This window comes from Fodinicurvata fenggangensis DSM 21160, assembly GCF_000686045.1.
In the GTDB taxonomy this organism is placed as follows: domain Bacteria; phylum Pseudomonadota; class Alphaproteobacteria; order Kiloniellales; family DSM-21159; genus Fodinicurvata; species Fodinicurvata fenggangensis.
Genome location: NZ_JMLV01000006.1, coordinates 1 through 114,467 on the forward strand (window position 1 = coordinate 1; position 114,467 = coordinate 114,467).

The 114,467-nt window shown below is 61.9% G+C and carries 105 protein-coding genes, 1 tRNA gene, 2 other RNA genes and 1 pseudogene (1 of these 109 running past the window's edge); 47 read left to right on the forward strand and 62 right to left on the reverse strand.

The window, feature by feature from the left end:
* On the forward strand, positions 1–348 hold a 348-nt coding region (locus BP38_RS0109710; RefSeq protein ID WP_026987567.1), incomplete at its 5' end, for an integrase core domain-containing protein.
* 18 nt (positions 349–366) lie between these two features.
* Here the strand turns inward: BP38_RS0109710 and BP38_RS0109715 are convergent.
* Positions 367–1,818 carry an N-acyl-D-amino-acid deacylase family protein gene (locus tag BP38_RS0109715; protein WP_026987568.1) on the reverse strand — a complete coding sequence of 484 codons (1,452 nt, stop codon included), beginning with the start codon at positions 1,816–1,818 and terminating at the stop codon, positions 367–369.
* A 231-nt stretch (positions 1,819–2,049) separates the two neighbouring features.
* Between BP38_RS0109715 and BP38_RS20000 the strand changes: the two are divergent.
* Positions 2,050–2,385: pseudogene (locus BP38_RS20000) on the forward strand (IS5/IS1182 family transposase); the annotation flags it as partial.
* A 97-nt stretch (positions 2,386–2,482) separates the two neighbouring features.
* On the opposite strand, the gene BP38_RS0109725 reads toward BP38_RS20000, so the two are convergent.
* Positions 2,483–2,559: transfer RNA gene (locus tag BP38_RS0109725), tRNA-Arg, on the reverse strand.
* Positions 2,560–2,628: 69 nt separating this feature from the next.
* Entirely contained in the window at positions 2,629–3,579 is a 951-nt protein-coding gene (gene pip, locus BP38_RS0109730; RefSeq protein ID WP_026987569.1) for a prolyl aminopeptidase, read from the reverse strand.
* A gap of 168 nt (positions 3,580–3,747) precedes the next feature.
* Between pip and BP38_RS0109735 the strand changes: the two genes are divergently transcribed.
* The 3 genes from BP38_RS0109735 (at position 3,748) to BP38_RS0109745 (ending at position 7,368) form a co-directional block, all read left to right on the forward strand.
* Positions 3,748–4,524 (forward strand): thermonuclease family protein, encoded by a 777-nt coding sequence (locus BP38_RS0109735; RefSeq protein ID WP_026987570.1) that lies wholly within the window; start codon positions 3,748–3,750, stop codon positions 4,522–4,524.
* Positions 4,521–6,005: a M48 family metalloprotease gene (locus BP38_RS20005; protein ID WP_051609199.1), complete on the forward strand. Its 1,485-nt coding sequence runs from the start codon at positions 4,521–4,523 to the stop codon at positions 6,003–6,005. The genes BP38_RS0109735 and BP38_RS20005 overlap by 4 nt, the downstream gene beginning before the upstream one ends.
* 154 nt (positions 6,006–6,159) lie before the next feature.
* A complete protein-coding gene (locus BP38_RS0109745; RefSeq protein WP_035724600.1) occupies positions 6,160–7,368 on the forward strand; it encodes a YbfB/YjiJ family MFS transporter in 1,209 nt (402 codons plus the stop codon).
* 1 nt (position 7,369) lies between these two features.
* Here BP38_RS0109745 and BP38_RS0109750 read toward each other — a convergent pair whose 3' ends face one another.
* From BP38_RS0109750 to fdxA, 4 genes are all read right to left on the reverse strand, one after another.
* Positions 7,370–8,260, reverse strand: a complete 891-nt coding sequence (locus BP38_RS0109750) for an RNA polymerase factor sigma-32 (protein WP_026987572.1) — start codon at positions 8,258–8,260, stop codon at positions 7,370–7,372.
* 120 nt (positions 8,261–8,380) lie between these two features.
* A complete protein-coding gene (locus tag BP38_RS0109755) occupies positions 8,381–9,181 on the reverse strand; it encodes a hypothetical protein (RefSeq protein ID WP_026987573.1) in 801 nt (266 codons plus the stop codon).
* 182 nt (positions 9,182–9,363) lie between these two features.
* Positions 9,364–9,861, reverse strand: coding sequence for a CarD family transcriptional regulator (locus tag BP38_RS0109760; RefSeq protein WP_026987574.1), 498 nt, complete (start codon positions 9,859–9,861; stop codon positions 9,364–9,366).
* A 328-nt stretch (positions 9,862–10,189) separates the two neighbouring features.
* Positions 10,190–10,528: a ferredoxin FdxA gene (gene fdxA, locus BP38_RS0109765; protein WP_026987575.1), complete on the reverse strand. Its 339-nt coding sequence runs from the start codon at positions 10,526–10,528 to the stop codon at positions 10,190–10,192.
* A 214-nt stretch (positions 10,529–10,742) separates the two neighbouring features.
* Between fdxA and BP38_RS0109770 the strand changes: the two genes are divergently transcribed.
* Positions 10,743–11,369: a DUF938 domain-containing protein gene (locus BP38_RS0109770; protein WP_026987576.1), complete on the forward strand. Its 627-nt coding sequence runs from the start codon at positions 10,743–10,745 to the stop codon at positions 11,367–11,369.
* A 33-nt stretch (positions 11,370–11,402) separates the two neighbouring features.
* Here BP38_RS0109770 and BP38_RS0109775 read toward each other — a convergent pair whose 3' ends face one another.
* Complete coding sequence (locus BP38_RS0109775) at positions 11,403–12,650, reverse strand: gamma-glutamyltransferase (RefSeq protein WP_026987577.1); 1,248 nt, start codon at positions 12,648–12,650, stop codon at positions 11,403–11,405.
* A 103-nt stretch (positions 12,651–12,753) separates the two neighbouring features.
* Here BP38_RS0109775 and BP38_RS0109780 point away from each other — a divergent pair, with 103 nt between their 5' ends.
* From BP38_RS0109780 to aat, 6 genes are all read left to right on the forward strand, one after another.
* Entirely contained in the window at positions 12,754–14,118 is a 1,365-nt protein-coding gene (locus BP38_RS0109780) for a M48 family metalloprotease (protein WP_162175147.1), read from the forward strand.
* A gap of 138 nt (positions 14,119–14,256) precedes the next feature.
* Positions 14,257–14,892, forward strand: coding sequence for a DsbA family protein (locus BP38_RS0109785; protein WP_081816583.1), 636 nt, complete (start codon positions 14,257–14,259; stop codon positions 14,890–14,892).
* Positions 14,893–14,986: 94 nt separating this feature from the next.
* Positions 14,987–15,433 (forward strand): type II 3-dehydroquinate dehydratase, encoded by a 447-nt coding sequence (aroQ, locus tag BP38_RS0109790; RefSeq protein ID WP_081816599.1) that lies wholly within the window; start codon positions 14,987–14,989, stop codon positions 15,431–15,433.
* Positions 15,434–15,440: 7 nt separating this feature from the next.
* Entirely contained in the window at positions 15,441–15,896 is a 456-nt protein-coding gene (gene accB / locus BP38_RS0109795) for an acetyl-CoA carboxylase biotin carboxyl carrier protein (RefSeq protein ID WP_026987581.1), read from the forward strand.
* A 19-nt stretch (positions 15,897–15,915) separates the two neighbouring features.
* A complete protein-coding gene (gene accC, locus BP38_RS0109800) occupies positions 15,916–17,259 on the forward strand; it encodes an acetyl-CoA carboxylase biotin carboxylase subunit (protein WP_026987582.1) in 1,344 nt (447 codons plus the stop codon).
* A 70-nt stretch (positions 17,260–17,329) separates the two neighbouring features.
* Entirely contained in the window at positions 17,330–17,995 is a 666-nt protein-coding gene (gene aat / locus BP38_RS20010) for a leucyl/phenylalanyl-tRNA--protein transferase (RefSeq protein ID WP_035724604.1), read from the forward strand.
* A gap of 43 nt (positions 17,996–18,038) precedes the next feature.
* Here aat and BP38_RS0109810 read toward each other — a convergent pair whose 3' ends face one another.
* From BP38_RS0109810 to BP38_RS0109820, 3 genes are all read right to left on the reverse strand, one after another.
* Complete coding sequence (locus tag BP38_RS0109810; RefSeq protein WP_026987583.1) at positions 18,039–21,785, reverse strand: vitamin B12-dependent ribonucleotide reductase; 3,747 nt, start codon at positions 21,783–21,785, stop codon at positions 18,039–18,041.
* A gap of 165 nt (positions 21,786–21,950) precedes the next feature.
* Entirely contained in the window at positions 21,951–22,862 is a 912-nt protein-coding gene (locus BP38_RS0109815) for an EamA family transporter (RefSeq protein ID WP_026987584.1), read from the reverse strand.
* Complete coding sequence (locus BP38_RS0109820; RefSeq protein ID WP_026987585.1) at positions 22,859–23,911, reverse strand: DUF6352 family protein; 1,053 nt, start codon at positions 23,909–23,911, stop codon at positions 22,859–22,861. Before BP38_RS0109820 ends, BP38_RS0109815 begins: the two co-directional genes overlap by 4 nt.
* 190 nt (positions 23,912–24,101) lie before the next feature.
* Between BP38_RS0109820 and BP38_RS0109825 the strand changes: the two genes are divergently transcribed.
* The 7 genes from BP38_RS0109825 to BP38_RS0109860 all read left to right on the forward strand — a co-directional run bounded on the left by BP38_RS0109825 (position 24,102) and on the right by BP38_RS0109860 (position 29,004).
* Positions 24,102–24,461 carry an NADH:ubiquinone oxidoreductase subunit NDUFA12 gene (locus tag BP38_RS0109825; protein WP_245602379.1) on the forward strand — a complete coding sequence of 120 codons (360 nt, stop codon included), beginning with the start codon at positions 24,102–24,104 and terminating at the stop codon, positions 24,459–24,461.
* A 41-nt stretch (positions 24,462–24,502) separates the two neighbouring features.
* Positions 24,503–25,027: an outer membrane lipid asymmetry maintenance protein MlaD gene (mlaD, locus tag BP38_RS0109830; RefSeq protein ID WP_026987587.1), complete on the forward strand. Its 525-nt coding sequence runs from the start codon at positions 24,503–24,505 to the stop codon at positions 25,025–25,027.
* Between the two features lie 8 nt (positions 25,028–25,035).
* Positions 25,036–25,500 (forward strand): DUF2155 domain-containing protein, encoded by a 465-nt coding sequence (locus BP38_RS20015; protein ID WP_245602380.1) that lies wholly within the window; start codon positions 25,036–25,038, stop codon positions 25,498–25,500.
* Between the two features lie 104 nt (positions 25,501–25,604).
* Positions 25,605–26,072, forward strand: a complete 468-nt coding sequence (locus BP38_RS0109840) for a RidA family protein (protein WP_026987588.1) — start codon at positions 25,605–25,607, stop codon at positions 26,070–26,072.
* An 83-nt stretch (positions 26,073–26,155) separates the two neighbouring features.
* On the forward strand, positions 26,156–27,529 hold the full coding sequence (locus tag BP38_RS0109845; protein ID WP_051609201.1) for a glutamine synthetase family protein: 1,374 nt from the start codon (positions 26,156–26,158) through the stop codon (positions 27,527–27,529).
* A gap of 255 nt (positions 27,530–27,784) precedes the next feature.
* On the forward strand, positions 27,785–28,108 hold the full coding sequence (locus BP38_RS0109855) for a helix-turn-helix domain-containing protein (RefSeq protein ID WP_026987590.1): 324 nt from the start codon (positions 27,785–27,787) through the stop codon (positions 28,106–28,108).
* A gap of 119 nt (positions 28,109–28,227) precedes the next feature.
* Entirely contained in the window at positions 28,228–29,004 is a 777-nt protein-coding gene (locus BP38_RS0109860) for a carbon-nitrogen hydrolase family protein (RefSeq protein WP_026987591.1), read from the forward strand.
* A 16-nt stretch (positions 29,005–29,020) separates the two neighbouring features.
* Here the strand turns inward: BP38_RS0109860 and BP38_RS0109865 are convergent, their stop codons facing one another.
* The 3 genes from BP38_RS0109865 to BP38_RS0109875 all read right to left on the reverse strand — a co-directional run bounded on the left by BP38_RS0109865 (position 29,021) and on the right by BP38_RS0109875 (position 31,187).
* Positions 29,021–29,539 (reverse strand): YgjV family protein, encoded by a 519-nt coding sequence (locus BP38_RS0109865; RefSeq protein ID WP_211250289.1) that lies wholly within the window; start codon positions 29,537–29,539, stop codon positions 29,021–29,023.
* Between the two features lie 95 nt (positions 29,540–29,634).
* Positions 29,635–30,498 (reverse strand): ChaN family lipoprotein, encoded by an 864-nt coding sequence (locus BP38_RS20020; RefSeq protein WP_035724609.1) that lies wholly within the window; start codon positions 30,496–30,498, stop codon positions 29,635–29,637.
* Between the two features lie 50 nt (positions 30,499–30,548).
* The gene (locus tag BP38_RS0109875; RefSeq protein WP_026987593.1) at positions 30,549–31,187 is read right to left on the reverse strand and encodes a LysE family translocator; all 639 of its coding nucleotides are present in this window, start codon (positions 31,185–31,187) and stop codon (positions 30,549–30,551) included.
* A 126-nt stretch (positions 31,188–31,313) separates the two neighbouring features.
* Between BP38_RS0109875 and BP38_RS0109880 the strand changes: the two genes are divergently transcribed.
* The 4 genes from BP38_RS0109880 (at position 31,314) to BP38_RS0109895 (ending at position 33,688) form a co-directional block, all read left to right on the forward strand.
* The gene (locus tag BP38_RS0109880; RefSeq protein ID WP_026987594.1) at positions 31,314–32,180 is read left to right on the forward strand and encodes a glycosyltransferase family 2 protein; all 867 of its coding nucleotides are present in this window, start codon (positions 31,314–31,316) and stop codon (positions 32,178–32,180) included.
* The gene (locus BP38_RS20025; RefSeq protein WP_051609202.1) at positions 32,177–32,935 is read left to right on the forward strand and encodes an SDR family oxidoreductase; all 759 of its coding nucleotides are present in this window, start codon (positions 32,177–32,179) and stop codon (positions 32,933–32,935) included. Before BP38_RS0109880 ends, BP38_RS20025 begins: the two co-directional genes overlap by 4 nt.
* Entirely contained in the window at positions 32,932–33,384 is a 453-nt protein-coding gene (locus tag BP38_RS0109890; RefSeq protein ID WP_035724611.1) for a dihydroneopterin aldolase, read from the forward strand. The genes BP38_RS20025 and BP38_RS0109890 overlap by 4 nt, the downstream gene beginning before the upstream one ends.
* Positions 33,385–33,466: 82 nt before the next feature.
* Complete coding sequence (locus BP38_RS0109895) at positions 33,467–33,688, forward strand: hypothetical protein (RefSeq protein WP_026987596.1); 222 nt, start codon at positions 33,467–33,469, stop codon at positions 33,686–33,688.
* Positions 33,689–33,752: 64 nt separating this feature from the next.
* Here the strand turns inward: BP38_RS0109895 and BP38_RS0109900 are convergent, their stop codons facing one another.
* Positions 33,753–34,268, reverse strand: a complete 516-nt coding sequence (locus BP38_RS0109900; RefSeq protein ID WP_026987597.1) for an SspB family protein — start codon at positions 34,266–34,268, stop codon at positions 33,753–33,755.
* Between the two features lie 71 nt (positions 34,269–34,339).
* Positions 34,340–34,711, reverse strand: a transfer-messenger RNA (tmRNA) gene (gene ssrA / locus BP38_RS22230).
* A gap of 134 nt (positions 34,712–34,845) precedes the next feature.
* Between ssrA and thyX the strand changes: the two genes are divergently transcribed.
* Positions 34,846–35,814 (forward strand): FAD-dependent thymidylate synthase, encoded by a 969-nt coding sequence (thyX, locus tag BP38_RS0109905; protein ID WP_051609203.1) that lies wholly within the window; start codon positions 34,846–34,848, stop codon positions 35,812–35,814.
* A gap of 6 nt (positions 35,815–35,820) precedes the next feature.
* Here the strand turns inward: thyX and BP38_RS0109910 are convergent, their stop codons facing one another.
* Complete coding sequence (locus tag BP38_RS0109910; protein ID WP_026987599.1) at positions 35,821–37,611, reverse strand: aminopeptidase P family protein; 1,791 nt, start codon at positions 37,609–37,611, stop codon at positions 35,821–35,823.
* Between the two features lie 293 nt (positions 37,612–37,904).
* Here BP38_RS0109910 and BP38_RS23260 point away from each other — a divergent pair, with 293 nt between their 5' ends.
* The 3 genes from BP38_RS23260 (at position 37,905) to rarD (ending at position 40,852) form a co-directional block, all read left to right on the forward strand.
* Positions 37,905–38,546 carry an RSP_7527 family protein gene (locus BP38_RS23260; RefSeq protein WP_035724614.1) on the forward strand — a complete coding sequence of 214 codons (642 nt, stop codon included), beginning with the start codon at positions 37,905–37,907 and terminating at the stop codon, positions 38,544–38,546.
* A gap of 179 nt (positions 38,547–38,725) precedes the next feature.
* Entirely contained in the window at positions 38,726–39,940 is a 1,215-nt protein-coding gene (locus BP38_RS0109920; RefSeq protein ID WP_026987600.1) for an MFS transporter, read from the forward strand.
* 3 nt (positions 39,941–39,943) lie between these two features.
* Positions 39,944–40,852, forward strand: coding sequence for an EamA family transporter RarD (rarD, locus tag BP38_RS0109925; protein WP_026987601.1), 909 nt, complete (start codon positions 39,944–39,946; stop codon positions 40,850–40,852).
* Between the two features lie 7 nt (positions 40,853–40,859).
* On the opposite strand, the gene pyk is transcribed toward rarD, so the two are convergent.
* From pyk to BP38_RS0109940, 3 genes are read right to left on the reverse strand one after another with little or no spacing between them, the layout of a single operon-like run.
* On the reverse strand, positions 40,860–42,275 hold the full coding sequence (pyk, locus tag BP38_RS0109930; protein WP_026987602.1) for a pyruvate kinase: 1,416 nt from the start codon (positions 42,273–42,275) through the stop codon (positions 40,860–40,862).
* Positions 42,272–43,561, reverse strand: coding sequence for a glycerate kinase type-2 family protein (locus BP38_RS0109935; RefSeq protein WP_026987603.1), 1,290 nt, complete (start codon positions 43,559–43,561; stop codon positions 42,272–42,274). The genes pyk and BP38_RS0109935 overlap by 4 nt, the downstream gene beginning before the upstream one ends.
* A gap of 59 nt (positions 43,562–43,620) precedes the next feature.
* Positions 43,621–44,400, reverse strand: coding sequence for a FadR/GntR family transcriptional regulator (locus tag BP38_RS0109940; RefSeq protein WP_081816585.1), 780 nt, complete (start codon positions 44,398–44,400; stop codon positions 43,621–43,623).
* A gap of 252 nt (positions 44,401–44,652) precedes the next feature.
* On the opposite strand from BP38_RS0109940, the gene BP38_RS21775 reads away from it, so the two are divergent.
* Positions 44,653–45,912, forward strand: coding sequence for a pentapeptide repeat-containing protein (locus BP38_RS21775; protein ID WP_081816586.1), 1,260 nt, complete (start codon positions 44,653–44,655; stop codon positions 45,910–45,912).
* 38 nt (positions 45,913–45,950) lie between these two features.
* Here BP38_RS21775 and BP38_RS20045 read toward each other — a convergent pair whose 3' ends face one another.
* On the reverse strand, positions 45,951–46,832 hold the full coding sequence (locus BP38_RS20045) for an endonuclease/exonuclease/phosphatase family protein (RefSeq protein WP_245602381.1): 882 nt from the start codon (positions 46,830–46,832) through the stop codon (positions 45,951–45,953).
* Positions 46,833–46,997: 165 nt separating this feature from the next.
* On the opposite strand from BP38_RS20045, the gene BP38_RS0109955 reads away from it, so the two are divergent.
* Both BP38_RS0109955 and BP38_RS0109960 read left to right on the forward strand, forming a co-directional pair.
* On the forward strand, positions 46,998–48,572 hold the full coding sequence (locus tag BP38_RS0109955; protein WP_035724616.1) for a phospholipase D family protein: 1,575 nt from the start codon (positions 46,998–47,000) through the stop codon (positions 48,570–48,572).
* Positions 48,573–48,672: 100 nt separating this feature from the next.
* Positions 48,673–49,242 carry an HdeD family acid-resistance protein gene (locus BP38_RS0109960; RefSeq protein WP_026987606.1) on the forward strand — a complete coding sequence of 190 codons (570 nt, stop codon included), beginning with the start codon at positions 48,673–48,675 and terminating at the stop codon, positions 49,240–49,242.
* Between the two features lie 24 nt (positions 49,243–49,266).
* On the opposite strand, the gene ligA is transcribed toward BP38_RS0109960, so the two are convergent.
* The 25 genes from ligA to BP38_RS0110080 form a co-directional block, all read right to left on the reverse strand.
* Entirely contained in the window at positions 49,267–51,363 is a 2,097-nt protein-coding gene (gene ligA, locus BP38_RS0109965) for an NAD-dependent DNA ligase LigA (protein WP_035724689.1), read from the reverse strand.
* Positions 51,363–53,030: a DNA repair protein RecN gene (gene recN / locus BP38_RS0109970; protein WP_026987608.1), complete on the reverse strand. Its 1,668-nt coding sequence runs from the start codon at positions 53,028–53,030 to the stop codon at positions 51,363–51,365. The genes ligA and recN overlap by 1 nt, the downstream gene beginning before the upstream one ends.
* Before the next feature lie 6 nt (positions 53,031–53,036).
* Positions 53,037–53,873 carry an outer membrane protein assembly factor BamD gene (locus BP38_RS20050; RefSeq protein WP_051609205.1) on the reverse strand — a complete coding sequence of 279 codons (837 nt, stop codon included), beginning with the start codon at positions 53,871–53,873 and terminating at the stop codon, positions 53,037–53,039.
* 165 nt (positions 53,874–54,038) lie between these two features.
* Positions 54,039–55,865, reverse strand: a complete 1,827-nt coding sequence (ftsZ, locus tag BP38_RS0109980; RefSeq protein ID WP_026987609.1) for a cell division protein FtsZ — start codon at positions 55,863–55,865, stop codon at positions 54,039–54,041.
* Between the two features lie 102 nt (positions 55,866–55,967).
* The gene (ftsA, locus tag BP38_RS0109985) at positions 55,968–57,254 is read right to left on the reverse strand and encodes a cell division protein FtsA (protein WP_026987610.1); all 1,287 of its coding nucleotides are present in this window, start codon (positions 57,252–57,254) and stop codon (positions 55,968–55,970) included.
* Positions 57,251–58,123, reverse strand: a complete 873-nt coding sequence (locus BP38_RS20055; RefSeq protein WP_051609206.1) for a cell division protein FtsQ/DivIB — start codon at positions 58,121–58,123, stop codon at positions 57,251–57,253. Before BP38_RS20055 ends, ftsA begins: the two co-directional genes overlap by 4 nt.
* Positions 58,114–59,040, reverse strand: a complete 927-nt coding sequence (locus tag BP38_RS0109995) for a D-alanine--D-alanine ligase (RefSeq protein ID WP_026987611.1) — start codon at positions 59,038–59,040, stop codon at positions 58,114–58,116. Before BP38_RS0109995 ends, BP38_RS20055 begins: the two co-directional genes overlap by 10 nt.
* Positions 59,037–59,966 (reverse strand): UDP-N-acetylmuramate dehydrogenase, encoded by a 930-nt coding sequence (gene murB / locus BP38_RS0110000; RefSeq protein ID WP_026987612.1) that lies wholly within the window; start codon positions 59,964–59,966, stop codon positions 59,037–59,039. The genes BP38_RS0109995 and murB overlap by 4 nt, the downstream gene beginning before the upstream one ends.
* Positions 59,963–61,381: a UDP-N-acetylmuramate--L-alanine ligase gene (gene murC / locus BP38_RS0110005; protein ID WP_026987613.1), complete on the reverse strand. Its 1,419-nt coding sequence runs from the start codon at positions 61,379–61,381 to the stop codon at positions 59,963–59,965. The genes murB and murC overlap by 4 nt, the downstream gene beginning before the upstream one ends.
* The gene (murG, locus tag BP38_RS20060) at positions 61,378–62,508 is read right to left on the reverse strand and encodes an undecaprenyldiphospho-muramoylpentapeptide beta-N-acetylglucosaminyltransferase (RefSeq protein ID WP_051609207.1); all 1,131 of its coding nucleotides are present in this window, start codon (positions 62,506–62,508) and stop codon (positions 61,378–61,380) included. Before murG ends, murC begins: the two co-directional genes overlap by 4 nt.
* Positions 62,505–63,632 carry a putative lipid II flippase FtsW gene (gene ftsW, locus BP38_RS0110015; protein WP_026987614.1) on the reverse strand — a complete coding sequence of 376 codons (1,128 nt, stop codon included), beginning with the start codon at positions 63,630–63,632 and terminating at the stop codon, positions 62,505–62,507. The genes murG and ftsW overlap by 4 nt, the downstream gene beginning before the upstream one ends.
* On the reverse strand, positions 63,629–65,029 hold the full coding sequence (murD, locus tag BP38_RS0110020; protein WP_026987615.1) for a UDP-N-acetylmuramoyl-L-alanine--D-glutamate ligase: 1,401 nt from the start codon (positions 65,027–65,029) through the stop codon (positions 63,629–63,631). Before murD ends, ftsW begins: the two co-directional genes overlap by 4 nt.
* Positions 65,030–65,039: 10 nt before the next feature.
* Entirely contained in the window at positions 65,040–66,128 is a 1,089-nt protein-coding gene (gene mraY / locus BP38_RS0110025; protein ID WP_026987616.1) for a phospho-N-acetylmuramoyl-pentapeptide-transferase, read from the reverse strand.
* Positions 66,129–66,132: 4 nt separating this feature from the next.
* Positions 66,133–67,548: a UDP-N-acetylmuramoylalanyl-D-glutamyl-2,6-diaminopimelate--D-alanyl-D-alanine ligase gene (locus tag BP38_RS20065; RefSeq protein ID WP_035724620.1), complete on the reverse strand. Its 1,416-nt coding sequence runs from the start codon at positions 67,546–67,548 to the stop codon at positions 66,133–66,135.
* Positions 67,548–69,023 (reverse strand): UDP-N-acetylmuramoyl-L-alanyl-D-glutamate--2,6-diaminopimelate ligase, encoded by a 1,476-nt coding sequence (locus tag BP38_RS0110035; RefSeq protein ID WP_081816588.1) that lies wholly within the window; start codon positions 69,021–69,023, stop codon positions 67,548–67,550. The genes BP38_RS20065 and BP38_RS0110035 overlap by 1 nt, the downstream gene beginning before the upstream one ends.
* Positions 69,010–70,776 (reverse strand): peptidoglycan D,D-transpeptidase FtsI family protein, encoded by a 1,767-nt coding sequence (locus BP38_RS20070; protein ID WP_051609208.1) that lies wholly within the window; start codon positions 70,774–70,776, stop codon positions 69,010–69,012. The genes BP38_RS0110035 and BP38_RS20070 overlap by 14 nt, the downstream gene beginning before the upstream one ends.
* Positions 70,773–71,420: a cell division protein FtsL gene (ftsL, locus tag BP38_RS21780; RefSeq protein ID WP_051609209.1), complete on the reverse strand. Its 648-nt coding sequence runs from the start codon at positions 71,418–71,420 to the stop codon at positions 70,773–70,775. The genes BP38_RS20070 and ftsL overlap by 4 nt, the downstream gene beginning before the upstream one ends.
* Positions 71,417–72,376, reverse strand: a complete 960-nt coding sequence (rsmH, locus tag BP38_RS0110050) for a 16S rRNA (cytosine(1402)-N(4))-methyltransferase RsmH (RefSeq protein WP_026987618.1) — start codon at positions 72,374–72,376, stop codon at positions 71,417–71,419. Before rsmH ends, ftsL begins: the two co-directional genes overlap by 4 nt.
* 3 nt (positions 72,377–72,379) lie before the next feature.
* On the reverse strand, positions 72,380–72,850 hold the full coding sequence (locus BP38_RS0110055) for a division/cell wall cluster transcriptional repressor MraZ (protein WP_026987619.1): 471 nt from the start codon (positions 72,848–72,850) through the stop codon (positions 72,380–72,382).
* Between the two features lie 407 nt (positions 72,851–73,257).
* An RNA gene (gene rnpB, locus BP38_RS21800) (RNase P RNA component class A) lies at positions 73,258–73,644 on the reverse strand.
* Between the two features lie 32 nt (positions 73,645–73,676).
* Positions 73,677–74,393, reverse strand: coding sequence for an N-acetylmuramoyl-L-alanine amidase (locus BP38_RS0110060; RefSeq protein ID WP_035724623.1), 717 nt, complete (start codon positions 74,391–74,393; stop codon positions 73,677–73,679).
* Positions 74,393–75,280: a DMT family transporter gene (locus BP38_RS0110065; protein ID WP_051609210.1), complete on the reverse strand. Its 888-nt coding sequence runs from the start codon at positions 75,278–75,280 to the stop codon at positions 74,393–74,395. Before BP38_RS0110065 ends, BP38_RS0110060 begins: the two co-directional genes overlap by 1 nt.
* Positions 75,281–77,143 (reverse strand): ABC-F family ATP-binding cassette domain-containing protein, encoded by a 1,863-nt coding sequence (locus BP38_RS0110070; protein ID WP_026987622.1) that lies wholly within the window; start codon positions 77,141–77,143, stop codon positions 75,281–75,283.
* Positions 77,144–77,146: 3 nt separating this feature from the next.
* Entirely contained in the window at positions 77,147–77,908 is a 762-nt protein-coding gene (locus BP38_RS0110075) for a TerB family tellurite resistance protein (protein ID WP_026987623.1), read from the reverse strand.
* A gap of 153 nt (positions 77,909–78,061) precedes the next feature.
* Positions 78,062–78,280, reverse strand: a complete 219-nt coding sequence (locus tag BP38_RS0110080) for a DUF3126 family protein (RefSeq protein ID WP_026987624.1) — start codon at positions 78,278–78,280, stop codon at positions 78,062–78,064.
* Between the two features lie 282 nt (positions 78,281–78,562).
* On the opposite strand from BP38_RS0110080, the gene BP38_RS0110085 reads away from it, so the two are divergent.
* Both BP38_RS0110085 and ggt read left to right on the forward strand, forming a co-directional pair.
* Positions 78,563–79,459: an NAD(P)-dependent oxidoreductase gene (locus BP38_RS0110085; RefSeq protein ID WP_035724625.1), complete on the forward strand. Its 897-nt coding sequence runs from the start codon at positions 78,563–78,565 to the stop codon at positions 79,457–79,459.
* 20 nt (positions 79,460–79,479) lie between these two features.
* Positions 79,480–81,237 carry a gamma-glutamyltransferase gene (ggt, locus tag BP38_RS0110090; protein WP_051609211.1) on the forward strand — a complete coding sequence of 586 codons (1,758 nt, stop codon included), beginning with the start codon at positions 79,480–79,482 and terminating at the stop codon, positions 81,235–81,237.
* Positions 81,238–81,251: 14 nt separating this feature from the next.
* Here the strand turns inward: ggt and BP38_RS0110095 are convergent, their stop codons facing one another.
* The 3 genes from BP38_RS0110095 to BP38_RS0110105 form a co-directional block, all read right to left on the reverse strand.
* Positions 81,252–84,719 (reverse strand): autotransporter outer membrane beta-barrel domain-containing protein, encoded by a 3,468-nt coding sequence (locus BP38_RS0110095; RefSeq protein WP_155992352.1) that lies wholly within the window; start codon positions 84,717–84,719, stop codon positions 81,252–81,254.
* 151 nt (positions 84,720–84,870) lie between these two features.
* The gene (gene thmT / locus BP38_RS0110100) at positions 84,871–85,062 is read right to left on the reverse strand and encodes a 2-hydroxymuconate tautomerase (protein WP_026987628.1); all 192 of its coding nucleotides are present in this window, start codon (positions 85,060–85,062) and stop codon (positions 84,871–84,873) included.
* A 37-nt stretch (positions 85,063–85,099) separates the two neighbouring features.
* A complete protein-coding gene (locus tag BP38_RS0110105; protein ID WP_026987629.1) occupies positions 85,100–85,345 on the reverse strand; it encodes a sulfurtransferase TusA family protein in 246 nt (81 codons plus the stop codon).
* A gap of 93 nt (positions 85,346–85,438) precedes the next feature.
* On the opposite strand from BP38_RS0110105, the gene BP38_RS0110110 reads away from it, so the two are divergent.
* The 5 genes from BP38_RS0110110 to BP38_RS0110130 all read left to right on the forward strand — a co-directional run bounded on the left by BP38_RS0110110 (position 85,439) and on the right by BP38_RS0110130 (position 89,416).
* Positions 85,439–85,909: an OmpA family protein gene (locus BP38_RS0110110; RefSeq protein ID WP_026987630.1), complete on the forward strand. Its 471-nt coding sequence runs from the start codon at positions 85,439–85,441 to the stop codon at positions 85,907–85,909.
* 189 nt (positions 85,910–86,098) lie between these two features.
* Positions 86,099–87,100 (forward strand): ATP-grasp domain-containing protein, encoded by a 1,002-nt coding sequence (locus BP38_RS0110115; protein WP_026987631.1) that lies wholly within the window; start codon positions 86,099–86,101, stop codon positions 87,098–87,100.
* 213 nt (positions 87,101–87,313) lie between these two features.
* A complete protein-coding gene (locus BP38_RS20080) occupies positions 87,314–87,613 on the forward strand; it encodes a hypothetical protein (RefSeq protein WP_155992354.1) in 300 nt (99 codons plus the stop codon).
* 49 nt (positions 87,614–87,662) lie between these two features.
* Positions 87,663–88,928: a PqqD family protein gene (locus BP38_RS20085; RefSeq protein ID WP_035724629.1), complete on the forward strand. Its 1,266-nt coding sequence runs from the start codon at positions 87,663–87,665 to the stop codon at positions 88,926–88,928.
* Between the two features lie 122 nt (positions 88,929–89,050).
* Positions 89,051–89,416 (forward strand): c-type cytochrome, encoded by a 366-nt coding sequence (locus tag BP38_RS0110130; protein WP_026987632.1) that lies wholly within the window; start codon positions 89,051–89,053, stop codon positions 89,414–89,416.
* Between the two features lie 30 nt (positions 89,417–89,446).
* Here the strand turns inward: BP38_RS0110130 and BP38_RS20090 are convergent, their stop codons facing one another.
* The 3 genes from BP38_RS20090 to BP38_RS20100 all read right to left on the reverse strand — a co-directional run bounded on the left by BP38_RS20090 (position 89,447) and on the right by BP38_RS20100 (position 91,396).
* Positions 89,447–89,950 (reverse strand): host attachment protein, encoded by a 504-nt coding sequence (locus BP38_RS20090; RefSeq protein WP_035724632.1) that lies wholly within the window; start codon positions 89,948–89,950, stop codon positions 89,447–89,449.
* Between the two features lie 15 nt (positions 89,951–89,965).
* The gene (locus BP38_RS20095; protein ID WP_162175148.1) at positions 89,966–90,481 is read right to left on the reverse strand and encodes an Hsp20/alpha crystallin family protein; all 516 of its coding nucleotides are present in this window, start codon (positions 90,479–90,481) and stop codon (positions 89,966–89,968) included.
* Between the two features lie 102 nt (positions 90,482–90,583).
* The gene (locus BP38_RS20100) at positions 90,584–91,396 is read right to left on the reverse strand and encodes a Crp/Fnr family transcriptional regulator (RefSeq protein ID WP_162175149.1); all 813 of its coding nucleotides are present in this window, start codon (positions 91,394–91,396) and stop codon (positions 90,584–90,586) included.
* Positions 91,397–91,586: 190 nt separating this feature from the next.
* On the opposite strand from BP38_RS20100, the gene BP38_RS0110150 reads away from it, so the two are divergent.
* Positions 91,587–94,310, forward strand: a complete 2,724-nt coding sequence (locus tag BP38_RS0110150; protein WP_026987633.1) for a cation-transporting P-type ATPase — start codon at positions 91,587–91,589, stop codon at positions 94,308–94,310.
* A 61-nt stretch (positions 94,311–94,371) separates the two neighbouring features.
* On the opposite strand, the gene BP38_RS20105 is transcribed toward BP38_RS0110150, so the two are convergent.
* From BP38_RS20105 to BP38_RS21785, 5 genes are all read right to left on the reverse strand, one after another.
* Positions 94,372–94,872, reverse strand: coding sequence for a DUF2267 domain-containing protein (locus BP38_RS20105; protein WP_081816590.1), 501 nt, complete (start codon positions 94,870–94,872; stop codon positions 94,372–94,374).
* A gap of 7 nt (positions 94,873–94,879) precedes the next feature.
* Entirely contained in the window at positions 94,880–95,086 is a 207-nt protein-coding gene (locus tag BP38_RS0110160) for a dodecin family protein (RefSeq protein ID WP_026987634.1), read from the reverse strand.
* A gap of 233 nt (positions 95,087–95,319) precedes the next feature.
* A complete protein-coding gene (locus tag BP38_RS0110165; protein ID WP_162175150.1) occupies positions 95,320–95,733 on the reverse strand; it encodes a phasin family protein in 414 nt (137 codons plus the stop codon).
* Between the two features lie 434 nt (positions 95,734–96,167).
* On the reverse strand, positions 96,168–96,875 hold the full coding sequence (locus BP38_RS0110175; RefSeq protein WP_026987636.1) for a phosphoribosyltransferase: 708 nt from the start codon (positions 96,873–96,875) through the stop codon (positions 96,168–96,170).
* Positions 96,876–96,944: 69 nt separating this feature from the next.
* Positions 96,945–97,460 (reverse strand): PAS domain-containing protein, encoded by a 516-nt coding sequence (locus tag BP38_RS21785; RefSeq protein ID WP_026987637.1) that lies wholly within the window; start codon positions 97,458–97,460, stop codon positions 96,945–96,947.
* Positions 97,461–97,847: 387 nt separating this feature from the next.
* Here BP38_RS21785 and BP38_RS0110185 point away from each other — a divergent pair, with 387 nt between their 5' ends.
* Together BP38_RS0110185 and BP38_RS20115 are read left to right on the forward strand one after the other, a co-directional pair.
* Positions 97,848–99,476, forward strand: coding sequence for a GMC family oxidoreductase (locus BP38_RS0110185; RefSeq protein WP_026987638.1), 1,629 nt, complete (start codon positions 97,848–97,850; stop codon positions 99,474–99,476).
* Positions 99,477–99,643: 167 nt separating this feature from the next.
* Positions 99,644–101,056: a Fic family protein gene (locus BP38_RS20115; protein ID WP_035724634.1), complete on the forward strand. Its 1,413-nt coding sequence runs from the start codon at positions 99,644–99,646 to the stop codon at positions 101,054–101,056.
* 88 nt (positions 101,057–101,144) lie between these two features.
* On the opposite strand, the gene BP38_RS0110195 is transcribed toward BP38_RS20115, so the two are convergent.
* Both BP38_RS0110195 and BP38_RS0110200 read right to left on the reverse strand, forming a co-directional pair.
* The gene (locus tag BP38_RS0110195; RefSeq protein WP_026987639.1) at positions 101,145–101,921 is read right to left on the reverse strand and encodes a glutaredoxin family protein; all 777 of its coding nucleotides are present in this window, start codon (positions 101,919–101,921) and stop codon (positions 101,145–101,147) included.
* Between the two features lie 208 nt (positions 101,922–102,129).
* Complete coding sequence (locus BP38_RS0110200) at positions 102,130–102,993, reverse strand: LysR family transcriptional regulator (protein WP_026987640.1); 864 nt, start codon at positions 102,991–102,993, stop codon at positions 102,130–102,132.
* 124 nt (positions 102,994–103,117) lie between these two features.
* Here BP38_RS0110200 and BP38_RS20120 point away from each other — a divergent pair, with 124 nt between their 5' ends.
* The 6 genes from BP38_RS20120 (at position 103,118) to BP38_RS20125 (ending at position 109,458) form a co-directional block, all read left to right on the forward strand.
* Positions 103,118–104,341, forward strand: coding sequence for an ABC transporter ATP-binding protein (locus BP38_RS20120; RefSeq protein ID WP_081816591.1), 1,224 nt, complete (start codon positions 103,118–103,120; stop codon positions 104,339–104,341).
* Complete coding sequence (locus BP38_RS0110210; protein WP_081816592.1) at positions 104,334–105,374, forward strand: carbohydrate ABC transporter permease; 1,041 nt, start codon at positions 104,334–104,336, stop codon at positions 105,372–105,374. The genes BP38_RS20120 and BP38_RS0110210 overlap by 8 nt, the downstream gene beginning before the upstream one ends.
* Complete coding sequence (locus tag BP38_RS0110215) at positions 105,371–106,267, forward strand: carbohydrate ABC transporter permease (protein ID WP_026987642.1); 897 nt, start codon at positions 105,371–105,373, stop codon at positions 106,265–106,267. The genes BP38_RS0110210 and BP38_RS0110215 overlap by 4 nt, the downstream gene beginning before the upstream one ends.
* Before the next feature lie 154 nt (positions 106,268–106,421).
* Positions 106,422–107,675, forward strand: a complete 1,254-nt coding sequence (locus BP38_RS0110220; protein ID WP_026987643.1) for an ABC transporter substrate-binding protein — start codon at positions 106,422–106,424, stop codon at positions 107,673–107,675.
* Positions 107,676–107,770: 95 nt separating this feature from the next.
* Positions 107,771–108,628, forward strand: a complete 858-nt coding sequence (locus tag BP38_RS0110225) for a phosphodiesterase (protein ID WP_026987644.1) — start codon at positions 107,771–107,773, stop codon at positions 108,626–108,628.
* Positions 108,625–109,458 (forward strand): HAD-IIA family hydrolase, encoded by an 834-nt coding sequence (locus BP38_RS20125; RefSeq protein ID WP_211250290.1) that lies wholly within the window; start codon positions 108,625–108,627, stop codon positions 109,456–109,458. Before BP38_RS0110225 ends, BP38_RS20125 begins: the two co-directional genes overlap by 4 nt.
* Here the strand turns inward: BP38_RS20125 and BP38_RS0110235 are convergent.
* The 3 genes from BP38_RS0110235 to BP38_RS20130 form a co-directional block, all read right to left on the reverse strand.
* On the reverse strand, positions 109,455–109,982 hold the full coding sequence (locus tag BP38_RS0110235) for a GNAT family N-acetyltransferase (protein ID WP_026987645.1): 528 nt from the start codon (positions 109,980–109,982) through the stop codon (positions 109,455–109,457). The genes BP38_RS20125 and BP38_RS0110235 overlap by 4 nt on opposite strands.
* Positions 109,979–110,269, reverse strand: a complete 291-nt coding sequence (locus BP38_RS0110240; protein ID WP_026987646.1) for a type II toxin-antitoxin system TacA family antitoxin — start codon at positions 110,267–110,269, stop codon at positions 109,979–109,981. The genes BP38_RS0110235 and BP38_RS0110240 overlap by 4 nt, the downstream gene beginning before the upstream one ends.
* 138 nt (positions 110,270–110,407) lie before the next feature.
* Positions 110,408–110,650: a HigA family addiction module antitoxin gene (locus BP38_RS20130; protein ID WP_051609216.1), complete on the reverse strand. Its 243-nt coding sequence runs from the start codon at positions 110,648–110,650 to the stop codon at positions 110,408–110,410.
* A 455-nt stretch (positions 110,651–111,105) separates the two neighbouring features.
* Between BP38_RS20130 and BP38_RS0110250 the strand changes: the two genes are divergently transcribed.
* Positions 111,106–114,467, forward strand: partial view of an AAA domain-containing protein gene (locus tag BP38_RS0110250; RefSeq protein WP_081816593.1) — the 5' portion only. Its footprint extends 1,246 nt past the window's final position; the window shows 3,362 of its 4,608 coding nt (coding positions 1–3,362); it begins with the start codon at positions 111,106–111,108; its stop codon lies off the right edge, out of view.

Sequence of the window (114,467 nt, forward strand, 5' to 3'; positions counted from 1 at the left end):
AGCCTGCGTGCCCAGGACATCCATGACAGCGGCCATATCTTCGGACGGGTTTGCACCGAGAACGGCATCGAGCACCGCCTGACCAAAATCGGTCATCCCTGGACGAACGGACAGGTGGAACGCATGAACCGCACCATCAAGGACGCCACCGTCAAGCGCTTCCACTATGACAGTCATAGTCAGCTGGACGACCATCTCGACGACTTCGTGAAAGCCTACAACTTTGCACGAAGGCTGAAGACACTGGGTGGTCTCACGCCCTATGAATTCATCTGCAAAGCCTGGACGTCACAGCCTCAACGATTCAAACTAAACCCGATCCACCACATGCCGGGACTGAACAACTAGTCGATTGCTGTTTAGCAATCATTTCTCTCGGAGAACAACATGCCCCGAGCGCATCTCCGACATTGATCCGTGATCGAGTGCGATCGAACCGTTGACAAGAACCAGCTCTATCCCAGTAGCGGGTCTAACAGGCTCCTCGTACGTCGCGGTGTCAGCGACGCGTTCCGCGTCGAATAGCACCATATCAGCAAATGCGCCTTCGACTATGCGACCTCGATCCTTCAAACCGAAAGTGCTGGCTGCTAATCCAGTCATCTTGTGGACCGCTGTTTCCAAGGGCATCAATTCCAAATCACGCGCGTAGGATCCCAGTACGCGGGGAAAGGTGCCCCAGAGGCGAGGATGAGGGTGCTCACCGTACGGAATGCCGTCGGAGCCGATCATCGTATATGGATACGTGATGATGCGTCGTACATCGTCCTCCGACATACAAAAATAGATCGCACCGGCGGGGGTCAAACGCTCAATTGCCTCATCAATCGGGCAATTCAAAACTTCAGCGATACGTTCCAGGTCCCATCCATTGAATTCTGGATATGGTTGGGACCAGGTCACCAGAACGCGAGTAGATTGCTCGACCATTTCCGGCAACAGTGAACTCGAACCCGCAATGTAGGGATATGCATCCAGGCCAACCGTTTGATGCCGCCGAACTTCGTCGAACATTTTGAGCGTTTGGGTACTTAAACCATGATTTTTATGGCCCATGCATTTGTGATGGGACACAACGAGTGGGACACCAGCAGAGGCAGCCGTCTCAAAGGATTCACGCAGCGATTCCTCGACATGATCATCCTCATTTCGCATGTGGGTCGTATAGATGCCCCCGGTACCTGCCATCAACTTTAGAAGCTGGAGGACCTCAGTCGCCGGGGCGTGGCGGGCAGGTGGATAATAAAGTCCGGTGCTAAGACCGATAGCACCCGCGTCCAGCGCTTCCTGCAGGCAAGCGCCCATTTCCTCGAGCTCTTTGTCTGTGGCAGGTCGATCAAGAGAATCCATCGCCCCCACACGTAATGTCGAATGCCCTACCAGAGGGGCTACATTTACCGCCGGGGGTGCACTTTGCAGCAACGCGATATAGTCAGAAAACTTCGGATACTGATAGATGCTTTCGTCGCCGATAACATTTAGGGGTGCAGGCACAGCCCCATCGGGTTGGAGTGGCGCAAGGCTGATGCCGCAATTACCAACAATAACGGTTGTCACGCCCTGAGTAATTTTTGACGCCATCGGGTTTTGAGACAGAACTTGCGCATCATCGTGCGTGTGAACGTCTATGAATCCAGGGGCGAGTGCCAACCCTCCACCTTCGATCACGGCAGTCGCGGAGCTTCGTTCGAGCGATCCTATTGCCGAGATCCGATCCCCTTTAACGGCCACATCCCCGCGGCGTTCCTCTCCCCCAGTGCCGTCGAAGATACGGACGTCTTTAATGATAAGATCGTGGTGCGTGCTATGGGTATTCATCGAGATATCGCCGCCTATTCGGAATGTAAATAAACTGACCTGAATTCACTGAAGAAAGAATGTAAGTTTAAGAACTCCGCAATGAGCAGTTGGCAGGAATCAGATTATCCTCTGCTACTGAATGTTCCACGAAAGACCACCTTGAACAATCGGATATGTGAAGCTTTGCGAGAAGGCCAATGCGTGTTGAGGGAGACGGGATTGCAACACTAACTAGCTGTTCAGTCCTGGCATGCGCTGGTGGATGCCGAAGGGGGGGCTATCACCCTGAAGCTGACAGCAGGACAGGCGCATGACGACAAAGTCTATGATAGCATGGAGATTCGTCAGCTTGTCGAGGAAGGGGACGCTTGGGCTAACATTCCGACCCGCAAGAATTGGAAGGAGGCCTTTGCCTTCTCTGACTTCCTCTACCGCTATCGTAACCTGGTCGAGCGCTTCTTTGGAAAGATGAAGCCATTCCGCGTCATCGCAACACGTTATGACCGAAATCCGGGGAACTACATGGCTGCGCTCAAGCTCGCTTCATTGCGCATCTGGTTGAAGTCTTATGAGTCTGCGGTCTAGCTTGATTGTCTGGATAAGCAAAGCAGATGGGTGTCATATGTATATACAATGCGAACTTTGATATAACCTTTGGGTGCCATGACAGCTATAAAGAGAATGGTGACCCCGGCAGGATTCGAACCTGCGACCCCAGGATTAGGAATCCTGTGCTCTATCCGGCTGAGCTACGGGGCCACGTGAAGGTTTATAGCAGCGCCAGCGGGCTTGCCCAAGTCCGCTGTGGCGCTTTTTCCACCTGCCCTCTCAGGCCAGTTCCTTGTACTTCTCCGTTGCCGCCACCAGGGCCTTGCGGATGCCCGGCTCCATGGCCGAGTGGCCGGCATCGGGTACCAGGATGAACTCCGCCCTGGGCCAGGCATCGCGCAACTCGAAGGCCGTGATCGGCGGGCAGATGCAGTCATAGCGCCCCTGGACGATGGTGCCAGGGATGTCCTGGATACGCCCCACATTGTCCAGCAATGAATTGGGCGGCAGGAAGACGCCGTTCAGGAAATAGTGGGCCTCCATACGCGCCAGGCCCAGCGCCATGGTGTCCTGGCCAAAGGCCGACACGGTCTCCGGACTGGGCAGCAGGGTGGAGCAGCTGCCCTCGTAGGTGCTCCAGGCCCGGGCCGCCGGCATGTGCACCGCCGGATCCGGATGCATCAGGCGCTTGTGATAGGCGCGCAGGATGTCCTGGCGCTCCGCGTCATCCAGGGGCGAGACCAGCTTGTCCCAGACCTCCGGGAAGAAGGAACGCAGGCCATAGAGGAACCAGTTCACCTCGCTCTCCCGGCACATGAAGATGCCGCGCAGAACCAGGGCACGCACGCGCTCGGGATGGGCCTCGGCATAGGCCAGCGCCAGGGTCGAGCCCCAGGAGCCGCCGAAGACCTGCCAGGACTCGATCTTCAGCATCTCCCGCAGGCGCTCCATGTCCGCGATCAGGTGCCCAGTGGTGTTCTCCTCCACCTCGCCCAGCGGGCGTGAGCGGCCGGCGCCGCGCTGGTCGAAGATGACGATGCGATAGTGCGCCGGATCGAAGAAGCGGCGATGCGTGGCAGAGGCCCCGGCCCCCGGTCCGCCATGCAGGAAGATTACGGGCTGGCCGTCGGGATTGCCCGACTGTTCCCAGTAGATCTCGTGCAGGTCGCTGACCTTCAGGTATCCGCTGTCATAGGGCTCGATTGGGGGAAAGAAATCCAGTTCCGACATGCTCACCGCTACGTTGACTGTTCAAGGGACCGGGCGCAAAGGGCACACCGGCACGCGGGCTCTTTATAACGCAGCCGAGAGGCTTGAACAGTGTCAGCAGACACGGCCCCTCTTACCATTGCGGCCAAAGCGCAGTAATCTTGCGGCAGTTTGTCCTGCGAAGGTCCCATGCGAAGCTTGCCCACCCTCCTGCTTGTATTTCTGCTCGGTCTGCCGGGACTCACCCTGGCTGAAGGTCCGTTGCGCGGGACAGCTGTCAAAACGGCAGTCACGAATTCCGGATTTACACTCACCCTTGCCACGGGCGAAACGATTCTGCTGGCGGGCATCCTGCCGCCTGCAGCGGTATTGGAGCAGCCGGAGCAGAGCGAAGCCTGGCACAACAAGGCGGCCGACCTTCTGGACCGCCTGACCCGTGACAAGGAACTTAGGCTTATCCCCTCGGCGCTCGTACGGGACCGGCATGGCCGCCAGCCGAGCCAGGTGTACCTGCAGGATGCCTCGGACAGCTGGCTTCAGGGGCAACTGATTCGCGCAGGCTTGGCTGTCACCCAGGCGGCGCCCTCCAGGCGGGGCGGACAAAGGGAACTGCTTACCCTCGAGGACGAAGCCAGACGTGCGGGTGCAGGACTCTGGCAAAGTCCGCGCCTTCATCCCTTGTCCCACGGCCAGGCACACAAGGCCATTGGACGCTGGCGCCTGATCGAGGGGCGCGTGCAGGACACCGCAGCAATCCGCGGGCGCGGCTATATCAATTTCGGTGCGGATTGGCGCGAGGACTTCACGATCTACCTCAATCCTGAGAGACTTGCGGAGTTCGAAGAGGCAAGCGGTCCGCTGGACAGGCTTCAAGGGCGCAGGCTCCGTGTACGGGGCTGGCTTGTTTCCTACAATGGGCCCATGATCGAGCTGAGTTATCCCGAACAGATCGAGGTGCTGGAATGAGCGATACGACTTTCCTGAGGCAAACGCGGAAATGGCTCACAGGCCTGACCGTGGCCCTTGCTCTGCCCCTCATGGCCGGTTGCGAAACGGCACCGGCGACCGGGGAGCAGATCTTTACAGGCGGAATGACCCAGGAGCGCGAGCGGGAAGTTGGCCGCGAGATGCACCAGGAAGCCAAGGACCAGTTCGGGGGCGTCTATGATGACCCGGAACTGAACCAGTACGTCAGCTCAATTGGCGACCTGCTGGCCCGCACCTCTGAAATGCCCGATCTGGACTTCACCTTCACCGTGATCGACAGCCCCCAGGTCAACGCCTTCGCCCTGCCCGGCGGCTATGTCTATGTCACACGCGGCCTGGTCGCGCTTGCCAACAACGAAGCCGAACTGGCCAGCGTCATCGGCCACGAGATCGGCCACGTCACCGCCCGCCATGCCGCCGCGCGCCAGGGCTCCTCGGTGCTTGCCGGCGCGGCCCAGCTCGGCTTGGCCGTCCTGCTGGGGGGCGAGGCGGCCCAGGCCGCAGCACCGGTTTCCGCGGCCATGGTCCAGAGCTATAGCCGCGACCAGGAGTTCGAGGCCGACACCCTGGGCATCCGCTACCTGGCCCGGGCCGGTTATGACACCCGCGCGTCCAGCGCCTTTCTGAACTCGCTGCTGCAGAACAGCCGCCTTCAGGCGGAAATGGCCGGGCGCGGGGGATCCTCCGACGAGTTCGATATCATGCAGAGCCACCCGCGCACTGCTGATCGTGTCCAGCAGGCCGCCAACCGGGCCGGCGTCAGTCCGCCCGAAGACCCCATGCGCGAGCGAGATCTCTACCTCTCGAAGATCGACGGCATGCTCTATGGTGACAGCCCCAGTGAGGGCTTCATCCGTGGGCAGCGCTTCTCGCACCCTCAGATGCGCATCACCTTTACCGTCCCCGAGGGCTTCCACCTTCGGAACAGCAGCGACAAGGTCGTGGCCAGCGGTCCGAACGGCGCGGGCATCATCTTCGATGGCGACCGGCGACAGGTTGGCGGCTCCATGCAGGACTACCTGACCCGGCAATGGGCCCAGGGCATTCGCCTGGAACAGGTGGAATCCCTGGACATCAACGGCATGGAAGCTGCCACGGCGGTAACCCGCGCGAACACCAACCAGGGGCCACGCGACCTGCGCCTGGTGGCCATTCGGGAAAGCGGCAACCAGATCTATCGCTTCATGTTCGTGACACCGCCACAAGCGACCAGCCAGCTCTCGCAAGGCTTGCGTGAAACCACCTACAGCTTCCGCCGCCTCAGTCAGAACGAGGCCAATTCGCTGCGCCCGTACCGTCTGCGCATCCACCAGGTTCAACAGGGTGAAAGCGTTGCCGCCATCGCCCGCAGAATGCCGTTCGACCAGTACCGCGAGGCGCGGTTCCGGGTGCTGAACGGTCTGGGGCCCAATGATCGGCTGCGTGCTGGCGACAGGGTCAAGACCGTGGTCGAGGAATAGCCAGGCCTTCGCTTCGCGACGCATGAGAACAGCGGCATGGCTGCCATGTCCCTTGCGGACAGCCACAGTGATTGCGCCAAGCGGGGTCCAGAGGTGAAATCACCTTCTTGAAGCGAGCTCACCGGGGGCGGTGAAGCCAGGGGATGGAGATTTCATGTCCAGCCTGCGCCGGGGACAGACACTGGACACCGCGGCCTTGAAGGTCATCGCTGCGGCTTTCCTGGCCGTTCTGGTGGGAATTGGCCTGTCCCGCTTCGCCTATACGCCCCTGCTCCCGGCGATTATCGAGGCGGGCTGGTTCGAACCGGGCCAGGCCGCCTATCTGGGGGCTGCCAATCTGGCGGGCTACCTGCTGGGCGCCTTGTGCGGACAACGCCTGACACGCCACTGCAGGCCAGCCACCGCACTGCGCATTCTCATGCTCCTGGCCACCGCCGCCTTCGCCGCCAGTGCGCTGCCCATTTCCTTTGCCTGGTATTTCCTCTGGCGCCTCCTGTCCGGCCTGACCGGCGGGGCCTTGATGGTCATTGCCGCCCCTGCAGCCCTGTCGCACAGCCCGCAGGGCCTGCGCGGACTTGCCTCAGGAGCAATCTTCACCGGCGTTGGGCTTGGCATTGTCCTGTCGGGGACGCTGGTTCCCCTGTTGCTGACCCGTGGACTGCTTGTAACCTGGCTTGGCTTGGCCTTGTTGTCACTCTGCGCCAGCCTGGCCGCCTGGTGGTGGTGGCCGAACGATGCCGCTCCCCAGAGGGGCGCAGCGCCCGCATATCGCAGCCATAGCGCCGCCTGGCGTGGCGACATGCTGGCCATCTACGCCAGCTATGGCCTGGCCGCGATCGGCCTGGTGCCGCACATGGTTTTCCTGGCGGATTTCGTGGCCCGGGGTCTCGGACAGGGCATTTTCATCGGTGGTGTCTATTGGGCCATACTTGGTCTCGGCGCCCTGCTGGGACCGCTGGCATCGGGCCGTCTGGCCGACTTTACCGACTTCGGAACGGCATTACGCGTACTGCTGCTGATCAATATCGCAACGGTTGGCCTGCTTTCCGTTGATCACTCAATTCCGCTCCTGGGCCTGTCCAGCCTGCTGGGCGGTGCTGCCATAACCGGCAGCGTCACCCTGGTGCTGGGGCAGACACGGGCGCACATCACGGACCCACTGGCACATGGTCGGGCCTGGAGCCTGGCCACGGTCACCTTTGCGCTGGGGCAGGCCGCCAGCGGTTACGGATTTTCCTGGCTGTTTGCGCGCAGCGACGGAGATTTCGGATTGCTGTTCCTGATCGCATCGCTGGCGTTGATGCTCGCGTTCCTGGCCAGCCTGCTTTCGCGCATCCTGAACCCCGGCAGGGCACGCCTCTGAGTCAGGCTTCAAGCATCAGGTCATTGGGGCGTGCGCCATGCTGCATGACCGCAGCGCGCAGCTTGCCGAGGGCACGGTTTTCAAGCTGACGCACCCGTTCCTTGCTGACCCCGAGCTGGTGACCCAGGGTTTCCAGGGTCATCACATCCTCATCCTCGGCCAGGCGTCGCGCCTCGATGATCTGGCGCTCGCGCGTATCCAGGCACTCAAGCGCCTCTTTCAGCCAGCGCGAGCGCTGCTGAATATCCAGGGACTGCATGGTGCTGTCTTCCGGCCCGACGCGTTCATCGGCCAGGAAGTCCTGCCACTCGGCCTCTTCCTCCTCGTTCAGGGTCGCATTGAGGGACTGGTCTGAACCGGACAGGCGGTTTTCCATGGATTCCACATCGCTCAGGGCCACCTTCAGGTCGCGGGCGATCTTGCTGCGTCCTTCGTCGTCCAGGCCGGCCCCGCTGTTCTCTTCGATCTGGGCCCGCAGGCGCCGCAGGTTGAAGAACAGCGATTTCTGGGACGCCGTGGTTCCGGTGCGCACGATCGACCAGTTGCGCAGGATATAGTCCTGGATGGCGGAGCGGATCCACCAGGTGGCATAGGTCGAGAAACGCACTTCCCGATCGGGCTCGAACCGCGCCGCTGCCTGCATCAGGCCGACGGACCCTTCCTGCACCAGGTCACTGACGGGCAGGCCATAGTGGCGAAAGCGCATGGCACTGGAAATCACAAGGCGCATGTAACTGCGGATCAGTTCGTGCAGGGCCGCCTCGTCCTGCCGATCACGCCAGGCGCTGGCCAGTTCGAACTCGTGTTCGCGGCTCAAAAGCGGTTCGGACATGCTGCGTCGGATGAAACGGGCGCCGGCACGTTGGGTCTGGCTGTCTTCGTAGTGCGCCATCTGTGTTTCCTTCACCTGTCAAAGCGTAAGCCTTTGTTGAAATGCTTTACGCTCATAGGCGGTGAATGGATCACTGGCGCATGGAAAAGCTGCCGTCGCGCCCTGAAAACGGCAGGCGCTTCAGGCTTCCAGCGCGTCGACCACCTGCCCGTCTGGCAGGAAACAGGCGGCCACCAGCGAGCCACCGAAACCACAACCAGCATCCAGCGTTGCGGTATAGTCCTCGACCAGAACGCCGGGATGGCTTTTCTCGAAACCCCGCACCACGCGCTTGTAGCTGCTGTACGGGCTCTCAAGAGTGGTAAAGCCATTGCTGCTCCACCAGAAACTGTCCCTCTGCGTTTCCAGCGGACGCGAGGGATCAAAACCGCTGTGTACGAACAGCAGGCCATGATCCCCGGTATAGGCGGCGCGCCGAATGGAACCCATGAATTCGTAATGACCGGGACGGGCTTGGATGCGCGCGCGCAAGGCCTGTGTCCAACGGGTCAGGCCGACGGTCCCGCTGCCCGCGGCGCGACGGGCCTCGTCGGGGTCCATGCCATAGGCCTCAAGGGTGGCGCCGACCCCCTGCTGAAGCATCCATTCCATAACCATGCGCGGGTCTGTTGCGAACTGCAGCTGCAGCAGCTTCTGCCACATCTCTTCCTGGCTGCCGCGCAGGAAGACCACCTGCTCATCGGTGGCGGGCTCAAGTGTCATGAAAGCGGTGCGGAACCCCAGCAGTTCGTCCAGGGTTTCACCCGATGCCGCGCCGCGGCCGATGATGTTTCCCAGATAGACCAGGCGGTCGCCCGCTTCCGCACGCGGCCAGAGCCTTTCATGCAGGCCGACCAGACGGTCCGCCTCACCATGGATGGACGCGATGGCCCAGACGCGGCGCGCCTCGACCAGTTCCCCGAAAATCTGCCCACTGCTCATCTTGCCGCCGTTACCTGCCCCTGGCTGCGTTCCTGCGACTCCATCTCCGCCGCAAGGGTACCAGCATCGGGGGCAACTGCACAGAGAGCCGGCGTCAAGTCATCGCCCCGGGGCAGCCGCGTCCGGTACAGGGGCATGGGGTGCGGGGGCATGGACCGACAGGAAAAAGTGGAAGCGCAGCTTCACGCCGCCTTCAGCATGTTCTCGAGCTTCTCCGCAGCAGCGGATTCGTCGATCTGTTCCAGCGCAGCAAACTCACGCGCCAAGCGGTCCAGGGCCGCCTGGTACATCTGGCGCTCACTGTAGGACTGTTCGGGCTGGTCATCGGCCCGGTGCAGGTCGCGCACCACTTCGGCAATGGACACAGGATCGCCGGAATTGATCTTGGCCTCGTATTCCTGGGCGCGTCGAGACCACATGGTACGCTTGGCACGGCTGCGGCCCTTCAGTGTCGTCAGAGCCGATTCCATGATCTTCTTGGAAGACAACTTGCGCAAACCGGAATTATGAGCTTTCTCCACAGGAACGCGCAGGATCATGCGGTCATGCTCAAACTTGATCACGATCAGTTCGACCTTGAAGCCCGAAATGTCCTGCTGATCTATCTCAAGGACACGGCCGACGCCGTGTGTCGGGTAAACCACAAAATCGCCCGCCGAAAACTCCAGTTTCTTCGCCATCTCTCGATTCAGTCTCCGTATAACCGCCACTGCGGAAGGTCGCGCAATAACAGCCGAGGCCCAGCAATACTCCGGCCTGACGCAAAACAGGAAACGAGAGGCAAAGGCGTGGAAACACGCACTTGCCGCCGTCACGATTATCTGTTAGCGAGATGCAGGGTCAAAGGCTCTGCTGTCTGCAAAAAAGCGTGGCCGATTCACCGGCCACCATCTTTTACAAATATACGACAATCCGCGGAAAAATACAACGCACCTGCAACATGTCTGCGGTCATGAGGCAGATGGTCTGTTGCAGATGGCTTTTTGCCAGACGGAGAGAAACCGGGAGTCAGTCGCCCTGCCCGGGATTCGAACTGAAGTACTTCTCGTACTTCTTTTCCTCGCCCAAGTGCTCATCGGCATCGGCCGGCGCCTCACCCTTGGCAATGATGTTCGGCCACTGCTCACTGAAGTCCTTGTTCAATTCCAGCCACTTGTCAGCCTGCGGATCACTGTCGGGCAAAATGGCCTCAGGCGGGCATTCCGGTTCGCAAACCCCACAGTCAATGCACTCGTCGGGATGGATGACCAGCATGTTCTCGCCCTCGTAGAAGCAATCAACGGGACAAACCTCCACACAATCCATGTACTTGCACTTGATGCAGGCTTCGGTCACCACGTAGGTCATGCTTCTTCTCTCCTGTCCCGGCCTGGGGCCGGACTGCTAAACTGGTATCCGTCTATATGGTCTCTCTTCCACTACGACTAAACAGCCGAGCGGGCTTTCCGGCCTCTTTCTAAACAAACAGACGGCTCACTCAAGCCCTATCCTTACAAAAACAACAATTGTCATACGTTTAAAGGCCTAATTTACCATACAATAATGAGGAAATTGAGCTTCCATGAACAAGCAACATAGTCCGGCCGCGCTGCGAAATCGCACTCCCATCGCCCAGATCCTGGAAGACATCCTGCCGGAAAGTGGCAGCGTTCTGGAGGTTGCCAGCGGCAGCGGTGAACACGTGACCCATTTTGCACGCCACTTTCCGCAATTGACGTGGCTCCCCAGCGACCCTTCCGCGGAGGCCCGATCCAGTATCACGGATCACCTGCAGGAGTCTGACCTGTCCAACTGCCTGCCGCCGGTCAAGCTCGATGCCAGCGATCCGAAGTGGCCGGCCAGCCTTCCCCGGGGGACCGAGCTTCATGCCATCGTTTGCATCAACATGATCCACATCGCACCCTGGCAAGCCTGCCTGGGACTGCTGGACGGCGCCGCAGAGCTGCTGCCGGCCGAGGCGCCGCTGTACCTTTATGGCCCCTATCGGCGCGCGGGCGACCACACCAGCGAAAGCAACGCAGCCTTCGATGCCCAGCTTCGGCAGCGCAATTCCGAATGGGGCGTGCGTAACCTGGAGACCGTCTGTGAAGAGGCGCAGGATCGCGGCTTCCGGCTGGATAAAACCGTGGAAATGCCGGCCAACAATCTCTCGGTCATCTTCCGCCGCACGGCCGCCGCGCAGAGGTAATCCTATACCCCCGCGCGTTCGGCCGTATCCGGCTCAGCGAACCAGGAAGGACAAGCCGTCGCTGTGTGCATCACGCGCGACACTGCAACTGCCGGAACCAGACCCGGTGGCGCCGGTCGGGCAGTAAATGGCATTGACCAGGCTGCGCCGTGCTTCGCCGGGAAGTCCCGACAGGGCGGCATCCAGTCCCTCGCCGCGATCCAGCACGGCACTGATGACATGCCCGGCCGCCCCGGCCGAATCGCCACCGCCCGCAGCGACCGCAATGCGTGAACGCGGGATGTTCTCGTTGCCCAGCACGGCCGTGGTCAGGGAATCCAGCGCCGGCCCCTGAACGGACTTGGAGGCGATGATGCCGCTGTCCTCCAACAGCACCTGTTCACCAAAAAGCCCACCCATGGAGAATTCACAGGCAACGGCGCTGCCGAAGCGATCCGCCACCACCAGTCCGGCGCTGGGAACGGAGCGGCCACGATACGCCGTGGCGTCTGCCCCGCCGTCGGCCAGGGCCCGAACCAGGCGCTGACGCAACGGACGTTCGGTAAAGGGACCGGCGGGAAGGAACAGCTTGTCGTTGTCGATCCCGATTTCCTGCGGCGCCTGCCTTTGCGGCCGTACAGAGCGGACAGCTTCCGCAGTCAGATCTAGCTCAGCCCGGTTTGCCGCATCCTCGATCAGGGTCGCCAGGGTGCTTCCCGCGCTGTATCCAACGCCTTGCCGACGCAGGTTACCCAGCAATCCGGCTAGGCCGGGCTGAACCAGGCGGTCCCCCTCGCGCAGCAGAGCGCCATCCTCGCGCCGCAGCAGCTGTCCAAGACGCGACTCCGCTGGAATTTCCTCGGCCGCCTCGTTGATATCACGGGCGAAAGCACGACTTACGGGCACACCGCGCCGGGCCAGGTTCTCGACCGGCACCAGCAATTCTTCCCAGTTGTTGGCCCCGTGCAAAGCATGCAGAAGCGCAAGGCCGCGGTCCATGGCGGGTGGCGGCGTACTACCCCCGGAGGATTGGGGCAGGAAGGTGATCGAAACGCCTTCCCGCTGGCTCGCAAGGTAGGAGACGCAGACACCGCCCCCACCGGGATTGGCCCGCGAAGGCATGGTCACGCCCATGGTAAAGCCCATGGCCACGGCGGCATCCGCCGCGCTGCCATTCTCGGCCAGGACGTTGCGGCCCACAACGGCGGCCTGAGGCTCGTCGGCAGCGACCAGCCCGGCAAAGCCTTCCATGGCTTCGCTTTCGCCCGGCTGCTGCACGGAGCCGCAAGCCGAAAGCGTCATGAGGCCAATCGCCACAATTCCGCCACGCAACTTGCGTTGAGTTGAGGGAACAGCCTCACTAGACTTGCCCGAGGGATTATTAGATTTGTCCGAGGAATTAAGGGTGGTCCGGTTCAAGCGGATGCGTTTCATCAAGATCTTTGCCTTGCTCCTGGGATTGCTGGTCTGGGCGTCATCGTCTGCGTGGGCGCAGGGCGTCACGCTCATTCGCGATGCCGAAATCGAGCATAGCGTGCGCACCTTCGCAACGCCACTCTTTCAAGCCGCCGGCCTGAATCCCAGCAGGCTGGAGATCTTCCTGATCGAGGATGACACGCTCAACGCCTTCGTGGTTCCCGGCGGCCGGATGTTCCTGAACACCGGGCTGATCCTCCGCACGGAAGACCCGACCCAGTTGATGGGCGTGATCGCTCATGAAACCGGTCACATCGCAGCGGGGCACACCTTCTCGCGCGGTGATCAGATGGAAAATGCCATGCTGAAGGCCATTGCCGGCGCCCTGCTCGGCCTTGGGGCCGGCCTGGCCACGGGCGACAGTGGGGCCGCAGCCGCCGGCAGCATCATTGGCCAGGACATGGCCATGCGCGGGCTGCTGTCCTTCACGCGCGGGCAGGAAAACTCCGCCGACCAGTCCGCGATTCGTTACATGCGCAGTGCCGGCTACAGCCCGAAAGGCCTGTTGGACTTCATGGAAATCATGCAGGACCAGGAGGCCTTGCTGAGCAGCAGCCAGGAACCCTACATGCGCACACACCCCCTGACCCGGAACCGGGTGCGCGCCCTGGAACATGCCGTGGAGGCTCATCCCGGGGAGGATGAACAGTTGGATCCCGAACTGGCCAGGCTGCACGCCCGGATGCGTGCGAAGCTCTCGGGCTTCCTGGAGTCCGAGCGCGAGGTCATGCGCCGCTACCCCGAGAGCGACACTTCGGTTCCTGCGCGCTATGCCCGGGCCATCTCGCATTATCGAAACGGCCGCCTGGACAGTGCGCTCGACGGCATGGACCGCCTGCTTGAAGAACATCCGAACGACGCCTTCTTCCATGAAATGCGTGGCCAGATGCTGCTAGAGAACGGGCGCCTGCAGGAGGCACTGGAGGATTATCAGACCGCCACGAACCTGCAGCCCGAGGAGCCTTTGATCCGCCTGACACTGGCCCAGGTACAGACCCAGCTCAACCGCCCCGAGCTCGACCAGGCGGCGTTGGACAATCTTGCCAAGGTGCGCGCGCGGGAGAGTGACAATCCCACAGCCTGGCGCCTGACTGCCATTGCCCACGGCCGGCTGGGCGACAAGGGGCGGGCGGCCCTGGCCCTCGCCGAAATGAACTATGCGCGCGCTTCATGGAACGAAGCCGTCGGGCAGGCCGAGCGCGCCAAGAAACTCCTGGACAAGAACACCCCCGCATGGCTGCGTGCCAGCGATCTTTCCGAAGCGGCCGCCCGCGAGGCCGATCAACAGAACTGAAAAGAATCATAGCACCAAGGGAGAAGTACCATTTCCAGAGCCGCTTTCGCGCTGTCCGGCGCCCTGCTCCTTGCCCTGTCGCTTCCGGCCTCGGCCCAGGAAGAGTCCAAACCGCTTTCCGACGCTGAACGCGCCGCCATGGAGCGTGTTGTCGAGAACTACATCATGGAAAACCCGGAGATCATCCTGCGGGCCCTGGAAGTCCTCGAGACACGTCAACAGGAAGAGGCCAGCCAGGCGCGCCGGCAGGCCGTGGAGGAGTACGGTGATGCTCTCTTTGAGTCGGACACCGCGCCTGTCCTGGGCAATCCCGACGGCAAGCTGAGCCTGGTGGAGTTCTTCGACTACCAGTGCGGTTACTGCAAGCAGGCCTCTCCGGGCCTTCAGCAGCTCCTGGAACGCAACGACGAAGTCCGTCTGGTCATGATGGAATTCCCGATCCTGGGTGAAGCCTCGATGACGGCAGCCCGCGCCGCCCTGGCGGCACGCGAGCAGGACCGCTATGAAGAACTGCATTGGGCGTTGATGTCTCATCGCGGCCAGCTTGACGAGAGCACGATCATGAACATCGCGGATGAAGCGGGCCTGGACAGGGACCGCCTGCGCGCAGACATGGAGAGCGCGCGCATCGATGAGGAACTGCGCAACAACTACAGGCTGGCCGAAAACCTCAGCATCAACTCTACACCGACCTTCGTCACCCCCTCGGCCGTCATTCCCGGAGCCCTGCCCCCCGATCGACTGGAAGCCCTGCTCGAAGAACAGGACGACTGAACCAGGCCCATAGCAACAGGGACTGCGACAGAGTTGCCCTGCCCGCGCGGTCGTGATAACGCTTGCGCGCTCTGATTTCCGGGTGGAGGAGTTCTTGGCAAGCCTGCCGCACATCCTGGTCCTGAACGGCCCCAATCTGAACCTGCTTGGTACGCGTGAACCCGATATCTACGGGCAGATGACGCTGTCCGAGCTGGAAAGCTTTTGCCGCAGCTCCGGTGAAGCGCTGGGGCTCGAAGTGAGTTGCAGCCAGTCCAACCATGAAGGTGAACTGGTCAGCTGGATCCAGCAGGCGCGCGACTCCGCCCAGGGCATGGTCCTCAATCCTGCAGGATACAGCCATACCTCGGTTGCCTTGCGCGATGCCATCGCCGCAGTCGGCTTGCCATTGATCGAGGTTCACCTCTCGAATATCCATAAGCGCGAAAGCTTCCGCCACCACTCCTATATCAGCGCGGTGGCAGAAGGCGTAATTTGCGGACTCGGGGTTGAAGGCTACCGTCTTGCCCTGCAGGCACTCGCACAGAAACTGAAAGGTTAAGTCAGGAATGACGGGTAAATTTCCGTTCGACGAAGACGCTGTACGCAAGCTTGCGGGCATCCTGGAAGACACGGGCCTGAGTGAGATCGAAGTGGAGTCCGGCGAATCGCGCATCCGCGTGGCCAGGAACCAGACCGTTGTCGCCTCGGGCCCCGCTGCACCGTCAGTTCCCGCCGCAGGCGCCGTCCCCGTATCGGCGGCAGGCGAGACAGAGGAGGCCAAGGAAAGCGGTCATGTCGTGGCCTCCCCCATGGTCGGAACCATCTACCTGGCGCCCGAGCCCGGGGCTGCTCCCTATGTGAAGGTCGGTGACAAGGTTTCCGAGGGTCAGACCCTGCTGATCGTCGAGGCAATGAAGGTCATGAACTCTCTGCCCGCCCCCGTGTCCGGCGTGGTCCGCAAGATACTCGTCGAGGACGGCCATCCGGTGGAATTCGACGAGCCCTTGATCGTCATCGAGTAAGCGGACAGGACAGAAAAACGTGTTCGAAAAGGTCCTGATAGCCAATCGCGGAGAAATCGCCCTTCGCATTCATCGCGCCTGCCACGAGATGGGAATCTCGACGGTGGCCGTGCATTCCACGGCCGACGCCGACGCCATGCACGTGCGCCTGGCCGATGAAAGCGTCTGCATTGGCCCGCCCCCATCCAGCAAGAGTTACCTCAACATCCCGGCCATCCTGAGCAGCGCCACCCTGACGGGCGCAGACGCCATTCATCCCGGGGTCGGTTTCCTGTCCGAGAATGCGCGCTTTGCCGAAATGGTCGAGGAGCATGGCCTTGCCTTCATCGGCCCCTCGTCCGAGCACATCGCCATGATGGGGGACAAAGTGCAGGCCAAGGTGGCCGCCAAGGAACTGGGGCTTCCGGTCGTTCCCGGTTCGGAAGGGGCGGTCACCTCCTACGAGGAAGCCAGGGCCATAGCCAAGGATGCAGGGTATCCGGTACTGATCAAGGCCTCTGCCGGCGGCGGCGGCCGCGGTATGAAGGTGGCGAACAGCGAAAGCGAGCTGGAAAGCGCCTACCGCATGGCGCGGAATGAGGCCAAGGCGGCCTTCGGAAACGACGAGGTCTATCTGGAGAAATACCTTCAGAAACCGCGCCACATCGAGGTGCAGATCCTGGCGGACGGCAAGGGCGGTGCCGTGCACATGGGCGAACGGGACTGCTCGTTGCAGCGCCGCCACCAGAAGGTGCTCGAGGAAGCGCTCTCACCTGCGCTCAATGCCGAGGAGCGCCATCGCATCGGTGAAACCGCCCGCCAGGCCATCCTGAAGATGGGGTATCATTCAGCCGGAACCCTGGAATTCCTCTACGAGGACGGGGAGTTCTTCTTCATCGAGATGAACACACGCCTCCAGGTCGAACATCCCATCTCGGAGGCGATCACGGGCATCGACCTGGTGCGTGAACAGATTCGCGTTGCCGCCGGGCACACGCTGCCCTTCACGCAGGAGGACATCACCTTCTCCGGCCACGCCGTGGAATGCCGCATCAATGCAGAGCACCCCAAGACCTTCGCGCCCTCGCCGGGGCTCATCAAGGAATACCACCCGCCGGGGGGCCTGGGCGTGCGTGTGGACTCGGCCATTTTCGGCGGCTATCGGGTGCCACCACATTATGACAGCCTGATCGCCAAGCTGATCGTGCATGGCCAGACCCGCAACGAGTGCCTGATGCGCCTGAGGCGCGCGCTCGAGGAGATGGTGATCGAGGGCATCGATACGACCCTGCCGCTGCATCGTGACCTGGTGAACGACCCTGATGTCATAAACGGTGACTACGACATACACTGGCTGGAACACTGGATGGGCGAGCGCGGGTGAACCGAGATTGCCACAGTCCGACGCGGTCGGGAGACTGGCAAAACGGCACGGATGGGCCTAGAATCTCCTCATGCAGCTGACGGCAGACATGCTTCTGCGGGCCTATGCACTCGGCATCTTTCCCATGGCCGAGAACCGGACCGCGCAGGAGTTGCACTGGATCGACCCCGAAATGCGCGGCATCCTGCCGCTTGATGGCGTGCACGTGCCCCGCAAGCTGCGCCGGCGCATCCTGAAACAGGAATTCCGCGTTACCTGCAATCAAGCCTTTTCCCAGGTTATCGAAGCCTGCGCGGAACCGGCCGCCGACCGGCCGGAGACCTGGATCAATGACACCATCAAACAGCTCTATACCGAACTGAACCGCATGGGCATGGCCCATTCGGTGGAGTGCTGGCAAACCGACGAAAACGGACAGAAAGTCTTGGTCGGTGGCCTGTACGGTGTTTCCCTGGGGACGGTCTTCTTCGGGGAATCCATGTTCAGTCGCCGCAACGATGCCAGCAAGGTGGCCCTGGTCCACCTGGTCCTCCGCATGCGGAAAAGCGGCTATAGCCTGCTGGACACGCAGTTCACGACCCCTCACCTGCGCCAGTTCGGCGGCATCGAGATTCCACGCGAACATTACAAGGCCCTGCTGTCGCGCGCGCTGAAAGACACTGCAGAGCTTTGCGAGGAAATCCCCCTCGAAGACCTGCCCGCTTTACTGGATGAACTGAAACACGAAGGCAGCTGAGAGAAACCTCCCAGCTGCCTTCGTCATGGCCTGTCAAAAAACGTCAGGAACAGCCGCTGGTGCCCCCGCAGGTATCGCACTTCATGCAGGTGCCATTGCGCACCAGAGTGAAGTTTCCGCATTCACCGCAGGGATCGCCTTCATAGCCTTTCATGCGTGCCATGCGGCTCTGCTCGATCCGGCTGTCGATCTCGCGCGTAACATTGGCGGCCACCTGGGGATCGCGCCCGACCGAGCTGCCCCCTCTGGTGCTCCCTCCAGTGGAACCGCCGCCACCGGGACCGCCGCTAAAGGCCTGTGGCGCCGGTTCCGTCTCCTGCTCGGCCAAGGCCTCCATGTCCATGGCGGCGGCCGAGGCACCACCGGCACCGCCGGAGAAGACCGTCAGGCGATTGCGGACATAGCCACGTGAGGCAACCCGCTCGACTGTCTGGCGCACAGCCTCGGCGGCCTGTTCCTGCATGACGTCCTGATCGGGCTGGCCTTCGCTTTCCCCGCGCCCGGTGGCATCGGGCAGGGTGTCGTCGGGTACCACGTGGGCCAGGTCGTTGCGGCCCAGATAGCTGATCGCCAGCTCGCGGAAGATGTAGTCCAGAACCGAGGTGGACATCTTGATGGCATCGTTGCCTTCCACCATGCCCGAGGGCTCAAAGCGCGTGAAGGTGAAGGCATCGACGTACTCCTCAAGCGGCACGCCATACTGCAGGCCGATGGAGATCGCGATGGCGAAGTTGTTCATCAGGCTGCGGAAGGCAGCGCCTTCCTTGTGCATGTCGATGAAGATCTCGCCGATCTTGCCGTCCTCGTACTCGCCGGTGCGCAGGTAGACCTTGTGCCCGCCGACCACGGCCTTCTGGGTATAGCCCTTGCGCCGTTGCGGCAAACGCTCGCGCTGGATCACGCGTTCGACGATACGCTCCACGACACGCTCCGCCACCAGAGAGGCCCTGTCGGGCTGGCCGGACTCCATGACCCGGTCTTGCATCTCCTCTTCGTCTTCCTGCTCGTCGCCAGACAGCAGAGAGCTGGACAGCGGCTGCGAAAGCTTGGAGCCGTCGCGATAGAGCGCATTGGCCTTCAGCCCCAGGCGCCAGGACAGCATGTAGGCGTCCTTGCAATCCTCGACCGTCGCACTGTTCTGCATGTTGATGGTCTTCGAGATGGCCCCCGAAATGAAAGGCTGGGCCGCTGCCATCATGCGAATGTGGCTTTCCACGGACAGGGCGCGCTTGCCGATCCGTCCGCAAGGATTGGCGCAGTCGAAGACCGGCAGGTGCTCGTCCTTCAGGTGCGGAGCGCCTTCCAATGTCATGGCGCCGCAGACATAGGTGTTGGCAGCCTCGACCTCCTGCCGGGTGAAGCCCAGCGCAGACAGCATGTCGAAACCGAGATCATCCAGCTGTGCATCGGTAAAGCCCAGGGCCTCGCGGCAGAACTCGGCACCGAGTGTCCACTTGTTGAAGGCGAACTTGATGTCGAAGGCACTGCCAAGGGAGCCTTCCAGGGCCTCCAGGGCCGACTGCGTGAATCCCTTGGCCTTGAGGCTTTCGGGATTGACCCCCGGCGCCCCGTGCAGGGTGCCGTGGCCCACGGCATAGGAAATCATCTCCTCGATCTGGGCCTCGCTGTACCCCAGGTGTGCCAGGGCCGCCGGAACCGTGCGATTGATGATCTTGAAATAGCCGCCGCCGGCCAGCTTCTTGAACTTCACCAATGCGAAGTCCGGTTCGATGCCGGTGGTGTCGCAATCCATGACCAGGCCGATCGTGCCCGTGGGCGCGATCACTGTGGTCTGGGCGTTGCGATAGCCGTGCTCTTCGCCCAGCTTCAGGGCTTCGTCCCAGGCTTCTCCTGCCGCCACGGCCAGGGCCGGATCGGGACAACGCGCCTTGTCCAGCGGTACGGGCGTAACCTGCAAGTTCTCATAGCCCTCGCTCTCGCCATGTGCTGCCCGGCGATGATTGCGCATCACCCGCAGCATGGCCTCGCGATTCTTGGCGAAGCCCGAGAAGGGGCCCAACTCGCGGGCCATCTCGGCCGAAGTGCTATAGCAGACACCGGTCATGATGGCGCTGAGCGCCCCGGCCAGTGCACGCCCGGCCTCGGAATCATAGGACAGCCCCATGGACATCAGCAGCCCGCCCAGGTTGGCATAGCCAAGGCCCAGCGTGCGGTACTCATAGGACAACTGGGCGATCTGGGCTGAGGGATACTGGGCCATCATCACCGAGACCTCGAGCACCATGGTCCAGAGGCGCACGGCATGGCGGTAGGATTCGACATCGAACCGACCGTCCTCGAAGCGGAAGTTCATCAGGTTGAGCGAGGCCAGGTTGCAGGCCGTATCGTCCAGGAACATGTACTCCGAACAGGGGTTCGAGGCGTTGATCGGGCCGGACTCCGGACAGGTGTGCCACTCGTTGATCGTGCTGTCGTACTGTACGCCAGGATCGGCCGAGGCCCAGGCCGCATGCGCGATCTGTTCCCAGAGGTCGCGGGCCGACAGGGTGTCCGTCACCTTGCCGTCCGTACGGCTGCGCAACTGCCAATCGCCGTCGTTCAGCACCGCTTCGATGAAGTCGTTGGGAATGCGCAGCGAGTTGTTGGAGTTCTGGCCGCTGACGGACAGATAGGCTTCGGAGTCCCAGTCGGTGTCATAGACCCGGAAGTCGATGCCCTTGTAGCCCTGTCCGGCGAACTGGATGACACGCTGGACATAGTTCTCGGGAATGTTGACCTTGCGCGCGGCCTTGATGGCGGCCTTCAACGCCGGGTTCTGCTTCGGATCCAGGCGCGCCTCGCCTTCCATGGAATGGCAGGCCTGGATGACCTCGTTCAGATGCGCGTTGCAGAGCTTCGAGCCCGTAACCAGGGCGGCCACCTTCTGTTCCTCGGTGACCTTCCAGTTGATGTATTCCTGCACATCGGGGTGATCCAGGTCGACGGTCACCATCTTGGCCGCACGGCGGGTCGTGCCGCCGGACTTGATGGCGCCGGCCGCGCGGTCGCCGATCTTCAGGAAAGACATCAGGCCCGAGGACTTGCCGCCGCCCGAGAGCGATTCGTTCGCGCCCCGGATGCGGGAGAAGTTGGTGCCGGTGCCGGAGCCGTACTTGAACAGGCGCGCTTCACGCACCCAGAGATCCATGATGCCGTTCTCGTTCACCAGGTCGTCATCCACGGACTGGATGAAGCAGGCATGCGGCTGCGGATGCTCGTAGGCACTCTCCGAGCGCTTCAGCTCCCCGGTGCGATAGTCGCAGTAATAGTGCCCCTGGCCCGGCCCATCGATGCCATAGGCCCAGTGCAGCCCGGTGTTGAACCACTGCGGCGAGTTGGGGGCAACGCGCTGGGTGGCCAGCATGTAACGCAGCTCGTCGAAGTAGGCGCGGGCGTCGGTTTCGGTGTCGAAGTAACCACCCTTCCAGCCCCAGTAGGTCCAGGTGCCTGCCAGACGGTCAAAGACCTGCTGGGCACGGGATTCCCCGACAAAACGATCCTGTGGATCGATGTCCGACATGGCCTTGTCGTCCGGCACGCTGCGCCAGAGGAACTCGGGCACATCGGCTTCCTCGACCCGCTTCAGGCGAAGTGGCACGCCCTTCTTGCGGAAATACTTCTGGGCCAGGATATCGCAGGCCACCTGGCTCCAGTCAGCCGGCACCTCGATGTCGTTTGCCTGGAAAACTGTGGAGCCGTCCGGATTGCGGATCTCACTGCTTGTTTGACGGAATGGAAGGCTCTCGTAGACGTCCTTCCCCTCCTCGGTGAAATGCCGAGCAACGCGCATGCTTCAAGTCCCCTTCGCATTGTGTCGAGTCCCGCTGGTCTGCGCCATCGCGCAGCCTCGACACCAGATATTGTGACAGAAGAAAATTGAAACACAGAATGGTGTTGTCGTCACTCGAATTATGACGAAGTTACTTCACCCTTTTGCCTTGACAGAATACGCGACTCAATCCTGCACCGAACGGGACATCCTGCGTCGTGAAAGACTGCTCAATACCAGTGCTGCGAGCACCAGTGCGATGCCGCCAAGTTGCGGCCAGGACAGCTCTTCGCCCAGCACTACCATGGCCAGGACAACCGAGACGACGGGCTCTAGATTCATGAAAAGGGCCGAGTCCGCCGGTCCGGCCTTGCGCACCGCCAGGAACTGGAAGGTCACGCCCAGGATGTAGCAGATCCCCACCAGGATGAAGGCGGCGAATCCCAGAGTTCCGGAAGGCAACTGCACCTGGCCGAGCGTCACAAGCCAGCCGCCGCAGACAAGCAGCCCGACCAGGTTGGCGGTCATGAGCACCAGATAGGGATCATGCCGGGTCATCAGGGTCCGTGACTGGAACAGCAGGCAGGTGATGGAGACAGCCGCAAACAGCGCCCAGGCCACACCGCGCCAGTCCAGCTTGCCCAGGTCCGGCCCCAGGGTCATGGCCAGACCGGCAAAGGCCAGGACAAAGACGAAGATCTGCCCCGGACCGATCGGCATGCGATCCACCCAGGGGGTCAGGGCTGCGATCATCAGGGGAAAGGTAAAGAAGATCAGGGCCGCCAGGCTGACCGGGATATAGGCAACGGAGGACATGTACCCCAGTGTCATGCCGGAAATCGCCAATCCGGCCACCAGAAGGCGGCCGTAATCCTGTCGCGGCAAACGAAAGCTGCCGCTGCTCAACCGCAGCATCGCCGCGAAGAATCCGATGGCAAAGATGAAGCGCAGCACCACCAGGGTCATGGGCGCCCCGCCGGCATCATAGACCAGCCAGGCCAGCGTCGTCGTGCAGCCGAGCCACAGTGCCGATATCAGCGCGGCCGACCGGCCGGCCCAGAGCGTTGCCGCCCCCTCGCCCCCGGATGATCCGCTCATGCGCGCGCTGATAGGGGCAGGTTGCACAAGAGGTTCTGCGGCTTGCAACGCAGGCAATTGACCTCGTCCATGCACAGAGCCATGTATACGGGCCGTCCCGCCACCTGCGGCAATACCACGCTGCTGTCCGCGAATTCGGCCCGGAACAGGCCCAACAGGCGATACATCTGGTCTTCACCTGCTTCCTGGCCCCGATAGAGCGTGTTGAGCAGGGCCGTCGCCTCGGCATCCAGGCCCACATACCAGACCCAGGCGTCGTCCTTGATCTCGGGGATCGGCTGGATCTTCACCTCAATGTCGAGAAAATGCGCCACCCATTTCTCAAGGGTGCGACAGAAGGCATCCAGCCCCGGGCTGCCGAAATCGATGCGCAGCACGGTGTCGTAGCGCGTATCGCGCTCCCAGTAGATATCCGCATTCTCGCGTGAGAGGACATCAAGTTCCAGGGAGCGGGCCCGCCCTTCCGATTGCGCCAGAAGATTGCCCAGCGATACGCTGTTCTCCTGGGTGGCATACATCTCTACGGTGTCGGAATCGGCCAGCAGGATCTGGCCCTCGCGCAGGGTCACCTTCTGCTCGCGGAAGAAGAGCTCGCCTGCGCGGGCGGCCAGGGGATCGGCATCCTCGCCCAGGATATGCCGCATAATGACGTGCGCGAGGTGATCGATGAAGATCGGCGGCACAGGCGAAACCCCCGAATCGTTGGCGGCCCCCTCGTTGGTCACACCTTCCTTGGGCATGAAAAGGCCCATATAGACCTCTTCCAGGGTCTCTGCTTCCAGCAGGCGTGCCCGATAGGCCGCCCAGACCTTGTAGTTGTCGACGGCATCGGGATCGGCCAGAGCCTCCAGGCGCTGGTCCGTCATCGTCATGCGGGGGCTGTCCAGCAGATCCGTGTGCAGGTGACGCTCGGCCTTGCAGGCTTCTTCAGGCGGGCGCATTTCAGGTCGAACCAGATAGGCGCGCAGGAAGTCGTCGGTCACTTTCAGGCGCCCTTCCGGTGTCTGTTCCAGAAGGTGGTAGCCTGAGTCTCGCCAATAATCCGGCATGCCACTCCTTTCCTAAATCCGACCCAAGATGCCGCAAAGCGCCCACCCGGAACAAGCGAAAGGGCCGTTCCGTCAATGCAGGTCTGGACGCGGGGGTAACGCAACGCCTATATTCCGCCACACGCGCGGTGTAACCGCATGAAGAAGTACTGGCAACGGATATCGGATTTCATCAATGACAGGAATGGCCATGCGTTTTTTCACCTGGCGACACGGTGAGGAGGTTGGCCGCGATGACGCGGGCAACCGCTATTATCATGATCGCAAGGGCGGCACGGTTCACCGCGATTCCCTGCGCCATGAACGCCGCTGGGTGATCTATGCCGGTGAGGACGAGGCCAGCCGCGTCCCCCCTGAATGGCATGCCTGGCTGCATCACACCACCGATGAAATCCCGCCCAAGGAAGGCATCCCCCGCCGCCCCTGGATGAAGGACCACCAGCCCAACCCCACCGGCAGCGAACTGGCCTATCGCCCGCCCGGACACACGCTGCGCGGCGGCCACCGCCCGCACACCACGGCCGATTACGAGCCCTGGACGCCGGAGTGACCGGCGCCGGAACCACGGTCTGACTTTCAGGGGCAGGCAGCATGAGCAGAAACATCATAGAGACCGTCATGGGCGGCGTGGTCATCCTGATCGCAGCAGCTTTCCTGGTCTTTGCCTTCAATGCCAGTGACTTCTCGACCTCGTCGTCCGGCTACACGGTTGTGGCCAATTTCGACAATGCAAGCGGGCTCAACACAGGTTCGGAAGTCCGCATGAGCGGTGTTCCCGTCGGGACGGTGGTGGACCGCAAGCTTGACGACGACACCTTCCTGGCGCAGGTCACGCTGTCCATAAAGGACGGCGTCGTACTGCCAAGCGATACCTCGGCCAAGATCACGGGCGACGGCCTGATGGGCAGCAACTACATTTCGCTCTCACCCGGCGGCGCCGAGGACAACATCGAACCCGGCGGACGCATCCAGTACACCCAGGGGGCCATGAACCTTATGGATCTGATCGGCCGCTTTGTCTTTGGCGGCGCTGGCAGCGGCAGTTCCGGCAATGGAGGCGACAGCTCCAACACAGACAGCTCCGGTGACAACCCCTTCAGCAGCGGCTCTCTCTAGCATTCGCCATGGCAATGGTTCCAAGCATCTTCTCCCGTCACACCTGGATGGCAGGCTGCCTTGCTCTGCTGTGGCCGATGGCTGCGGCCGCACAGGAGCAAGAGGACAGCGAACCGCTGGGCGACCCCTACCCCATTGCCCAGTTGCAGGGCCTGAACAAGATCACCGCGCGTATCTCGAACTTCAAAGCTCCGGTTGACGAAACCGTCACCTTCGGTTCGCTGGAAATCACGGCGCGCACCTGTCGCAAGACGCGCCCCGAGGAAGAACCGGAATCGGTTGCCTTCCTTGAGATAGACGAAGTCCCCATCAATGCGTCGCGCGAGGAAGTTTTCAGCGGGTGGATGTTTGCCTCCTCTCCCGCTGTTTCCGCTCTGGAGCATCCGGTCTATGACGTATGGGTCGATGACTGCCTGAACGAAGACGGCGAGTCGGCACAGGTCGAACCGAAAGATCCGGTGGAAGACCAGTAGGCTTACCGCTCCCCTACCTGTGATGGCTGCTTGCCGCCTGGAGCTTTTCTTTCTAGCCTGCGCGCCATTCATCCACGTCCAACCCACCCAAGGAGAATAGGAACATGGTCGGAACAGTCGACGCACGCCTGACGGACCTCGGCATCGAGATCGCCACACCGGCAGCACCGGTGGCCAATTACGTGGGCTTTGTCACCACCGGTAACCTGGTTTTCGTTTCCGGCCAGTTGCCCCTGAAGGATGGAAAGCTGCAGTACGAAGGCCGGCTGGGTGAATCGATCTCGCTCGAGGAGGGCCAGGCCGCAGCCCGCCTGTGCGCCATCAATATCATCGCCCAGCTGAAGGCCGCTTGTGACGGCGACCTGGACCGCGTGAAACGCATTGTTCGCCTAGGCGGTTTCGTCAATTCCGGGGCCGGCTACAAGGACCAACCGAAGGTGATCAACGGCGCATCCGACCTGATGGCCGAGGTCTTTGCAGAGGCTGGCACCCACTGCCGCGCAGCCGTCTCCGCCGGCGCCCTGCCACTGGATGCAGCCGTGGAAATCGACGCCATCGCCGAGATCGATTAGCACCGGTCACGACCAGACAGCCATTGCCTATTGCGGGGCTGTCGGGCGAAGATGATCGCAGGTTTCACAGCAATGCGATCATTATGCCGGACAGCTCCGCCACCTCTTCCGAAAGCGCCACATTCCTGGCGCGCTATCCTGAAACCGAAGCGATAGACGTACTCCTGGCCGATCTCTCCGGTGTCATCCGGGGCAAGCGCTATCCCGTGGAGGACCTGGAGAAGGTCATGCAGGACGGCGTCGCCTTCCCGGCCTCGGTCTTCATGCTGGACACCATGGGGCACAGCCACGACCCGGGCGGCAAGGGCTTCAGCGACGGGGATCCCGACTGCACCGCCCATCCGCTTCCCGGCTCCCTGGTGCCGGTGCCCTGGTCGGACACCCCACTGGCACAGCTGCTGTTGACCTTCCACAACGCCGAGGAGCAACCGCTCTATTTCGAGCCGCGCAACATCCTGGCCGGCGTCCTGAAACGGGTTCGCGAACTGGAACTCACGCCCGTCGTGGCCTTCGAGCTGGAATTCTACCTGCTGGATCGTGAACGCCTGGACGGCAATGCCCCGCAGCCACCCATCTCGCCCCTGACGGGCCTAAGGGAATCGGGTACCCAGGTCTATGGCATGGAGCAGGTGGACGGATTTTCCGGCCTGCTGCGCGACATCAGCCGGGCCTGCGAGGCGCAGAGCATCCCCACAGGAGCCATATCCGCCGAGTACGCCCCCGGACAGTTCGAGATCAACCTGCGCCATGTGGACGATGCCCTGAAGGCCGCCGACGACTGCGTGCTGTTCAAGCGGGCGGTGAAGGGCGTGGCCCGCCGCCACGGACACAAGGCCACCTTCATGGCCAAGCCCTATCCCGGCGAAGCCGGCTCGGGCATGCACATGCACGTCAGCCTGCTGGACAAGAAAGGACGCAACGTCCTGGACGGTGGCGATGAACTTGCCAGCCCGACGCTGCGCCATGCCATCGGCGGCCTGCTCGACCTGCTGCCCCAGTCCATGGCCTTCCTGGCGCCCAACGTGAACTCCTTCCGACGCTTCGCCCCCAACATCTTCGTGCCCGTCACGCGCAGCTGGGGCTTCGAGAACCGCTCGGTGGCCATGCGCGTGCCGCTCGGCCCGGCTCACGCCCGGCGTATCGAGCACAGGGTCGCCGGTGCCGACGCGAATCCCTACCTGGCGCTGGCCAGCATGCTGGCCGGCATACACCACGGCATCGTCAACGAGATCGATCCCGGCACGCCCCACGAGGGCAACGCCAGCGAGAAGTTCGACACGGTCCTGCCCATGCGCCCGCGCCGCGCCATCGACAAGATGCGCCGCTCCAAGATCCTGCCCGACTACCTGGGCGCCGACTATCCTTCGCTCTACGCCGAATGCAAGGAGGCCGAGTACGACGAGTTCGACTGGCTGATCTCGCCCCAGGAATACGAATGGTACCTGCAAACCGATTGATTCTGTTGCTTCGGTTTAGACTTTGAGGCCGATTGTGGCCACGAAATATCAAGGACTTAGCGCGGGGAGTCTAAACCGGTCTCAATCTGTTCACGCACCCGATTGACCCGCCAATCCTGGCGGCAGAGCAATTTACTACGTCATGCTGGCAGAGGATGTGATCCTGATGCTCTATGCGTACGCCAAAACAGATCAAGAGGATATTTCGCCTGAGCAAAGACGCCAGATCATCAGGCTGATGAAGGAACTTCAGGAATGACGGACAAGAAGGACATTGGAAGCGGCATCATTGAAGGCCTCGAAGAAGCGGTCGCTTGGAAGCGCGGCGAGATTGCCCTTGAGACAGTCAATATCGATCCGATGCCGGCAAGTCGGATTCGGGCCATACGAAAGAAGCTTGCTTCCTCTGCGAAAGTCTTCGAAGAGCGTTTCGGAATTCCTGCATCGACCATGAACAACTGGGAACAGGGCAGGAGAAAGCCGGATCCCGCAGCACGCCTGCTCCTCCAGATCATCGAACGAGAGCCGGAAACCGTCGAGCGCATCGCACAGGATGCAAATCGGAAATCAGCTGCCTGAAAATCATTGAACCTTTCTTCGCAACCGGATTTCTAGCGTAACCAGGCTTGGAAATATGCCTGCATGCTCTTAGCAAGAGTCCGGACTCCCGGCGCAGTCTTCTAGAAAGGTTTACCACGATGAAAGTTACGGTTTGCGAACTCGATCCGAGAGAAGAGCATCTCGAGGACGGCCTGGCACAGCTGGCCGCCCATATCGAGCGCGAACAAAGCGATTTCCTGCTACTGCCGGAACTCTGCTTCAGCCCCTGGCTTGCTGCGGACAAGGATGCCAGTGAATCCAGATGGCTGGCGTCAGTGGAGGCGCACCGTCACCAGATATCAAGTCTGTCCAGGCTGAACGCGAAGGCGGCCCTGGGAACCCGACCTATCGTCACCGCCCAGGGAAGCCGCAGGAATGAAGCCTATGTCTGGAACCAGGAAACGGACAGCGCGGTTGGCATTCGCGAGAAATACTACCTGCCTGACGAGGAAGGCTATTGGGAACACCACTGGTACGACCGCGGCCCCAGGCGCTTCGATCTGGCGCGTGCGCTTGGTATGCGGATCGGCGTCCAGATCTGTACCGAAATGTGGTTCTTCGAATGGGCCCGGCATTACGCTGCATCACGAGCGGATATTCTCTGCATCCCCCGGGTCACGCCGCATGGCTCGACAGAGAAATGGCTTGCCGGCGGCCAGGCGGCGGCAGTCTGCGCAGGTGCCTACAGCCTGTCCTCCAACCTCTGGTGCCCGCCGGGCGACAAGGCCAATTGCGGCGGATTGGGCTGGGTCATCGATCCGGAAGGAAATGTCCTGACCAGGACGAGCCGCGAAACGCCCTTCGCAACGGCAGAAATAGATCTGGACTTTGCCCGGCACAGCAAGGCGACCTATCCGCGCTACGTTCCGGAATGAGCGGCTCTCTCGATAGTCAGCGACTTGCGCTTCCCTGATTGGCGGTGAGCTCAGCTTTATCCAGGTAGAGTCGATAGATCGTCACAGCATTGGTGACCAGGATCAGGGCTTCGGCGATCATGGCCCCGACGGATCCCGAGAGGTGGTTGGCCAGCAACCAGCAAGCAGCCGCGAAGGCCAGCAAGACACGCATCGGGATGCCATCCAGCATGAACATCGCATAGGTCCCGATCAAACCGGCCAAGAGCGGGACGCCATCCAGCGGACCCTGCCAGGTCAGGAGTGCGGCAAGCCCGGTTGCCGCCAGCATACTCGCCATCACATACCAGTTCTTCTTGAAGCGGCGTACCAGCAGGATGCGTAGCACAATGAGGCAGCTGATTGCCCCGGCGACCCAGCCGCCCAGCAGGAAGAACTGAGTCGCGAAGGCAACGTTTGCGAGGATCAGGATCAACAGGAGCCTGTCGTCGCGCTTGTTCGCAAAGGCGGCAATACAGAGCCCCAGGGCCAACAGGCCCACAATCTGTCCAATCAATGGCTGAATCACCTACTCCCGAGACCAGTTTTCGACTGTCCTGAGACGCACAGATCACAGTCAGAGGAAAGAGACAAGCCGTTGAGGCTCCGCATCTAGTCGGCGCTCTCGCTGAACTCGGCGCAGGGATCGGGCCGATCAGGCGGCGGGGCGCTGACATGATGGAAATCATAGGGTGGAGGCGCGTTCGAGTCCGGCTCGGCCTCCAGTTGCCCCAGGCTCACCACCTCCAACTCGGGGGCCGCAAAGCGCAGCGCCTCAGGGAGTCCGCTGTCCAGGTTGGCGTGTCCGTTGCCCGTGATCACGACCACCAGGCCATCGTCGGTGGCGGCCCGTGCCCGCAGGGTGGCATCAGCCAGGCCGGCATCACGAAACCTTTGCGCTTCGACGAGCCCGGGCAACATCTCCATCGGGATCGCCTCGCAGTGGGCAGAGTATTGCCGCTGCTCGCGTGCCTCCTGTACATGGCTTTCCAGTGGTTCGTCCAATCCATAGGTCGAGGCTTCGGAACCGAACACCTGCGCTGCCCCCTCGCTCATCGCCTTGCGCACCTCCTCGATCGGCTGCTCGCCACCGATAACCCGTGCCTCGGGAGCTGCCTCCAGGATCTTTGCGTAGAAAGCAAAATCCGGCCAGCCACTGTTCTCCCAATCCAGGGCGCTGGCCAGTTCCGCGCGCGTTGCTCCTGCTTGCCGCAAGCGGTTGACTTCGGCCTCCTGGGTCTTGGGAATCATTTCAAAGACCAACGCCGCCGGTTGCAGGGCGCCGGCAACCTGAGCCTGGATCTCGTGATGGCGTGGATTGTCATGCACTTCCCCCAGAATGAGGATATCCGCAGTTCGGGCCGCTTTCATGAAATCTTCCGACAGGTGATCCTGCCCGACCGCCTGCACAGGTAACAGCAGCAGCGCTGCGATGACAGCTATGTTCAGCGTGAAAGTGTACAATGTGTTTTGCATCGGTTGCCTTGAGCAAGCGCAGGATCCTCGGCCTCTCCTCACAAAAAGCATTATCCCCGGCGCCCCAGCAAGCCCGGCAGCGAGGCCGCAAAGGCCTGGATGGAAAAGGCGATGAACAACAGGCCAGTGGCGCGCACGATCCAGATTTCGTGTCGGCGATAGAAACGGCGCAAGAGGCCCAGACCCGTCAGCCAGATGAGAAAGAGATCCGCCAGCAGGAAGCCGACCAGGGCGGCGAGCAGCAACACCGGGGCCCCCTGCCAAGTGAGGCTTCCGCTGTGATCGGCCAGCAGGGCGGTAAACATGGCCACGGCAACGGGATAGCCCTTGGGATTCGTGATTCCCAGGATCAGGCCTCGGCGCAAAGGCTGCACTGGCCCCGTATCCAGGCTGCCATCCTCGGAACGCCGTGCCAGGACGGCCCGCAGGCCCAGGTAGAAGAGGTACAGGCCGCAGACCAGACCCAGCAGATCGAAGAAACGCGGGTCGATGGTCCGCGCCCCGATGATGGCCAGCAAGGCCAAGGAAGCCCAGAGCACATCACCGGCCAGATGACCGAACAGGAAGGCAGCCCCGGCCGAACGCCCCCTGGCTGCGCCGATGCTCAGCAGGGCCAGTACGGCCGGGCCGGGCGTGATGACATAGATGGCAGCCGCGATCGCGGAAACCAGCAACAGGGTCGGGTCCATGACATATCCTATACGCTTGCAGAATCAGCTCGACTAGACGCATGCGCCGCAAGCCAATCCATAAACACCCCCACTGGCCAGCGACGGCGCACGGTGTATATAACCAGCAACAGTCATAGTGCGTCCATGGTGTCCTTATTGCCTCCCGTCCTCAGCATCCTCCTGCCAGCCTACCGTGCGGAAGCGACGATCCAGCGCGCCCTCGACAGCCTGCGCCAGCAGACCTTCACCGACTGGGAAGCCATTATTGCCTCCGATGACGGGGTCGATTACCTGAACCGGCTCCCGGATCCCGACAGCCGGATTCGGCAGGTCCATACCGGCGGTTACGGCAGTGGAGACGGCCCCGCACGAAACGCCGCCTTGCGGACCTCCTGCGGTGAATTCCTCGCATGCCTCGACGCCGATGATGCCTTCGCGCCAACCCGCCTGGAACGTCTCCTGCCCCTGGCACGGATGCATGGCGCCGTGGTTGACAATACGGCGGTCCATGACGAACAGGGACGGCTCTACAAGCGTCCCTTCCCCCAGGCCTCAAAAGCATTTCCCCTGACCGCCCGGGACATTCTTACACCCCGAATCCCCTTTTTTCCGGTCTTCCATCGCGACCTGGCCGGTGACGGCTGGAGCGACGTGCCCTTTTGTTCCGATGTCCTGTTCAACCTGGAACTGATGACCCGCGCTCGCGCATTCCATCTGCACCCGGAAAGCCTGTATCTCTATTACAAGACGAAAGGCTCATTGACCCATTCAGCCGACACGGCAGAACGCGCTGAACGCGGCTATCTGGAGATCCTGCACCGCCTGGAGCAGAACCGGATTCCACTTTCGCACGCGATTCGGCAGGTGGCCTGGCAAGAGTTCCAGGCCAACCTGAACAGCAATCGCATCTTCAAGCGCTATCTTGATGAAGGACGCTGTCGAACACTTGAGGAGTTCCTCGATATGACCGACAACGCCAGGATCCTGGAACTGAAGGCAGGCAAAGCATGAAGAACGCAGTGATTACCGGCGCCGGCCAGCGCCTGGGCCACGCCATGGCCCTGGCCCTGGCAGAACGGGGATACGACCTGGCCCTGCATTGCCACCACTCCGTCCAGAATACCGAGAACCTGGCAAGGGACTGTCACAGGCTGGGGCGCAAGGCCGTGGTGATTTCCGCGGACCTGTCGGAGGAGTCGGCCGCGGCCCACATCCTGGAAAAGGCACGAAGCGCCCTGGGCCCTGTCCATTGCCTGGTAAACAATGCCGCCCTCTACCGCGAGGACAGCCTGGAGGACTTTACTCTTGAGCAATGGGAGCAGCAATTGGCCATCAACCTGCGCACCCCGGCCCTGCTCTGTCAGGCACTGGTCAACCAACTGCCCCAGGACAGTCAAGGCTGCATCATCAACATGCTGGACCAGCGGGTGGCAGCGCCGACGGGAATGTTCTTCACCTATACGCTCAGCAAATGCGGCCTGTCAGACATGACCGCCATGCTTGCCCGAAGTCTCGCGCCGCGCGTTCGGGTCAACGCCATCGCGCCCGGCCTGACCCTGCCCAGCAACGGCCAGAGCCAGGCCCAGTTCCGCGAGGCGCAGGGCAAGACCCTCCTGGGCACGGGTCCAGGGCCTGACGACATTGTGCGTGCCCTCGTCTATCTGCTCGACTCGCCCGTGGTGACAGGCGAGACTCTCTTTGTCGACGGGGGAGAGCGCTATCAGGAACACCCCCTCGACAGTCACACGCCATCCGGTACGGCATGACTGAGGACACGAAAAGACTTCAGGACAGCAGCGAGAGCGAGCCCATGGCCTTCAATCCCGAGCAGAGCAGCTACACCCGCATGTTCCTGCAGGACGTGCTCTTGAACCTGAAGGTCGGAATCGCCGAGTGGGAACGCCATCCGGACAAGCGCCAGCGTGTCTTGGTGGATGTGGATTGCTTCATGCGCCAGGAAAGGCATGAAGGCACATCCATCAATGATGTCCTGGATTACAATCGCCTGTATGAATACCTGATGACCTGGCAGGAGCGCCCGCATACCGACCTGCTGGAGACCCTGGCCGAAGAACTTGCCGACGTCTGTTTTCAGGATTCGCGTGTGGAGGCCTGCCGCGTGCGAATACGCAAACCCGATATCTACTGGAATGCCGGCGCGGCCGGTATCGAGTTCCACCGCCGGCGTGAGTCGCGAAACGCTCAAGCGGAATAAAAAACGATCGGCTCTTCACCCGTCGTTAACTTTGCTGTTACAGTCTCTTCACAATAGCAGCGACCATGGTGGAGTCGGTATCATGCAGGACGATATCCGGCAAAGAGATCTCTCGGGCAAGACGGTTGCACAGATGTCCGAGGACGAACGCAAGGAGCTCAAGCGCCGGATGAAGGAATTCGTCGGTGCCATGCGCCAGTCCTCGCGCAAGACGGCTCCCGGTCGCACTGGCGAACGCGAGCAGACCAAACGCCAACGCCGCTGGAATCCGGCACAGGACGCCCAGATGCGCAAGCGCGGCTGACGCCCTTCACTTCATCTGCCCTTCACTTCATCTGATTGTCTGGCAAGAAAAGCCTTCTGCGGCTTCAGCTCTTCTTCCGGAATTGATCCAGGGTAACAACCTTTTCGCCGGCCGACTCACTCAGGTCTTCTGCCTGCGCAGCCTGCTCGGTGCCATCCTGGGCCGGCGCCTCGGGCATGTCTTCATCCAGCGGGTTGTTCAGGTCGATTTCTTCATCGGCTTCGATGGAATTCCCGAATTGCAGGCCGAAGCGCACGCTGGGGTCGGCAAAGGCGGTTACCGCCTCATAGGGCACCACCAGATTTTCGGGGATCTCGTTGAAGGTCAGGGTCACGGAAAAACCGTCCTCACGCACCTCCAGATCCCAGAAACGGTGCTGCAGCACAATGGTCATCTCTTCCGGATAACGTTCCTTCAGGCGGTCAGGGATATGCACGCCTTCATGTTCGGTCTGGAAGGTAATGTAGAAATGATGCTCGCCCGGCAGTCCTTCGGTGGCCGCCTCCTGTAGCGCAGCACGCACCACGCCGCGCAGGGCGTTTTCCACCATCAGATCGTAGCGCAAGATTTCATCGCTCATGGGCCGAGCGGCCTCCCCTGGTCATAGCTGTCTTCATTCCTGCGGAAGCCTGTCCATGCAGGCATATGATAAGCGGGGCGCTTCTGTTGCCAGGTGCGCCCCAAACCCCGCCTGAGCGGCTGATTGCCCAGGACTTTAAATCGGTTCACCCGACCGCAAATTACGCGGCGAGGCGAGCCTCAGCATAGTTGTCATTGGCAACTATTCTAACGGCCCGATAACGGCGGTACCATGCCGAGCGCCGACCATATTTTTACCACGCGTGTCGATCCTGTTTCGCCCCCATGAGGCCGCCTGCGCAGTTGCAGCAGGGCGGCTTGAATTGGTGGAGGCGCCGGGTACTGCCCCCGGGTCCACTGCGCTTATTCTATATGGCCGTTTAGCGCCATAACCGGTTGCCCGGTATCTCCTATATAGGCCTTTTGGTCGTTCGACAAAAGACCACCTTGCGGGTTTTCCTCGGAATCTCCTGCTCGAACTCGTCATGGGATTTTCCGGATGACTGCGTTATGATTGTGGTTCCCCTGTATTAGGGAGATTCGTTTCAATCCAATCATCCCAGAGATTTATTCAGCCAATGCCCGAGAAAGCACAATCGGCGCCGCAGGCCGCCCACCTGCTGGACGAAGAACAAAGCCGCGCTATCGAGGAGGCGCGCGCGCGCAGGAGCGAGACCCGTCGCAGCGTTTCCGACGACCTGGAGGAAATTCTCTTCCAGCCGCTGCCTGTCCTCGATCATGGTTTCGTGCGGGTCATCGACTACATGGGCGATGATGCCGCCATCGTGCAGGCGGCGCGCGTCTCCTACGGACGGGGCACGCGCAAGGTCAGCGAGGACCGCGGGCTGATCCGCTATCTCATGCGTCACCGCCACACCACGCCTTTCGAGATGTGCGAGATCAAGTATCACATCAAATTGCCGATCTTCGTGGCTCGCCAATGGATTCGCCACCGCACCGCAAACGTGAACGAATACTCCGGGCGCTATTCGGTCATGGACAAGGAATTCTATATTCCAGCTCCCGAACACCTGGCCGCGCAGTCACGCAGCAATCGCCAGGGCCGCGGCGATGTCCTGGAAGGCGCTGAAGCCACGGAGGTTCTGGATATCCTGAAATCGGACTCCCGCAGGGCCTATGCCGATTACGAGAAGATCCTGAACGAGACCGAGGAGGGCGAAGTCCTGGACGAGAACCGCCAGGGTCTGGCGCGAGAACTGGCGCGCATGAACCTGCCAGTCAACTTCTATACCCAGTGGTACTGGAAAGTGGACCTGCACAACCTGTTGCACTTCCTCTCCCTGCGCGCCGACCCACATGCCCAGTACGAGATTCGCGCCTATGCAGAAGTCATGCTGGAAACCGTGAAGCGCTGGACGCCCTTGGCCTACGAGGCCTTCACCGACTACGTCATGGGCGGAACGCATATCTCGAAGCAGGGCCTCGAGATCCTGCGCCGCATGCTGGACGGTGAAGAGGTAGTCCAGGAAACCAGCGGCCTCTCCCCCCGCGAATGGCGCGAGTTGATGGCCAGCCTGGGACGCTGATCGGCGTTATCCCCCTAGCGGCCGGGTCGCAGCCTCCAGCCATCGACCTGTCTCTGCATCGACCTGCGGCGCGATTTCACGCAGCACCCGGGCGTGGTAACGATCCACCCAGTCCCTTTCCTCTCGGGTCAACAGGCTGGACTCGATGAGCCGGCGATCCAGGGGCGCCAGAGTCAGGGTCTCGAACTCCAGCATGGACCGCTCGCCCTCCTGTTCGGCCGGCTGCACCACCACCAGGTTCTCGATGCGGATCCCGTAAGCCCCGGTCTTGTAGTAGCCGGGTTCGTTGGACAGGATCATGCCGGGCTGCAGGGCGACGCTATCGGGGCGTTTGGCAATGCGCTGCGGGCCTTCATGGACGTTCAGGTAGCTGCCTACGCCATGACCGGTGCCGTGATCGTAGTCCAGGCCCACCTCCCACAATGGCCGCCTGGCCAGGACATCCAGCTGTCCCCCGGTGGTCCCCACAGGAAAACGGGCAGTCGCCAGAGCAATATGGCCCTTCAGAACCCGGGTATAGTTCCGGACCATTTCCTCGCTTGGCGCCCCGATGGCCAAGGTGCGGGTCACGTCCGTGGTTCCGTCCAGGTACTGGCCGCCGGAATCGACCAGGTAGAGTTCGCCCGGCTGCAAGTGGCGGTCGGATTCTTCCGTCACCCGGTAGTGCACGATGGCGCCATTCGGACCGGAGCCCGAGATCGTCTCGAAGGAGGTGTCGCGGAAATGCTCGCCACTGCTCCGGAATTCCAGCAGGCGGCGTGACGCCTCCAACTCGCTCACACCTCCCTCGTCCACGGCCGCATCGAGCCAGGCCAGGAAGCGGCACAAGGCGGCCCCGTCCCTCAGGTGTGCGGCCCGTGTGCCGGCGACTTCGGTCTCGTTCTTGGCGGCCTTGGGCAGCTGACAGGGGTCTTGGCCGGTCCGGATATCGGCCTCGGCGCCACGCAGGCGGTCGAAGATCCAGGCCACCGCGCTCTCCGGCTCCAGGCGCACGGTCTTCCCACTCAGATCGCCCAGTGCCCCTGCGAATTCGTTGGATGGATGTATACGTACCGCTGAGCCGAGGCTGTCCGCGACCTCATCCGGAATGCGCCGGGAATCGATGAACCAGTCGACTGTCCCATCTGCATGCAGAATGGCGAAGGACAGCGCCAGTGGACAGTGCGGCACGTCCGTGCCCCGGACGTTCAAGAGCCAGGCGATGGAATCGCTGCGGGTCAGGACAACGGCATTTTCCTGGTTCGCGCTCAACTCGCCGGCAAGTCGCTGGCGCTTGCTCTCCACGCTTTCTCCGGCAAAGCCCAAGGGGTGAGTCTCCACACGGCTAGACGGAGGCTCAGGCCGGTCGTCCCAGATGCTGTCCAGCGGATTGTCGGGGCAGGCCACGGCATAGCCGCCGACACGTTCGCATTCCGCCTTGAGCGCATCCACTTCCCTCTGGCTGTGGAGCCAGGGATCATAGCCGAGCTGCCCACCTTCGGGCAGCTGCTCATCCAACCAGGCCCGGCGCGGCGCGTCCACCACATGGCGGTAACTCCAGATCTCGGGATCGCATTCATTGCGAACCTGAAGTGTGTAGCGCCCATCGACAAAGACCGCGGCGGCATCGGATAGAACGATGGCAAAGCCGGCCGAGCCAGTGAAACCGGTCAGCCAGGCCAGGCGTTCGGCGGAAGCGGGAACATATTCGCCCTGATACTCATCGGAGCGGGGAACGATGAAACCGTCCAGGCCCCTGAGACGGAGTTCCGCTCTCAGGGCGGCGAGTCGGGATTTCTGCTTGCTGTGATCTGTCATGCACCAAGGCTAGAACAAGTTACCGTTCGGTTAAATCGCTATCCTGAATCCGGTCCCGGCGGAGGGCGATACCGTAGTTCCACGGGCTCTGCCATGCGTTGTGCACAGGCTGTCATGACGGGAGGACAAGGCATGTCCGCCAAGCATTGCTGCGGTGCAAAAAGACTGCTGTTAAGTCGCTGTCAAGAGGAATATCTCTCTCCTTGTAAGGGCGACAAACACAGCGTTTCGGGCCGATACTCCGACCCACGCCCGGAATTGTTGCAATGCCGAAATTTGAAAGGTCGAGAAAAATGACACGGCTAACGGAAGTTGAACTGGCGGAACTGAACAGAGCGAAGACTCTCGCCCAGCCGATGAACGTTCAGCAGGTTGTCGAGCAGGCCCACCGCCTGCGTGCCCAGGCAACCGCTGACATGCTTGGAAGGGCAGCACGCGGTATGGTCCGCATGCTTCGCCTGAAGCAGCTGGGTGCCTACGCTGCACGGCAGGCCCTCTATGCCCGCACCTATCGCGAGCTGAGCCAGCTGAGCGATCGCAGCCTTGCGGACATTGGCATGACACGCTCCGAGATCGACAGCGTGGCACGCGAATTGAGCGAAACTGGCGTCCAGGCAACGCGCATAGAAGCCAAGGGTTATCTGACCCGTCTGCGCGAGCAGCTGGCCCACGCCCGGTTGCGTCGCGAGACCCGCCGTCGCATTGCGGAGTTGGATGATCGCATGCTGCTCGATATTGGCATCAACCCGCAGGACAACCTGGATGCGGCCCTGGACCGGATCATGCGCGAGCGCAAGGCCAGCCGCACGGCCGCTCAGACCAATACAGCTACGAAGTCGAGCAAGAGTGTAGTCGGCGAAAAGCTTCGCACGGAATGGAATCGTCCCATGAAGCCGGCCGCAAACCAGCCGGTGGAAGGCGCCCAGGCAGCCTGATCCTATTACAGGACGACTTGGCATTTTAAAAAGGAACGGCGGCTTCGGCCGCCGTTCCTTTTTTGCGTTCTGCATGGCAGCCATGAACGCGTGACTTCTGGCCAAAAACCGTGGATCAGATAGTCTCTCCGGCCAGAAAGAAAACCCCGATTCACAACACGCGGACGAGGACGGCGGAGATGCGACAGGCCTGGTGGCGGACACCTCTGGTAGCCCTGATAGCGGCCGCCCTGATCCTGAGTCTCAGCATGGGTCTGCGCCAGACCTTCGGGCTCTTCATAGACCACCTGCACCTGTCCTCCGGAACATCGATTTCCGGCATTTCTCTTTCCATTGCCCTGCAAAACCTGCTTTGGGGCGCAGCAACTCCATTTGTCGGCATGCTCGCCGATCGCTACGGAACAGGCCGCTGCCTTGTGGGGGGCGGACTGCTTTACAGCGCAGGACTGACCATGCTGGCATTCGCGGATTCGCCCCTCATGGTCCATCTGGGCGGCGGCCTCCTGGTCGGACTGGGCGTCGCGGCAACCGGCTTTCCACTGGTCCTGGCGGCCGTGGCCCGGGTCGCACCGGAGGAAAAACGCAGCACATGGCTGGGCATCGCCTCAGCCGGCGGTTCAGCGGGACAGTTTCTCCTTCTTCCGGCCACCCAGGCATCGATCAACAGCTTTGGCGGCAGCATGACCTTTATCCTGATGGCCGCCCTCGCCTTCATCATGGTGTTTTCTGCCGCCTCGCTCGCCGGCCGACCGGAACAGCAGACCGGCATCGATGCCCAAAGCCTGTCCGCGGCAATCACGGAAGCCTATCGGCATAACGGCTTCCTGCTCCTGACGGCTGGCTTCTTCGTCTGCGGTTTTCACGTGGCTTTCATTGCCACCCACCTGCCCGGCTACATCGTCTCCTTCAACCTGCCGGCCTTCACGGGGGCCACGGCCCTGGGCATCATCGGATTCTTCAACATCATCGGCAGCATGGGGGCCGGTACGCTGGGCGGACGATTCCGCAAGAAGTACCTGCTCTCAGGTATCTACCTCGCCCGCAGCCTGATTATCGGCCTTTTCATGATCGCGCCCAAGACGGAACCCATGGTCTGGGCCTTCTCGGCCAGCTTCGGCCTGCTCTGGCTGTCGACCGTGCCGCTGACCAGTGGCCTCGTTGGCCAGATCTTCGGACCACGCTACATGGCGACCCTGTTCGGCATCGTCATGTTCAGCCATCAGGTTGGCGCCTTCTTCGGCGCCTGGCTGGGCGGACTCAGCGTGGACTATACGGGCGGCTATGAAAGCGTCTGGATCATATCGATCCTGCTGGGTCTGTTTGCCGCGGCCCTGCACTGGCCTATCTCCGACCGCCCCGTCGCACGCCTGACTGCCGGAAAAGCCGAGGGCTAGTTCATGCATAACGAGCGCAAACAGGCGACCGTGGGCGTCCTCTATGGCCTGGCGGCCTTCTCTTTCTGGGGACTGGGTCCGATCTACTTCAAGGCCGTGGCTCATGTAGGCACCCTGGAGGTCATGGCCCATCGCGTGATCTGGTGTGTCCTGCTGCTGGCCTTGCTGGTCACGCTTGTCCGAAGCTGGCCGCGCATACTCTCGGCCCTGCACGACCGGCGCACACTCCTGTTGCTGGCCGCGTCGACAATCCTGATCACGATCAACTGGACGACCTTCATCTACGGTGTAAATGCGGGCCGCGTGCTGGAAACGAGCCTGGGCTACTTCATCAATCCGCTGGTCACGGTTTTCCTGGGCATGATCTTCCTCGGCGAGAAGCTCAGTCTCTGGCGCTGGATCAGTGTGGGCCTGGCTTTCATCGGGATCGGGATCATGGCCGTGGAGGTCAAGGGCCTGCCGTGGATATCACTGTCCCTTGCCTTTTCATTCGGATTCTACGGTCTGGTCCGAAAACAGGCGCCGTTGGAATCCTTCGAAGGGCTGTTTCTGGAAACCCTTCTGATATCCCCCATAGCCCTGGCTTTCCTCCTCTACCTGGATTGGGAGGGCATCGGGCATTTCCTGCACAGCGACCTGACGACGGACAGCCTGCTGATCCTGGCCGGTCCCGTGACGGCCCTGCCGCTGCTGTGGTTCACCAGCGCAGCGCGGCGCGTCCGGCTGTCCACCGTCGGCTTCATGCAGTACATCGCACCCAGCATGCAGTTCCTGTTGGCCGTCTTCCTGTTCGGTGAGACCTTCACGGACACCCACCTGATCACCTTTGGCCTGATCTGGTGCGGCCTGGTGATCTACACCGGGGAAAGCTTCCACATGCGCCGGCAACGCAACCGCGCCGCCACCACCTGATGCCCGGCTAGTCCACCCAGGCGATACGCAGCACGTTCGTGGCCCCGGGGGTCCCGAAGGGCACGCCGGCAGTGACCACCAGCTTGTCGCCCTGTTTGGCGAAGCCCTCCTGCACGGCCATGCGGGTCGCCTTCTTCACCATTTCCTGGAAATTGCGGACATCCGCCGTGTGCACGGAGTGAGCGCCCCACAGCATTACCAGGCGACGGGCTGTCTCGCGTCGCGAGGTCAGCAGCAGCAGCGGTGCGGTGGGCCGGCGGCGTGCCGCACGCAAGGCCGTGGAGCCACTGGTCGTATAGGTCACGATGGCCGCGGCCGAAATGGTCTGTGCCACCTGCGCCGCAGCCGAGGAAATGGCATCCGCAGCATTGGGCTCGGTCTCCGGATGCAGCGCCTCGATAATCGGCCGGTAGGTGGAATGCTGTTCCGTATGCTTGATGATGCGATCCATCATCTCCACGGACTCCACCGGATAGTGCCCTGCCGCGGATTCCGCTGAAAGCATCACGGCATCCGACCCGTCATAGATGGCCGTAGCCACGTCGGAGGCCTCGGCCCGGGTCGGGGCCGGCGAATCGACCATGGAGTCCAGCATCTGGGTCGCCACGACCACGGGCTTTCCAGCCAGGCGACAGGCCCGGATGATCTCCTTCTGGCGCCCGGGGACATCCTCCGGCGCCAGTTCGACACCCAGGTCGCCACGCGCCACCATGATGCCGTCGGACAGCTCGACCAGTTCGTCCAGGCAGTTGAGGGCGGCCGGCTTCTCGATCTTGGACATCACGGCGGCGCGTCCCTGTACCAGTCGGCGCAGTTCGGCCACATCCTCGGGACGCTGCACGAAGGACAGCGCCACCCAGTCCACACCCAGTTCCATGCCGAAATCCAGGTCGGTGCGATCCTTCTCTGTCAGGGGCGAGAGGGGCATCACGACACCCGGCACATTCACACCCTTGCGCTCGCTCAGGATCCCTCCGGTCACGACCTCGGTTTCGGCAAATTCCTGCCCCGTCTTCTTGACCTGCAAGCGCAACTTACCGTCGTCCAGCAGGATGATGGCCTCATCCTCCAGAGCCTTGAATATCTCGGGGTGGGGCAGGTTGACACGCGTGCCGTCTCCAGGAGAAGGATCAAGGTCAAGGCGGAAGGATTGCCCACGCTCCAGCCGGGTCTCGCCCTCCTGGAAACGCCCGACGCGCAACTTGGGGCCCTGAAGGTCCTGCAGGATGGCAATCGGACGCCCGCTGTCCGTCTCGAGGTTGCGGAGTGTCTGATAACGCGCTCGATGATCTTCGGGCTCGCCATGACTGAAATTCAGGCGAAAGACGTCCGCACCGGCATCGAACAGCTTGCGGATGACATCCGGGCCCGAACTGGCCGGCCCCAATGTGGCAACAATCTTGGCATTACGTGCTCGTCTCATTCTCTCGTCTTCCCTTCCGGAAGTATAAGAACCGCCCTGAAGTCATTCACATTGGTAAGAGTCGGCCCGGTCATGATCAAATCGTCCAGGGTCGCAAAACACCAATAGGCGTCGTTGTCTTCCAGCAACTGGCTCGGAGTCAAACCCGCTTCCTTCGCGCGCCGCAAACTGTCGGGATCGAACAGGGCGCCGGCATTGTCTTCCGTCCCGTCCAGGCCATCCGTATCGCAGGCCAATGCCAGGACTCCGGGCTGCCCCTGCAGATCGATCATCATGGACAGCAGGAACTCCAGATTGCGCCCTCCGCGCCCCTGCCCTCGGACGGTCACGGTGGTCTCTCCTCCCGACAGCAGAACGCAGGGCGCAGCAGCGGGCTGGCCATGTCCTTGCACCTGCCGCGCAATGCCGGCCATCACGCGCCCCAGCTCGCGTGCCTCGCCCTCGATCGCATTGCCAAGGATAAGCGGTGTTTTTCCAGCCTCCCGCGCCTGGTCAGCCGCAGCCTCCAAGGCATCTTGAGGGGTTGCGATCATGTGGAAGCTTGCGCTCTCCAGTCTGGGATCGCCGGGCTTGGGCGTCTCCGCTTCGGCTTCCTCGAAACGGCGGCGCACAGCATTGGGGGTCTCGATTCTGTACTTTTTCAGGATAGCAAGGGCTTCGCCATAGGTCGTTGAATCCGCCACGGTCGGCCCCGAAGCGATAACACCCGGCTCATCGCCTGGCACATCCGAGATTGCAAAGGTCAGCACCTTCGCCGGCGCGGCAGCCGCGGCCAGACGCCCACCCTTGATGGCGGAGAGATGCTTGCGAACGCAGTTGATTTCCGCGATGTCCGCTCCACACCGCAACAGCGCCTTGTTGACCGAACGCTTGTCCTCAAGACTGATTCCCTTTGCCGGCAGGGACAGCAGGGCCGACCCCCCGCCAGATATCAGGCACACCAGTGTATCGCCGTCTTCCAGGCTTTCCGCCAGTTCCAGGATACGCCGGGCTGCCTGCTGCCCAACTTCGTCGGGCACTGGATGGGCCGCCTCGATCACTTCTATGGAACGGCAGGCTGCACCGTGGTCGTAACGGGTGATCACAATGCCTTCCAGATCCTCACCCCAGGCTTTCTCAAGTGCCTGCGCCATGGAAGCCGCCGCCTTGCCGGCCCCGACCACGACGCAACGGCCGCTGCTGGGCCGCTCGGGAAGCGCGGGTGGCAGGACCTGTAGCGGATCGGCGGCGGACACGGCCGCCTGGAACAGGGATTGGAGAAAGCTCCGGCTTTCACGAAAGGTCATTGTTTTTCCGGTCGCTCCCCTCTGTCAGGCATGTTCCGGCCGGCCACATGCCGGCAGGGCTATTGACCCAGGGCTTTCTGATCTTGGGCCTCGTCTTCATCCGAAGCCTGACGGTAGCGCCTGAGAATACTGTCCAGGTGTTCGGCCATGGCCCCGGCCGCCGCATCCTCATCGCGCGCACGAATGGCCTCGGCTATGCGGCGGTGATGATCGAGAAAACGCGCGTCGTCCTCGGGCGTCGCATAAAGCGCGTAGCGATGAAAGGAAAACATCTTCTCAAGCGTGTTCCCCAGAACCGACATCAGGTGGAGATAAACCGCGCTGCCGCTGGCCTGGGCAATGGCCAAGTGGAATCGCAGGTCGTCCTCCGCCTTGTGACGCGGAGCGCGGCTGGCATCAGCCATGCTGCGATAGGCCTCCTCGATCTCGCAAACCTGGTTCTCACTGGCGTTTCGCGCCGCGCGGCGCGCCGCCCAGACTTCCAGATTGGCGCGCATCTCGGCCAGGTCATTCAGATTGCGTTGATCGGCCCGCAGCAGGCTGATCAGGCCGGAATCCAGTTCCTCCGCCATGCCGACAACCCGGGTCCCGCCCCCTTGGACGGCAGACAAAAACCCCCGCGCCTTTAACTCCTGCAGGGCCGCCCGCACGGAAACGCGGCTGACCCCCAGCATGTCGGCCAACTGTCGCTCGCCCGGAAGGCGCTCACCCGGTGCCAGCTTGCCGTTGGCAATCAGCCGGGTCAGTTCCTGGGCCACCCGCTCCGACACCCGCTCGCGGCGAATCTCCTGGAATCGATCGTCCCGGTCGGAAAGCGGTGATATGCGCGAAGAGAACATCAGGAAACGAGGCTGTGAATTGAGATTGCACGCTGCGAAACAGCCGTGACGATATTGAGACTGCCCCGCAGGCCGCCACGGCGTCAAGCAATAGCCGGTTGGCGGCTGACGACCCGAAACTGCAGCTACCACGAAATAGCCTGGATACACCCTTTTCTGCGTCCCATTTCCGCCACGGATAGATGCAATTCTAGATTTAACGAGCCGGTAATAAACCGTGAAGAATAATGGCGATGTTGTGCAGGTAGCCGCATGAGTGAAGCAAACTCGGAGTTGACGATGTCAGCAGCGCCAGGTAGGCCGCTGTCAGCTGTGGAACTGATCAGGGTCTGTACCAGCCACGAGCGCTGGTTGACCGGTCATCCCGGCGGCAGGCGGGCCGACCTAAGCTCTATGGATCTATCAGGGCTGGACCTTGGCGGCAGCCGCCTCAGTCATGCCCAACTGGCGGGTGCCAACCTGAAGGGGGCGCGGCTGACCGGATGCGACCTGACCGATGCCGACCTTACCAGATGCGATCTGTCCAATGCGGACCTGACAGGCGCCCGTTTGAGCGGTGCCCGCCTTTGTGGCGCGGTGCTTTCGGGCAGCCGGCTGACGGGCAGCCATCTCAATGCCGCGAACCTGCAGTCTCTGGAAGGCTGGGACACGGCTTCCTCCTCCGCGCAAATGCGCACGGACATGCGCCAGGCAAACCTGGTCCGCGCCAACCTAGAGAACGCGCAGCTCACCGGCGCAATCCTGACCAAGAGCAACCTGGCCGCCGCCAACCTGCAACAGGCCGATCTGGAAGGCAGCGAACTTAGCGACTGCAACCTTCGCAATGCCAATCTCTGCAACGCCAATCTAAAAAGCGCCCGGTTGCGCCGCAGCGACCTGAGCGGAGCCCAACTGCAGAATGCGGACTTTTCCGAAGCGGTTCTGGAAGGCAGCCTCATGATCGGCACATCGCTTGAGGGCGCAAACCTGACATGCCAGCAAAGAAAGCAGGTCACGCAGGCACGGCGCATCTCGAGTGACCTGGCCGCCATGATCACCGCCATACAGGCACATGGGCGCTGGGTCGACAGCGGAGGCAAGCGCGGGGAGCGCGCGTTGCTTGAAGGTGTGGACCTCTCCCGCTGCGACCTGACCGGTATCAATCTCAGCGGAGCAATCCTGAGAGGCTCGAATCTTCAAGGGGTCGTACTCAACCACGCCATGCTGGTGCTGACGGACCTGAGCGGTGCCGACATGACGGCCGCCTCCCTGCGTCACGCCTGCCTGGCCGGTGCGAACCTGAGCCATGCTGTCCTGCGCGGAGCCGACCTGACAGCCGCACGCATCATGGATGCGCCGGCGCCCCACAATGACATGGGTGTCCTGGAAAACTATCACGCGCGCCTGATCGGAACCGACCTGCGGGATGCAATTCTCTGTGAAGTGGAACTGAAAGGCGCTGTTACGCGTGGATGGCAGCGTGAGGGCGCCGTTTTCGACGATGACATCAAGTTCCCCAGCCGCGTGGCCTGACCGGAACTATTTGCCCTGCACCACCGGATCTGATGGCTTCAGGCGACCGAGGTCAGACTTTCCTCATCCAGCAGCGGTTCAAGACAATCGGACGGCAGCATCCTGGCTTTAAGGGGCAAGTGATCCGATGCCTGTCGCGCCAAAGCCGTGTCGTGTACCTCCAGGCTGACAATCAGGGACTGCGGGCTGGCCAGCACGCGATCAAGGGCCCAAAGCGGATAACTGGACGGGAAGCTGGGCATGGCCGCCTCCAGGGGACCGAACCTTGGCTCAAGTTCCCTGAGCGCGGAACGCGGCCCCAGGCGCCATTCATTCAGATCTCCCAACAGAACGACGGGTCGATCATCCTCCGGTTCTGCTGCCTCCAGGAGAATCCTGGCCTGAAGTGCCCGACAGCGGCGCAACAAGCCCAGGTGCGCAGCAATGACACGCAGCGGCCCTGTTGCCAGATCGAGGTCAACGACCAGGGCCCCGCGCGGTTCAACACCGGGCAGCAACAGCCTTTGTGCTGTTGCCGACACGTCCTTGCGTGCCAGCACGACGTTGCCGTGCCAGCCGAGGCTGCGCCCCGACAGGGAGGAAACAACGGGAACAAGCCCCGTTTGCCTTTCCAGTTTGTCGGGATCCAGCAAGCCATTGCGCTTGCCGAATCGCTGGTCGACTTCCTGGAGGGCAATGACGTCCGGATCGATCTCGAGAATCACCTCCATGATGCGGTCCGGATCGAACTGACCATCAAGGCCAACGCACTTGTGGATGTTGTAGGACGCGATCAGAGGTCCGTCGTCACGGGCGCCATTTTCCGAGGCGTGATAGCTGCGCCGTTTCGAAAGCAGGTTCGAGGCCACTTCCGGTGTCATGTTCCTGAAACTGTCCATGGCCGTATCCCTGACACGGCGCATGGTATGCGGCTTCACCATCGTCACTTCTGTCCTGGTTGGCTCAATCCGTAGTCCTGCATGCTGGCTGTGGTCACCCCTTGCCCAGGATATGGCCATTGCAAGACTTGGTTACCATAAAGTAGGACAATCTGGCGACTCGATCGATCGCAGGATGCAAAGCCACGCAAAGGCAATTTCCGGCAGATGGACTTTCTCTTCATACCCCTGGACATCTTGTTGTTTCTTGCCGGCCTTTTCCTGGCTTTCCTCGCAGCCTCGTCCCTGGCCGTCTATTCCTACGGCCGTTTCGCAGAACTGGCACGTGGCCCAGCTTCGCAAGCCCTCCCGGTTCGTGAAGATGAGACCGATCTGGACCGCAACATAGCACCGAGACTAGACGATCATCCGGATCAGTCAGGGCTCATGATGATGCAGGGAAACCTGCAAGCCTTTGCTGCACGGGCCCACGCTGCACAGTCAGCCGGCCGCAGCCTCGACATGCAGTATTACTACTGGCGCAACGACCTGACAGGCGGCCTGCTGGCACGCGAGCTTCTGGGCGCGGCAGACCGAGGCGTACGCGTACGCCTGCTAATTGATGACATCAACACGCGGGGCCATGACGCGATTCACATGGCATTGGACCTCCACCCCAACGTAGAGATCCGTCTGTTCAACCCCAGTCGCGCCCGCGCCAACACCTTTCATCGCGGCCTTGAGATGCTGCTGCGAATCTTCAGCACCACGCGGCGCATGCACAACAAGGCCTGGATCGCCGATGGGCGGCTTGCCATTGTGGGCGGACGGAACATAGGCGATGCCTATTTCGATGCCTCGACCGGAATCAATTTCAGGGACATGGACCTCCTGATGATTGGACAGGGTGTCCAGGAAACCGAGGCGATCTTCGACAGCTTCTGGAACAGTGGCCAGGTTCTGCCGATCGCTTCGCTGTCCCGTGCGCCCGCAGATGCCCTGGACAAGCTGAGAACGCGGCTTGAGGCCCTGTGTGATAACGAAGCGGCACAACCCTATCTTCAGCGTGTCAGCCAGGAACGCAACGCTGAAAGAATGCTTTCGAAACGTCAGAGACTCTATTGGTCGAAAGAGATCTCGGTGGTTTCCGATCCTCCCGAGAAGGCATCAGGCCGTGGACAGGAAAGCTGGCTGTCCCGGGCGATCCTTCCGATGATGATAGCGGCGGAACGGGAGCTCCAGATCACATCCCCCTATTTCATTCCTGGCGAAGCCGGCGTGAAACGACTGACAAGCATGGCCCGGGAAGGGGTGGACATATCGATCCTGACGAATTCCCTGGCCGCCACGGACGTGGCCGCGGTCTATGGCGCCTATTCCAACTACCGCAAGGCAATGCTGCAGGCCGGAATAAAGTTGTACGAACTGCGCCCAAAGCTCGGGGGGCGCAATATATCGCTGTTCGGTTCCAGGAGTGCCCGCCTGCATACCAAGGCCTTTACCGTCGATGGAGAAGCCGGTTTCATCGGGTCCTTCAACTTTGATCCGCGTTCCGTCTCGCTCAACACCGAGATGGGTGTACTCTTTCGCCATGTCGGTCTAGCCGAGGACGTACAGGACATCTTTGCGGAACAGTGCGACTTCACGAACAGCTATCACCTGGTCCTGGAAGACGGCAAGGTTGCCTGGATAGACAACCTGCAGGGAACGGACAGGACATGGCAGCGTCCGCCCGAGGCTGGTATCTGGCGTAGAATAGCGGCAGCCATACTTGGCTTCCTGCCTGTGGAGTCACAGCTCTAGACAGGAACACAAAGTGCAGGGAACGCGTAAATCCATGCGCGACAGGCGCACGGAATTGGCGTAAGAATAACAGCATTACACCTTATGCGGAGGAAAGATCATGCCCGCCGGTTTTTCCATGGATACAGAGAAACTACGCAAGTACAGCACCTGGTTCATGATCTACGGCATTGTCCTGATCCTGTTGGGCGCATTTGCCATCATTGCGCCGGGAATTGCCACCATTGCGGTTGAACTCATGATTGGCTGGCTGCTGCTGGGTAGCGGCCTGATTGGATTGGTCTCCGTAATCCGCAGCGGCAAGGCAAGCCCGGGATTCTGGTGGAACCTGCTGGGCGCAATTATCTTCCTGCTGGCAGGTATTGCCCTGCTTTGGGACCCCGTGGCCGGAGCCGTGACCCTGACCATGATACTGGCGGCCTATCTTCTGGCCATTGGCATCGCCAAGCTGATCTCCGTGCCGCATTACCGCCGGACGATCACCGGAAGCTGGGGCTGGATCTTCTTCAGTGCGATCCTCGACATTGTGCTGGGCCTGCTGATTGTCAGCGGATTGCCCGGCAGTGGTCTCTGGATTCTTGGCCTCTTTGTCGGGATCAACCTACTGTTCTCGGGGCTTGCCATTGCCTTGACGGCCTATGGCGCGCGCAAGATTTCACGGACGGACTAGATCTGGCGCAGGTCGGCCTGCCGCCTAATCCAGGCCGGCCAGACGGCGCCAGTCGGCCTCGCTGAGCAGTTCGACACCCAGGTCCTGGGCCTTGCGGGCTTTCGAGCCGGCGTCGGCTCCCGCCACCACGTAATCCGTCTTGGACGAAACGGAGCCCGCCACCTTGGCTCCCAGCGCCTCGGCACGTGCCTTGGCCTCGCTTCGGGTCATGCTCTCCAGCGTTCCCGTGAAGACCAGTGTCTTGCCCGACAGTTCCGAATCCGCGCCTTCCGGCGCTTCATAGGTTTCAACCTCGACCTCTGACAGCAGGTCATCCAGCAGTTCACGATTGTGCACCTCACCGAAGAAGCCGATCAGGTCCTCGGCCACGGCTTCACCGATACCGTCAATGGCCAGCAGGTCAGCATAGGCGGAAGACTCGCGATCCCGGGCCGCCTCCATCGACTGCTGCAGGTCCGCCCAATTGCCGTAACTGCGTGCCAGCAAACGGGCCGTGGTCTGACCGATCCGCCGAATCCCCAGCGCAAACAGGAAACGGTCCAGCTCGATGCGCCGCCGCGCCTCTATGGCCTCGAAGAGGTTCTGTGCGGATTGCCGCCCCCATCCGGGCTGGCGGCTCAGGGCTTCCAGGCTGTCGGATCCGTGATCGCGTTGCAGCCGGAAGATGTCGCCCGGTGTCTTCACCCAGCCCTTGTCCCAGAAGAACCGGACCTGCTTTTCGCCCAGACCCTCGATATCGAAGGCATCACGGCTGACGAAGTGGCGCAGGCGCTCCACGGCCTGCGCCGGGCAGATCAGTCCCCCCGTGCAGCGCCGGACCGCTTCATCGAGTTCCCGGATCGCCTGAGATCCGCATTCCGGGCAGTTTTCCGGAAAGACATAGGGCTTGCTGTCCGCAGGTCGCTTCTCGGGTATGTACTCCAGGACCTGTGGGATGACGTCGCCCGCACGCTGGAGGACGACGGTGTCCCCCACCCGCACGTCCTTGCGCTGGATTTCATCCTCGTTGTGCAGGGTCGCGCGCGAAACCAGCACGCCACCCACATTCACCGGCTCCAGGATTGCAACGGGCGTCAGGGCGCCGGTGCGTCCGACCTGGATATCGATCCGCTTGAGGAGCGTCTGGGCCTTCTCGGCCGGAAACTTGTGTGCCACCGCCCAGCGGGGCGCCCGGCTGACGTAGCCCAGGCGCTGCTGCAGGTCGATGCGGTTAACCTTGTAGACGACTCCGTCGATGTCATAGTCCAGTTCCGCACGCTGGGCTTCCACCTCATGGTACAATTCCATGAGAGCGTCCGCGCTCGAGCAGAGGCGTGCCAGGGGGTTTACCGAGAAATCCCAGCCCTTCAGCCTTTCCAGGAAGGCCCAGTGGGTCTCCGCGATGTCTTCGCTCAACTCCCCCCAGGAATAGGCAAAGAATTTCAGGGGGCGTTCCGCAGTGATCTTCGTATCAAGCTGACGCAATGACCCGGCAGCGGCATTACGCGGATTCGCGAAAAGCTTGCCGCCCTTTTCGTCTTGCCGCTGATTCAACGCCGCAAAGGCCGATTTGGTCATGTAGACCTCGCCGCGCACCTCGATCACATCCGGAACGGGGGCGGCAAGCTTGCGGGGAATATCCTGCAGTGTCTTCAGGTTGGCCGTGACATCCTCACCTTCACGCCCGTCCCCACGGGTCGCGCCCTGCACGAAATGCCCTTTTTCATAGCGCAAGGTAATGGACAGGCCATCGATCTTGGGCTCGGCCACGAAATCCACTTGGTCATTCTCGCCAAGCCCCAGGAAGCGCCGTACCCGCGCAACGAAATCACGCAACTCCTGTTCCGCGAACACGTTGCCCAGCGATAGCATCGGCACACTGTGGCGAACCTTGCCGAAACCGGCCGCCGGGGCGGCCCCCACCTGCACGGAGGGGCTGTCATCCCGCACCAGGTCCGGGAAACGCGCTTCGATGTCTGCGTTGCGCTGGCGCAGGGAATCATAGCTGGCGTCGTCGATTTCCGGTTCATCCTGCTGGTAGTAAAGCCTGTCATGACGCGCGATCTCCGCGGCCAGACGCTCAAGTTCCCGGGCAGCGTCCTCGCGAGTCAGCTCGCCAACTTCCTTGCTTTCCGCGCCCATCATTCCCCCATCAGCCGCTGTGCGGCGGCCCGTGCTTCCTGCGTGACCTGCGCTCCCGAAAGCATGCGCGCCACCTCTTCGCGGCGGCTTTCCATATCCAGGCGGCTGACGCGTGTCAGCACACTGCTGTCATCGCCATCCTTGGTGACACGCCAGTGATGGCGCCCACGCGCTGCCACTTGCGGGCTGTGCGTAATCACGAGCAGTTGCCGGGCTTCCGCAAGCCTGGCCAGACGCTCGCCGATGGCATCGGCCGTGGCTCCACCAACACCGCTGTCGACCTCATCGAAAATCAGGCATTCAACCGGCGATGCCTGCGCCAACACCACCTTCAGCGCCAACAGGAATCGCGCGAGTTCACCGCCCGAAGCAATCTTGTTCAGGGCGCCCGGCTTGGCACCCGGATTGGTCGACACCTCGAACTGTATGCGCTCCATTCCCTGGGCACCCCAGGACTCTTCGGCCAACTCGGTGACCTGGCAGACAAACTGCGCCTTCTCCAGGCGCAGTGGGGGCAATTCGCAATTGACAGCTTCCGAGAGAAGCTTCGCCGATTTCGTCCTCCGCTCCATCAAATCTGCGGCGGCATCGCGATAGGCTTTCTGGGCTGCACGCACCTGCTCGTCCAGAGCTGCCAGGCGTTCGTTCCCACCATCTATGCCGGCCAGCTGTTCAGCGAAACGCGCGCGCAGGTCCGGCAAGTCATCCGGCTGGCAACCATGCTTGCGCGCCATGTCCTTGAGCGCGAAATAGCGTGACTCGACCTCCTCGAGGCGCTCGGGCTCCAGGTCCAGGTCGGCCGTGACCGAGCTCAACTCCGCCTCGGCATCGGCCAGTTCCGCCGCAGCACGCTCCAGGGCGGCCAGGACCTGGTTCAGCCGTCCATCAGCCTTGTCGGCCACCTTCTCCAGTTGACGCTGTGCATTGGCCAGGGCGCGTTCAGCCCCGCCGCCATCGCCTTCCAGTTCGGCCGCAGCTCCATTCAAGGCTTCCAGCAGCTTGCCCGAGTTCATCATGAATTGGCGCTGTTCGCCGAGCTTCTCGTCCTCACCGGGTTGTGGATCCAGGGCCTCGAGTTCTTCCAGCGCATGCCTCAGGTACTCCTCGTCACGCCGGGCCTGCTCCAGGCTTTCGCGCGCCTGCTCCAACTCCCGGCGCAGGTCCTGCCACTTGCGCCACAATTCGGATACCTGCTGCGCCTGGCTTTCCAGGTTGCCATAGGAATCCAGGAGTCCCCGATGCGTTGCGGCATCCATCAAGCCGTGCTGGGCGAACTGACCCTCGATTTCCACCATCACTTCGCCGACAGACCGCAGCAACGACACGGAAACCGGCTGGTCGTTGATATAGGCCCGGCTGCGTCCCTCCGGATTGACCGTTCGCCGGAGGACCAGGATGTCCTCCTCCAGCGGCATGTCCTGCTCTGCCAGCAGGGGAACGACGGGATGCGCTTCGGAAATCTCGAAACTGGCGGTCACCGACGCCTGGTCACTGCCCTGGCGAACCAGGCCGGATTCGGCCCGCATACCCAGGCTCAACCCCAGCGCATCGAGCAGGATGGACTTTCCGGCGCCCGTCTCGCCGGTCAAGACACTCAGCCCCTCTTCAAACGCCAGGTCCAGTCGGTCGATCAGGACCACATTGCGGATCGAAAGACCAACGAGCATGGCTCGTCAGAACACGGAGTCCCATACACCCGAGATCCAGGAGCCTTCACGACGCTCGGGACGAAGGTCCTCTCCGGTCAGCAGTGCATAGGAATCGATGTACCATTCGCTGCCCGGATAGTTGTAGCCCAGCACAGCCGCTGTCGACTGGGCCTCGTCGTAGACCCCAAGGGCCAGATAGGATTCCACGAGACGGTGCAGGGCCTCAGGTACGTGCGAGGTGGTCTGGTAGTCGCGGACCACGGTCTGGAAGCGATTGATCGCAGCCAGGTACTCTCCGCGGCGCAGGTAATAGCGGCCGATGGACATGTGCTTGCCGGCCAGGTGATCCACGGCCAGGTCATGCTTCAATTCCGCGTCCCGGGCATAGGCCGAATCGGGGAAGCGATTGATCACGGTTTCCAGGGATTCCATCGCCTGTCGCGTCATGCTCTGGTCGCGTTCCACATCGGAAATCTGCTCGTAATAGCAGATCGCCTTCATGTAATAGGCATAATCGATGTTGGGATGGCCCGGATTGAGCTGGATGAAGCGATCCAGCGCCAGGATGGCATCATCGTAATCCTGCTCCCGGTAATGCGCGTAGGCAGCCATCAGCTGCGCGCGCGGGGCCCAGGAGGAATAGGGATGCTGGCGTTCGACTTCGTCGAAGTTGCGAACGGCAGCGTCGTAATTGTTATCAGAGAGGGCGTTGAGCCCCATACTGTAGAAATCTTCGGCCGGACGCTCGACATATGTCTCCTCATCCGAGGATGAGGAGCAGGCTGCCACCAGCAGGAAAGACGCCGCCACGCAGGGCAGCACGAAGGTGTTTCTGAGTGATTTTGTGTCGCGGCGCTTCATACCCGGATCGGCCTCCAGCGAAAATGGACGCCAGACTATAGGATTAAGCCCGTTACACCTCAAGCGGGCCGCGCCAAATAATCCGCCTCAACCAGCAGATTGTCCCCCGCTGCCCGCTGTCCTGCAGGACAGCGGGCGGGTGCGGAGACAGAATCGGTCAGGTCTTCAGTTGGCCTGGCGGCGCAGGAACGCCGGTATATCCAGGAGTTCCTCGTCCTCCTTGCTGGCAGAGGCGTGCTCCTTGGGCTCCATGCCACTGAAGGAAGGCTGCTGTGCCGGCTTCTCCTCGGCAGCCGGGCGCGATGGACCACGCCCCAGCGACGGCTCGACACGCGGCTGAGCCGGCGCATTGCCACGGCCGTGGCTTTCCTCTTCGCCACGGCTCTGACGGGCCTTGCCACCGCCGGTCAGGCGGCCAAGCAGGCTGTAGGCCTTATTGCGCATGGGCGTTTCGCCCTGCTCGTCATCCATGTTGCGGCCCTGTACACCGGGACGGCCCTGCTTGCTGGCATTGGCCATCTCGGCTGCTTCGAAAGCAGAGGCCTGCTGCCCGGGAGCAGCTTCGGGCAGACGCCGTGTACGTGGACGCATCGGCTCCGGCATGGTGAAGCTGTCCTCGGCAGAAGGAGCCATCTCCTCTTCAGCCGGATTGGCGGCAAGCGACTCGCCTGCGCCTTCGGAAGCGACCCGGTCCGTTTCATCCGAAACGGCCTGCTCACGGGACAGCAGCAGTTCGTCCTCCTGGGACTCGGCCTCGGCTGCTGGCGCAGCCTGCCGATCTTCCTGCTGCATTTCGGCCGCAGCGGAAAACTGGACCTGCTCTTCCTGCTCGGCCTGTTCATCATAGGCCATAGCGGCGGCCGTCGCAGTGGCAGCAGCTGTCGCCGCACCGCTGCCTGTCGGCCGAACGGAAGCCGCCGCAGGAGCCCCCTGGGAAGCGCTGCTACGGGCTGCCGTTTCAGCGGCCGGCTTGCCCTGACCAGAAACCAGGCTGAGGTTGCCCGGACGCGGCTGGGTGGCGGCCTCCATCTCGATACCGGTGGACACCACCGAGACCCGCATGCGACCGTTCAGACTTTCATCGAAGGTCGAGCCGAAAATGATGTTCGCCTCGGGATCGACCTCGTCGCGAATCCGGTTGGCGGCCTCGTCGGCCTCGAACAGGGTCATGTCCTCGCCACCGGTGATGTTGATCAGCACACCGCGTGCCCCGCACATGGACACATCGTCCAGCAGCGGATTGGAAATGGCCGCTTCGGCGGCCGCAATGGCGCGGTTGTCGCCTTCGGCCTCGCCGGTGCCCATCATGGCCTTGCCCATCTCCGTCATGACAGCACGGATGTCGGCGAAGTCCAGGTTAATCAGGCCCGGCATGACCATCAGGTCGGTCACGCCCCGCACACCGGAGTAGAGCACATCGTCTGCCATCTTGAAGGCATCGGCGAAGGTCGTCTTCTCCGTGGCAATGCGGAACAGGTTCTGGTTCGGAATGATGATCAGGGTATCCACGTACTGCGAGAGTTCCTGGATGCCCTGTTCGGCCATGCGCATGCGATGGATGCCCTCGAACTGGAAGGGCTTGGTCACCACGCCCACGGTCAGCAGGCCGGCCTCGCGCGCGGCACGCGCAATGACCGGGGCTGCCCCGGTGCCGGTTCCGCCGCCCATGCCGGCGGTGATGAAGACCATGTTGGCCCCATCGAGGTGTGTCAGGACCTCCTCAAGGGCTTCCTCGGCCGCGGCCCGGCCCACATCGGGACGCGAGCCTGCGCCCAGTCCACTGGTGATGTTGCGGCCAAGCTGAATGCGCTCTTCGCAGAGCGACTGCTGCATGGCCTGGGAGTCGGTGTTCGCGATCACGAACTCGACCCCTTCCAGGTTGGAACGAATCATGTTGTTGACGGCATTGCCGCCGGCTCCGCCGACACCGATGACGGTGATCCGCGGACGGAGAACCTCTTGGGTTTCCGGTACGCTTAGATTAAGACTCATGTCTGCCTCCGCATTTTCTCGATCTAGCAGGTTGATAGTCACCGGCCGCACCTGCCGGTGGTGCCTTTGATACGGATTCCGTTGCTATTTTCGGGATCCGCATCAGAAGTGCTCCTTCAGCCAGTTCCCGACCCGGCCAATCAGGCCGTCTGCCTCGGGTGCCTGGGGTTTGATATCGGGGCGCGGCGCCATTTCGGCTTCCAGCGCGTAGTTCAGCAGGCCCGCTGCCGTCGTATAGGCCGGGCCGCTTGTCGATTCCGCAAGGCCGCTCAGATGAATGGGCCGACCGACCCGCACCTGCTTGTCCAGGACCAGGGCCGCCAGGTCGCCCATGCCGGGCAACTGCGCCGCACCGCCCGTCAGCACAACACGGCGGCCGCCCAGCTTGTCGAAGCCACTGGCCTCCAGCCGTGAGCGCACCAGTTCGAATGTTTCCTCAAGGCGCGGCTGCATGATTCCGACCAGCAGTGAGCGCGGCACCTGCTGCACGTGATTGTCGTCTTCCTCACCCACCTGCGGCACGTCGATCATCTCCTGCTCGTCGGCGGAGGTGGCGATGGCATGCCCATAGAGTGTCTTCAGGCGTTCGGCATGGCTGAGGCTGGTGGACAGGCCACGTGCAATATCGCTGGTCACGTGCTGCCCGCCGACGGGGACGACATCCGTGTGAATGACGTTGCCCTCCAGGAAAACGGCCATGGAGGTCGTGCCGGCCCCCAGGTCGATCAGGGTCACGCCCAATTCGCGCTCATCCTCGACCAGGCTCGACAGCCCGGAGGCAAAGGGCGAGACGACGAAATTGCCGGGCTCCAGGTGGCAGCGCTGCACGCAGGTGGCCAGGTTGCGCACCGGGCCGCTGGCCGCAGTGACGATGTGCATGTTGACGCCCAGCCGCTCTCCGTACATGCCGCGCGGGTCGCGGATTCCGCGGCTGCCATCGATGGTGTAGCCCACCGGAATGGAATGGATGAGCTGCCTTCCCTTCTCGGGTTGTCCCAGTACGCCTTCCAGCTGGTGGCCTTGCTCCAGGGCCCGGCGCAGGTCCATGTCCCCGACTTCATGACCGTCGATGGAAACCTCGACACCGATGGAGCGTGAGGCCGGATAACCGCCGGAGAGGTTGACCACCACCTGCTCGATGGTCTCTCCCGCCATCTGCTCGGCTGCATGGACGGCGTTCAGGATTGCGGCCTCGGCCGCCTCCATGTCCACGACGGCACCGGCCTTGACCCCGCGACTTACCTGCTGGCCGATCCCGATGACCTTGAGGCCGCGCGGCTTGTCGCCGCGTCCTTCCTCGATCCGCGCGATCAGGCAACAGATCTTGCTGCTGCCCACGTCCAGGGCAGCCAGAATGCCATGCCGGTTACGCTTCAGCCCCTTCTTCATGTGTCGGTCCCCTTGGCCTGCTGAGGTCCAGGCGGTCTCTCGCCACTCAGCGTGCGAATGATCAATCGGTCTGGCAGGCGCAGGTCCACGATCTCGACGTCCCGGGCAAACAGGCCCTGCTCGCGCTCGACCCGGGCCAGCTGGTGCCAGGCTTCCGCGGCATTCGTTTCGGGAAGCTGGATCTCCACGCCGTTTTCCAGTTTCACGTTCCAGCGCCGCTCGGAAACACGCACCAGAGCCTCGACCTGCTCCGCCAGCACCGGCGCGCTCTGCAGGACGCCAAGAATTTCCGTGGCGTGTTCGGCGGCATCCGGGCCCACCACCAGAGGCAGGTGGCTGTGCCCCTTTGCGGTCACGCCGGAAATCACCTGGCCCTGCCCGTCGATCAGCTGCAGCTTTCGATCCTTCTGCCACAGCGCCATGGCTTCACGTTCATGCAGGCGAATGAAGATGTGATCGGGCAGGCGGCGCTCGACCTCGGCCCGTTCCACCCAGGGCAGTTCTTCCAGGCGACGGCGCGCATCCTGCGGATTGAAAGCCAGGATCGGGGCGCCGCGACGCACCTCCAACTGCTCGAGCACAAGCTCACGCTCCGTCCTCTCGCGCCCCTCGACCATCACCTCGTTGACGGCCAGGCCCCACTCCGCCGTCGTGCCGTAATAGCTGGCCACCGTCCATTCAGCGGCGCGCTGCAGACTTCCGGACTGCCATAGCCAGCCGGCCACACCGCCCAGAACCCCGATCAGGATCAGGCGCGGCAGGTGGCGGCGAAGGCCATTCAGCGGCAGGCGCTCGTGCAACCGCCGACCGGCCGGTGCACGCCGCTTGCCATCCTTGCGCTTTCCATCTGCACCGCGTTTCAGTCGCATGATGCGTGCTCCACCATCCACTGGACGAGTTCGTTGAAGGGAATCCCCAGGTGCGCCGCCTGTTCCGGAACCAGGCTGAGCGGCGTCATCCCAGGCTGGGTGTTGACCTCAAGAAGATAGAGGCCTGTGTCCGTTTCGCTTTCCTGCTGATCGTCGTAACGGAAATCGGCCCGGCTCACGCCGCGGCACCCCAGGGCCTGGTGCGCAGCAACGGCCTGGGCCATGGCAGCCTCATACACACGGCTCGAGACTGGCGCCGGCAGGATGTGCTCGGTTTTGCCTTCCGTGTACTTCGCCGTGTAGTCGTAGAAACCCTGCCGGGGCCGCAGTTCCGTGACCGCCAGCGCATGGTCTTCCATCACCGATACCGTGAGTTCGCGCCCCCGGATATAGGGCTCGACCAGAACTTCCTCGCCAAAAGGCCAGTCGGCATGGGTGAAAGGCAGGTCGTTGTCGCCCGGTTGGACGATGACCACTCCCATCGAGGAGCCCTCGCAGACCGGCTTGACCACATAGGGACGCGGCAGCGGATCCCCAGCCAGGACGGTTTCCCGTGCCATCACCGATCCACCCGGACAGCGCAGGCCCACAGAGTCCAGGACCCGCTTGGCGGCCGCCTTGTCCATGGCGAGCGCCGATGCCAGGCGCCCCGAATGCGTGTAGGGAACCTGCATCAGGTCCAGCAGACCCTGTATGGAGCCGTCCTCTCCATAACGTCCGTGCAGCGCATTGAAGACAACCTCGGGCCGAGCCTCCAGGGCCCTGACCAGGGCAGCAACATCGCCCGTGAAATCGAACAGCTCGACCTCATGGCCCAGGCCACGCAGGGCTTCCGCGCAGGCCTGTCCGCTGACCAGGGAGACGTCCCGTTCGACCGAGGGGCCGCCATAGAGCACGAGAATCTTCATCGGCGTCATGAGTCACCCCCCGCCGGCAAGCCAATGCGCCGGATTTCCCACTCCAGCGTGATGCCGGTGGCGTCCTGCACGCGCCGGCGAACCTCTTCGCCCAGGTTCTCCAGGTCTGCGGCCGTGGCGGCACCTGTATTGATCAGGAAATTGCAGTGCTGCTCCGAGACCTGGGCTCCGCCCACGGTCAAGCCGCGACAGCCGGCCCGCTCGATCAACTGCCAGGCCTTCTCACCCGGCGGGTTCTTGAAGGTGCTGCCCCCGGTGCGGCTGCGCACCGGCTGGCTGTCACCACGGGCCGTACGGATTTCCTCCATGCGGCGCTCGATATCAGCGGCATTGCCAGCCCGCCCCTGCAGCACGGCGCCGGTGAAGATCCAGTCCTCCGGAACCGAAGAATGACGATAGCTGAGGCCCATGCTCTCGGGATCCAGGGCCTTGACCTCCCCTTCGGCGGTCAGGGCCTCAGCACCAATCAGGACATCCTTGAGTTCGCGCTGATAGGCGCCCGCATTCATGCGCAGGGCACCGCCCAGGGTGCCGGGTATGCCACAGAGGAATTCCAGGCCGCTCAAGCTCTCGCGCTTGGCCATTTCGGCAATGTTCACGTCCAGTGCACCGGCTCCGCAGACCAGGCGATCGCCCTCCGCCTCGATCGAGGCAAACAGGCGGCCCAGGCGGATGACGACACCCGGCAGGCCCCCATCGCGTACCAGAAGGTTCGAGCCGACGCCCAGCAGCGTGACCGGCACATCGGCCGGCTTTTCCTGAAGGAAATGGATCAGGTCGTCACGATCGGCCGGCTTGAACAATACTTCCGCGGGGCCACCCACGCGGAACCAGGTGACATTGGCCAGCTTGGCGTTCTCGCTGTAACGCCCGCGCACCGCCGGTAAGCGGGCCAGAAGGTTGTTGGAGAAGGCAGCTTCGCTCATTGCCCCCCCTCCAATTCACGGGCCAGTTCCTGCGGCAGGCTCTGGGCCCAGTTCGTGATGCTGCCGGCCCCCATGCACACCACCAGGTCACCGGGTTCGGCCAGATCCGCCACTGTCCGTGCCAGGACCTCCTGGCCAGGCAGTGGGGTGACATGCCGGTGGCCATGCGCGCGCAGCCCTTCCACGAGGGCATCCCGATCCGCGCCTTCCAGGGGCACCTCTCCGGCGGCGTAGACATCGGCCACAACCACATGGTCAGCTTCGTTGAAGCAGGTGCAGAAATCCTCGAACAGATCCTTCAACCGGCTGTAGCGGTGAGGCTGCATGACCGCGATGACCTTGCCGTGGGTTGCCTGGCGCGCGGCCTTGAGGACAGCGCTGATTTCAACGGGATGATGGGCATAGTCGTCGATAACCGTGATGCCCCCGGCCTCGCCTGTGCGCGTGAAACGGCGCTTCACCCCGCCGAAACCGGACAAGCCGGCGCGCAGCTGCTTTTCGGCAATGCCCATCTGCACGGCCAGTGCCACGACGGCCAGGGCGTTCTGCACGTTGTGCTGTCCCATCATGGGCAGGAACAGATCGGCAATGCGGTCTGTCTCACTGCCGTCCCGGGCCACGACCACCACATCGAAGTAGGAGCCCTCCGGAGACAGGCGCAGGTTCTCCCCGCGCACGTCGGCCTGTGTGCTGAAGCCATAGGTCACCACACGCCGGTCCTCGATCCGCGCAATCAGCGACTGGACAGCCGGATGGTCCACGCAGCAGACGGCAAAACCATAGAAGGGTATGTTCTCCACAAAGCTTTCGAAGGCACGGTGCAGGTTCTCGACCGAACCATAATGCTCCATGTGCTCGGGATCGATATTGGTCACCAGCGCGATGGTCGCCGGCAGCTTCACGAAGGTCCCGTCGCTCTCGTCGGCCTCGACGGCGATCCAGTCGCCCTGCCCCAGACGGGCGTTGGTGCCATAGGCATTGATGATGCCGCCATTGACCACCGTGGGATCCAGTCCGGCGGCGTCCAGCAGCGCGGCCACCATCGAGGTGGTCGTGGTTTTTCCATGGGTGCCGGCCACGGCAATGGAAGACTTCAACCGCATCAACTCGCCCAGCATCTCGGCACGACGGACGACCGGAAGAGCCCGGCTGCGGGCCGCCTGAACCTCGGGATTGTCGGATTTCACGGCCGAGGAGATGACAACCACCTGCGCCTTCTCGACGTTCTCCTCGACGTGACCGATGTGAACTGGAATGCCCAGTTCGCGCAGACGGCGGACATTCGGGCTCTCGGCAATGTCACTCCCCTGCACCTGGTAACCGAGGTTGTGCAGGATCTCGGCAATGCCGCTCATGCCGATTCCGCCGATTCCCACGAAATGCAGTACGCCTATATCCAGGGGCAAGGCACTCATGCGGCTTCCCCCCTCTTCTCGTCACGCTGTTGTTCGCACACCAGGTCCGCCAAACGGGCCGCTGCTCCCGTGACGGCAGCTTCACGGGCGTGAAGCGCCGCTTCTTCCAGCAAGCCGGGATCCTCCATCAGGCTGTTCAGCTTCTCCGCCAGGTGCTCGGCCCTCAGATCAGGTTGCGGCATCAACCAGCCGCCTCCAGCCTCGGCCATGGCCTTGGCATTGCCTGTCTGATGATCGTCAGCGGCAAAGGGATAGGGCACGTAAATGGCCGGTCGACCGGCCGCCGCCAGTTCGGTAACCGTGGACGCGCCGGCGCGGCAGACGACCAGGTGAGCGGCGGCCAGACGCTCGGGCATGTCCTGGAAGAAGCCCTGGAGGGTACAGCGCACACCACTTTCCTTGTAGTGGGTGGCGACATCATTCGTTTCATCGCCGCGCACCTGCTGCACCACTTCAAGGCGTTCACGCAATGCCTGGGGCAACTGCGCCACAGCGGCAGGGATCAATTCGTTGAAGACGCGCGCGCCCTGGCTGCCCCCCGTCACCAGCAGGTCGAAAGGCGCCCCCTCCCGTGGCAAGCGATAGCCCTGCTCACCAACCTCGGCGATATCCGCACGCACGGGATTTCCGGTCAGGACGACACGCTCGCTGGCCCTCCCCTCCAGTCCGGAGAGCTGCGGAAAGGAGCTGGCAATGGCATCGGCCCGGCGCGCCAGCAGTCGGTTTGCGCGCCCAACAACCTGGTTCTGCTCGTGCAGGACAACACGGCTGCCCACGGCAGAGGCGGCCAGTATGGTCGGCACGGAGGCATAGCCACCAAATCCGACAGCTACGGAAGGTTTCAGGCGCCTCAGCAGGCGCCTGGCCTGCAGATAGCCCAAGGCCAGGTTCAAGGCGCCCCTGGCCTTGTGCACAAGGCCGCCGCCCAGGATGGCGGTTGCCGATATGAAATGCGTCTCGACTTGCGGCAAGGACTCTCCAAACCCGCCGCCTCTTTTGTCGGTGACCAGGGCCACGCGGCAACCGCGCTGCAGCAGTTCCTCTGCCAGGGCCCGGGCCGGGAACATGTGCCCCCCGGTTCCACCGGCGGCCAGGACCACGAGCTTGCCTTGCTGTTGCATGCTCATGGCTCCTCGCTTTCCGCACCGGCACGCCGGCGCGTCAGGGCCAGGAGCATCCCCATCCCCAATGCCAGGGCCACCAGCGAAGAGCCGCCATAGGAAATGAAGGGCAGGGTCATGCCCTTGGTCGGCATCAGATGCAGGGTGGAGCCCATGTTGATCAGGGCCTGGAAGCCGAACTGCACCAGCAGGCCCGTGGCCGCCAGCAGGACGAACAGGCTTTCCTCATGCAGTAGGCGGGCAAATCCGCGCAGTACGATGAAGGCAAACAGGCTGACGATGATCAGGCAGGCGAAAAGCCCCAGCTCCTCACCCGCAACGGCAAAGATGAAATCGGCGTGGGCATCGGGCAGGTACTGCTTGATGGTGCCCTCGCCCGGGCCCTGACCCCAAAGGCCACCGTTCATGAAGGCTTCCAGCGAGCGCCCGATCTGGTAGCGATCCCCCGCTTCCGGATCCAGGAAGGCATTCACCCGCTCGGTCACATGCGGCATGGTGAAATAGGCACCGAGGAAGGCCGAGATCACCATCACCGCGAGACCGGCCACCCAGAACATCGGCAGACCTGCCAGGAACAGCTGGACCAGGAAGATGCCCGTGATGATCGCGGTCTGACCCACATCGGGTTGCAGGGCCAGCAGGCTTGAAACAAGCAGCCAGAGGCCAGTGGCCACCATCATGCCGGGGAAGTCTTCCTGCTTGCCGGTGGCCAGTATCCAGGCCAGCGTCACGGCGAAGAAGGGCTTGGCGAACTCCGCCGGCTGGACCGAAAGCCCGCCGAAACTCAGCCAGCGTGTGGCCCCCTTGATCTCGGCTCCGATTATGAGCGTCAGAATCAGCAGCAGGATACTGCCCGCCATGGCAACAACCGACAGCCGCCTGACCCAACGCGGTGTGGCGAGAGAGGCGATAAAAAGCACTGCAAGCGCCATGGGCAGCCAGACCAGCTGGCGTTTGACCAGGCCGAAGGTGTCCATCCCGATCCGGTTGGCCACCGATGGAGAGGCCGTGATGATCAGGACACAGCCAATTCCCATGAGCAGGAGCAGCGAAACCAGTGTCCATCGGTCCACTGTCCACCACCAGCGGCCCAGCAGGGAGGTATCCGTGCGGTTGAAGGTCAGGCTCATGACGACACCTGCCCGGCCGTGGCCTTGTTTTCTTTCAGGGACTTGACCAATGCGCGGAAGGCATCACCACGCGCCTCGAAATTGGCAAACTGGTCAAAGGAAGCACAGGCGGGTGATAACAGAACGACCGCCTTGTCGTCCCCGGCCGCAGCCTGGGCAGCCTGCCGCACAGCCGTTTCCAGTGTGCCGCTGTGCTCGAAGGACAGTTGTCCTTCAAGCGCCTTGGCGAAGTCCTCGGCCGCCTCACCGATCAGGAACGCCTGGACGATGCGGGGGAACAAGGCTTCCAGGCCCTCAAGGCCGCCTTCCTTGGCACGCCCGCCGGCAATCCAGTAGATCCGTTCGTAGCACGACAGGGCCCGTCCGGCTGCTTCCGCGTTGGTGGCCTTGGAATCGTTGACGAAGCGCACGCCATCAAGTTCGGCCACCAGTTCCTGGCGATGCGGCAGACCAGCAAAACTGCGCATGCAGGCCATGATCACGGCCGGATCCACACCCACTGCCTGACAGGCTGCATAGGCGGCGGCGGCATTCTGCCAGTTATGTTCACCCGGCAGGTGCTCCAGCTCGCTCAAGGGCAGGATCGGAACCTGCTTGCCTTCGCTGTCGTCGACCAGAACGCCGTCACTTGCATAGACGCCGCCGGCAACGGAACCCCGGCCGGACACCGGAATCACGCGCTGCTTCCCGGCTGCCTTAAGTTCATCGAATATCTCGCGGCTGATGGCGTCATCCACGCCGACAACTGCGGTGCGATGGCTGGTCTGGCGATTGAAGATCTGCTTCTTTGCAGCAATATACCCGTCAAGCCCACCATGCCGGTCCAGATGATCCGGACTGATGTTCAGCAGGACAGCGACATCGAAGGTGATGGAAAGCGTCAGGTCCAGTTGATAGCTGGACATCTCCAGCACATAAAAGCCCTCGCGTCCGACCGGATCGAATTCCAGCGCCGGCAGGCCCAGGTTCCCACCGGTATAGACCAGCCGCCGCGACATGTTCAGCACGTGACCGATCAGGGCCGTCGTGGTCGACTTGCCGTTGGTTCCGGTAATTCCGATGTAGTTGGCATCGGGCTGGATGCGCCCGAGCAGCTCGATATCCCCGACCACTTCGACACCTGCGGCCTGGGCCTTTGCGACCACCGGGTGCGGCGCCGGATGATGATAGGGGATCCCCGGACTGAGGATCAGGGAAACAGGCTGGTTCCAGTCGGCCTGTATCAGGTCGACCAGGGGAATACTCGCATCCGCCGCCCTGTTGCGCGCGTCCTCACTGTCATCCCAGGCCCAGACCTCTGCTCCACTGGCCATGAGCGCACGCGCAGCCGTTCGCCCGGACTTGCCAAGTCCCAGAACCGCTACCGTGCAGCCTTCCATGAAGGGGAGTTCGATCATTGCCTACACCTCACCTCAGCTTCAGTGAAGACAGGCCGATCAGCGCCAGAACGACGGCGATGATCCAGAAGCGAATGACAATGGTGGGCTCGGCCCAGCCCTTCTTCTCGAAGTGATGGTGCAGCGGGGCCATGCGGAAGACACGATGCCCCGTCAACTTGTAGGACAGCACCTGGACAATCACCGACACGGTCTCCAGCACGAACAGGCCGCCGATGATGGCCAGGACAAGCTCGTGCTTGGTGATCACGGCCACACCGCCAAGCGCACCACCGCAGGACAGGGATCCGGTGTCCCCCATGAAAACCATCGCAGGCGGTGCGTTGTACCAGAGGAAACCCAGGCCGCCGCCGACCAGCGCACCGCAGAAGACCGCCAGCTCTCCCGTGCCCTGCACGTACTGGATCTGCAGGTAATCGGAAAAGACCGTGTTGCCGACCAGATAGGCGATGAAGGCGAAGCAGGAGGCCGCGATCATCACCGGCACAATGGCCAGGCCATCCAGGCCATCCGTCAGGTTGACGGCATTGGAGGCCCCAACCATGACCAGCATGCCCAGCGCGATGAAGAACAACCCCAGGTCGAGCAGAACCCCTTTGACAAAGGGGATGGCCAGATGGGTCTCCAGTTCCGGGCGCGCGATCAACATGATCGCGACGGCTGCCACGAAAGCCACGGCAAATTGGCCCAGCAGCTTGTAGCGCCCTGGCAGTCCCTGATGATTCCGACGTGTGAGTTTCAGGTAATCGTCGGCAAAGCCGATCAGGCCGAAGGCCACGGTTATGAAGAGAACGACCCAGACATAGAGATTGCTGAGGTCGGCCCAGAGCAGGGTCGAGATGCTGAGCGCCAGCAGGATCAGAACGCCCCCCATGGTGGGCGTGCCTTTCTTGGTCAGCAGATGCCCCTCCGGTCCGTCCTCGCGGATCGGCTGTCCATCACGCTGACGCGCCTTCAGCCAGCGGATCACACTGGGCCCCAGGACAAAGGCGATGAACAGGGCCGTCAGGAGGGCACCCCCCGTGCGGAAGGTCAGGTAGCGAAAGAGGTTGAAGAGCGTGAATTCATCGGCAAAGGGGGCCAGGAGATTGTAAAGCATGACGTCAGCCCCCGTTTGCTTGTTTTTCTTCCGGGCGTTCGCCCGCGGTCAGGGCCTGGACCACCACGCGCATCCGGCTGGCAAGGGAACCCTTGACCAGCACCACGTCCCCCGGCTGCAGCTCTTGCAGCAGCGGATCCGACAGCTCTGCTGAGGTTTCGGCATGACAAGCCAGCTTGTCTTCGGGAAGCCGGCGCGCCAGGTGCGCCATCAGGGGGCCCGCCAGGAAAACCCGATCGACGGAATTCCCGCACACATCACTGGCCAGCTCTTCATGGTAGCGCTGGCTTTCTCCTCCCAGCTCGAGCATGTCGCCCAGAACGGCAATCCGTCGGCCACCCTCGGCCGGGCGGGTGGCGCCCAGGACACCCAGGGCAGCGGCCATGGAGAGGGGGTTGGCGTTGTAGGATTCGTCCAGCAGCGTGAAACTGCCGCCCCCCGTCATTTGAACGGCCTGCCTCGCACCACGCCCGGGCATGGCCTGCAGCTGATCGAGGGCACGGGCGGCCAGGTCGATTTCAGCGCCCAGCGCTTGCACCGCGCTCAGGACTGCCAGGCTGTTCATGGCCTGGTGCTGTCCGGGCAGCCCCAGATGATAGGTCATCTCGCGACCTTCCAGGCTGACATGAACCTCGCCCCCGCGTTCGCTTGCCGTCCAGTCCAACAGGCGCAGGTCCGCCTGCTCGTGAGTACCGAAGGATCGTATGGTTTCCACGCCCGCCTTCCTGGCTGCATCCGTCAAGAAATCCCAATGTTCGCTGTCCCTGGGCAGGACGGCCGTACCGCCTGTCTCAAGCCCCTCGAAGATCTCTGCCTTGGCCGCCGCAATGGCTTCCTGCGAGCCGAGGTACTCCAGGTGCGCCATGCCGATGTTCGTGATCACGGCCACCTGCGGGCGTATCAACCTGGACAACGGCCGGATCTCACCAGAGTGATTCATTCCGGCTTCGAACACGCCATAGACCGCATCCTGCGGAAGGCGTGCCAGGGACAGGGGAACGCCCCAGTGATTGTTGTAACTGGCCGCACTTCCGTAAGTCTCACCCTGGACGGACAAGGCCGCGATCAGCATTTCCTTGGTGCTGGTCTTTCCGGAGGACCCTGTGATAGCGGCTATCTTCGCTGAGGAGCGCTGACGTCCCGCCGCACCCAGATCTGTCAGGGCCTGGAGTGTGTCCTCCACAACGACCAACGGGCCTTCCGCAGGCAACGCGCGGCTGACGATGGCCGCCGCAGCCCCCCTGGAAAAGGCTTCCGCCACGAAGTTGTGGGCATCGAAATTCGGTCCGCTCAGGGCAACGAAGAGGTCACCGGGTTCAAGCGAGCGTGTATCGATCGATACACCGCTGGCACTCCAATCCCCTTCACCCTGGCCATTGACGGCGCTGCGCACAGCTTCGGCAGTCCAGAGGCTCGCCATCAACAACCCCCTTCGACCAGATGTCGGATCGCAGCGCGAGCCACGTCCCGGTCATCGAAGGGTAGAACCTGATCGCCGACAATCTGTCCGCTCTCGTGCCCTTTCCCGGCGATAACCAGGACATCGCCGGCCTTCAGGGCGGCAACAGCTTCGAAGATTGCCTGGCGGCGATTGCCGATATCCCGTGCGTTTGGAGCGGCCGCCAGGACTTCGGCACGGATGGCCGCAGGGTCCTCCGTACGCGGATTGTCATCCGTAACGATGACCTCATCCGCCAACCGGGCACAGACCTGCCCCATCAGGGGCCGCTTGCCGCGATCACGGTCGCCGCCGCAGCCGAACACCACATGCAACGCCCCTGCTGCATGGGGCCGCAAGGCCTGCAGGACGGTCTCCAATGCCCCTGAGGTATGGGCGTAGTCGACGAAAACCTTCCCCCCCGAAGGGGTTTCGCCTACGCTTTCGATACGTCCCGGAACAGCTCTGATCTGGCGCAGAGCTTCAACTGCATCCTGAGGATCTACGCCCTCGGCCAGAACAAGGCCGAGCGCGGCGAGCGCGTTCATGGCCTGGAAGGTCCCCGCCACTTCAAGGGCAAGGCGATGGCGGTGTCCAAACACTTCCAGATCAAGGGTCAGGCCGTCGCCCCCCGGCGACATTTCCAGCAGCCTGAGATCGCGCCCGCCGCGCCCGTAGTTCAGGGAGGACAGTCCCCTTGCCACGGTTTTCGAGCGGAGAGCCTCGAATTCGGGAATATCGGCATTCAGTACGGCAGTCCCGCCATCCGGCAGGAGTTCCTCGAACAGCCGCGCCTTGGCCTCCAGATAGGCCTCCATGGACGCGTGGTAGTCCAGGTGGTCGCGGCTGAGGTTCGTGAAGGCGGCAGCCGAAATCCGCACGCCATCCAGGCGATACTGATCCAACCCGTGGCTGGACGCCTCCAGAGCCAGGTGATCGAAACCGTTCTCGGCCAGGTCCGCCAGGCAGCGCATCAGGTCCACGGGATCGGGTGTGGTCAGCGCGGCGGGCGCCTGAGGACGCGGCGGTATCAGGCCCAGGGTTCCCAGGCTGGCAGCCTTCTGCCCCAGGGCTTCCCACATCTGCCGCACGAAGGTGACGACGGATGTCTTGCCGTTTGTCCCGGTCACGGCCGCTATGAAGCGCGGCTGGTGGCAATAGAAGGCGGCCGCGGTCAAGGCAAGACGCCGCCTGGGATTGTCATCCAGGATCAACGGCAGGTCCGAAGGCACGAGGCTGCGGTCGGTGTCAGTAGGGGCAAGGACCGCAGCGGCACCTTTATTCAGGGCTTCCGGGATATAGGCGCGGCCATCGTGCTGGCCGCCGGGAATTGCGGCAAACAGCCAGCCGGGCTCGACACGGCGGCTATCCGCCGTCAACCCTCTGATCTCCCTGTTCACCGTCTCCTGGTTCATGCCCCGCAGGACCTCCTCGTCGAATAGTTCATTGAGATGCAACGCTGCGCCCTTTCAGGTGAACGGGCACGAAGAGGGGGTCCGGCCCCACCTCGCTCGGCAGGGCGCGCGGCTCCAGGCCCACCACAGGCCCCATGCGCTGCACGATTTTCTTGATGGCCGGCGCCACAACCCAGCCGGCGGTCGCGTAGCCATAGCTCTTCTCTGTTGGTTTCGGCTCATCGACCATGGCGAAGATCGCGTACTGCGGATCGTCCATGGGGAAGGCCCCCGCGAAGGAGGCGATCCGGTTGTTGCGGTCGTACCCGCCGGACGCCTTCAGCTTGTCGGCCGTACCTGTCTTGCCGCCCACCATATAGCCCGGCGCCTCGGCATTGCGCCCGGTGCCCTCGGCCACCACCAGGCGCATCAGCCAGCGCATCTGCGCCGAGGTCTGCTCCGAAATCACCTGCTCGCCCACGGGGCGCTCGCCGGGCCTGCGCTTGACCAGGGTGGGTGCTAGCAGTTCGCCCCCGTTCACCATGGCAGAGAGCGCGCGCACGACCTGGACAGGCGTAACCGCCAGACCATGGCCGTAGGATATCGTCATGGTGTTGATTTCGCGCCACTTGGCCGGAACAAGCGGGCTGCCATTCTCGGGAAGCTCCACGGCACCCCGTTTGAGAAGGCCAAATTTCCCGAAATAGTCCTGGATGGCCTTGGTACCAGCCTCCATGGCCATGTGGACGGTACCGATGTTGCTGGAATGCAGGAAGATCTCGGGGATCGACATCCAGCCGTCCTTCGGCTTGAAGTCATTGATCGTGAAGCGCGAAATCCGGATCGGCTTGGAGATGTCATAGCCATCCTCAAGGCTGACAGCCCCAGCATCCAGGGCGGCAGCGGCACTGAAAATCTTGAAGACGGATCCCACTTCGTAGACACCCAGGGTCGCCCGATTGAAGCGGGCTTCATCGCTGGCCGCAGCGGGGCGATCCGGATCGAAGGTGGGCAGTGAAACCATCGAGAGGATTTCGCCCGTATCCACATCCATGATCAGGCCACTCGCCCCGATACCGGAGTATTCCGTCATCGCGGCCTCCAGCTCCTCGGCCATGATGTGCTGGAGACGCATGTCGAGTGACAGCTCCAGGGGCGCTTTCCCGCCGCGCAGCTTCTCCTCGAAGGTCTTTTCCATGCCGGCGATGCCCTGGCCGTCAATGTCGCTGTAACCAACCACGTGACTGAACAGGTCATCGTGCGGGTAGTAGCGGCATTCATCGTGCTGCAGGTAGACACCTGGAATGCCCAGGCCGTTGACGGCATCGGTTTCCCTCGGGCTCAGGCAACGGCCGACCCAGGTAAAACTGCGATCGGACGCAAGCCCACCCTTCAGGCGTTCTTCGTCAACACCCTTCAGGACAGACGCAAGACGCCCTGCCACCTCATCGGGATTGCGGATCTGCCGCGGATTGGCATAGACCGCATTTGTGGGAAGCGTCGTGGCCAGCACGGTTCCGTTGCGATCCACGATATCGGCGCGCCCGCTGCGCCATTCCGTGTTCGCAGGCGCAATCTTGGCGATCTGGGCAGAGGCATCGCTTTGCAGCAGGGTCAGGTCGACCAGGCGCAAGCCGATCATCACGAAGGCCAGGGCAAAGACCAGGGCCGAAACGATCAGGCGTGTCCGGCCGGTTTCCAGCGCCGCCTTGCGCGCGCCCTCCAGCTCGACCACCCAGGTCTTCGGCTGTCCCACATCCAGGCCACAGGGGGATAGCGGACGATAGTTCGCTGGTTCGTTACGCTTGCGGATCACTGCGAAACCTCCATCGAAATGAAGGTCGGCTTCGCTGCTGCATCCCCGGTTGGCAGGGGACGTCCGGTGACGGGATTGATCGGACCAGACTCATGCCCCTCATCAGACGTCGAGGGTGCAGGGCTCGGCTGAGTCGGCGTTTGGGACGATGCAGAAGCTGCACGCAGCCTTGAAGAGGCTTGCTCGTCAGAGGCAGTTTCCTGCTTGCCAGCGCCGCCGGACTTGGCCTCCTGGCTGGTCACTTCCTGCAACAGCTTGTTCGGCAAGCGCGGCAACGGCTCCGGCGACCAGTCTTCAGGTGCGCGCGGGCGGCTACGCGGATAGGGCTTCTGATTGGCCTTCTCTTCCCGGCTGAAACCGAAATCCTCTGGCCGCGGGGGCAGATAGGCCACCTGGCTGACCTGGGCCGTCTCCATGGGCTCGAGATTGAGATGCCGTTCGGCCAGGCGCGCCAGGCGCTTGGGGTCGTTCAGGTAACTCCACTCGGCCTTGAGGATATGAATGCTTTCCTGGTCGCGCAGAATCTGCTCGTTCAGTGCTTCCAGCCTGCGCTCCTTCTGCTGGACCTCGTGCTTCACCTGGAACAGGGCGGCCATCGCCACCACGGCAGCCAGCAGCATGAAAGCGAAGAAAAGGCGGTTCATGGCTGCACCTCCAGGGCCGGGGCCCGGGTGCGCTCGGCTGCACGAAGGCGCGCGGAGCGCGACCTCGGATTGCGTGCCGTCTCTTCGCGCGTCGGACGGATCGCATTGCGCGAAAGAAGTGTGAAGCAGGGGTCCGGTCGATGCCTTGCCGGCGCATGACGCGAGCCCTGCGGCGCGGCATCGCTGTGCGCGCGCAGGAAGCGCTTGACGATGCGGTCTTCCAGCGAATGGAAAGACACCACGGCCAGGCGGCCACCGGGCGCCAGAATGCGTTCGGCTGCGCTCAGCCCGCGCTCCAGTTCGCCCAGTTCGTCATTCACGTGCAGCCGAAAAGCCTGAAACGTCCGTGTCGCGGGGTCGATCCCGTCGGCGGAAGGCTTGACCACCGAGCGCACGATCTCGGCCAGGCGGAAAGTCGTCGTGACGGGCGCTTCGCTGCGCGCCGCGACGATGGCACGGGCAACCGCACGGGCACGCCGTTCTTCGCCCAGGCGCCATATGATGTCGGAAAGCTCGGGTTCGGAAGACTCGTTGACGACATCCGCAGCGGTGGGCCCATCGCCGCCCATGCGCATGTCCAGGGGGCCGTCGGCACGGAAGGAGAAACCGCGTTCGGCTTCGTCCAACTGCGGTGAAGACACACCCAGGTCCAGGGCAATCCCATCCACGGGAGATTCGGGAAGCAGACGATCCATGTCACCGAAACAGCCCTCGATCAACTGCAGACGTCCCGGGAACTCGGCACGAATCCGCTCCCCCTCCTGGATGGCCGCCGGATCACGGTCCAGCCCCACGACGTTACAGTCGGCAGCCTGCAGGATTGCACGGGCATAACCACCGCGGCCGAAGGTTCCGTCGAGATAGATCGCACCATCCCGCGGCTGGAGCACCTCCAGGACCTCGGCAAGCATCACCGGCATGTGCCCGCCGATCGTATATGCTGCACTGGCCTGCATGGTTCACTCCTCCTTCGCGCGGCGAAGAGGCAGGGACAGGCCCTTCTGGCGGGCCTGGGAACGGCGCTCACCCTGATAGGTCGAGAAGGCCTTTGGCTCCCAGATGCGGAAGGTCTTTCCCATTCCGACAAAGGCAGCCTCTTCCGTGATGCCGGCCACATCCATCAATTCCGGCGGCAGCTGGATACGCCCTCCGCTGTCCCAGGCCAGGGGATGCGCATCGGCAAACAGGCTGGATGCCAGGTCCTGGTGATTGTCCGAGAACAGGTCCATGTCGGCGACGCTTTCACTCAATTCGCTCATGAACCCCATGCCGCAGCCTTCGATGGCCTCCACCTTGTGGGAAAGAAAACAGACAACGCCCTGGAAGCTCTCGCCCGCCAGAACCTGGCGAAAGGGAGCCGGAACCGACACACGCCCTTTGCGGTCGACTTTGTTCCGGAAGGTACCGAGAAACGGCGTTTGCGCTTGCACCCCTGTCTCCCGAACACCGCTGCGGTTTCCCCCATGCGGCCCAAGACGTTCAGCAGGCACCCCCTGCCCGGGTCCACTTGGCCCTGCCCGCCGTTCACTCCCTTGGGATGTTCAGGGGACACGGGCCCAGTAAGTGGGACATCATGGGATACCATGGGAATTCATGGGCGTCAATGGGAACTCAAGTATTCCGCATGGGATAAAGCCCCGGATATTGGGGCTTTTGACAGCATTGATTTCTTCTTCAGGAGCATTCCGGAAAGCTGTTCTTGCGCTCCGCATTCAACTTGGAAATAAAATGTGGCGAAGATTTGTTCTCTTTATGTTCTCATTCCAGAATAAGCAGGCCACAGCAGTTACGGCGTCGCTCGAATACAGGGGAAAATTTCATCCGGAAATAGAATGATGAGGTCAGGCGGCCTGTAAGCCGGGTTCTGTCCGCACCGCAGGGCGATGCTGGATAGCCATTCATCTGGGACGCCCGTTACCGGACGCCTCGCGCGACCTACCCGAACGGCGGCGCGAAAATCCGCCTGGTCCTCGCGGGACCTGCCGTTCCTACTCGGTCTTGCTCCCGGTGGGGTTTACCGTGCCACCCCCGTTGCCGGGGGTGCGGTGCGCTCTTACCGCACCCTTTCACCCTTACCTCGCGCTGAAACGGCGAGGCGGTTTGCTTTCTGTGGCACTTTCCCTGAGGTTACCCTCGCCGGGCGTTACCCGGCACCGTATTTCCGTGGAGCCCGGACTTTCCTCCCCCGGGCACAAGGCCCGAAGGCGGCTATCCGGCCGCCTGACGCAGCAGACTTAAGCGGTGGAAAGAAAGGAATCAATCACACTCTGAGTGGAGGGATGCATTCTCGTGAAGCGCGGCAATGGCAGAGAGCCGACCTGCCGTGCGGACATCCAGCTTTCCACTCATATGATCCGGCAGGAAGCGCCGCTGAAAGGCCAGGAGCACCCGACCGAAATCCTCGTCCAGATAGCCATAGCCGATTGTTGCCAGGGCCCGTCGGGCTTCCTCTTCGTTCAGACTGTCCCGGCTCTGCACGTCATCGGACCAAAGCCCCAGACCATGCCGTGCCAACCTGGGCCAGTCGAAAAGCTCACCCGGATCCTCCTTGCGCAAGGGGGCAATATCCGAATGTCCCACAATCCGGTGGCGCGCGATCCCATGGCGATTGCGCAGAACCACGGACAGCTCGATCACCGCCTGCATCTGAAGCTCGGGAAAGGGACGATAGCCGAACTCATGTCCCGGATTGACGATCTCGATACCGAGACTGGCATCGTTGAGGTTGTCTTCCCCGGCCCAATGCGAAAGGCCTGCATGCCAGGCACGCCGATGCTCCGGCACCAGGCGGAGAACGCGCCCGTCTTCCTCGACCAGATAATGCGCGCTGACCCTGACAGCCGGATCGCAAAGACGCTCCAATGCCACCGCCCCGCTTTCCATGCCGGTATAGTGCAAGACCAGCATGTCCGGCGCGCCCGGCTTCTGCCGCTCGTCATGATTGGGCGAAGGCTGCTCGTGGATCAGGACCATTACAATCGCTCGCGCACCGGCGCACCCAGCCCGGGACGCCGCAGGATGATGATGCCAACGCCGGCAAGCGTCAGGGTCCCGCCAATCAGGAATGGCACCGTCAATGGCTCGTGCAGGAAGATGATACCAGATGCCGCCCCCACCACCGGCACCATCAGGGTGAAGGGCGCCGCCTGGTTTATGTCATAGCGCGTGACCATGCGCGCCCAGAGTCCGTGCCCGATCAGGGTGGACCCCAGCGCCGTGAACAGCAGCGCCCCCCAGCCGATCAGGTCCGCCGAGTGCAGTGAGGCCATCTGGCCATCCTCCAGGACCCAGGTCACAATCAGCAACTGCGGCAGGGCCAGAAGAGAAATCCAGGCCGTGATGGTCCAGCCGCTGATCCCCTGTGTCTTCTTCATCTGCACGCTTGAGACCGCGAAGGCCATGGCCGCTCCCAACACCAGGGCAAGCGAGCCATACTGGTCTCCCAGCCTGGGCTCACCGACCATGACAGCAACCCCCCCGAAAGCAATCACCATACCCAGGATACGCCGCCAGCCCAGGCGGTCCTTGAAGAAGATCGAGGCCAGGATCGCGGCAAAGGGCACCTGCATCTGCACGGCGATGGCTGCCGTACTGGCATCCACGCCGGAAATACCGGTAAAGACCAGCGAGAAATGCAGAGTGCCCATGGTAAAAGACAGGGCCAGAAGCTTCCACCAGTTCCCCCGGGGCATCGGCACGAAGGGTACCAAAACCAGCGAGACGATGATGAACCGCAGGAAGGTCATGAAGATGGGTGGAAACTGGTCCGTACCCAACTTCACGGCCACAAAGTTCAGCCCCCAACTCAGCACGATCATCAGGAAAAGGAACAGGTCGCGCGGCGGCATCGGCAGTGGCATTCAGTTGTCCTTTCCCTGCTTCAGACGATCGCGCTTCTCCTCCAGTTCAAGCCAGCGTTCCTCGAGCTCTTCCAAACTGCCGCGACGGTCTTCCAGCCTGTCGCTCGTTGCCTGGAAGCCGTCCGGATCACGACTGTAATAATCGGCATCGGCGAGCTGGGCCTCCAGTTCCGCGACTTCCTTCTCCAGCTTTGTGATCTGCTCCGGCAGCTTGTCCAGCTCTCGCTGTTCCTTGTAGCTCAGCTTCGGTGCCGAGGCCTTGGGCTTGCCCTGTGTAGCCCGGGGCTTCCCGCTTTCCGGCGCCTTGCGGGTGGACTTAGCCTTGCCCCCACGCGCATCCGGCAATCCGCCGGCCTGCCGCACGGCATCGCTATAGCCTCCGGGGTATTCCTGGGCACCGCCCCGGCCATCCATCAGGATCACGCTGCTGGTCAGGCGATCCAGGAAATCGCGATCATGGCTGACCAGCAGCAGCGTGCCCTCGTAGTCATCCAGCACCTCGACCAGCAAGTCCAGTGTGTCCATGTCCAGGTCGTTCGTTGGTTCGTCCAGCACCAGCAGGTTCGAGGGCTGCGCAAACAGCCGCGCCAGGAGCAGGCGGTTCTTTTCGCCGCCGCTGAGTGAACGGACCGGCTGCTTGACCTGGCGTTCGTCGAACAGGAAGTCCCGCAGGTAGGCGACCACATGCCGCTGCCGTCCGCCCACCATGACGGAATCGCCGCCCAGCGGGCACAGCGTCTCCCACAGTGTCGCTGTGGGATCCAGGCTTTCGCGGCGCTGGTCAAAGACTTGAATCTCAAGGTTCGTGCCCAGCTTCACACTGCCCTGGTCCGGCTCCATGCGCCCCAGAAGCATGCGGATCAGCGTCGTCTTTCCGGCCCCGTTGCGCCCAACGATCCCCACCCTGTCACCGCGGCGTATGCGCGTGGAAAAGCCGTCGACCACGGTGATCCGTTCACCATCCGGGCGCGTGAAGCTCTTGGACAGTGCCTCGGCCTCGATGACGATCTTGCCACTGGTACCGGCCTCCGCCGCAGCCATGGACAGCTGACCTGGCTGGTTCTTCATCATCTCCGCGCGGCTCTGGCGCAATTCCTGCAGCCGCTTCAGCCGGCCCACGTTGCGCTTGCGCCTAGCCGTGACGCCCCGTTGCAGCCAGTGCTCTTCGCGTTCGATGGTCTTGCGCAGGCGATAGAGCTCCTGCTCCTCGGCGCGCGCCGTCTCCTCGGCCCAATCATCAAAGGCGGCAAAGCCCTTGTTCAGTTGCCGGACCTGGCCACGGTCCAGCCAGAAGGTGGCATTGGAAACCCTCTCAAGGAAGGCACGGTCATGGCTGATCACGATGAAGGCCCCGCGAAAGCGGGCCAGTTCACCCTCCAGCCACTCGATCGTCGGCAGGTCCAGATGGTTGGTCGGTTCATCCAGCAGCATGATATCCGGCTCGGACACCAGCATCCGGGCCAGTGCTACACGCCGGGACTCGCCCCCGGAGAGCGAGCCGAGGCTGGCAGCCCCATCCAGGCTCAAGAGATCCAGCATCGCATCGACGCGATAGCGACTGACCTCGGCTTCATCCTGGGGCAGGCCCTCGGCAATATAATCAGACACGGTCTGCTCGGCCGGAAGATCCGGATCCTGTGGCAGGTAGGACAGGCGCTGTCCGCTCTGCATCACCCGCGTACCGCTGTCCGGCTCCACCAGGCCAGCCAGGACTTTCAGCAGCGTGGACTTGCCACTGCCGTTCCGACCGACAAGGCAGGCCCGCTCCCCCGGTGACAGGGTCAGGTCGAGCCCCTCGAAGAGCGGCGTCCCGCCATAACTAAGGCGGGCGTCCTGTAGCGTCAGAACGGGAGGCGCAGCCATGCTTCAGCGCAGACCTCTCTGCCGGCTGATCTTGTCATAGGCTTCGTTGATGCGCGCCAGCTTGTCATTGGCGACGTTGACGAATTCCTCCGGCATGCCCTGGGCCACCAGCTTGTCCGGATGGTTGTCGCGGACCAACTGACGATAGGCCTTCTTGAGTTCCTCGTCGCTGGACTCGCGCGAAATACCGAGGATGCTGTAGGGGTCGGCGGCATCCGGTCCATAATTGCTGGCCTTGATGCGCTGCCAATCATTGTCGGACAGGCCGAACTCACGGGCGACCCCATTCAGGAAATCCAGTTCCTCCGGCGTCACATCGCCGTCGGCCCGGGCAATGTGGAACAGGCCGTTGAGCAGCTCTTCCAGGATCTGCGGCTCACGGGCGAACAGCTTGCCCAGTTGCCGCGCATAGGGTTCATAGCCGCGCGCGTCACGCTTGGCCTGGTCGAAGACCCGCCCGACGTTCTTCATCTCCTCGGGCGGGATATGGAAGACCTCCTTGAAGGCCGAGATCTCGTCCTTGGTCACCTTGCCATCGGATTTGGCCATCTTGGCGCCCAGGACGATGACACCGATGGTGAAGGCGATGTTCTTCGTGCGATCGCCATGCAGCCCATCCTGACCCTCCTGATCCGGAGAGTCGAGCTGCGTGCTCTCGTTCATCACGTCCACGGCATGGCCGGCCAGGCCGCCCAGAAGCGCACCAATCGGCCCACCAAAGGCGAAGCCGGCCGCTCCGCCCACGATCTTCCCCCATATGCTCATGTCACCCTGCCACTTTCCTGAAGCCCTGGACCGCTTGCAAACGCGATAAAACACGAGGTGAAGGCAAGCGACAAGCCTTCCTGCAGCAGGTCAGCCATTCGCCCACGTCCGCCCTTTCGATGAAGCCGCTGCCGGGCCACCGCAGAGGAGTCATCAGGCCTCGGCCGGAAGGTCTTCCTCCAGCACCATGATCTGGATCGAATAGGAGACCTCGCCCTCATCCACGTCGCGGTGGACGACGCCGATGAACTCCTCTCCGATGCGCATTTCGATGGGTTGCCCCTCCCTGCTGGGCGGCAGGATGGTAATGCGATTGTTGCTGAAGGTCTGGCGCAGATAGTTGGTCAGTCGCGCAATTTCCTTGGGTGTCATGCGATGCTTTCCTGTGGTCGGGATCGAATTCTTCTATGCAGGACGGCACTCCAGGGTCCAGCGGCCGGGTAACTGTCGCCTTCATCAGCGCCGCACGCACGCGGAACGGCAGACCGGATTGCCTTGCTGCTCGCCTAACCTGCCTATGCAGTCCTGCAAAAACAAGGGATTGTCCCCAGCCATCAAGGCAGATCCCCGCAATCGCGATGAGTCGTCCTGTCTCCGCTCCTGTGCTATGCAGGACGGCCGTAATTCAATGACAGGCAATCAGGACAGAACAAGATGAAGGACATACGCAAGGTCACTTTCCTGGGCATCGGCATCATGGGCTTGCCCATGGCACAGCACCTGCTGGAGGCGGGATTTGAGGTCACGGCCTGGAACCGCACCAGGTCGAAGGCCGAACCCCTGGCCAGCCAGGGAGCCCGGATCGCCGACAGCGCCGAAGAGGCCGTACGCGATGCGGAGGCCGTGATCACCATCCTGGAAAACGGCCCCGTGGTCACTGAGGTGCTGCTGGGCCACGATCTTGGCCGGCACGCACCGGCCGATACCCTGTTCATCGACATGTCCTCGATTCCTCCCTCCCTGGCGCGCGACCACGCGGCGAAACTGCAGGCCGCCGGGCATCGTTACCTCGACGCGCCGGTCAGCGGCGGACAAGGTGGGGCCGAGGCGGGCACACTGGCCATCATGGTCGGTGGCGCTGCCGAGGACATGGCCCAGGCGGACCCACTGTTCTCGGCCATGGGACGCGGCCGCCACGTCGGTCCGGTGGGCTGCGGCCAGCTCACCAAGCTGGCCAATCAAGCCATCGTCGGCATCACCATCGGCGCGGTCTCCGAGGCCCTGCTGCTGGTCAAGGCCGGAGGCGGCGAGCCGGCCGCCGCGCGCGAAGCCATCGCGGGCGGCTTTGCCGACAGTCGGATCCTTCAGGTCCATGGCGAACGCATGCTGAAGCACGACTTCCAGCCGGGCGGCGCTGTGTCCATCCAGCTGAAGGACCTGGACAACATCCTTGCCGCGGCCAAGGATGCCGGCCTGCGGCTGCCCTTCACCGAATGCGCCCGGGAAGGCTTCGCGGAACTGGCTGCAAAACCCGAGACGGCAAAGCTGGACCATTCCGCCCTGCTGCTCTGGCTGGAAGCCATGAACGAGCCGCACAGCCTGAAGCCGTAACCGCCGAAAGGCCTCTTGCCATGAAAGCTGCCAGCCTGCTCGCCAAGCTTCTGATGTTCTCCTGCCTGCTCCTGGCACCCCTGGCGTCGGCACAGGAGCGCCCGGCCCCGGAGATCGCCACAGGCGAAAGCCGCAAGGAGCTGGTCAAGGCCGATGACTATATGGTCAGCGCAGCCGACCCGCGTGCGGTGGAGGCCGGCGTGGCAATGCTGGAAGCGGGCGGTTCGGCGTTGGATGCGCTGGTCGCCGTGCAGATGATGCTGGGACTGGTGGAGCCTCAGTCCTCGGGCCTGGGCGGCGGAGCCTTCCTGGTCCATTACGACAACGAGACGGAGAAGCTCACCACCCTGGAAGGCCGGGAAACTGCACCCGCTGCCGCCGATGGCACCCTTTTCCTTGATGACCAGGAACAGCCCCTGCCCTTCTGGGAGGCCGTGGTCGGCGGCCGTTCCGTGGGCACCCCCGGCACGCCGGCCCTCCTGCAGGCCGCACATGACCGCTGGGGCCGCCTGCCCTGGGCGGACCTCTTCGCGCCAGCCATCGACAAGGCCAGAAATGGCTTTGCCGTGGGCCCGCGCCTGGCGGGCATGCTGGAAGGCGGGACGGCGGAACGGCTCCGCAGCTATCCCACGGCCCGCGACTACTTCTTTCCGGACGGCAAGGCGCTAAAGGAAGGCCAGATCCGGGACAACCCGGCGCTGGCCGAAACCCTGTCGATCCTGGCCCGCGACGGGGCCGAGGCCTTCTATCGTGGCCGGATCGCAGAGGACATCGTGGCAACGGTCCAGGACGTGGAGGACAACCCCGGCCTGCTGTCGCTGGCGGACCTGACCAGCTATGAAGTGAAGGAACGCCCACCGGTCTGTCACCCCTACCGCGCCTACCGCGTTTGCGGGATGGGCCCGCCCTCCTCGGGCGCGCTCACCGTCGGCCAGATACTGGGCCTGTTGGAGCACTTCAACCTGGCCGGTCTCGATCCGATGACCGCGCAGCCCTGGCACCTCTTTGCCGAAGCAAGCAAGCTGGCCTTTGCCGACCGCAACCGCTACATCGCCGACAGCGATTTCGTGTCCGTACCGATCAAGGGGCTGCTCGACCCGGCCTACCTGACAGCCCGGGCCCAGTTGATCTCACAGGACAAGGCCCTGGAGTCCCCAGCCCAGCCGGGCAATCCGCCCAGGCGCGAAGGCCCACGTCCCGGTCGGGACAGCAGCCGAGAGCTGCCCGGCACCAGCCATGTCTCCATCGTGGACAGCGAGGGCAATGTGGCTTCCATGACCACCACCATCGAGTCCGCCTTCGGCTCGCAACTGATGACCGGCGGCTTCCTGCTGAACAACGAACTGACGGACTTTTCCTTCGAGCCTGAGGACGAGGCGGGCCGGCCCATTGCCAATCGCGTGGAGCCCGGCAAGCGTCCACGCAGCTCCATGGCGCCGACGATCCTCTTCAACGACGACGGCACGCCTGTCCTGGCCATCGGATCGCCCGGCGGCGTGCGCATCATTCCCTATGTCGCCCAGGCCATCATGGGGTTTGTCGACTGGGGCCTGGACGCACAGCAGATCACCCGTCTGGCGCATGTCAGCAACATGAACGGCACCACCTGGCTGGAGGCGGAAACGGCAGCCGTGGAGTGGCAGCAGCAGTTGAAAGATCTCGGGCACGAGGTTGAGGTCAGCGCGCACACCTCTGGTCTGCAGACCATTGTCCTTTCACCGGACGGCCTCTTCGGCGGGGCCGATCCGCGCCGGGACGGCACGGCCGGCGGGCAATAGGAAACTGGAAGCCTTCAGAACATCCAACGCAGGGAAAATTCGCCGGCCAGCGAGCGATAGCCGTCATGCAGGAACTGGCTGGAAAGATGCGCGCCGACGATCATGCTGTCGTCAGCCTCGTATTCCAGGCTGGCGCGCAAAGACAGGGCGTTGCGATCGGTAACCGCGTTGCGGCTGTCGAAGTCATCCGAGCCATAGCCGACGAAAGTGGCACTCTGCTCCACATTGTCCTCGAGAAGTTCCCGGTCCCAGGTCGCCTGCAGGCTGCCTTTCAGTAGACCGCCGTCCTCCAGATCATGTTCCAGGCTGGTCCGCACGCCCAGGCTGGAGCGCAGGGAATTGTGGTGCAGCGCCGCTAGATCCAGGCGCGTGGCATCCTTGCCATCCTCCTGCATACTCGGGCGTGACAGGCGGGTGTAGTTGAGTGCCGCCACCGGTCCGGCACTCAGCTGTTCGTTCATGCGCCAGAGATACCCGCCGCCCGCTGTCGCACCGCCGGCAAAGCCCAGCCAGTCGGCACGATTGGTGGTGCTGTAGCCATCAACCCGGATCCGGCGCTCCATCCGGCCGGATTCCAAGCCAGCGCGCAGTTGGCCGTGGAAATAGGGTCCGGCCCGCTTATCCGGCTGGTAGTGGGCCTGCAATCCCAGGCTGAAGGCTTTCGTATCGCCCGTGGCCCTGTGCGGCGACTTCACATTGACGGACTGTCCGACAAAGGCGCCATGGACTCCCCATATCCAGTCCCGGTCGGCCAGATCACGCCTTTGCGCACCGAACAGCATGCCATAGCGCGCTGCGCTGTGTCCCACCGTACTATCGTCTGCATCCTGCCAGAGTCCCCCGCCCAACGGCACGGCAAAGCCCTGGATGGCGCCGTTGTCCAAGGTGGAGGCCGATAATGACAGCGGCTGCGTGGCCACGATGTCGCTCAGGCGCTGCTCACGGTCTAGCGAGGTGGCCACCATGGCGCTGTAAGGCTCCGGCGAAAGCTGAGTCAGGGCGCGCCCCACATCACTGCCATCGCTCGCCGAGAAATCGAGCGCCTGGTAGAGCGGCTGCAGGTCCTGACCCGCTTCACTGGAAAGCCCATCGAGAACCTGGCCCACCTGGCGGGCATTCCAGCTCTCGGCGTACTGGCTGTAGGCATTGGCTGTCCGGGTCATACTCAACTGGTATGTGCCACTTGCGTCATTGAAGCTTAGACCCAGCGTCGGAGAAGATACCTCCGCGGAAACGCTTTGGTTCTGAGTGAAGCTGCCGCTGACCGACACAAGATCATCAATGTCAAAACTTTCGTTCCAGCCGGAGTCGTACCAGTCCGGCTCGGCCGCCAGGACCAACTGGCCATCCAGGGTGGCATCGCCCTCCACGTCCAAAAAGTCGGACTCACCTGCGGAATTGAACTCCAGGCTCAACGTTCCATTCGCATCCTGAACGTAGTCACCTTCGATGGTGATGGTACCGATGGAGTTACCAGGCGCCAGCAGACCAGCGTTAAGAAATTCACCATCGTGCAGGCTGTAGGTGCTGTTGCCGCCCAGGGTCGCCCCCTCGGCAATCTCGACCTCATAGACTTCCTGCTCGCCGTTGAGCGAGCTGTAACCACCCTCGAAGGACAGGGACAGATTGCTTTCTCCCTGGATATTTCCGTCATGGCGGAAAAGGAAATCCGGATCGGCCTTTCCACTGGACTGCCCCTGGCTGTCGGGCTTCAGGCCAAAGGTCAGTTCCGTCAGGCGCGGGTCTCCATCCTCATCCACCTCATCATACTCCGAGACGATGTTTCCCTGAATGCGCGCCCCCCGCATGACGTTAATTTCCTCCACCAGGGCCGTGTCGGAAATGTAGATCGCGCAGCCGCGCTCCGTTGTCCTGCACTTATGCTCAGACCTGTCCTCGGACTCTTCCCTCTTGAACCCAGCTACGCGGCCCGTCAGATCATAGCGTTCGACCAGAGGACCCTTCAGTTCGTCCAATAGCTCCAAATCATAGCTATCACCATCCTCGTCTGTGGCCGTGCGTATCCAGGACCCATGCTTTTCGAGGTCGTTGCCCATCATATTGCCGCCGAAGTCAAAGCTGACGCCAATATCTCTGCCCTCCACCTCGCCGCGCTGAATCAATTCATGGTCCTTGCCATAGGCGAACATGACACCCCGGCCGTTCTCGCCATGGGCATGCACCCACGTGCCCGCGTCGATCACCAGGCGGTTGCCCTCCCCGTCAACCCGCACACCGGCAGCTCCAGCCCCTTCGGTCAGCAGGTCGGCGGCCTGCACCACACTGTTGTTGCTGCCATAGATATGCAGGCCCAAACCCATTGTCGCCCTGTTGTACTGGCCAGGCAGATAGGCCGTGCCGCTGGCGTTGCGCCGGAAGTAGCCGTTTCGGTTCACGATATCGCGGCCGGAGCCGTAGATCGAATAACCGAAGAAGTTCCGCCGATCGATGTCGTAGCCCATGTCCTGCAGGGCCGCCAGTTCCGCCTCCATGAAAGTGTTGTAGTTACGGTAGTGTTGGTGACTCATCAGGCTGCGTTCGAGCTCGGAATGACTCATGTAGTTGTCGTCGATCTCGCTGAAGGGACCACCAAGGCGGACAGGCACGCCCGGCAGGCCACCCTCCATGACCTCACGGATGTGCGGGCCCGTCACATAGCCCATGTCACTTCCACGCTCGGTGTCTTCGGTCAGGTCGAAGGGGTCGGTCGCATCTTCATCGTCCCATTCGCCGCCCTGGTAGCAATCATCCAGATCGCATTTGACGAACTGGCCGGGCCGCGCCGGATTCCCGTTGCTGTCCCGCAAGCCCACTTCCCACAGGGTCAGGCCCTCATCCAGGAAGAAGGCCACCTCCCCGATATCCACACCGTCATCCACCTCGCCGCCTTCCGCCGCCGTCATGACTCCCAGGGCATGCGCCAGCTCATGGAACACGACGCCATAGAGCTGAAAGCCATCGGCGCCTGTCGGCAGGGGTGAGGGTCCATTGGGTCTGATGGGGAAAGCACTGCCACTCCCATCTTCGCTGCCAAAGGCCATGACACCGTCATAGCTGAAATCATTATCGCCCGGACTTCTGCCCTGCAGCACTCTCTGGAGCCTGGTGAGGAGGAGGTCCCCCTCTTGGGTCAGCGGACTGTCGCCGAAGGCGTTCTTCTCGCCTTCATAGGTCCCCACGTTTATGACGGCCGGCAGGCGACCGGGCTTGGGATCAAGGATCTCGGCCCACTGGCCAATCGCCGAGAGAACCTCGCTTTTCTGGGCTTCGCTCAAGTTCCAGGTGGCTTCATCAATTTCATCGTCGTCCTCCAGGAAGACGCCATCCCCGGCATCAAAGATGCGCACCTCGAAGACCGCGCGGCCGTCAGAACCCGATACGATATGTCTTTCATAGGCGGCCGCCTCCTGGATGGACAACACAGACAGGGACAGCAGCACTGCCAACAACACTGAATGGCACTGGGCAAACTTCGCGCGCACTCTGACTCCCCCCAAGTCTTTTTGTCCAATACCGCGCCCCCAGGGCAACCGAACAGAATATTCAAGTCCTGGCTACAGGAGAGCCGAGAGACGTGAAAGAGAAGTTAAAAAGTCTCTAGAATTGAATGCACTGAGCGGAAGAACTCAGGTCCTACGAGGAAGGCCCTGTCTTTGGTTTGCCGGCAATGGCGAAATGCTGGGGTTCGACCTCGTTGACGCAGATGCGGATATTCTCCTTCGGCGCGCCGAGCGTGCGGTGGATGGCATCTGTCACCTCGATGAACATCTTCTCGAGGTCTTCCTGCTCGCGGCCCTTGATGAGGGTCATGTTAACGATGGGCATGCGTGCTGTCCCTTTCCGGATGAATTGATGGAATGCTTCAGGCGGCCTTGCGGATCAGGTGAATGAACAGCCCGTCCTCCTGCTGCTGCTCGACCAGCTCGTGCCCGGCGCTCTCACAGTAGGCTCGGAAATCCTGCAGGGAGTCGGGGTCCGTCGACTCCACGCGCAGCAGGCCACCCTCGGGAACCTCCTTCATGGCCTTGCGGGCCCGCAGGACCGGCAGCGGACATTTCAATCCGCGTGTATCGAGCCGCTGCGGTTCGTCTTCGCGCGCACTGTTCATCGCTGTCCTTCTCCTTTACAGACCCGATCAAAATAGGCGACTGTCCCGATCACACAATATCGAACAGGCATAAGAAAAGAGATAGGCCTTTCCATGAAGCTGCGAAATCTTGCCGTTTTCTGCGCATTCGTTCCCCTGTTGCTGCTGTCCGGCCAGGCACTGTCAGAAACCCCTGTGGACCTGAGAGGCTACTGCGCGAATCCGGATTTCGACGAGCGGTGTTCCACGCCCAACGAAATGGACAATCCCCGGCCCGTACGCCTGGCCGTCATGTTCGATAGCCGAGAGGCCGAGATTCCGGAAGACGACACAAGCCGCCTGGACGGCTTCGCTGCGCTTGCGCTACAGACGGGGCAGTGGCTATCCATCACGGCCCATGCACCGGAACGCCCTCCCGAAAGCGGTGGTGAGAAGGTTGCCAAGGATCTGGCCCTGGAACGCGCGGAAGCCCTGCGTCAGGAAATGCTGGAACGCGGTGTTCCAAAGCAGCACATCAGCCTTGCGATCAACCTGCTTCCGGCGGGAGACAGCCGGGCCCATCGCGGCGAGATCATCCTGCAATAATACGCCTTTCTCCCGATAATTGCCGTGAAGGCGACAGGCCATTATTTACATATTATAAATGTTAATAATGGCCTACTTGGGAGCATTCTCACAAGCTATTTTGTTATTTCCTTGAAGCCGGCGTCAGTGTACCCTATTCCTCACGTGGAATATGTCGATATTCCCATAATCACACTATGGAACAGTGAAATGTCTAAGATCCACGTGATCCACGAAAACGATGCCTGGACCGATCCTCTGATTGCCGCGCTGGAAGCGCGCAACCTGCCCTATGCCTCCTGGCATATGGCCGAGGATCGCTTTGCCGCCGAGGGCTTCGACCCCACCGGCACACCGCCCGAAGGCATCTTTTACAGCCGCATGAGTGCCTCGGCGCACACGCGTGGCAACCGTTTTGCACCGGAATTCACGGCCAGCGTACTGCCCTGGCTTGAGGCGCATGGCCGCCGTGTGATCAACAACAGCCGCGCGCTGAACCTGGAGGTCAGCAAGCTGGCCCAATACGCCGCGCTCGAGGCCGCAGGGATCCGCACACCACGCACCCTGGGCGCCGTCGGCCGCGAAGCGACGCTGCGTGCGGCGCGCCAGTTGGGTGAAACACCCTTTATCCTGAAGCCCAACCGCGGTGGCACCGGGGCCGGCGTTCAGCTGGTGCAGTCCCTGGACGAACTGGCCACCATCCTGGATGACCCCGCCACGGAAGCGCCCCTGGACGGCACCTGGCTGGTCCAGCAGTACATCCGGTCGGCAGAGCCGGCGATCACGCGCTGCGAATTCATCGGCGGTCGCTTCTTCTATGCCGTGCGCGTGGACACCAGCAAGGGCTTCGACCTCTGCCCGGCCGACGTCTGCGAAATCCCGCCGGACGATGGCGACAGCCAGGATTTCGGCTTCTGCCCCGCTGGTGAAGCGGAAAGCGGCGCTGCCCAGGAGAAGTTCCGGATCATCGAAGGCTTCCACGATCCGATCCTGGACCGCTATGCGGCCTTCTTTGCCGCCAATGGAATCGAGGTCTCCGGCATCGAGTTCATTCGCAACGAAGCAGGCGAGATCTTCACCTACGACGTCAACACCAACACCAACTACAACACCCGCGCCGAAGAACAGGCAGGCCTGTCCGGCATGGACGAACTCGCCCGTTTCCTGGGCCGCGAGCTGGAACAGAGCGAAAGCCGCCGCAAGGCCGCTTGATCCCCTGTCCGAAGCACACCCGTTCTCAGCACTCTCTGCTGATCCCCTCGCCCGCTCCGACATTCGGGGCGGGCGTCTTCTTTTGCCCCCCGAAAACCACAGTCTGTGTCCTATCCGTGTCAGCAGCCTGAAAGACGTCCGCAGGCTCTTTGCTCCACGAAAGGAACGAAACATAGTCGTATGTAAACAACGGCGGAAGATAGGGGAGAGACAATGACGGACAGGACGGACAACCCGGACCAGGAACGCCGCAGGATGCTCGCCAGGCTGGGCCTGACAGCAGGTGCTGCCTACATGGCCCCCAGCCTGCTGACCCTCAGTTCGGCCCAGGCCTCACCGGGCAGCCGCTCGCGACACGGTTACGGCAGCCGCGGCAGTCGTGGCAGCCGCCACTATCATTACCACGATCATCGCAGCCGCCGAAGTCGCCAAAGCCGTGGCAGTTACGCCCATGGTCGGCACTATCGTGAGCGCCTGCCCTGGGAAGTCTGGATCCGGCTTGGCAGCAGCTGAGCCGACAGCTGTGGTCGAAAACCTGATGCTTGCAGGCAGGGGATAAGCCATGCCCAGGCAAACAGTCCTGTTCCAGGACATGCAGCGGCCAGTGGTTTTCGTGGATTGCCCCGAAATCCCGCTGACCCTGCGGGAAATCGCTCCAAGCTGGTTTTTCCGGGAACAGCCGGAAGCCGAGATGAAAGCGGCCGGGCAGGAACCGGCCGTGGTCATGCACAAGCTGGACGGCGCGTATGGAATCGGCGTGCCCTGGCGCGAGACCCCCTGGTTATCCGACACCCTTGTGGGAGCGGTCTGCACCCTGGCCGTCGACCTGATCGAAAGCCACCTGGTCGACAACCCCGGCCTGCTCGGCCTGCATGGCGCCGCAGCACTTTTCGGACAGGGTCTCGTCCTGTTCCCGGCCGAGAAGCGGGCCGGCAAGAGCGCCTTGTCGGCACAACTGCTGCTGGATGGAGTCCGGCTTTACGGCGACGACCTGATCGCCCTCGATGCCCATGATCGGGGAACCGCCTATGGTTTTGCCCCGCGACTGCGCCGGCCCCTGCCGGCAGCGATCAGCAACGATCTCCATGACTTCATCCGGCACAACAGTGGCGCCCGCGATGATGACTATCTCTATCTCTCGCCGGCGCTTTCGAACCTGGCGCGCCATGGAGAACAGGCGCCGCTCACGGCCATCGTGCTTCTGGATCGCAGAAATTCAGGCGAATGCCGCCTGGAAAGGCTGCCGGACAGCGAAGGCCTGCACCATCTGGCCGCCCAATACCTGGCCCGGGACGCCTCGAGCGACGATGTCCTGGAGCGCTGTCGCAAGCTGGCCGAAAGCCTGCCGACCTACAGCCTTCGTTATGCCGACCTGAAGGAGGCGAGCGCCTGCCTGCAGGCCCACTTCAGCCAGGACCAGGCAGTGGCCGCCGGCAGCCGCGTGGCCAGGGTCACGGCCGCTTCCGGCCCGGGGTCGGACCCCATCCACCGCCCCACCCTGACCGCACAAAAGGAGGAACAGGGGGAGGGCTTGGCCATCCGCCTGCCCGAAATTCCGCGTGGGCACCCCTATGTCCAGACGGCGGGCGTCAAGGCCCAGCGCCTGGACGGAAACCTCTTCCTCAGCCATCAGGCTACGGGCGCCATCCACAGACTGAACCCCATGGGCGCCAGTCTCTGGGGCCTGCTGGCCGTTCCCATCAGCCTGGACGAGGCTGTGGAAACCTTCCGGACCGCCTTTCCCGATGTCGAAGCGTCACGACTGGAAAACGATCTCCAGCAGATATTCCAGGAACTGCTGGCCGAGACATTGATCCAACCGATATAGCCAGACCTCTGCCTCCGGGTTACTTCTTACGCACCCTCGACAAGCGTGACGGGGGGTGCATGATGATCGGAGATGCCAAAAACGCCATTCGGCGAAGACGGCAGATTACGGGATGCAAGAAAATGATCCGGCACGGCCTCTGCCTTGGCGCCTTCCTGGCTGCGCTCACCGCAATCGCCGGCCTCATGCTCCAGGTGGATGCACCTGTTGCCAGGGCCCAGTCCCAATCGGTCTACGGCGATGCCGAACGGGGACGCACGCTGTTCCAGCAACGCTGTGGCTCCTGCCACGAGATCGAGGACAGCTGGGGTCGCCCCCAGGACGCCCCCATCAGTGCCGAGGAAATGGCGAACAACAGCCGCATGAGCCTGGACTATCTTACCACGGTTCAGGCTGGTGCCGGCCCGGTGCATGCCAGCCTGCCGCCCTTCTTCTTCGACAGCCAACAGGAAGAGGACCTGCAGGCCTTCTTCGAAAACCTGCAATAGCCTTCTGCAACAGCGCAATGGAATGCCCGGTTACAGGCTTTCCACTGCCTGGCCCGGACTGTGACGACGCGCAAGGCGTTTCTTGCGGGGCAGTCCCTTCAAATCACCCAGATGGCTGAAGAGCTCGCTGTCCGGAACCCAGACCAGGTCCTTCGCGCGCACTTCCTTCAGACGCGCGCGACAGCTGCTTTCGAATTGGTCCTGCAGTTGCCGTGACACGCCCGAGGGGGCGACCAAAGTCAGGGCATCGAAGGCTTTGTCCTTTGCCGCGCGGTTCAGCCTGTCGGCCAGGCGGCGCACGAAGCGTTCCTTTTCCTTCTGCTGCGGATCCGAACGTGGCTCCACGGCATGACGCAGGACCGAAGCACTCTCGTAGCTGCGTCCCGGCGGCTGATCACCGAGTTCCGCGGAATGCTTGCGTGCCCGCTGTCCGTTCATGCGATGGATAATGACAAAACCCTCCCCCCTCAAGCGCGGGCGCATGATACGAGCCGAAGCGCCATCGGCTACGACGATCCAGAGCTTGTCCGACATGATCGCTCCATTGGGTCAGGATGCATTGATGGGAATCTGGCGCGCTTCCTTGCGCGCTTTCTCGCTCTTGGGCAGGCTCAGGTGCAGCACCCCGTCCTTCAGCTCGGCCTTGATCTTCTCGGCATCAACTTCGGGCGGCAAGGTAAAGCTACGTTCGAACCAACCATGACTGCGCTCGTATCTGAGTATCTGGCCGTTCTTCTCTTCCTTCGTTTCTTTGGGTTTCGGTCGACCAACGATATGCAGCATGCCATTGCTGAGCGAAACCTCCAGCTCCTTGGCATTTACACCCGGCATGTCAGCCAGGATCTCGTAGGCATCATCTTCCTCGCGCACGTCCATGGGCGGCATCAGGGCCCGCGGCGCCGCGGACTCCTCTTCACCGCCCGAAAAATTGCTGCGCGAGAGAAAATCATCGAACATGCGCTCCATGTCGCGCCAGAAGGCTGATGGTTCGAAGCCGCGGCCTTCTCGGCCTTCACGGCTGGCTTCCCAACGACGATGCGGTATTAGGCTTCCAATCGACATCATTTCCATTCCCTTGTTGCGGTTCCCTTGAACCGTTGCATGACACCCCACGCTAGCCAGCCGCACGCAGCCATTCGTTGCTCCATGTTAAGAGCCGGTCGAGATTCATCGCCTGCTTCCCTGTGCCGCCACGTTACCCTCTTCGGATGCAAGGCTGGGCGCCCTGGCAGGCCTACCGGACCAGAGGTCCAGCAAGCCTTCTGACGAAGCGACCAGACGTGTCAGGCGCTCGATATCCAGGATCGTCAGGCGCTTGCGGGACAGCTCCAGAATGCCCTGCTCACGCAGTTCACGCAGCACACGGTTGACGTGAATAGCCGTCAGACCCAGAGCATCTGCCAGGATCGGCTGAGTGAGCGGCATCCCAAGGCTCATACCGTTGATCAGGCGTGTCGAACGGCAACTGCGCACTGCGAGTTCAAGCAGCAGATAGGCAACACGCTCACGTGCCGTGCGACGCCCCAGACTGGCCACATGTTCATAAAGCAGGTTCATGTCACGCACCATCATCTGGCGCGAACGCTCAGCCACCGCAGGGCAGCAATCGCTCAGCCGTCGGAACACATCGCGGGGAACAGCACAAAGTACGCTCTCACAAAGGGTTTCCAGGCCATGGCTCACGCCCTCGCGGCCGTCATCATCCAGGCCGGCCACATCGCCGGGCAGCAGGAACTGCAGAATCTGCCGGCGCCCGTCGTGCAGCAGTTGATAGGAAAAAAGCCAGCCGCTCAGTATGTTGTAGAGGGGAACAGCATGGCTGCCCTGGGAAAAGACGGTGGCGCCCGTCGGGTAGAAACGGGCTGGCTGTCGCACCGATTGCAGACAGGCAATCTCCTGAGGGCTCTGTACGGCCTGACAAAGCCCAAAGTCACGCAAGTGGCATGAGGAACAGCCGGCTTGCCAGGTAACAACGGTCATCACGGCGCTCCCAATGGATGCCGCGAAGCCTATTCGTGACATCTGGTTGAAGCATACAATTCGTGTGCTGAACAATGCATTACAATGCATTTCAATTACGCTTTCGGGATAGACTCCCGTGACAAAGTGAGCCCTAACATCTGCTGGCAAAGCCTGTAGACTGCTGCCGCAATGCGTGAGGGAGCGGGGAATGGCGGAAACCAGTCGACCACCGGCCAACAATGCCAACAGTGACAGCACTTGGCACCAGCTGCCCGGCGAAGCCGTCCTGCAACAGCTGGACAGCCGGACACAGGGATTGGACACGCAGGAGGCCGCCGCGCGCCTGGACCGCCACGGGCCCAACCGCCTGGAAAGCCAGCCGGGCACCACGACGCTCCAGCGCCTGCTGCGACAGTTCAACAACACCCTTATCTATGTCCTGCTGGCCGCAGCCGGCATCACCGCGGCCATGGGGCACTGGCTGGATACCCAGGTCATCCTGGCTGTGGTCCTGCTGAATGTCGTCATCGGCTTCTTGCAGGAGAACAAGGCCGAGAAGGCCCTGAGCGCGATCAGCGATATGCTGGCTCCAAAGGCCTCCGTCATCCGCGATGGACAGCGCCGGTCCCTGCCCGCCGCGGAGCTGGTGCCGGGCGACATCGTCCTGCTGGAAAGCGGCGCGCGTATCCCCGCCGACCTGCGCCTGCTGGAGGTGAAGAACCTGCAGGTGCAGGAAGCCGCGCTGACGGGGGAATCAACACCTGTATCGAAGGACAGCGCCCCGGTGGACGCCGACTGTCCGCTCGCCGAGCGAAGCTCCATGGGCTACGCCAGCACGCTGGTCACCGCCGGCCAGGGCACCGGTGTCGTCGTGGCCACGGGCGCGGACAGCGAGATCGGGCGCATCGGCCGACTGCTGTCCGAGGTACAGAGCCTGACCACACCCCTGCTGCGGCAGATGGCGCGGTTTGCACACCTGCTGACCTTCCTGATCCTGTCGCTGTCCGGTCTGGTTTTCCTTTACGGCTATTTCCTGCGCGACTACGAGCTGGCCACCATCTTCATTTCAGTGGTCAGCCTGACCGTGGCCGCCATTCCCGAGGGACTGCCCACGGTCCTGACCATCACGCTGGCCATAGGCGTTCAGCGCATGGCCAGGCGCAATGCCATCATTCGCCACCTGCCTGCCGTCGAGACCCTGGGCGCGCTCTCCGTCATCTGCTCGGACAAGACCGGCACCCTCACCCGAAACGAGATGACCCTGCGCACGCTTGAAACGGCGGACCACCGTCTGGAGATCTCGGGCACGGGTTATGAACCGGACGGAGCCTTCCATCGCAATGGCCAGGAAGTGCAGGCCACGGATCACGACGCCAGCCTGGAGGCCCTGCGCGCCGGCCTGCTGTGCAGCGATTCCGACCTGCACGAAGCAGATGAGGGCTGGAACATCGGCGGCGACCCCATGGAAGGCGCCCTGCTCGTGGCCGCGGCCAAGGCGGGCTTGGACTATGGACAGGAACGCGGCCGCCATCCGCGCCTGGACTACATCCCCTTCGATTCGGGCCGGCGTTACATGGCAACCCTGCACAGGGCCGACAACGGCCAGCCGGTGGTCTATGTAAAAGGCGCGCCCGAGCGCATCCTGGAGATGTGCCGCACCCAGCTGCAGGATGGGCAAGAGGAAGCCTTCGACCCTGCGGTATGGCATGACAGGGCGCACGAAATGGCCACGGCCGGCCAACGTGTCATTGCCATGGCCCGCATGACCCCAAGCACCGGCAGCAACAGCCTGGATGAAGCCGACCTGGAACAGGGCCTGGTCTTCCTTGGCCTGACCGGCCTGATCGATCCACCGCGCGACGAGGCCCTGAAGGCTGTAGCCGAGTGCCGCGAAGCGGGCATCAGCGTCAAGATGATCACCGGCGACCATCCGGCCACCGCTCGGGCGATCGCCGAACAGTTTGGCCTGCCCAACACTCAGAAGATCGTGACCGGGCGGGACCTGGACCAGTTGCCGGAAGAAGAGCTTGAGCAGGTCCTGGAAGAGAGCGATGTCTTCGCCCGCACGACACCCGAGAACAAACTGCGGCTGGTCGAGGCACTGCAGGCCCAGGGCCGCATCGTCGCCATGACCGGCGACGGCGCCAACGACGCTCCGGCCCTGAAGCGCGCCGACGTCGGCATCGCCATGGGCAAGAAGGGCACCGAAGCCGCCCGTGAAGCGGCCGCCATGGTCCTGGCCGACGACAACTTCGCCTCCATCGCTCATGCCGTGCGTGAAGGCCGCACGGTCTATGACAACCTGAAGAAGGCCATTGCCTTCCTGTTGCCGGTCAACGGCGGGGAATCCCTGGGTATCGTCATCGCCATCCTGACCGGCGCCACAATGCCGGTCACGCCCCTTCAGATTCTCTGGGTCAACATGGTCAGTTCCATCGGCCTGGCGCTGGCACTTGCCTTCGAACCGACGGAACCCGACGTGATGAAGCGCCCGCCGCGGCCTGCCTCCGAACCGATCCTCTCGGGTTTCCTGGCCTGGCGCGTGCTCTTCGTCTCGCTGCTGTTTCTTCTGGGCATCTTCGGCATGTTCGAACTGGCCATCCAGCGCGGTGCCGCTGTTGAGGAGGCGCGCACGCTGGCCATCAACACCCTGGTGGTCATGGAGATCTTCTACCTCTTCTCCATCCGCTTCCTGCACCGCACCTCCTTCAGCCTGCAAGGCCTGATGGGCACGCCCGCGGTCCTGCTGTCGGTGGCCGGAATCTTCCTGCTACAGCTGCTTTTCACCTATGCCCCCTTCATGCAGACGATCTTCGACACACGTCCCGTCGACTTTCACGACGGCCTGCTTGTGATTGCCTGCGGGATCGGCATTCTGGTGGTACTGGAGGTCGAAAAGGCGGTTCGCCGCCGCATGGCCCTGCACAACTGAAGTCGCGCAACAGCGTCCTCGGGCCTTGCCCCTGGTCAGGGTTCACCCAAGCTTAACTGCGTCAGCCAGCGCGCTTCTCACTTCCTGGCTTCCCGGCCGGCCCCGGTTTTCTGGAGGGAGCCGTATAAACGGCAGCGGCATCCCTCTTCTCCTGAGGCCAGAGTGTGCGCAGGTCTTCGGGAAACTGACGCACCAGTCTGCTGATCTCACCCGGGCTGATCTGCTGGCTCAGAACGCGGAAGACGGCCTGGGCGACCTCTTCCGGATCAACCGAATCATCATTTGCAAAGGCTTTGCGCACAGGCTCCAGGAATTCTGCCCTGGTCCTGTGAAGCTCCGGCTTGCCCTCGGGATTCCAGCCTTCGTAATAGAAGCCGCGAACCAGCATCGGCAGCTGTGCGGACAGGGCCGCCGTGGATTGCGGGCTAAGTCGATCGCGCAAGGCATGCAGCGTTGCGCGCAGGGCCAGATAGGCCCGATGCCGGTCCTCGGTACCCAGTTCTTCCATGACAAGCTTCAACCAGTGACCGGTGGTCTGCCGAGTGGTCTCGAACACCTCCATTGGGATATCACTCTTCCTCTAGTGAGAAGGACAGCTTGGCATTGATGCGGTAGCGGCTGATCCGGTTATCCTCGACAGTCGCCTCAAGCTCCTTGATGTAGATGGACCGAATACCGCGCACGCTCTCGCTGGCCTGGGTTACGGCCTTCTGCGCCGCGTCCTCCCAGCTCTTTTCGGATTCCGCCAGAACCTCGATCACTTTCAACATGCTCATTGTCAGTCTCCCTGGGGTTGGGGCCGGTACGAACGACGACCCGCTCGTGTTTTGTTCTGCTATCCAATGTCAGTTCAGGCGCTGGACATGATGGCAAGGAAGGACGGAACTGCGATGCAGGGCGTTAGCCAGGTTCAGCGCTCAGCCCTCTTACGGCTGAGCGCCCCCTGGAAACGTCCAACACCAACCTCTGCAGTCCGCCCATTCCTGCCTTGCATGCCAGAAAGCTCGACCTATTCCCCTGACGACTTGCTGTCTTGGTCTGCATCCTGAACGCTGCGCGACTTGCTTGTACGGTCTGCGTCCCGGACTGTCGCGGCATAGAGGCCATCCATCAGGCGCTGGCTCAAACTCATTAGCCGTCCAGTCTCGTCAATGTAGTCCTCACCCGCTGTTCTCATCCAACCCTGCTGCAGGGACACGACATCATCCCAGTTTGCGCAGCCTGGCAGAGAGCGCAGCAGCGTGCTGTTCGTCTTCATGCGCCGGGCCGTGAAATCGGCCACCTCTCTCTGCCAGATGGCCATGTTCTTCAGGCAGTTGTCCGTGGCGCTCATCATGGCCTCTGTCACCTGGCCGTTCATGGCGGCCATCGCCTCGGCTGGATTCTCCGTTTCGGTGCCGGAGGTCGTCGTGTTCTTTTTCATCTTGACTGTCATCCCTTTCTGTCTGCTTTCGATTGGACCTGTCGATCTTCAGTTGCGATGCAGGCCGTAATAGCGCCGCAGCGCTGAAATCCGGGCCTCGGCAATATCCAGGCGCGCGGCAATTTCCGTATCGGGCAGGCCGGCTTCCATCAGGTCACGTGCCTGACGAAACTGCGGAAACGTTGCATCGTCCGACAGGTCCGACGCGCGGCTCCGGCATGCAGGGATAGGGTGGAAAGGATAAGGCGGTATCCGTCCGGCTTTTCATCCCGGCGTCTCCTCTCTGGGCTATAGGGGTGGCTGCTGTTGATGCGACAGGACGGGCAACCGATCCGCAGTGTTTTCCATTAACCTGTGCTTCAGCATTTGCCCCGGTTATAGAGGCACCGGACGGACTGGCATTGACGCAGGTTAAGCCCCGCCCACTTTTCCTGTCAGCCTGCTGTATCGTCGCCGCTCAGACGCCGGTCGGCTGCCTGCAGCAGGCGGCCCACAGTCTCGTCATCGACCTGGTCGAAGCGCCGATACCACAGGCTGACCGCACCCAGGTCCTGGGGCTGTTCCAGGATCACCGTGCGATCCACCAGCCGTGCCAGCTCGGCGGCCACATCCGGCGCCGCGACGGGTACGGCCAGGACCAGCCGTGCCGGCTTCCGCACACGCAGGGCCTGCAATGCGGCCATGGCCGTCAGGCCGGTGGCCACACCGTCATCCACCAGGATCACCTGCCGTCCTTCCAGTCGGCCGCGCCAGCCCTGCCCGCCGTACAGGGCGCGTCGCCGGGCAATTTCCTCTCCCGCACGCGTGGCTTCCGCCTCGATATGCGCTTCAGGAATTCCCAGCTGGCGGATCAGGGCCTCGTTGCGCAGCAATTGCAAATTCGCAGCCTCGTCTCCGGATTGTTCCCCAAAGTCTTGCTCCCCGGCGGCATCCACCAGGGCCGCAACGGCCAGTTCCGGCTGTCTCGGCACGCCGATCTTGCGCACCATCAGCACCCCCAGGGGCGCCTTCAGCGCCGCGGCGATAACCGCAGCCACGGGCACCCCACCGCGTGGCAGGGCCAAGACCACCACATCCTGCCCCTGCAGGTCCTGCAGTGCCTCGGCCAGGCGTGTCCCCGCCTCTTCACGGTCCCTGAACATTGTCCATCTCCCAGGTTCCAGTCATACCTGAAGCCAGCAGACGGCTGTCTCGCGCGCGGAAAACCACAGTCAGAGGATCGCGCGGCGCTGCTGCCAACCGTAATTCCGCTGCTGGACCCGTGGGTTTTTCTCGATTTCCTCGTAACCCTCTATGGCCAGGGCCCGTGTAACCGTCTGCTTGTCATCGGACAGGGGGAAGATCCCCAGGTCATAGCGGGTCTTCATTTCGGAATCGAAGGGCCAGAAGGGCCGTACATAGGCCGGCACCTTTTCACGCCAGACTCTCTGATAGCTGTTCTCGAACTCACCTTCCAGCGAGACGAATTCCAGTTCGTCCAGGTAGCGGCCGGTAAAGTCGAAGCCGCTGACCTCGACCACCTGGGTTCCCACCAGGCGATAGCGCACGCGAAAGGGCCGGGGCTCTATGTCCACTAGGACGATCCAGGGCAAGAGGTCGCACAACTCCGCGGGATCGATCTCGGCCCGGGTGGGGGCGAAGCGCGCCCCGCGCAGGCCGTTCCAGTAGTCATAGACGCGTCGTACGCGCTCGCTTTTTACCGTGGAGAGGTCCGTTGATATTCCCATGCCCCACACCTCCTAAATGGAAGTCACGCGACAGATCGGCGATCTTCCGGGTTGGAACTTCCTGTTCCCAGACATGCATTGTACGCCAGCAGCACGCCTGACGCGAGTCTCCGAAAGGGAGGGCGCCCGACAGGTGCCGGGACTTGTCGTTCATACCCGTAATACGCTAGAGCCTGTTGGCTTGCGTTTTTGCCAGGTCTTACCTGCACACTACCTCAATGGGGGTACAACAACTGCTCTCTTCATCTTTCCGTTTCCTGCTGCTGGTGATCGTGCCCTAAAGCCGCGTGACGGATTTCCCCGACAGGCAGCTGTGATAGGCTGCTGTGCGCCAGGCCACTGGCCGCACAGGAACGACAAGGCGAACAACGTCTGGAGGGGAGCCCCGTGGAGCACCAGCCCGAAAGCTTCGGCAATTTCGACTACGTCATCATCGGCGCCGGCTCGGCCGGCTGCGTGCTGGCCAACCGGCTCTCGGCCGACCCGGACAAGCGCGTCCTGCTGCTGGAGGCCGGCGGGCAGGACGACTGGATCTGGTTCCACATCCCAGTGGGCTACCTCTTCGCCATCGGCAACCCGCGCGCCGACTGGATGTTCCGCACCCAGGAGGATCCCGGGCTCAACGGGCGCAGCCTGGCCTATCCCCGCGGCAAGGTGATCGGCGGCTGTTCCGCCATCAACGCCATGATCTACATGCGCGGCCAGGCGCAGGACTATGACGGCTGGCGCCAGCAGGGCCTGCCCGGCTGGGGCTGGGACGACGTGCTGCCGTATTTTCTGAAGATGGAGGACCACGTCCGCCCCATGAACGACCACCATCGCGCGGGCGGCGAGTGGCACGTGGACTACCCCCGCATGCGCTGGCAGATCCTGGACCGCGTCCAGGACGCAGCCGAGGCTCTGGGCATCCCCAGGGTCGAGGATTTCAACAGCGGCAACAACGAGGGCGCCAGCTATTTCCAGGTGAACCAGAAGCGCGGCCGGCGCTGGAGCGCGGCCCGCGGCTTCCTCAAACCCGTGCTCAAGCGCCCCAACCTGCAGCTGGTCACCGAGGCGCAAGTCGAGCGCATCGAGATCGACGCCGAGCGCCGGGCCACGGGCGTCACCTTCTCGCGTGGCGGCAAGCGCTGGACCGCCCAGGCGGCGGGCGAGGTCCTGCTGTCGGCGGGTTCCGTCTGCTCGCCGCAGCTGCTCGAGCTCTCGGGCATCGGTAACCCCGAGTACCTGGCCTCCCTCGGGATCGACACCATCCAGGGGGCGCCAGGCGTGGGCGAGAACCTTCAGGATCACCTGCAGCTCCGGCCCGTCTTCCGGGTTTCCGGCGTGCGCACCCTGAACGAGGACTATCACCGCCCCTGGAAGCGTGCGCTGATGGGCCTGGACTACCTGCTGCGCCGGCGCGGCCCGCTGACCATGGCGCCCTCGCAGCTGGGCATCTTCACCCGCTCGTCGCCCGAGCTGGAAACGCCGGACCTGGAGTTCCACATCCAGCCGCTATCGCTGGACAAGTTCGGCGATGCCCTGCACCGCTTCCCGGCCTTCACGGCCAGTGTGTGCAACCTGAACCCGACCAGCCGCGGCAGCATCCACGCCGGCTCCGCCGACCCCCGGGACAAGCCGGTGATCCGCCCCAACTACCTCTCCACCGAACAGGACCGACAGGTTGCGGTGAAGGCCCTGCGCCTGGCCCGACAGCTGGCGGCGGCCCCGCCCCTGGCGGAATTCCAGCCGCAGGAGATCAAGCCGGGGGCGGAACTGACCTCGGACGAAGAGCTTGCCAGGGCGGCCGGCGACATCGGCACCACCATCTTCCACCCCGTGGGCACCGCGAAGATGGGCCCGGACAACGACCCTCAGGCGGTGCTGGATGCGGAACTGAAGGTGCGCGGCGTGAAAGGCCTGCGTGTCGTCGACGCCTCGGTGATGCCGACCATCACCTCGGGCAACACCAATTCGCCCACCATGATGATCGCCGAGAAGGCGGCGGAGATGATCCTGGCCGAGGGGAAGGGCTGAGGGTATTGGGATATTGATCACCCAGGAACCAATCGTGCCAGTTATTGCGCATAGAGTTCCTTGCGCAATAAAACCCATCTATGCGCAATAAATATTGCGCATAGACTTTATTATTGCGCTTGGATAAATTTAATTGCGCATAGAAACGATGCTAAAAGAGGTTCCAAGTGGCAAGGCTGATTCCTGAAAAGGAGTTGAAAGCGATAGAAGACATAGTAAGGCGCCATCCCGAGGGGGTCACAGCGCAGGAGATCGCTAAGGCCTTGCAGACGCACCTGCCCCGGCGAACTCTTCAATACCGATTGCAGCGCCTTGTGAAAGACGGGCGGCTTGTTAGCAGAGGCGAGCGGCGTTGGACGAAATACCAACCTCCGGCCGTGGAACAACAGATTGAGATGATTGCTACCCACGCGGAAGCCGGAGGCGCGTATACCGTACCCCTCTCGAAAGAAAGCCGCACAACGCGGGAGCATCTCCATCAGCCCCCCGAAGTGAGAAACCCCGTTGGCTATAGACGAGAGTTTCTCGATACCTACCGCCCCAATCTAAGTTTCTATTTGTCAGAAAACGAGCGAGCACACTTGGCCAAAGTCGGCAAACCAACCGTCTCCGGGCAACCGGCCGGGACATATGCCAAGCAAATTCTCAACCGGCTTCTGATTGACCTATCCTGGAACTCCAGCCGTCTGGAAGGCAACACCTACTCATTGCTCGATACCAGGCGCCTACTTGAATTTGGCGAAGAGGCCGAAGGACGTGACCGCCTGGAAGCCCAGATGATCCTCAATCACAAGGACGCCATCGAATTTTTGGTCAACGGGGCCAACGAGATCGAATTCAATCGCCATACGATTCTCAACCTTCATGCGATGCTTGCCAACAACCTCTTACCAGACCAGACGGCCACAGGACGGCTACGTCATATGGCTGTTGGAATTGAGCGTTCGACCTTCTATCCACTCGAAGTCCCGCACCTCATCGAAGAATGTTTCGATACGCTGCTTGCAACCACTTCAGCTATCGAAAACCCCTTCGAACAGGCTTTCTTCTTCATGGTACAATTGCCCTACCTTCAGCCCTTTGACGATGTGAACAAGCGGGTCTCGCGACTCGCGGCCAATATTCCGCTTATCAAGAACAACCTTACACCATTGTCATTCATCGATGTGCCCCGCGACATCTATACGGATGCCATGCTTGCCGTGTACGAGTTGAACCGTATCTCGCTTTTGAAGGACGTGTTCATCTGGGCTTATGAGCGCTCTGCCGCCCGGTATGCGGCCGTCCGGCAATCGCTGGGCGAACCCGATTCTTTCCGTATGCACTATCGAGACGCCCTTCGAACAATCGTTGGCGAAATCGTTAAGGAAGGCATGGGGCGGAAAGCTGCGCTCGCTCACATAAACACGTTTGCCAGGGAGAATGTGGAAGTGGCCGAGCAGGAGCGATTCCGCGAAATGGCTGAAAATGAACTTCTGGCATTGCATGACGGAAACTATGCGCGCTATCGGATCAGGCCTTCCGAATTTGCTGCATGGCAGGAGATATGGGACGCAAATAGCTCCGTGAAAAAAGTTTGAAGACTGGTGGCTACACCTATCGATTCCACGAGATGCCGAGATGATCCTGGCCGAGGGGAAGCAGGGATCCTGACGGGCAAGACGTCCGTCAGCCCAGCACGAACATCCGGATCGGCATCCAGATCGCCATCAGCACCATCATCAGGTTCTCGGTCAGCGAGATGAAGCCCAGCGGCACCTTGCTGCTGCCGCCGACACAGGCGCATTTCAGTTCGCGCTTGTCGATATAGACCGCCTTGAAGACCGAGGCGGCCCCAACGGCCCCGATGAAGAGCGCCAGCGGCGCCGCGATCCAGATGAGGACGCCCGCGATCATCAGCACACCGGCCGCGGTCTCGGCAAAGGGATAGAAATAGGCATAGCGCACCTGTCGCTGGGCCAGCAGGTCGTAGTTCAGGAACATCGTGCTGAAGCTTTCCACGTCCTGCAGCTTCTGCAGGCCCAGCAGGCACATGGAGATGGCGATGAACAGCTCCAGCGTGCGCAGCGAGATAATCGCCTCGGGTGACAGGTGGCTGACGGCCAGCGCCATCAGCAGGCCAAGGGAGAACAGCGCGATGATCGGCTTATAACTGGTCTCGTCCTCCGCTTCCTCTGCGCTGTCCTTGCCCAGGTGCACGCGCAGTTCGTCATAGCCGCCGACACGCGCGCCGTCGATGAAGACCTGGGGCGTGGTCTCCACGTCATGCTTGTCCTGAAAGGCGTCCGTCTCTTCGCGCGTGGTCAGCCAGTGGTCCTCGACGGAATAGCCTTCGCGTTCCAGCAGGTCCTTGGCCTTCAGCCCGAAGGGGCAGACATGATCCTCCATGACCATGCGATAGAGGGCGGCCTCTTGCGCGCCGCCGTCGTTGCGCGACTGTGCCATTGGTTCGTCTCCGCGTTGGTCTTCAGGGGCGGCCGGCCCCGCCCGGAATCAGCGGGCGGAAAGGCCGGCGCCTTCGCAAGTCCCCTAGACAGATGGCCCCTCCGGGAACGCGAACAACACCTTCCGGACCCAAGAGCCGGGCGGATTTCGTGACAATTCTCGGGACATGGCGGGGCACGGGACGGCGCTCACGTCACGTCTTATCCGCTCAGCTGATCTTCAGCACGTCGAAGAACAGGTTGACCATCACGCTGGAGCGGTTCTGCAGGGCGAAGACGTATTCCGGGCGCTTGTCGGCCATTTCCAGGACGCTCAGCTTGCGGATCTGGTCCTGGCGGCTGGAGCCGTGCTCCCACATGAAGCCGATGCCCAGGTTGTTGGCCACGGCCTCGAAGACGCCGTCGCGGGTGTCCAGGATCATGGCCGGTCGCGGGGTGAGATCGACGCTGCGAAAGGCCTTGTCCACCACGCGCTGGGTGGACGAGCCGGCGCTGCGGAAGATCAGGTGGTGGTTGGCCAGCTCGCGGCAGGACACCGCCTGGCGGCGCGCCAGTGCATGATTGGGATGCACCAGCGCCACGACTCCCTGGTTCAGGCAGACCTGGCGGCGGAAGCGGCCGTCGTCGGGCACGTCCGGCAGGATGGCAACATCCACGCGCTGGTCCACCACGGCGTTCAGGATGCGACTCCAGCTGCCCATCTCGACCTGCACCTGCACCCCCGGATAGGCCCGCTGGAAGGCGCCGATATAGGTCATCCCGGGCATCGAGTTGCCCAGGCCGATGCGCAGCTGCCCCTCCTTCAGTTCGCGATGCTGCATCAGGATGCGGGTCGCCTCGCTCTCGCGCTCCTGCATGCCGGCGGTCACGGCATAGAGCCGCTGGCACAGCGCGGTGGGGTTCAGGCCGTTGCCCCGGCGGTCGAACAGCTGCACCGCAAAGTCCCGTTCCAGGTCGCGCACCAGCTGCGCCGCCGAGGGCTGCGAGATCTCCAGCCGCTTGGCGGCAGCGGAGAAACTGCCGGTCTCGTATACGGCGTTCAGGGCGCGGATGCGCGCGGATGTCAGGGCCATGATGGACGCAATCCCGGCGGGTGAAGTGAAAGGCACCTTGGCCTGAAGGTTTTACCTATATCTGTAATAGAGCTGTCAAGCCTGTGCTTTAGGGTCCCCGAAACTTCAAGGAGATCGGAAGAGCATGGCGCGACTGCACCTCAAGGATATCCGCAAATCCTTCGGCGAGACCCGGGTCTTGACCGGGGTCAGCCTGGACATCGCCGACGGCGAGTTCGTTTCCCTGGTCGGCCCCTCGGGCTGCGGCAAATCCACCCTGCTGCGCATCATCGCCGGCCTGGAAACCCAGGACAGCGGCCGGTTCGAGATCGACGAGCAGCGGGTGGACGGCGTGCGCGCCGCCGATCGCAATCTCTCCATGGTCTTTCAGTCCTATGCGCTCTATCCGCATCTCAGCGTCGGCGAGAACATCGCCGTGCCGCTGAACATGCGCCAGCTGAACGCCCTGCAGCGCCTGCCCGTCATCGGCCCCTTCCTGCCCGGCGCGCGCGGCCGGCGCCGCGCCATCCACGCCCAGGTCGCGCGCGCCGCCGAAATGCTGGACATTACCCACCTGCTTGGCCGCAAGCCGGGGCAGCTTTCCGGCGGCCAGCGCCAGCGCGTCGCCGTGGGCCGCGCCCTGGTGCGCGAGCCGGCGGCCTTCCTGCTGGACGAGCCGCTGTCCAACCTGGACGCCAAGCTCAGGGTGCACATGCGCGCCGAAATCGCCCAGCTGCACCGCTGGCTCGGCGCCACCTTCATCTATGTCACCCACGACCAGGTCGAGGCCATGACCATGTCCGACCGCATCGCCGTCATGCTGGACGGCGAACTGCTTCAGGTCGGCGCCCCCAGCGAGGTCTACGAGCGCCCGGCCGACATCCGCGTGGCGGAGTTCATCGGCTCGCCCAAGATCAACATCCTGCCCGCCGCGACCGCCGCCGACGGCAGCATCGCCTGCCTGGGCACGGAAACGCGGATGGCGGTGCGCGGGGCGGAGGTCCGGGCCAGCCAGCTCGGCGTCCGCCCGGAAGGCCTCCACCTGTCCCGCGAACCGGCGGACTTCACGGGCGAGATCCTGCACCTGGAGAACCTGGGTCCGGAACTCTATGTCCAGCTGCGCCTGCAGGGCTGCGACGCGCCGGCCACCCTGCGCGCCGACGCGGCCCTGCTGCCGCAGCTGGCCGTGGGTCAGTCCGTGCACCTGAGCTTCCGCCGGGACCGCGCCCTGGCCTTCGACAATGACGGCAAGGCCGTGGAGACACGCCTGCTGGACCGGACGCCGCAAACCACACCCGCGTCGGGGATCAAACCCGAGCAGGGGATCGCCCCCGACCTGGGCGAGGAAAGGCGGGCCGCCCATGTCTGACGCCAGCCTGAAGGCCCCCTCCCTGCTGCCCCGGTTACCGCGGCTGGCGCGCCCGGCCGTCCGCGCCGACACGCCCGAGGCCAGCCGCGCGCGCACCGGCGTCCTGTTCACCCTGCCGGCCATCGTCCTGATGCTGGTGATCCTGATCGTGCCCATCCTGATGGCGGGCGTCCTGTCCTTCACCGACTACAGCCTGGGCCGCGCCGGCTTCGACTGGGTCGGGGTGCAGAACTACGAGCACCTGCTCTCGCGCTCGGCCTACCGCTCGATGTTCGTGGCCACCCTGACCTACGTCTTCGTGGTGGTCCCGGCCTCGGTGGGCCTGGGGCTCGGCGCGGCGCTGCTGATCTCGTCGCTGCGCGTCGGCGGCGATTTCTACAAGACCATCTATTTCCTGCCGGTGATGGCGGCCCTGCTGGCCATGGCCATCGTCTGGGAATTCGCCCTGCACCCCACGCTCGGTATCGTCAATTCGACCCTGGCGGCCGGCTGCGACATCGGCTGGCTGCGCGGCCTGCTGACCGGCGCCTGGCTCGGTGGCGACCCCGCCGCCAGCTGGTACGGCCAGGGCTGCGCCGACGGCTTCCCGCTGTGGCTGGGCGACCGCGACTACGCCATCTGGACGCTCTGCTTCATCGGCATCTGGCAGGCCTTCGGCTTCAACATGGTGCTCTACCTGGCCGGGCTGACCGGCATCCCGCGCGAGCTCTACCACGCCGCCGAGATGGACGGCGCCAAGTCGGGCTGGGAGCGGTTCCGCCTGGTGACCTGGCCCAAGCTGGGGCCGACCACGGTCTTCGTGGTGACCATCACCTCGATCCGCTCGTTCCAGGTCTTCGACCAGGTGGAGGCGCTGACCAGCGGTGGCCCCATGAAGAGCACCTACGTCATGATGTACGCCATCTACGAAAAGGCGATCCAGCAGAACCTGATCGGCATCGGGGCGGCAATCACCATGGTCTTCCTGGGCTTCGTCCTGCTGATGACTCTCATCCAGCGTCACCTCGTCGAACGAAGGGTCCACTATTCATGACCACTTACCGTTTCTCTACCGGGGAAACCATCAAGCACGTCGTCCTGATCCTGGGCGCCCTGGTGGTGCTGCTGCCCTTCTACCTGATGGTCTCCACCTCGCTGAAGGCACCGCAGGAGATCGAGACCAACCGCGGCGGCTTCCTCGGCCAGCAGGAAATGATGGTCGACGGGGACTGCGTGCGCCAGGGCAACGCAGAGGAGGACTGCCGGCAGCGGCCCGTCGTCTACAACTACACCCAGGCCTTCGAGAAGGCGCCGCTGCTGCGCTATCTGCTGAACGGCGTCATCGTCACCGTCTCGATCTTCATCATCCAGGTGGTGGTGGCCCTGCCCTGTGCCTATGCGCTGGCCAAGCTCAGGTTCCGGGGGCGTAGCCTGGTCTTCGGCGCGGTCATTGTCTGCCTGTTGATCCCGGTCCACGCCATCGCCCTGCCGCTCTATATCGGCCTGGCCAAGGCGGGGCTGACCAACAGCTACGCCGCACTCATCATACCCTGGACCATCTCGGCCTTCGGCATCTTCCTGATGCGCCAGTTCTTCATGACGGTGCCCGACGACCTGATCGACGCCGCGCGCATGGACGGCATGAGCGAGTTCGCCATCGTCTGGCGGGTCATGCTGCCGGCGGCCGTCCCGGCGCTGCTGGCCTTCGCCATCTTCTCGGTGGTGGCGCACTGGAACGACTACTTCTGGCCACGCATCGTCATCACCAGCAGCCAGGAACTGTTCACCCCGCCGCTGGGCCTGCGCGAGTTCAAGGGCGAAATGGCCGACCACGCCTATGGCCCGATGATGGCCACGGCCACGATCATCGTCACCCCGCTGATCGTCGCCTTCCTGCTGGCCCAGCGCCGCTTCATCGAGGGCATCACGCTGAGCGGCATGAAGTAGGACCAACCGGATACAGGCTCAACGAGACAGGGCCCGGACCGCCCTGCCAGGCGGCCCGGACCCCATGCCCCACAAGAGGGGCTTCACCGGACGGGGCGGCACGAAACGTCGAGAGAACCGCCCCGACCAGCACTGAGAAAAGAAGGATAGACCCATGAAACGCTTACTGTCCACGGCCGCACTTGCCCTGTGCATCTCGGCCCCCGCCCAGGCGACCGAGATCGATGTCGCCTATGCCTACTCCTCGCTCTTCGATCCGACTTTCGAGGAGATCATGCAGGACTTCACAGAGGCGCATCCCGACATCACCGTCAACTTCCGCACCACCTACGAGCAGTACGAGGACGGCACCAACACCGTCCTGCGCGAGGCCGTCTCCGGCGACCTGCCGGACGTCACGCTCCAGGGCCTGAACCGCCAGGCCATCCTGGTGGATCGCGGCATCGCCCGCTCGCTGGAACCCTTCATCGAACAGGAAAGCGATTTCCAGAAGGACGGCTACCACGAAGCCATGCTGGATCTCTCCACCTTCGACGGCGAGGTCTACGGCCTGCCCTTCGCGGTCTCCACGCCCATCGGCTACTACAACATGGACATCCTGAACGAAGCCGGCGTGGAGGAGATTCCCGAGACCTGGGACGGTATCGTCGAGGTCTGCCAGAAGATCAACGCCAACACCGATCACGAGGCGATCTTCTGGTACTGGAACATCACCGGCAACTGGTTCCTGCAGTCGCTGCTGTGGAGCCAGGGCGAGCCCACCATCGCGGACGGCCGCTTCAACTTCGACAACGAGGCCGGCCTGAAGAGCCTGCAGACCATGGAGAAGATCTTCGACGGCTGCGAGATGAAGAACTACTCCAACGCCGACGCTCGCAAGTCCTTCTCGTCCGGGCAGATCGGCATGTATTTCACCTCCACCTCCTCCGTCGGCTTCGTGGACAGCAACAAGACCGGCGACTGGACCTTCCGCACCGCCCCCTTCCAGGGTATCGACGGACCGCCGGAAGCCCTGCCGGCCGGCGGCAACGCGGCGATGCTCGTCTCCGACAGCGAGGATCCCGAAGTGCTGCAGGCCGCCTGGACCTTCGTGAAGTTCATCACCTCCGGCCAGGGTGCGGCCGCCGTGGCACGCACCACGGGCTACATTCCGCCCAACAAGGCCGCCAACGAGGAGATCCTGGTGGACTTCTACGAGGAGAATCCGAACAAGGAAACGGCGGTCAAGCAGCTGCCCCTGCTGTCCGAGTGGTTCGCCTATCCGGGCGACAACGGCCTGGCCATCACCCAGACCATTGAAGACCACATGGAATCCATCCTGGTCGGCGACGTCGAGGACATGGAAGCCCTGCAGCAGCAGATGGTGGACGAGGTGAACGAGATGCTTCCCGAGCCGGAAGGCTCCTGATCCATCCATCCGACACCCGGCGGGGGTGCGTCCAGGCGGACGCACCCCCGCCTCCTTCCCTCAGGGCGCGCAATGCCCTTAAAGGAGTGCCTTCCATGACCCAGGCCCTCACCTTCCTGATCCTGACCGACACCCATTTCGTCCCGCCGGGCGGGCGCCTCTATGGCCTCGACCCGCAGGCCCGGCTGCAGGCGGCCATCGACTGCATCAACCGGGACCATCCGGACCTGGACTTCGTCATCATCACCGGCGACCTGGCCCATCTCGGCGAACCCGCGGCCTATCGCAGCCTGTCCGAAACGCTGGCGGGCCTGCAGGTGCCGGTCATCCTGCTGCTGGGCAACCACGACAGCCGGCCGGACTTCATAGAAGCCTTCCCCGAGGCCCCGCGCGACCGCGACGGCTTCCTGCAGCTGGTGCGCAGCTATCCGGCGGCCACCGTCATCACGCTGGACACCCTGGACGAGGAAACCCGGGGCGGCCACGGCGTGCTCTGCGAACGGCGCCGCGATTTCCTGGCCCAGGCCCTGCGCGGCGCGCCGGCCGACCGGCCCGTCCTGCTGTTCCAGCACCATCCGCCCTTCGACACCGGCATGCCGCACATGGACCGTATCAAGCTGGTGAACGGCCCCGACCTGCACGCGGTGTTCGAGACCACGGGCCGCAAGCCGGACCACCTCTTCATGGGCCACCTGCACCGCCCCATCTCGGGCACCTGGCAGGGCATTCCCTTCCAGGTCCTGCGTTCGCTGAACCACCAGGTGGCCTTCGACCTGGACCGCGCGGATCACATCCCGGGCACCCACGAGGCGCCAGACTATGCCCTGGTCCGGGTCCAGGACGGCCAGGTCCTCGTGCATCAGCGCTCGTTCCTCTACGAGGGGCCACTCTATTCGCTACAGGATCCGGAGGCCGTGGCGGCGCGCGCACCGGAAGAGCTCGCCGCCCTGTGAGCGAGAAATCCGTGAGAGACGCCGATATCCCCCACCCGGAGCAGAGGCTGGCCGAGAGGGTTGACCTCGACCGCTACCGCGCCTTTCTCTGCGACCTGGACGGCTGCCTGGTCTCCGGGCAGACCGTCCTGCCCGGCGCCCGGGCCTTCGTCGACTACGCCGGCGCGCGCCTGCACCTGCTCAGCAACAATTCCACCGACACGCCGGAAACGCTCAGCGAACGCCTGCGCGCCCTGGACCTGGTCATCCCGCCCGAGCGCATCCTCCTGGCCGGCACCGCCAGCCTGGACCACCTGGCCAACACCGTCCCCGGCGTCACGGTGGCGCTCTACGGCACCCCGGCCCTGCACGACCATGCCCGCACGCGCGGCCTGCACCTGACCGACGACAACCCCAGTCATGTGGTGCTCACCCGTCATCCCGGCTTCACCTACGACGACCTCAACCGAATCATCCGCCAACTCGCCCAGGGCGCCCAGCTGATCGTCACCAATCCCGACCGCACGCACCCGGGCGCCGACGGCCTGCCGGTGGCCGAGACCGGCGCCCTGCTGGCCGCCCTGCGCGCCTGCCAGCCCAAGCTGACCTGCCAGGTGATCGGCAAGCCCGAGCCCCTGCTCTACCGCATCGCCCTGGACCGCCTGCAGTTGCCCGCCAGGGACATCCTCGCCATCGGTGATAACCCGGCGACAGATGGACTGGGCGCTCGGCGTGCGGGGATGGCAGTGGCGTTGGTTGGGGAATCTGATGAGGAAGAAAGAGAGATTACTGGGAAGCTGCGCACTCTTGTTGATTTCCTAAGTATTTCACCTCAAGGGCAAAATAGTTAATCGCCACGCTTTGCCCGCTCCTCACCAATCACCTGCAAAGCCACCGCTAGTGGCAGATACAAGGTGCGGGGCTGATCCAAGAGCGACGTAAAGCCAAAGGCTTCGTAGAATTTTACGGCGTGGTCATCGATGGCGTTGACGAAGACCGCGTGTGCACCGATCGAGGATGTTGCCACGGTTTGGATTGCATCGAACAGCAGTGCCTCGCCCAACCCCAGCCCCGCAAAATCCTGATGCCGTGCCAGCCAGCCGATCAGGACGGCCGGGACGCTCGGGTAACGAGGCAGCTTCTTCGCAAGCGTCTCCGGCACGTCCGTCAACGGCACGTTGCTCGATGACAGGGTGTAGAAGCCGGCCACCCTTTGCGTCGTCAGTTCGCAGGCGACAAAGCAGGTGGCGTAGTTGCGCCTGATGTCCTGGGAAACGGTCTTTCGGAAATAGTGGTCGATCCGATCATTGCCGCAGGCGAAGTCGGACCGGTCATGCGCCTTGGTCAGGGGCTCGATCGAAAAGCGAGCTGTCACCGGCGTGCGATGAGATCGGCATGACGTTGCGCGGCTTTCTTGAGGCGCTCGGTGGGCTCCGGCGGGTGGATCAGTGCCTCGGCAAATCGAACCTGGTCCTCACGCACAAGACGGAAAATGTCAGCCTGCTCCACCTCCCGACGGGCCTCCTCGCCGGCCGTGGCAACCAGATAGCCGGTCAGCGTCATGCCGCGCAGCTTGGCGGCCCGTTGCATGGTCTCATAGACATGCCGGGGCAAGCGCGCTTCCAAGCGGGCGGTTTCGTTGTCAGTCGCTGTTCTCGTCATGGCATAGCTTCCTTTCTTGCCATACATACGGCAAATTGCCGTACACAACAAGAAATTTGCTGGCCTCATCGGTTCTCGACAGCTTTCTGTGAGAGGCAAGCCCGCTTTCCTTGACACACCTCGGATCGCATCTCCCCTCTATCTGTCGATCGCGGCCAGTTCATACTGATTCTGCAGATTGAGCCAGAACTGCGGGTCGCTGCCAAACCAATGGCCAAATCGCAGGGCCGTGTCGCCGGTAACCGCACGCTTGCCGGCGATGATCTGGGAAACACGGTTTGGCGGCACGTCAATCTGGCGTGCGAACTCCGTCGGGGTGAGGCCGAGTTCATCAAGTTCATCCTTGAGGACAGCGCCGGGATGTACAGCTCTCATAAACATAGGTGGACCTCCTTTCCTCAGTGATAGTCCACAACGATCTATTCGAGACAGGTATGAGCCACTACGCACATGGTGTTGGGTGTTTCGATGTTTATACCTCAGTCTTGCACACAAACAATCAGTATGAAGCCTGAAGAAGGACCTTATCCGTAAAGTTAAATCAACTAACCCACGCATTGACAGCACATAAGCACCAGGGGTTACAATCAAAGCGCGATATAGTTGTTTTGAAACGGCCTAACAGCCGATGGGACCAACATGGGGGTGCACGGCCATGACGCGAGCAGAGAAGCAGTGTTTTCTCGTTTATGAACGGCCTCACCTAGCCAGGATGCTTAATCAACAGCCGGCGTTCCGAAGTAGGAAGATCAAATGCGGCCTTGGTGAGTTTGTTGATGACAGAGGTGTTTTACATTCAAGGCGATATAACTTTGTGCAAGCGGAATTAGATTAAGATGAGCGAGACAGTTCAATATAGCGTGAGCCAAGAGGATATTCCCACCCCAACACCTCAAAAAACCTGGGTTGGCACTCTTTGCTCCTATTTTCGAGATTTCCTCGATACCGACTTTAAGCGCGCCCGAGCACCGAAACGTTCGATCACATCCCGAGACACATCAAATAATCTTACAGGCGTTGCACTTTCGAAGTATCCAGATCTTGGTCGAGACCTATTGAACCTACTCGCCGAGCCACTTGATAAGACACTTTCTCTCACTCTTACCGTTCGTCGCGGTAAATACCGTTCACGTTTAAGTAAGAATTTGAATGATGTCATTCAGCGCCAGATTCAAGGCTACGCAGACGATCAAGCCGATAAGATTATTTCGCAGTTACAAGTTCAGGCACGTGAGTTACGGGACCACTATATAGATGATCCTGAACGCTTTGCCGATGAGTTGGCTGGCCAGCTACGATCAAACCTCCTCCTTTCCATCATCAACCCGCTTTTAGGCTCTTTAGATACAGTTTTCTCGAAACATTCATCTGAAAGTCTAGAGAATATATTCAATCTTGAAGAAGAACTTGGGGAACAGATTGTTACTGGATTCTCGGAAAATTTATCTCCAGTAATAGCCAAAGCAACTGTTGATAACGATTTCACAGATCTCGACAATTTAATAAAAGATACCTGCTCACCTGATTTAATTAGGGGGAAATTTATTGGATTTTTTGAAGGATTCGCAACAAATGATTTTTTTAATGAGCTCAGCGAACTTCGATCAACATTACGGTTGAAAGATAATTTTCAGATTTACGTATATGTGTGCGCTCTCCGTTATGGTTCCTCAAGCTATCCATTATTCTATTTTCCCGTTGAAGTAACTCTCGAAAACTCTATTTACACGGTCAAAGCTGATCCACATCTCTTAATCAACAAGAAGGCGATTGATTTTGCTGTTACTGAAGTCGCCCGAGCCAGTAAACAAGCCATTTCCTTCACGATTCCAGAGCGGATCATTTACATTTCCGAAGGGGAAAGCTTCCTTAAGAAGCTGCAATCAGTGCTGGATGACTTCACAACTGCAATGTCGTTGAAGGGGGCCATCGACCTTCATGAGCCACGTTCGCAAAATATAGCACGAAGCGACATCCGGGTCGATAATTCACTTTTCTTTGCTGCATTCGATACGGCTGACGAGAGCCTCCTCAACGATTACGAGGACTTACTGTCTTCTTTAGGCAAAGAAACTCCGGAGGCAAATGATTTCGAGGCAATGATATCCGGATTCATGGAGAGCAATCCAGAATCTTTTGATGATTTAGTTGCCGAGGAATGGAGACAGACGCCTTTAGATGAGCGGCTTGTTTACGATAGTCCGGTTCCACTCAACGAAGAGCAGCGTAAGATCCTCTCTGCGCTCAAGAAGGACAAGTGCCGCTTCATAGCTGTAGAGGGTCCGCCAGGGACGGGTAAGTCGCACACAATAACAGCTTGTGTGTTCGACATGATTCTGAAAGGAAAAAACGTCCTTATCTTATCAGACAAGAAAGAAGCTTTGGATGTTGCGGAAAATAAAATCCGCCAAACTTTGAGAAAGGTCCGTATCGACGACACGCTTCAGGACCCAATCCTAAGGCTTGGTAAACAAGGAAGCAGCTACACAAAAATACTGTCGACCAAGTCAATTAACCAGCTGAAACTTTCGCTTCAGGTCGCAAAGGATGGCGCCAAGGAGCTGGATAGGAACATTGAGGAAACCGAATCTAAACTTAAGTCAAGGATTACCGAACAGCTTAAGATAGAATCAACAATAAATATACAAGATATAATCGATCTCCAGAAATCGGAGAGAGAATTTAATAGATTTCATGAAAACCCAGAGGAACTATTTCAAAACAAACAGTTTATCAATGGTATTGAAGCAGCGAACAGCCTTATAGATTATCTTTCTTTTGAATCTGTAGACCGCCTCTTGAGTGCGGCAGGCGCTTCTTTTTCTCAGGAAAGTCTTGAAAATACACTTTCTGATCTCGCTCGTGTCACTGATATCCTACAAGATGAATATTTCGACAACTTTACCAAGCGATTCGGTCGCATGACAGCATCAAAGCTAAATACATATGCTAAGTTGGTCGATCAGATTGAAGACGCACGCGTACCAATCATTGGCTATCTCTTTTCAGGCTCAAAATTAAAGCAAGTTAATCGTGAAATCCGGGATACGTTCGATCTTAATATCTCTGGTAAACTACCTGACTCTTTGCCTCAGCTTAATAGGGCACTCAAAAGTTTCAGAGCAGTTAACCGTACCCTTGATTCCGCTGGATTAACTGATGACGATCTTAAAGACCTCGCCTTTCATATAACCATCAATGACTATGAAGTATCGCCCGATATATTTCAGGATATACTGGAACAGTTAGACATCCTGTGTACCTCCATAAATCAAGATGAGGAGGGGGTCTTCGACGAAATTGGAATTTCCCTCGAAGATCTATCTGCTTTGAGCATTAGCGGGTCAGATCAAGTGAAGAAGAGAATACAGGATTTTGCAGAACACGCACAAAAGATAGAATCCATATCAGCTTCCTTTAGAAAATCGCCTGTATTCGACTATGCTGCCGAACTCGATGGTCTTGAGCACCTTCAAACTCAGCGTCTCGCGAATACGCTTGATGAGCGTGTAGTTCGCTTTGCCAACGAGAAACGAAATGAAGCGCAGAAGATCAAAGATATTATCAAACGAAAACAAGTATTTCCTAAGGACCTTTTTGGCGAATTGCGAACGGCATTTCCGGTAATGATAGCCGGTATACGCGATTTTGCCGAATATGTGCCCCTCGAAAAAGGTCTCTTCGATTTGATCATTATTGATGAGGCAAGCCAGGTTTCCATTGCCCAAGCCCTGCCTGCCTTTATTCGCTCTAATAAGGTTGTTGTTCTCGGTGACCGATATCAATTCAGTAATGTTAAGACGGAACGCGCTTCTAAAGTAATCAACCGAACTTATAAGGCACAGGTTTTAGAACAATTCCGTAAAGAGGAGGTGCTTGACGTATCCCAGGTTAACCAGGTCGATAGGTTTGATATAAAGACGAGTGTACTCGATTTTGTAGAGAATATTTCCAATCTAAAAATAATGCTTCGGAAGCACTTCCGCGGATATCCAGAATTAATTAGTTTCTCTAGCAAGAACTTTTACAGCAATCAACTTCAAGCCGTAAAAATTCGCGGCAAGCCAATTGAGGCTGTGATCTCGTTTCATCCAATCGAAAGCGACGGCAAGATTGACCTAATTCGCAACACAAATGTGCGTGAGGTAGATGCAATTATTGAGCAATTGAATGAATTTTTCGGAATGGATGCGCCACC

Coding starts and splice junctions, on each gene's coding strand:
- BP38_RS0109715 (WP_026987568.1), bottom strand. CDS start 1,818: ATGAATACCCATAGCACGCACCACGATCTTATCATTAAAGACGTCCGT.
- pip (WP_026987569.1), bottom strand. CDS start 3,579: ATGTCGGAACTGGATTTCTTTCCCCCAATCGAGCCCTATGACAGCGGA.
- BP38_RS0109735 (WP_026987570.1), top strand. CDS start 3,748: ATGCGAAGCTTGCCCACCCTCCTGCTTGTATTTCTGCTCGGTCTGCCG.
- BP38_RS20005 (WP_051609199.1), top strand. CDS start 4,521: ATGAGCGATACGACTTTCCTGAGGCAAACGCGGAAATGGCTCACAGGC.
- BP38_RS0109745 (WP_035724600.1), top strand. CDS start 6,160: ATGTCCAGCCTGCGCCGGGGACAGACACTGGACACCGCGGCCTTGAAG.
- BP38_RS0109750 (WP_026987572.1), bottom strand. CDS start 8,260: ATGGCGCACTACGAAGACAGCCAGACCCAACGTGCCGGCGCCCGTTTC.
- BP38_RS0109755 (WP_026987573.1), bottom strand. CDS start 9,181: ATGAGCAGTGGGCAGATTTTCGGGGAACTGGTCGAGGCGCGCCGCGTC.
- BP38_RS0109760 (WP_026987574.1), bottom strand. CDS start 9,861: ATGGCGAAGAAACTGGAGTTTTCGGCGGGCGATTTTGTGGTTTACCCG.
- fdxA (WP_026987575.1), bottom strand. CDS start 10,528: ATGACCTACGTGGTGACCGAAGCCTGCATCAAGTGCAAGTACATGGAT.
- BP38_RS0109770 (WP_026987576.1), top strand. CDS start 10,743: ATGAACAAGCAACATAGTCCGGCCGCGCTGCGAAATCGCACTCCCATC.
- BP38_RS0109775 (WP_026987577.1), bottom strand. CDS start 12,650: ATGACGCTTTCGGCTTGCGGCTCCGTGCAGCAGCCGGGCGAAAGCGAA.
- BP38_RS0109785 (WP_081816583.1), top strand. CDS start 14,257: ATGGAGCGTGTTGTCGAGAACTACATCATGGAAAACCCGGAGATCATC.
- accB (WP_026987581.1), top strand. CDS start 15,441: ATGACGGGTAAATTTCCGTTCGACGAAGACGCTGTACGCAAGCTTGCG.
- aat (WP_035724604.1), top strand. CDS start 17,330: ATGCAGCTGACGGCAGACATGCTTCTGCGGGCCTATGCACTCGGCATC.
- BP38_RS0109810 (WP_026987583.1), bottom strand. CDS start 21,785: ATGCGCGTTGCTCGGCATTTCACCGAGGAGGGGAAGGACGTCTACGAG.
- BP38_RS0109815 (WP_026987584.1), bottom strand. CDS start 22,862: ATGAGCGGATCATCCGGGGGCGAGGGGGCGGCAACGCTCTGGGCCGGC.
- BP38_RS0109820 (WP_026987585.1), bottom strand. CDS start 23,911: ATGCCGGATTATTGGCGAGACTCAGGCTACCACCTTCTGGAACAGACA.
- BP38_RS0109825 (WP_245602379.1), top strand. CDS start 24,102: ATGCGTTTTTTCACCTGGCGACACGGTGAGGAGGTTGGCCGCGATGAC.
- mlaD (WP_026987587.1), top strand. CDS start 24,503: ATGAGCAGAAACATCATAGAGACCGTCATGGGCGGCGTGGTCATCCTG.
- BP38_RS20015 (WP_245602380.1), top strand. CDS start 25,036: ATGGCAATGGTTCCAAGCATCTTCTCCCGTCACACCTGGATGGCAGGC.
- BP38_RS0109840 (WP_026987588.1), top strand. CDS start 25,605: ATGGTCGGAACAGTCGACGCACGCCTGACGGACCTCGGCATCGAGATC.
- BP38_RS0109845 (WP_051609201.1), top strand. CDS start 26,156: ATGCCGGACAGCTCCGCCACCTCTTCCGAAAGCGCCACATTCCTGGCG.
- BP38_RS0109855 (WP_026987590.1), top strand. CDS start 27,785: ATGACGGACAAGAAGGACATTGGAAGCGGCATCATTGAAGGCCTCGAA.
- BP38_RS0109860 (WP_026987591.1), top strand. CDS start 28,228: ATGAAAGTTACGGTTTGCGAACTCGATCCGAGAGAAGAGCATCTCGAG.
- BP38_RS20020 (WP_035724609.1), bottom strand. CDS start 30,498: ATGCAAAACACATTGTACACTTTCACGCTGAACATAGCTGTCATCGCA.
- BP38_RS0109875 (WP_026987593.1), bottom strand. CDS start 31,187: ATGGACCCGACCCTGTTGCTGGTTTCCGCGATCGCGGCTGCCATCTAT.
- BP38_RS0109880 (WP_026987594.1), top strand. CDS start 31,314: ATGGTGTCCTTATTGCCTCCCGTCCTCAGCATCCTCCTGCCAGCCTAC.
- BP38_RS20025 (WP_051609202.1), top strand. CDS start 32,177: ATGAAGAACGCAGTGATTACCGGCGCCGGCCAGCGCCTGGGCCACGCC.
- BP38_RS0109890 (WP_035724611.1), top strand. CDS start 32,932: ATGACTGAGGACACGAAAAGACTTCAGGACAGCAGCGAGAGCGAGCCC.
- BP38_RS0109895 (WP_026987596.1), top strand. CDS start 33,467: ATGCAGGACGATATCCGGCAAAGAGATCTCTCGGGCAAGACGGTTGCA.
- BP38_RS0109900 (WP_026987597.1), bottom strand. CDS start 34,268: ATGAGCGATGAAATCTTGCGCTACGATCTGATGGTGGAAAACGCCCTG.
- thyX (WP_051609203.1), top strand. CDS start 34,846: ATGCCCGAGAAAGCACAATCGGCGCCGCAGGCCGCCCACCTGCTGGAC.
- BP38_RS0109910 (WP_026987599.1), bottom strand. CDS start 37,611: ATGACAGATCACAGCAAGCAGAAATCCCGACTCGCCGCCCTGAGAGCG.
- BP38_RS23260 (WP_035724614.1), top strand. CDS start 37,905: ATGACACGGCTAACGGAAGTTGAACTGGCGGAACTGAACAGAGCGAAG.
- BP38_RS0109920 (WP_026987600.1), top strand. CDS start 38,726: ATGCGACAGGCCTGGTGGCGGACACCTCTGGTAGCCCTGATAGCGGCC.
- rarD (WP_026987601.1), top strand. CDS start 39,944: ATGCATAACGAGCGCAAACAGGCGACCGTGGGCGTCCTCTATGGCCTG.
- pyk (WP_026987602.1), bottom strand. CDS start 42,275: ATGAGACGAGCACGTAATGCCAAGATTGTTGCCACATTGGGGCCGGCC.
- BP38_RS0109935 (WP_026987603.1), bottom strand. CDS start 43,561: ATGACCTTTCGTGAAAGCCGGAGCTTTCTCCAATCCCTGTTCCAGGCG.
- BP38_RS0109940 (WP_081816585.1), bottom strand. CDS start 44,400: ATGTTCTCTTCGCGCATATCACCGCTTTCCGACCGGGACGATCGATTC.
- BP38_RS21775 (WP_081816586.1), top strand. CDS start 44,653: ATGAGTGAAGCAAACTCGGAGTTGACGATGTCAGCAGCGCCAGGTAGG.
- BP38_RS20045 (WP_245602381.1), bottom strand. CDS start 46,832: ATGGTGAAGCCGCATACCATGCGCCGTGTCAGGGATACGGCCATGGAC.
- BP38_RS0109955 (WP_035724616.1), top strand. CDS start 46,998: ATGGACTTTCTCTTCATACCCCTGGACATCTTGTTGTTTCTTGCCGGC.
- BP38_RS0109960 (WP_026987606.1), top strand. CDS start 48,673: ATGCCCGCCGGTTTTTCCATGGATACAGAGAAACTACGCAAGTACAGC.
- ligA (WP_035724689.1), bottom strand. CDS start 51,363: ATGGGCGCGGAAAGCAAGGAAGTTGGCGAGCTGACTCGCGAGGACGCT.
- recN (WP_026987608.1), bottom strand. CDS start 53,030: ATGCTCGTTGGTCTTTCGATCCGCAATGTGGTCCTGATCGACCGACTG.
- BP38_RS20050 (WP_051609205.1), bottom strand. CDS start 53,873: ATGAAGCGCCGCGACACAAAATCACTCAGAAACACCTTCGTGCTGCCC.
- ftsZ (WP_026987609.1), bottom strand. CDS start 55,865: ATGAGTCTTAATCTAAGCGTACCGGAAACCCAAGAGGTTCTCCGTCCG.
- ftsA (WP_026987610.1), bottom strand. CDS start 57,254: ATGAAGAAGGGGCTGAAGCGTAACCGGCATGGCATTCTGGCTGCCCTG.
- BP38_RS20055 (WP_051609206.1), bottom strand. CDS start 58,123: ATGCGACTGAAACGCGGTGCAGATGGAAAGCGCAAGGATGGCAAGCGG.
- BP38_RS0109995 (WP_026987611.1), bottom strand. CDS start 59,040: ATGACGCCGATGAAGATTCTCGTGCTCTATGGCGGCCCCTCGGTCGAA.
- murB (WP_026987612.1), bottom strand. CDS start 59,966: ATGAGCGAAGCTGCCTTCTCCAACAACCTTCTGGCCCGCTTACCGGCG.
- murC (WP_026987613.1), bottom strand. CDS start 61,381: ATGAGTGCCTTGCCCCTGGATATAGGCGTACTGCATTTCGTGGGAATC.
- murG (WP_051609207.1), bottom strand. CDS start 62,508: ATGAGCATGCAACAGCAAGGCAAGCTCGTGGTCCTGGCCGCCGGTGGA.
- ftsW (WP_026987614.1), bottom strand. CDS start 63,632: ATGAGCCTGACCTTCAACCGCACGGATACCTCCCTGCTGGGCCGCTGG.
- murD (WP_026987615.1), bottom strand. CDS start 65,029: ATGATCGAACTCCCCTTCATGGAAGGCTGCACGGTAGCGGTTCTGGGA.
- mraY (WP_026987616.1), bottom strand. CDS start 66,128: ATGCTTTACAATCTCCTGGCCCCCTTTGCCGATGAATTCACGCTCTTC.
- BP38_RS20065 (WP_035724620.1), bottom strand. CDS start 67,548: ATGGCGAGCCTCTGGACTGCCGAAGCTGTGCGCAGCGCCGTCAATGGC.
- ftsL (WP_051609209.1), bottom strand. CDS start 71,420: ATGAACCGCCTTTTCTTCGCTTTCATGCTGCTGGCTGCCGTGGTGGCG.
- rsmH (WP_026987618.1), bottom strand. CDS start 72,376: ATGCAGGCCAGTGCAGCATATACGATCGGCGGGCACATGCCGGTGATG.
- BP38_RS0110060 (WP_035724623.1), bottom strand. CDS start 74,393: ATGGTCCTGATCCACGAGCAGCCTTCGCCCAATCATGACGAGCGGCAG.
- BP38_RS0110065 (WP_051609210.1), bottom strand. CDS start 75,280: ATGCCACTGCCGATGCCGCCGCGCGACCTGTTCCTTTTCCTGATGATC.
- BP38_RS0110070 (WP_026987622.1), bottom strand. CDS start 77,143: ATGGCTGCGCCTCCCGTTCTGACGCTACAGGACGCCCGCCTTAGTTAT.
- BP38_RS0110075 (WP_026987623.1), bottom strand. CDS start 77,908: ATGAGCATATGGGGGAAGATCGTGGGCGGAGCGGCCGGCTTCGCCTTT.
- BP38_RS0110080 (WP_026987624.1), bottom strand. CDS start 78,280: ATGACACCCAAGGAAATTGCGCGACTGACCAACTATCTGCGCCAGACC.
- BP38_RS0110085 (WP_035724625.1), top strand. CDS start 78,563: ATGAAGGACATACGCAAGGTCACTTTCCTGGGCATCGGCATCATGGGC.
- ggt (WP_051609211.1), top strand. CDS start 79,480: ATGAAAGCTGCCAGCCTGCTCGCCAAGCTTCTGATGTTCTCCTGCCTG.
- thmT (WP_026987628.1), bottom strand. CDS start 85,062: ATGCCCATCGTTAACATGACCCTCATCAAGGGCCGCGAGCAGGAAGAC.
- BP38_RS0110105 (WP_026987629.1), bottom strand. CDS start 85,345: ATGAACAGTGCGCGCGAAGACGAACCGCAGCGGCTCGATACACGCGGA.
- BP38_RS0110110 (WP_026987630.1), top strand. CDS start 85,439: ATGAAGCTGCGAAATCTTGCCGTTTTCTGCGCATTCGTTCCCCTGTTG.
- BP38_RS0110115 (WP_026987631.1), top strand. CDS start 86,099: ATGTCTAAGATCCACGTGATCCACGAAAACGATGCCTGGACCGATCCT.
- BP38_RS20080 (WP_155992354.1), top strand. CDS start 87,314: ATGACGGACAGGACGGACAACCCGGACCAGGAACGCCGCAGGATGCTC.
- BP38_RS20085 (WP_035724629.1), top strand. CDS start 87,663: ATGCCCAGGCAAACAGTCCTGTTCCAGGACATGCAGCGGCCAGTGGTT.
- BP38_RS0110130 (WP_026987632.1), top strand. CDS start 89,051: ATGATCCGGCACGGCCTCTGCCTTGGCGCCTTCCTGGCTGCGCTCACC.
- BP38_RS20090 (WP_035724632.1), bottom strand. CDS start 89,950: ATGTCGGACAAGCTCTGGATCGTCGTAGCCGATGGCGCTTCGGCTCGT.
- BP38_RS20095 (WP_162175148.1), bottom strand. CDS start 90,481: ATGATGTCGATTGGAAGCCTAATACCGCATCGTCGTTGGGAAGCCAGC.
- BP38_RS20100 (WP_162175149.1), bottom strand. CDS start 91,396: ATGACCGTTGTTACCTGGCAAGCCGGCTGTTCCTCATGCCACTTGCGT.
- BP38_RS0110150 (WP_026987633.1), top strand. CDS start 91,587: ATGGCGGAAACCAGTCGACCACCGGCCAACAATGCCAACAGTGACAGC.
- BP38_RS20105 (WP_081816590.1), bottom strand. CDS start 94,872: ATGGAGGTGTTCGAGACCACTCGGCAGACCACCGGTCACTGGTTGAAG.
- BP38_RS0110160 (WP_026987634.1), bottom strand. CDS start 95,086: ATGAGCATGTTGAAAGTGATCGAGGTTCTGGCGGAATCCGAAAAGAGC.
- BP38_RS0110165 (WP_162175150.1), bottom strand. CDS start 95,733: ATGAAAAAGAACACGACGACCTCCGGCACCGAAACGGAGAATCCAGCC.
- BP38_RS0110175 (WP_026987636.1), bottom strand. CDS start 96,875: ATGTTCAGGGACCGTGAAGAGGCGGGGACACGCCTGGCCGAGGCACTG.
- BP38_RS21785 (WP_026987637.1), bottom strand. CDS start 97,460: ATGGGAATATCAACGGACCTCTCCACGGTAAAAAGCGAGCGCGTACGA.
- BP38_RS0110195 (WP_026987639.1), bottom strand. CDS start 101,921: ATGGCACAGTCGCGCAACGACGGCGGCGCGCAAGAGGCCGCCCTCTAT.
- BP38_RS0110200 (WP_026987640.1), bottom strand. CDS start 102,993: ATGGCCCTGACATCCGCGCGCATCCGCGCCCTGAACGCCGTATACGAG.
- BP38_RS20120 (WP_081816591.1), top strand. CDS start 103,118: ATGGCGCGACTGCACCTCAAGGATATCCGCAAATCCTTCGGCGAGACC.
- BP38_RS0110210 (WP_081816592.1), top strand. CDS start 104,334: ATGTCTGACGCCAGCCTGAAGGCCCCCTCCCTGCTGCCCCGGTTACCG.
- BP38_RS0110215 (WP_026987642.1), top strand. CDS start 105,371: ATGACCACTTACCGTTTCTCTACCGGGGAAACCATCAAGCACGTCGTC.
- BP38_RS0110220 (WP_026987643.1), top strand. CDS start 106,422: ATGAAACGCTTACTGTCCACGGCCGCACTTGCCCTGTGCATCTCGGCC.
- BP38_RS0110225 (WP_026987644.1), top strand. CDS start 107,771: ATGACCCAGGCCCTCACCTTCCTGATCCTGACCGACACCCATTTCGTC.
- BP38_RS0110240 (WP_026987646.1), bottom strand. CDS start 110,269: ATGACGAGAACAGCGACTGACAACGAAACCGCCCGCTTGGAAGCGCGC.
- BP38_RS20130 (WP_051609216.1), bottom strand. CDS start 110,650: ATGTTTATGAGAGCTGTACATCCCGGCGCTGTCCTCAAGGATGAACTT.